Origin of the sequence: Bowmanella yangjiangensis (assembly GCF_017255015.1) — a bacterium.
GTDB classification, from domain to species: domain Bacteria; phylum Pseudomonadota; class Gammaproteobacteria; order Enterobacterales; family Alteromonadaceae; genus Bowmanella; species Bowmanella yangjiangensis.
Genome location: NZ_JAFKCS010000021.1, coordinates 1 through 82,335, shown reverse-complemented (window position 1 = coordinate 82,335; position 82,335 = coordinate 1). Strand labels below are relative to the sequence as shown.

At 49.0% G+C, this 82,335-nt stretch carries 80 protein-coding genes and 1 pseudogene; 51 read left to right on the top strand and 30 right to left on the bottom strand.

What is annotated here, in order from left to right; genetic code table 11:
• A partial coding sequence (locus J0A65_RS17680; RefSeq protein WP_232850029.1) for a UbiD family decarboxylase occupies positions 1–1,083 on the bottom strand: 1,083 nt, incomplete at its 3' end.
• Positions 1,084–1,433: 350 nt separating this feature from the next.
• Between J0A65_RS17680 and J0A65_RS17675 the strand changes: the two genes are divergently transcribed.
• From J0A65_RS17675 to ubiK, 3 genes are all read left to right on the top strand, one after another.
• Positions 1,434–1,682, top strand: a complete 249-nt coding sequence (locus J0A65_RS17675; protein WP_206595669.1) for a TIGR02647 family protein — start codon at positions 1,434–1,436, stop codon at positions 1,680–1,682.
• Positions 1,683–1,685: 3 nt separating this feature from the next.
• Positions 1,686–2,057, top strand: a complete 372-nt coding sequence (locus J0A65_RS17670; protein WP_206595668.1) for a DUF2750 domain-containing protein — start codon at positions 1,686–1,688, stop codon at positions 2,055–2,057.
• A 76-nt stretch (positions 2,058–2,133) separates the two neighbouring features.
• Entirely contained in the window at positions 2,134–2,388 is a 255-nt protein-coding gene (gene ubiK / locus J0A65_RS17665) for a ubiquinone biosynthesis accessory factor UbiK (protein ID WP_206595667.1), read from the top strand.
• A gap of 44 nt (positions 2,389–2,432) precedes the next feature.
• Here the strand turns inward: ubiK and J0A65_RS17660 are convergent, their stop codons facing one another.
• Positions 2,433–3,434, bottom strand: a complete 1,002-nt coding sequence (locus tag J0A65_RS17660) for a GlxA family transcriptional regulator (protein WP_206595666.1) — start codon at positions 3,432–3,434, stop codon at positions 2,433–2,435.
• Between the two features lie 138 nt (positions 3,435–3,572).
• On the opposite strand from J0A65_RS17660, the gene J0A65_RS17655 reads away from it, so the two are divergent.
• The gene (locus J0A65_RS17655) at positions 3,573–3,758 is read left to right on the top strand and encodes a hypothetical protein (protein WP_206595665.1); all 186 of its coding nucleotides are present in this window, start codon (positions 3,573–3,575) and stop codon (positions 3,756–3,758) included.
• A 32-nt stretch (positions 3,759–3,790) separates the two neighbouring features.
• On the opposite strand, the gene ilvA is transcribed toward J0A65_RS17655, so the two are convergent.
• The 4 genes from ilvA to ilvG all read right to left on the bottom strand — a co-directional run bounded on the left by ilvA (position 3,791) and on the right by ilvG (position 9,221).
• Positions 3,791–5,338: a threonine ammonia-lyase, biosynthetic gene (gene ilvA / locus J0A65_RS17650; protein WP_206595664.1), complete on the bottom strand. Its 1,548-nt coding sequence runs from the start codon at positions 5,336–5,338 to the stop codon at positions 3,791–3,793.
• Positions 5,335–7,188, bottom strand: coding sequence for a dihydroxy-acid dehydratase (gene ilvD / locus J0A65_RS17645; RefSeq protein WP_206595663.1), 1,854 nt, complete (start codon positions 7,186–7,188; stop codon positions 5,335–5,337). Before ilvD ends, ilvA begins: the two co-directional genes overlap by 4 nt.
• 126 nt (positions 7,189–7,314) lie before the next feature.
• The gene (ilvM, locus tag J0A65_RS17640) at positions 7,315–7,572 is read right to left on the bottom strand and encodes an acetolactate synthase 2 small subunit (RefSeq protein ID WP_206595662.1); all 258 of its coding nucleotides are present in this window, start codon (positions 7,570–7,572) and stop codon (positions 7,315–7,317) included.
• Positions 7,569–9,221: an acetolactate synthase 2 catalytic subunit gene (ilvG, locus tag J0A65_RS17635; protein WP_206595661.1), complete on the bottom strand. Its 1,653-nt coding sequence runs from the start codon at positions 9,219–9,221 to the stop codon at positions 7,569–7,571. Before ilvG ends, ilvM begins: the two co-directional genes overlap by 4 nt.
• A gap of 356 nt (positions 9,222–9,577) precedes the next feature.
• Between ilvG and J0A65_RS17630 the strand changes: the two genes are divergently transcribed.
• The 3 genes from J0A65_RS17630 to J0A65_RS17620 all read left to right on the top strand — a co-directional run bounded on the left by J0A65_RS17630 (position 9,578) and on the right by J0A65_RS17620 (position 13,859).
• The gene (locus J0A65_RS17630; RefSeq protein WP_206595660.1) at positions 9,578–10,192 is read left to right on the top strand and encodes a trimeric intracellular cation channel family protein; all 615 of its coding nucleotides are present in this window, start codon (positions 9,578–9,580) and stop codon (positions 10,190–10,192) included.
• A gap of 61 nt (positions 10,193–10,253) precedes the next feature.
• Complete coding sequence (locus J0A65_RS17625; protein WP_206595659.1) at positions 10,254–11,768, top strand: YifB family Mg chelatase-like AAA ATPase; 1,515 nt, start codon at positions 10,254–10,256, stop codon at positions 11,766–11,768.
• A gap of 204 nt (positions 11,769–11,972) precedes the next feature.
• Positions 11,973–13,859: an SUMF1/EgtB/PvdO family nonheme iron enzyme gene (locus J0A65_RS17620; RefSeq protein WP_206595658.1), complete on the top strand. Its 1,887-nt coding sequence runs from the start codon at positions 11,973–11,975 to the stop codon at positions 13,857–13,859.
• A 218-nt stretch (positions 13,860–14,077) separates the two neighbouring features.
• Here J0A65_RS17620 and J0A65_RS17615 read toward each other — a convergent pair whose 3' ends face one another.
• Together J0A65_RS17615 and ilvY are read right to left on the bottom strand one after the other, a co-directional pair.
• Positions 14,078–14,917 carry an EamA family transporter gene (locus J0A65_RS17615; protein ID WP_206595676.1) on the bottom strand — a complete coding sequence of 280 codons (840 nt, stop codon included), beginning with the start codon at positions 14,915–14,917 and terminating at the stop codon, positions 14,078–14,080.
• A gap of 94 nt (positions 14,918–15,011) precedes the next feature.
• Complete coding sequence (gene ilvY / locus J0A65_RS17610) at positions 15,012–15,869, bottom strand: HTH-type transcriptional activator IlvY (protein WP_206595657.1); 858 nt, start codon at positions 15,867–15,869, stop codon at positions 15,012–15,014.
• Positions 15,870–16,017: 148 nt separating this feature from the next.
• Here ilvY and ilvC point away from each other — a divergent pair, with 148 nt between their 5' ends.
• Both ilvC and J0A65_RS17600 read left to right on the top strand, forming a co-directional pair.
• On the top strand, positions 16,018–17,502 hold the full coding sequence (gene ilvC, locus J0A65_RS17605) for a ketol-acid reductoisomerase (RefSeq protein WP_206595656.1): 1,485 nt from the start codon (positions 16,018–16,020) through the stop codon (positions 17,500–17,502).
• 135 nt (positions 17,503–17,637) lie between these two features.
• Positions 17,638–17,829, top strand: a complete 192-nt coding sequence (locus J0A65_RS17600) for a hypothetical protein (RefSeq protein ID WP_206595655.1) — start codon at positions 17,638–17,640, stop codon at positions 17,827–17,829.
• Between the two features lie 39 nt (positions 17,830–17,868).
• On the opposite strand, the gene J0A65_RS17595 is transcribed toward J0A65_RS17600, so the two are convergent.
• The 3 genes from J0A65_RS17595 to J0A65_RS17585 are packed head-to-tail and all read right to left on the bottom strand — an operon-like array spanning position 17,869 to position 19,775.
• A complete protein-coding gene (locus tag J0A65_RS17595) occupies positions 17,869–18,699 on the bottom strand; it encodes an MOSC domain-containing protein (protein WP_206595654.1) in 831 nt (276 codons plus the stop codon).
• A 40-nt stretch (positions 18,700–18,739) separates the two neighbouring features.
• Complete coding sequence (locus J0A65_RS17590; protein WP_206595653.1) at positions 18,740–19,315, bottom strand: hypothetical protein; 576 nt, start codon at positions 19,313–19,315, stop codon at positions 18,740–18,742.
• Positions 19,308–19,775 (bottom strand): RNA polymerase sigma factor, encoded by a 468-nt coding sequence (locus J0A65_RS17585; RefSeq protein ID WP_332874358.1) that lies wholly within the window; start codon positions 19,773–19,775, stop codon positions 19,308–19,310. Before J0A65_RS17585 ends, J0A65_RS17590 begins: the two co-directional genes overlap by 8 nt.
• A 165-nt stretch (positions 19,776–19,940) precedes the next feature.
• Here J0A65_RS17585 and J0A65_RS17580 point away from each other — a divergent pair, with 165 nt between their 5' ends.
• Positions 19,941–20,219, top strand: coding sequence for a hypothetical protein (locus J0A65_RS17580; RefSeq protein WP_206595652.1), 279 nt, complete (start codon positions 19,941–19,943; stop codon positions 20,217–20,219).
• Positions 20,220–20,244: 25 nt separating this feature from the next.
• Here J0A65_RS17580 and J0A65_RS17575 read toward each other — a convergent pair whose 3' ends face one another.
• From J0A65_RS17575 to J0A65_RS17565, 3 genes are all read right to left on the bottom strand, one after another.
• On the bottom strand, positions 20,245–21,495 hold the full coding sequence (locus J0A65_RS17575) for a glutamate-5-semialdehyde dehydrogenase (RefSeq protein WP_206595651.1): 1,251 nt from the start codon (positions 21,493–21,495) through the stop codon (positions 20,245–20,247).
• A 66-nt stretch (positions 21,496–21,561) separates the two neighbouring features.
• Positions 21,562–22,659 carry a glutamate 5-kinase gene (gene proB / locus J0A65_RS17570; RefSeq protein WP_206595650.1) on the bottom strand — a complete coding sequence of 366 codons (1,098 nt, stop codon included), beginning with the start codon at positions 22,657–22,659 and terminating at the stop codon, positions 21,562–21,564.
• A gap of 116 nt (positions 22,660–22,775) precedes the next feature.
• Positions 22,776–23,996, bottom strand: coding sequence for a sterol desaturase family protein (locus J0A65_RS17565; protein WP_206595649.1), 1,221 nt, complete (start codon positions 23,994–23,996; stop codon positions 22,776–22,778).
• Positions 23,997–24,304: 308 nt separating this feature from the next.
• On the opposite strand from J0A65_RS17565, the gene J0A65_RS17560 reads away from it, so the two are divergent.
• Together J0A65_RS17560 and J0A65_RS17555 are read left to right on the top strand one after the other, a co-directional pair.
• On the top strand, positions 24,305–25,147 hold the full coding sequence (locus J0A65_RS17560) for a DUF3014 domain-containing protein (RefSeq protein ID WP_206595648.1): 843 nt from the start codon (positions 24,305–24,307) through the stop codon (positions 25,145–25,147).
• A 4-nt stretch (positions 25,148–25,151) separates the two neighbouring features.
• Positions 25,152–25,688, top strand: a complete 537-nt coding sequence (locus tag J0A65_RS17555; protein ID WP_206595647.1) for a DUF1285 domain-containing protein — start codon at positions 25,152–25,154, stop codon at positions 25,686–25,688.
• Between the two features lie 20 nt (positions 25,689–25,708).
• Here the strand turns inward: J0A65_RS17555 and J0A65_RS17550 are convergent, their stop codons facing one another.
• A complete protein-coding gene (locus J0A65_RS17550; RefSeq protein ID WP_206595646.1) occupies positions 25,709–27,256 on the bottom strand; it encodes a methyl-accepting chemotaxis protein in 1,548 nt (515 codons plus the stop codon).
• A 333-nt stretch (positions 27,257–27,589) separates the two neighbouring features.
• On the opposite strand from J0A65_RS17550, the gene J0A65_RS17545 reads away from it, so the two are divergent.
• The 5 genes from J0A65_RS17545 (at position 27,590) to J0A65_RS17525 (ending at position 31,350) form a co-directional block, all read left to right on the top strand.
• Complete coding sequence (locus tag J0A65_RS17545; protein ID WP_206595645.1) at positions 27,590–28,873, top strand: metal-dependent hydrolase family protein; 1,284 nt, start codon at positions 27,590–27,592, stop codon at positions 28,871–28,873.
• Entirely contained in the window at positions 28,866–29,975 is a 1,110-nt protein-coding gene (locus J0A65_RS17540) for a hypothetical protein (RefSeq protein ID WP_206595644.1), read from the top strand. The genes J0A65_RS17545 and J0A65_RS17540 overlap by 8 nt, the downstream gene beginning before the upstream one ends.
• 105 nt (positions 29,976–30,080) lie before the next feature.
• A complete protein-coding gene (locus J0A65_RS17535) occupies positions 30,081–30,548 on the top strand; it encodes a Dps family protein (protein WP_206595643.1) in 468 nt (155 codons plus the stop codon).
• Positions 30,549–30,651: 103 nt separating this feature from the next.
• Positions 30,652–31,116, top strand: a complete 465-nt coding sequence (locus J0A65_RS17530; protein WP_206595642.1) for a hypothetical protein — start codon at positions 30,652–30,654, stop codon at positions 31,114–31,116.
• A 57-nt stretch (positions 31,117–31,173) separates the two neighbouring features.
• A complete protein-coding gene (locus J0A65_RS17525) occupies positions 31,174–31,350 on the top strand; it encodes a hypothetical protein (RefSeq protein WP_206595641.1) in 177 nt (58 codons plus the stop codon).
• Positions 31,351–31,406: 56 nt separating this feature from the next.
• Here J0A65_RS17525 and tusA read toward each other — a convergent pair whose 3' ends face one another.
• Genes tusA through rph form a run of 3 tightly spaced genes read right to left on the bottom strand, consistent with a single transcriptional unit; the run spans position 31,407 to position 33,008 of the window.
• Positions 31,407–31,655, bottom strand: a complete 249-nt coding sequence (gene tusA, locus J0A65_RS17520; RefSeq protein ID WP_206595640.1) for a sulfurtransferase TusA — start codon at positions 31,653–31,655, stop codon at positions 31,407–31,409.
• Complete coding sequence (pyrE, locus tag J0A65_RS17515; RefSeq protein WP_206595639.1) at positions 31,645–32,286, bottom strand: orotate phosphoribosyltransferase; 642 nt, start codon at positions 32,284–32,286, stop codon at positions 31,645–31,647. The genes tusA and pyrE overlap by 11 nt, the downstream gene beginning before the upstream one ends.
• An 8-nt stretch (positions 32,287–32,294) precedes the next feature.
• A complete protein-coding gene (rph, locus tag J0A65_RS17510; protein WP_206595638.1) occupies positions 32,295–33,008 on the bottom strand; it encodes a ribonuclease PH in 714 nt (237 codons plus the stop codon).
• A gap of 198 nt (positions 33,009–33,206) precedes the next feature.
• On the opposite strand from rph, the gene J0A65_RS17505 reads away from it, so the two are divergent.
• The 3 genes from J0A65_RS17505 to J0A65_RS17495 all read left to right on the top strand — a co-directional run bounded on the left by J0A65_RS17505 (position 33,207) and on the right by J0A65_RS17495 (position 35,423).
• Positions 33,207–34,070 carry a YicC/YloC family endoribonuclease gene (locus tag J0A65_RS17505; RefSeq protein ID WP_206595637.1) on the top strand — a complete coding sequence of 288 codons (864 nt, stop codon included), beginning with the start codon at positions 33,207–33,209 and terminating at the stop codon, positions 34,068–34,070.
• A gap of 212 nt (positions 34,071–34,282) precedes the next feature.
• Positions 34,283–34,564: a helix-turn-helix transcriptional regulator gene (locus tag J0A65_RS17500; protein ID WP_206595636.1), complete on the top strand. Its 282-nt coding sequence runs from the start codon at positions 34,283–34,285 to the stop codon at positions 34,562–34,564.
• Between the two features lie 169 nt (positions 34,565–34,733).
• Entirely contained in the window at positions 34,734–35,423 is a 690-nt protein-coding gene (locus tag J0A65_RS17495) for a choice-of-anchor H family protein (RefSeq protein ID WP_206595635.1), read from the top strand.
• A 21-nt stretch (positions 35,424–35,444) separates the two neighbouring features.
• Here the strand turns inward: J0A65_RS17495 and J0A65_RS17490 are convergent, their stop codons facing one another.
• The gene (locus J0A65_RS17490; protein WP_206595634.1) at positions 35,445–35,885 is read right to left on the bottom strand and encodes a nuclear transport factor 2 family protein; all 441 of its coding nucleotides are present in this window, start codon (positions 35,883–35,885) and stop codon (positions 35,445–35,447) included.
• 13 nt (positions 35,886–35,898) lie between these two features.
• Complete coding sequence (locus J0A65_RS17485) at positions 35,899–36,273, bottom strand: MGMT family protein (protein WP_206595633.1); 375 nt, start codon at positions 36,271–36,273, stop codon at positions 35,899–35,901.
• Between the two features lie 228 nt (positions 36,274–36,501).
• On the opposite strand from J0A65_RS17485, the gene tagH reads away from it, so the two are divergent.
• The 6 genes from tagH to tagF all read left to right on the top strand — a co-directional run bounded on the left by tagH (position 36,502) and on the right by tagF (position 45,349).
• Positions 36,502–37,755, top strand: a complete 1,254-nt coding sequence (gene tagH, locus J0A65_RS17480) for a type VI secretion system-associated FHA domain protein TagH (protein ID WP_206595632.1) — start codon at positions 36,502–36,504, stop codon at positions 37,753–37,755.
• Between the two features lie 100 nt (positions 37,756–37,855).
• Positions 37,856–38,359: a type VI secretion system lipoprotein TssJ gene (gene tssJ / locus J0A65_RS17475; RefSeq protein ID WP_206595631.1), complete on the top strand. Its 504-nt coding sequence runs from the start codon at positions 37,856–37,858 to the stop codon at positions 38,357–38,359.
• 28 nt (positions 38,360–38,387) lie between these two features.
• Positions 38,388–39,710, top strand: coding sequence for a type VI secretion system baseplate subunit TssK (gene tssK / locus J0A65_RS17470; protein ID WP_206595630.1), 1,323 nt, complete (start codon positions 38,388–38,390; stop codon positions 39,708–39,710).
• Positions 39,711–39,712: 2 nt separating this feature from the next.
• On the top strand, positions 39,713–41,074 hold the full coding sequence (gene tssL / locus J0A65_RS17465) for a type VI secretion system protein TssL, long form (RefSeq protein ID WP_206595629.1): 1,362 nt from the start codon (positions 39,713–39,715) through the stop codon (positions 41,072–41,074).
• An 18-nt stretch (positions 41,075–41,092) separates the two neighbouring features.
• Positions 41,093–44,662, top strand: coding sequence for a type VI secretion system membrane subunit TssM (tssM, locus tag J0A65_RS17460; RefSeq protein WP_206595628.1), 3,570 nt, complete (start codon positions 41,093–41,095; stop codon positions 44,660–44,662).
• 9 nt (positions 44,663–44,671) lie between these two features.
• Positions 44,672–45,349, top strand: a complete 678-nt coding sequence (gene tagF, locus J0A65_RS17455) for a type VI secretion system-associated protein TagF (protein ID WP_206595627.1) — start codon at positions 44,672–44,674, stop codon at positions 45,347–45,349.
• A 4-nt stretch (positions 45,350–45,353) separates the two neighbouring features.
• On the opposite strand, the gene J0A65_RS17450 is transcribed toward tagF, so the two are convergent.
• Entirely contained in the window at positions 45,354–45,638 is a 285-nt protein-coding gene (locus J0A65_RS17450) for a hypothetical protein (protein ID WP_206595626.1), read from the bottom strand.
• Positions 45,639–45,903: 265 nt separating this feature from the next.
• Between J0A65_RS17450 and J0A65_RS27935 the strand changes: the two genes are divergently transcribed.
• From J0A65_RS27935 to J0A65_RS17345, 21 genes are all read left to right on the top strand, one after another.
• Complete coding sequence (locus J0A65_RS27935) at positions 45,904–45,978, top strand: 4Fe-4S binding protein (protein WP_206595674.1); 75 nt, start codon at positions 45,904–45,906, stop codon at positions 45,976–45,978.
• A 12-nt stretch (positions 45,979–45,990) separates the two neighbouring features.
• Positions 45,991–47,025: a type VI secretion system protein TssA gene (tssA, locus tag J0A65_RS17440; RefSeq protein ID WP_206595625.1), complete on the top strand. Its 1,035-nt coding sequence runs from the start codon at positions 45,991–45,993 to the stop codon at positions 47,023–47,025.
• 35 nt (positions 47,026–47,060) lie between these two features.
• Complete coding sequence (gene tssB / locus J0A65_RS17435; RefSeq protein ID WP_206595624.1) at positions 47,061–47,564, top strand: type VI secretion system contractile sheath small subunit; 504 nt, start codon at positions 47,061–47,063, stop codon at positions 47,562–47,564.
• Positions 47,565–47,596: 32 nt separating this feature from the next.
• Positions 47,597–49,090 (top strand): type VI secretion system contractile sheath large subunit, encoded by a 1,494-nt coding sequence (gene tssC / locus J0A65_RS17430; RefSeq protein ID WP_206595623.1) that lies wholly within the window; start codon positions 47,597–47,599, stop codon positions 49,088–49,090.
• A gap of 73 nt (positions 49,091–49,163) precedes the next feature.
• Complete coding sequence (locus tag J0A65_RS17425) at positions 49,164–49,646, top strand: Hcp family type VI secretion system effector (RefSeq protein ID WP_206595622.1); 483 nt, start codon at positions 49,164–49,166, stop codon at positions 49,644–49,646.
• Positions 49,647–49,716: 70 nt separating this feature from the next.
• Positions 49,717–50,508: a type VI secretion system accessory protein TagJ gene (locus J0A65_RS17420; RefSeq protein ID WP_206595621.1), complete on the top strand. Its 792-nt coding sequence runs from the start codon at positions 49,717–49,719 to the stop codon at positions 50,506–50,508.
• 24 nt (positions 50,509–50,532) lie between these two features.
• Positions 50,533–51,063, top strand: coding sequence for a type VI secretion system baseplate subunit TssE (gene tssE / locus J0A65_RS17415; RefSeq protein WP_206595620.1), 531 nt, complete (start codon positions 50,533–50,535; stop codon positions 51,061–51,063).
• Between the two features lies 1 nt (position 51,064).
• A complete protein-coding gene (tssF, locus tag J0A65_RS17410; protein WP_206595619.1) occupies positions 51,065–52,942 on the top strand; it encodes a type VI secretion system baseplate subunit TssF in 1,878 nt (625 codons plus the stop codon).
• On the top strand, positions 52,906–53,925 hold the full coding sequence (gene tssG / locus J0A65_RS17405) for a type VI secretion system baseplate subunit TssG (protein ID WP_206595618.1): 1,020 nt from the start codon (positions 52,906–52,908) through the stop codon (positions 53,923–53,925). Before tssF ends, tssG begins: the two co-directional genes overlap by 37 nt.
• Positions 53,926–53,946: 21 nt before the next feature.
• Positions 53,947–56,622, top strand: coding sequence for a type VI secretion system ATPase TssH (gene tssH / locus J0A65_RS17400; protein WP_206595617.1), 2,676 nt, complete (start codon positions 53,947–53,949; stop codon positions 56,620–56,622).
• Positions 56,623–56,627: 5 nt separating this feature from the next.
• Complete coding sequence (locus tag J0A65_RS17395; protein ID WP_206595616.1) at positions 56,628–57,155, top strand: DUF6795 domain-containing protein; 528 nt, start codon at positions 56,628–56,630, stop codon at positions 57,153–57,155.
• A gap of 62 nt (positions 57,156–57,217) precedes the next feature.
• The gene (locus J0A65_RS17390) at positions 57,218–57,622 is read left to right on the top strand and encodes a DUF6795 domain-containing protein (protein WP_206595615.1); all 405 of its coding nucleotides are present in this window, start codon (positions 57,218–57,220) and stop codon (positions 57,620–57,622) included.
• Positions 57,623–57,641: 19 nt separating this feature from the next.
• Positions 57,642–59,027 carry a lipase family protein gene (locus J0A65_RS17385; protein WP_206595614.1) on the top strand — a complete coding sequence of 462 codons (1,386 nt, stop codon included), beginning with the start codon at positions 57,642–57,644 and terminating at the stop codon, positions 59,025–59,027.
• Between the two features lie 96 nt (positions 59,028–59,123).
• Entirely contained in the window at positions 59,124–61,268 is a 2,145-nt protein-coding gene (locus J0A65_RS17380; RefSeq protein ID WP_332874357.1) for a type VI secretion system Vgr family protein, read from the top strand.
• Positions 61,269–61,323: 55 nt separating this feature from the next.
• The gene (locus J0A65_RS17375) at positions 61,324–61,785 is read left to right on the top strand and encodes a DUF6484 domain-containing protein (RefSeq protein WP_206595613.1); all 462 of its coding nucleotides are present in this window, start codon (positions 61,324–61,326) and stop codon (positions 61,783–61,785) included.
• 11 nt (positions 61,786–61,796) lie between these two features.
• A complete protein-coding gene (locus tag J0A65_RS17370) occupies positions 61,797–62,897 on the top strand; it encodes a DUF2169 family type VI secretion system accessory protein (protein ID WP_206595612.1) in 1,101 nt (366 codons plus the stop codon).
• Entirely contained in the window at positions 62,890–63,927 is a 1,038-nt protein-coding gene (locus J0A65_RS17365; RefSeq protein WP_206595611.1) for a beta-ketoacyl synthase N-terminal-like domain-containing protein, read from the top strand. The genes J0A65_RS17370 and J0A65_RS17365 overlap by 8 nt, the downstream gene beginning before the upstream one ends.
• Positions 63,924–65,066 carry a PAAR-like domain-containing protein gene (locus J0A65_RS17360; RefSeq protein WP_206595610.1) on the top strand — a complete coding sequence of 381 codons (1,143 nt, stop codon included), beginning with the start codon at positions 63,924–63,926 and terminating at the stop codon, positions 65,064–65,066. The genes J0A65_RS17365 and J0A65_RS17360 overlap by 4 nt, the downstream gene beginning before the upstream one ends.
• A 6-nt stretch (positions 65,067–65,072) precedes the next feature.
• The gene (locus tag J0A65_RS17355) at positions 65,073–65,969 is read left to right on the top strand and encodes a hypothetical protein (RefSeq protein ID WP_206595609.1); all 897 of its coding nucleotides are present in this window, start codon (positions 65,073–65,075) and stop codon (positions 65,967–65,969) included.
• A 56-nt stretch (positions 65,970–66,025) separates the two neighbouring features.
• Entirely contained in the window at positions 66,026–67,261 is a 1,236-nt protein-coding gene (locus J0A65_RS17350) for a TIGR02270 family protein (protein WP_206595608.1), read from the top strand.
• Entirely contained in the window at positions 67,261–67,434 is a 174-nt protein-coding gene (locus tag J0A65_RS17345) for a hypothetical protein (protein ID WP_206595607.1), read from the top strand. Before J0A65_RS17350 ends, J0A65_RS17345 begins: the two co-directional genes overlap by 1 nt.
• Here the strand turns inward: J0A65_RS17345 and J0A65_RS17340 are convergent.
• Positions 67,431–68,231 (bottom strand): PP2C family protein-serine/threonine phosphatase, encoded by an 801-nt coding sequence (locus tag J0A65_RS17340; RefSeq protein ID WP_206595606.1) that lies wholly within the window; start codon positions 68,229–68,231, stop codon positions 67,431–67,433. The genes J0A65_RS17345 and J0A65_RS17340 overlap by 4 nt on opposite strands.
• Before the next feature lie 210 nt (positions 68,232–68,441).
• On the opposite strand from J0A65_RS17340, the gene J0A65_RS17335 reads away from it, so the two are divergent.
• From J0A65_RS17335 to J0A65_RS17325, 3 genes are all read left to right on the top strand, one after another.
• Positions 68,442–70,424, top strand: coding sequence for a protein kinase domain-containing protein (locus J0A65_RS17335; RefSeq protein ID WP_206595605.1), 1,983 nt, complete (start codon positions 68,442–68,444; stop codon positions 70,422–70,424).
• Positions 70,421–71,404: a polysaccharide deacetylase family protein gene (locus tag J0A65_RS17330; RefSeq protein ID WP_206595604.1), complete on the top strand. Its 984-nt coding sequence runs from the start codon at positions 70,421–70,423 to the stop codon at positions 71,402–71,404. The genes J0A65_RS17335 and J0A65_RS17330 overlap by 4 nt, the downstream gene beginning before the upstream one ends.
• Before the next feature lie 93 nt (positions 71,405–71,497).
• Positions 71,498–72,238, top strand: coding sequence for a hypothetical protein (locus tag J0A65_RS17325; protein WP_206595603.1), 741 nt, complete (start codon positions 71,498–71,500; stop codon positions 72,236–72,238).
• Positions 72,239–72,240: 2 nt separating this feature from the next.
• On the opposite strand, the gene J0A65_RS17320 is transcribed toward J0A65_RS17325, so the two are convergent.
• Entirely contained in the window at positions 72,241–73,407 is a 1,167-nt protein-coding gene (locus J0A65_RS17320) for a LysM peptidoglycan-binding domain-containing protein (RefSeq protein WP_232850027.1), read from the bottom strand.
• A 176-nt stretch (positions 73,408–73,583) separates the two neighbouring features.
• On the opposite strand from J0A65_RS17320, the gene J0A65_RS17310 reads away from it, so the two are divergent.
• On the top strand, positions 73,584–74,162 hold the full coding sequence (locus J0A65_RS17310; protein WP_214343440.1) for a tRNA-uridine aminocarboxypropyltransferase: 579 nt from the start codon (positions 73,584–73,586) through the stop codon (positions 74,160–74,162).
• Here J0A65_RS17310 and J0A65_RS17305 read toward each other — a convergent pair.
• The 7 genes and pseudogenes from J0A65_RS17305 to J0A65_RS17275 form a co-directional block, all read right to left on the bottom strand.
• Positions 74,142–75,401 (bottom strand): sensor histidine kinase, encoded by a 1,260-nt coding sequence (locus tag J0A65_RS17305; RefSeq protein ID WP_206595599.1) that lies wholly within the window; start codon positions 75,399–75,401, stop codon positions 74,142–74,144. The genes J0A65_RS17310 and J0A65_RS17305 overlap by 21 nt on opposite strands.
• Entirely contained in the window at positions 75,391–76,755 is a 1,365-nt protein-coding gene (locus J0A65_RS17300; RefSeq protein ID WP_206595598.1) for a sigma-54-dependent transcriptional regulator, read from the bottom strand. The genes J0A65_RS17305 and J0A65_RS17300 overlap by 11 nt, the downstream gene beginning before the upstream one ends.
• Positions 76,756–76,891: 136 nt before the next feature.
• Positions 76,892–79,357 carry an FtsX-like permease family protein gene (locus tag J0A65_RS17295; RefSeq protein ID WP_206595597.1) on the bottom strand — a complete coding sequence of 822 codons (2,466 nt, stop codon included), beginning with the start codon at positions 79,355–79,357 and terminating at the stop codon, positions 76,892–76,894.
• Entirely contained in the window at positions 79,354–80,064 is a 711-nt protein-coding gene (locus J0A65_RS17290; RefSeq protein ID WP_206595596.1) for an ABC transporter ATP-binding protein, read from the bottom strand. Before J0A65_RS17290 ends, J0A65_RS17295 begins: the two co-directional genes overlap by 4 nt.
• A gap of 4 nt (positions 80,065–80,068) precedes the next feature.
• A complete protein-coding gene (locus tag J0A65_RS27840; protein WP_206595595.1) occupies positions 80,069–81,313 on the bottom strand; it encodes an efflux RND transporter periplasmic adaptor subunit in 1,245 nt (414 codons plus the stop codon).
• Positions 81,314–81,676: 363 nt separating this feature from the next.
• Complete coding sequence (locus J0A65_RS17280) at positions 81,677–82,093, bottom strand: F0F1 ATP synthase subunit epsilon (RefSeq protein ID WP_206595594.1); 417 nt, start codon at positions 82,091–82,093, stop codon at positions 81,677–81,679.
• Between the two features lie 53 nt (positions 82,094–82,146).
• A pseudogene (locus tag J0A65_RS17275) lies at positions 82,147–82,335 on the bottom strand (F0F1 ATP synthase subunit beta); the annotation flags it as partial.

Below are 82,335 nucleotides of genomic sequence, written 5' to 3'. Positions count from 1 at the left end.
GCGGTAAGAGCACCCCTCTGGCGGCAAATAGAAATCAACAATCTCTGGAAACTGTTTCTGCAGAATTGGCACAAACACTTCATTCAGCGCCACACCTAGAATGGCCGGTTCATCGGGCGGACGGCCGGTATAGGTGGAATGATAGATAGGGTTCTTACGGTGTGTGATGTGCGTCACGGTAAAGACCGGGAAGTCATCGACTTCATTGTAATATCCCGTATGGTCACCATAGGGTCCCTCAGGGGCCGTTTCGTTGGGCGCAATATAGCCTTCTAATACAATTTCAGCACTGGCAGGCACCTGTAGATCATTACTGATACATTTCACGACTTCGGTTTTGTCGCCACGCAGCAAACCCGCAAAGGCATACTCAGACAAAGTATCAGGTACAGGAGTTACGGCTCCCAGTATGGTTGCAGGATCTGCACCCAAGGCAACGGCAACAGGAAAGTTTTCGCCGGGATGCTCCTGGCACCACTCTCGAAAATCCAAGGCGCCGCCGCGATGCGATAACCAACGCATAATCACTTTATTCGGGCCAAGCAGTTGTTGGCGATAAATGCCCAGATTCTGGCGCTTTTTATGGGGCCCACGGGTTACGGTTAAACCCCAGGTTATCAAGGGTGCCGCATCTTCCGGCCAGCAGGTTTGAATGGGGATTTGGGTTAAATCTACCTGATCGCCAGTTAGTACCACGTCCTGACAGGGCGCTTTGCTCAATTCCTTGGCAGGCATATTCAACACCTGCTTAAACACCGGCAGTTTATCCCAGAGCTCCTTAAAACCTTTTGGTGGATCGGGTTCTTTTAGGTAAGCCAGCAACTTACCCACTTCCCGCAGGCTTTCTACCGAATCCTGCCCCATTCCCATCGCCACGCGCTTGGGCGTACCAAATAAATTAGCCAGCACCGGCATGCTAAAGCCTTTCGGATTCTCAAACAGAATAGCTGGCCCACCGGCACGCAAGGTGCGATCTGCTATCTCGGTCATCTCCAGCACCGGATCTATCTCCATGCTGATACGCTTGAGTTCACCGGCTTTTTCAAGCTGTTCGATAAAATCACGTAAGTCTTTGTATTTCATGTGCTTGAATTAAATTTGAATTGCCCGCCATTATACCTGAGATACGCCAGAGAATCCTGCTATGACCAGTTATCTTTCAAGTAAGTGCAATGCTCATCGTTACCCTCGAGCTTATTACCCCCAATCCACAGGTTCTGGCGATGTAATACGGACAATCCTATCCGGCGGACCAATGAAAAAACGAGATTGATTAAATAAACTGCATAAAGACAAGCCACACAGCTATCGACGTTGAAAAACACTTGCGCCTTGTCGGTCCGACGCCCAATATGAAAGGTAGCGTCAGGCAATAAGATCAGCAAAAGCTGAAGTACGACGCTCACTTTGCACCGGCCATTTGGGAGATTGCCATGCCTTTTACCCACCCTATGCTAGAAGAAATCAACCTGCTTCTGAAATTTCCTCTCGATAGCCTCAGACAAGGTCTGAAGATCCATCACGATGCCGACCCGGCCATTGTGGATGCAGCCAAGCGACTGTTTGAGAAAGGCATTATCGATCAGGTTGACGGCGGTTACCTGACCGATCTTGGCCACGACTTGCACGAACATGCGCAAATCCTGGCATCTGCAATGTCTGCTTCGTCGACTAAGGAGTAAGCCATGTCTGCACAAGCAAATCCCGACAGTAAATATGAAATCTTGGCTCAGACCCCTGAACAACGTCATAAATACCTGCTCACGCGTCTACAGGAAACTCAGGAAATCTGGACGCTAGTTGATAATGATGGCGCGATGATCCTGACCACAGATGAAGAAGATTGTATTCCCATCTGGCCCGACGCTGATTTTGCTAAAGACTGGATTAATGGCGATTGGTCTCACTGCCAGCCACACAAAATCACCTTAAGTGACTGGCAACACAAGTGGCTTCCCGGCCTGGAGGAAGACGAAATTCAGATCGTATCTTTCCCGGTGCCAGGGGAGGACGGGTTGGTGTCCGCGCCCTGGGAAATGGCAGAAGAACTTGCCTAAACTGAGCGTTTAGAAACTTGAACCCGGCAGTCTGCTGGGTTCTAATTCCACTAATCAAAACTGTCAGGACCCGCCCATGTTAGATCCCAAGAAAATCGAAGAGATTGCCAAGCAAATCTCAGATGCCATTCCCCCCGGCGTAAAATCCATGGCCGAAGGTGCCGAAGCAAAGGTCAAGCAGGTACTGCAATCTCAATTAAGCAAACTGGACTTTGTCAGCCGTGAAGAATTTGATGTGCAGACTCAGGTGTTAGTGCGCACCCGCGAAAAACTGACCGCTATGGAAGAGCGCCTGGCAGAACTGGAAAAGCAGCTACGCGGTCAGGCTTAATTCTATGGGGCAGGCTTACCAACCTTTGACCTGCCCCAAGCTGGTTAGGCAATAATAGTCGGCTGGTAGCTGAAGCGTTGTCGATACGCTTTGGGCGTAAGCTGAGTCAGGTTGCTAAATAGCTTACGAAATGATGCCGGATCACCATATCCAACTCTTTCAATGATACGCTCCACCGGTAGGTCAGTGCCTTCCAGCAATTGTTTGGCTTTTTCCACTCTAATCTGCTGCAGATAAGACAGCGGAGTTTCACCGCAGGCCGCCTTGAACCGGCGAATCAGCGTGCGCTTAGTTACGGCAAACTGTGCGCAAATATCATCCAAACCAACAGACTCGGCATAATGCTGTTGCATCCATTGCTGAACCCGTTCAACCAAACTGTCCTTGTGGCCAATGACAAAGTGCGGGTCAATAAAGGTTTGCTGAGATAGACGATGCCGGTCAAGGAGCAAAACCTTAGATAAATTGGTTGCAAACTGATAGCCACAAAGGCGTTCCAGCAACACCAAGCAGACATTAGTGAAAGATGTAGTGGCTCCACCAGTCAGCAAATGCTCATCACTCACCACTAACTCATCCATACGCAACTGCACATCAGGATAACGACCAGAGAAAACCTCCTTCAACCACCAGCAGGTGGTAGCCTGACGTCCATCCAGAATACCGGCCTCCGCCATGGCGAAAGTACCGCTGCAATGGCTGGCTATCAGGCTCCCTTGTGCCGATGCCTGACTTAGTAACTCAAACATCGGCTCGGCTTGCTGCAAATACGCCGTTAAGCCTTGTTTGTCGTAGGTATAAGCCGTTCCGGCAATCACGACATCGGCCTTTTCCAGCTCCTGAATGGGCGTCGCCGGCAGTATAAAACCGTTGGAACATTGAATCTGCCCACCACTGGTCGAGAAAAATTGGGTATCGAATAACAGCGTATTGCCATTGGGGTTGAGGTAGCGCCACAACGTATTGGCATAATCAAAGAAGTCTCTGACGCCCATTAAATGTGAACCCACAGCGTTATTAGTTGCCAGCACGGCTATCTTTTTCATCACCACTCCGAAATGTCACTTTTGGCACCTTTTTTATCATTATTGCCACTAACGACCCCATTGGCAAGCCACTACACTGACAACATCAAATCAATGTCGTCGAGCAACACATTGTCTGTTAAGCGGAGGAAACTAGGGATGATCTGCACTATGAAACACAAGTCCTGGCTGGTATTGCCAACATTACTTTTGGCCTGGGGAGTCATGCTCTGGATTCAATGGAGTAGTGAGTTGCCAATCACCATTAATTTAATTGGCATTCCATTATTGATGCTATTGCTTGGTCTGCTGGCTGGATTAGCGATGGAAGGGGAAGACAACTAAACCGGTCGCTCAAGCCAATGGAAACGGCGTGCTTAGAACACGCCGTTTAAGTCCGATAAGAAGAACCGGTAGGCCGGGTTATCCGTTTGCTCCTGGAAGCTATAGCCCAACTGCGCCACGTGCTGATCAAACTCAGCCCTTGAGCCTTCGGGAATATCAAAACCCACCAGTACCAATCCTTCTGCTGCACCGTGGTTACGGTAGTGGAACAAGGTGATGTTCCAACGCTCGCCCAGGGTATCCAGAAACTTCATCAACGCCCCAGGATGCTCGGGAAACTCAAAGGAGAACACATGCTCATTGAGTAAGCTCGGCGGCCGTCCGCCCACCATATAGCGTACGTGCAACTTGGCCAGTTCATTATCCGACAAATCAAACAACTGGTAGCCTTCTTTGTGCAGCAATGAGCTGATACGCTCAAATTCAGCCCGGCCTTCCCTTAACTTCAGACCAACAAAAATGTGGGCTTCTTTGTCGCTGGCAAAGCGGTAGTTAAATTCAGTGATCGCCCGCCCGCCCAGCAGCCGGCAAAAATGCCTGAAGGCACCGGCCCGCTCAGGGATCTTCACGGCAAAGACCGCTTCTTTCTGTTCACCTAGCTCACAGCGCTCGGAAACATAACGCAAGGTATGAAAGTTAATATTGGCGCCACACAAAATGCCCCCCAACTTCTGCCCTTTCAAACCATGTTGTTGCACATATTTGCGAATACCGGCAACCGATAAAGCACCAGCGGGCTCGGCAATCACTCTGGTGTCATCAAAGATATCTTTAATGGCCGCACAGATTTCATCACTGCTGACGGTAATCACTTCATCGATGTATTTCTGACACAACCTGAAGGTTTCGCTGCCTATCAACTTAACCGCCACCCCATCGGCAAAAATACCAACGCTGGCAAGTTCAGTGGGATGCCCTGCTTCCAATGCAGCTTTGAGGCACGCAGACTCGTCGGATTCCACGGCAATGATTTTCAGCTCGGGTTTGAGCTGTTTGAGATAAACGGCGATGCCGGCCGCCAAACCACCGCCACCTACGGCAATAAACAAGGTATCCAGATGCGGGTTTTGCTCTAACAACTCGCGACCGATAGTGCCTTGCCCGGCAATGACATCGGCATCGTCAAAAGGCGGAATAAAGGTATAACCATGTAACTCTGCCAAGCGACTGGCTTCAGCCTTAGCCGCATCAAAGCTGGTGCCATGCAGCACCACTTCGGCATACTCACCACCAAAAGTGCGTACCGCATCTACTTTAATATCCGGGGTCGTTTCCGGCATCACAATAATGGCGCGAATCTGCTTAATACGCGCCGAATAAGCCACGCCCTGAGCATGATTACCGGCCGATGCTGCAATCACACCGGCCTGTTTCTGCTGCTCTGTCAGCTGACAAATGCGGTTATAAGCGCCGCGCAGCTTAAAAGATTTTACCGGCTGCTGATCTTCGCGTTTCAGCCAAATATCATTGCCCAGGGCCGAGGACAACTTGTCCAGATGCACTAAATCACTTTTTACCGCCACATCATAAACCGGCGAAAGCAGGATCTTCTTTAGATAGTCACCTTCCGAGACTGTCATCCCTTGCCCTCCAAAAGGGCACGGTCACGCACCGCTCCTTTGTCGGCACTGGTGGCCAGCATCGCGTAGGTTTTTAACGCCAAAGACACTTCGCGCTGACGGTCAACGGGCTGCCAGGGTTTATCGGCCTGGTTCATCTTCGCTCTACGTTCGGCCAATTCGGTATCACTTACCTGTAATTGAATACTGCGGTTAGGGATATCAATAGCGATCATATCGCCCGGCTGCACTAAGCCGATAACGCCACCAGCGGCAGCTTCCGGGGAAACGTGGCCAATGGACAACCCGGATGTACCGCCAGAAAAACGCCCATCGGTGATCAATGCGCAGGCTTTACCCAGGCCTTTAGACTTCAGATAAGAGGTGGGATAAAGCATTTCCTGCATGCCCGGGCCGCCTTTTGGCCCTTCATAGCGGATGATTACCACTTCTCCGGCCTTCACTTCATCACTCAAAATGCCGCTGACCGCTGCATCCTGGCTTTCATATATGCGTGCCGGTCCGGTGAAACGCAGATTATCTTCATCCACACCTGCGGTTTTGACGATACATCCATCTTCGGCCAGATTGCCAAACAGCACTGCCAATCCACCTTCCTGACTAAAGGCATGCTGCATATCGCGAATACACCCTTGCTGTCTGTCAGTATCCAGGCTCGGATAACGGCAATCCTGGCTAAACGCTTTGGTGGTACGAATACCAGCAGGACCCGCTTTAAAGAAGGTGTGTGCAGCATCATTATTCGCTTGTGTCACATCCCACTGACCTATCACGTCGCCAATACTGCCACCAAGCACGTGTGGGCTATCAGGGTTCAGTAAGCCACCACGGTTCAGCTCGGCCAAAATGCCCAGCACGCCGCCAGCACGGTGCACGTCTTCCATATGGTATTGCGGAGTGGCCGGCGCCACTTTGCATAAATGCGGAACCTTACGGGATAAACGGTCGATATCCGTCATGGTAAAGTCCAGTTCAGCCTCTTGCGCGGCAGCCAGCAAATGCAAAATAGTGTTGGTAGAGCCGCCCATAGCAATATCCAGTGCCATAGCGTTCTCAAACGCAGCACGACCGGCGATAGCACGAGGCAGTGCGCTGGCATCGTCGTCCTGGTAGTAACGTTTGCACAATTCCACTACCACTTTGCCGGCTTGTTTGAACAAACCTTCACGATCAGCATGGGTCGCCAACAGCGAACCGTTACCCGGCAACGACAATCCCAGAGCCTCGGTTAAACAGTTCATCGAATTGGCGGTAAACATACCTGAGCAGGAACCACAGGTCGGGCAAGCTGAGCGCTCAATGGCTTCGCTGTCAGCATCTGACACGTTGGGATTGGCCGCCGCTACCATGGCATCCACCAGATCCAAGTGGATGATCTTGTCAGATAGCTTAGTCTTACCGGCTTCCATTGGACCGCCTGACACAAATACCACTGGAATATTCAAGCGCAGAGCAGCCATCAACATTCCTGGGGTAATTTTGTCGCAGTTGGAAATACACACCAGCGCATCGGCGCAGTGAGCATTAACCATGTATTCCACCGAGTCAGCAATCAGTTCACGGGAAGGCAAGCTGTACAGCATGCCGCCATGGCCCATGGCAATACCGTCATCCACCGCGATGGTATTAAACTCCTTGGCCACCGCGCCAGCTTCTTCAATGCTGCGGGCAACCAGTTGGCCCATATCTTTCAAATGCACATGGCCTGGCACGAACTGAGTAAAGGAGTTGGCAACGGCAATAATAGGTTTACCAAAATCCGCCTCCGTCATGCCTGTGGCACGCCACAAGGCGCGGGCACCGGCCATATTGCGGCCCTGGGTGGTGGTTGCTGAACGTAATTTTGGCATGGTAAAAAACCCTTATTAACTGAATTGCTGGGCTATGCGCCCCATTCTCTAAATTTCTGTAGTTTGTCTGGCTGATTTTAGCCAGCCCGGTTTCGCTTCTGCGAAAGAAACCGCAACAATTTGATTCTACGCTGATTGCAGCTCGCTGTTGCGCGCCAACTGGGCCTGACATTCAAGTGAAGCCAAATCATACAGCTTATGCAATTGGCTGGTCAGTAGGCTAATGGGCTGTTGGCCGGACACCTGCATCGACACTCGCATCTGCTTCGATGCTGGCTGCATCTGCATACTGTCGACCTTAAAACCGCGGTAACGGGTGGTTTGCAGCACACGTTCCAATACCGCAGGTTGATCTGATAACAACATATCCAGTTGATAGTTCATTTTGGTTGCTCCCACATTTGATGGTTGGCGGTATTGGGTGGCACGATAGGCCATACGTTATCTTTGTGATCTAATTGCACATGCAACAGATAAGGCCCCTGATGGGCCAGCATTCTGGCCAGGGCGTCCGCGACCTGACTGCGGCAATGAATTACATCACTCGCAATATCAAAGGCGGCCGCCAGGCGGCTGAATTCCGGATTATCCGACAGGTCGGTTTCGCTGTAGCGCTCTTCATGAAACAGCTCCTGCCATTGTTTCACCATGCCAAGACGCTGATTATCAAGAATCAGTATTTTGACCGGCATCTGATAACGACGCAGAGTACCCAGCTCTTGCACATTCATCATAAAAGAACCGTCACCACAGACTGCAATAACCTGGGTGCCGGGGTTGGCCACCTGCGCACCTATGGCGGCCGGCAGACCAAAGCCCATAGTTCCCAACCCGCCGCTGCTCAAATGACAGGTTGGCTGAGAAAAACGCATATGCTGAGCCACCCACATCTGGTGCTGGCCTACATCGCAACTCACTATGGCATCATCAGCAGACATATCGCTCAGTTGTCTGAGCAATTGCGGGGCATCAATCTGACCAGGGCTATTATCTTCAGCATAAGGAAACGCCTTACTGGCTTTTAAATCGCTTACCCACTGCTGCCAGGGTTGCTTCACCTGCTCCTTGCCCAACATCGGCAGAATCCTCTTCAGATCGCCAAGCAGGCTGACATCGGCACGACGGCGCTTGTGAATCTCTGCAGGATCGATATCAATATGGATTAACTTTGCATGCGGGGCGAATTCATCCAGCTTGCCGGTGACCCTGTCATCCAGTCTGGCACCAACGGCTATGAGCAGATCACATTGTTGTACACTCAGATTGGCGGCAGCCAACCCGTGCATCCCCAACATGCCGAGGTACAAGGGATGTTCAGACTCTGCACTGCCTAAACCTTTAAGGGTGCAAACCTGTGGCAGGCCGGTGCGCTGAATCAGGTCGCGCAGCTCGGCTACCGCATTTGCCATGCCGACACCGCCGCCTATGTACAATACCGGGCGCTCGCTGCTGGATATCAATTGATTAGCCACCTGCAAATCCTGGTCGGAATGCTCAGGGATACTATAGTCCTTACAAGCTTCCGGGCTGGCGGGAACTAAACCGGTCAGAATATCTTTGGGTATATCCACCAACACCGGGCCAGGTCTTCCTTCACGAGCGATCTGAAAGGCCTTTTGCAGGCAGGGCACCAGATCTTGTGGCTCCAGTACTTGCATACTGTGTTTGCAGATACTGAGCGATAAGCCCAATACATCCACTTCCTGAAACGCATCGGACCCCATGGCCGCGCGCGCCACCTGACCAGTAATCATCACCAGCGGCACTGAGTCCAATTTGGCATCCGCCAGACTGGTCAATAAATTCGTGGCTCCCGGGCCTGATGTTGCGATACACACCCCAACCTGATTAGTCGACCGGGCATAACCGATAGCGGCGAATGCAGCGCCTTGTTCGTGGCGACACAGATAGTGTTGGACAGGCGAATCAAGCAGGGCATCATACAGTGGCATGATAGCACCGCCGGGATAACCAAAAACCTTGTCTACACCTTGCTGTACAAGGAACTCCAGGATGGCTTGTGCGCCTTTCATCTTCGCTCTCACTCTTTTTTAGCGCCCATAAAACAAAAAACCCCCCGGGCTTTCGCGCGGGGGGTTTTCGTGTAACTGGACTTATTTCAGACCAAACGCTTCCCCCGCGGAGATAATAATCACCACGACCACTACGACAGTAAGAAGAAGGTTTGCGAAAAGGTTCATAAAAAGGCTGTTTGCCCAATAAAAATCAAGTTACGTCACTGCTATTAGAAATAACACGGTGCTTAAAGCCAGATCAAGCAATAATTTTTCTCAAAATCCATTTTTGTAAAACAACTCTTTCTCCTTCTTGTCATTTTTGCATTTTGCACATTAGAGTATTGAGCAATTCGAACAGCGGAACATAGGGCATGAGCCATTGGTTACATTGGATTGATTTACTGGGCGTGGCGGTGTTTGCCATATCCGGCACCCTGATGGCCTATCGTAAACATATGGACGGTTTCGGCGTCATCGTTCTGGCTTCGGTTACTGCTATTGGCGGTGGCACACTGCGCGATATGATTTTGGATCTGCCGGTGTTCTGGGTACAGCAGCCAGATTTCCTTTATGCCATCCTGGTTGCCGCTATCATCACAATATTGTGGCTGCGCATCACTCATAAATTTCCCTATCAAACCTTACTGATTGCCGATGCAATTGGCATCGCTTTTTTCAACATCATGGGCCTGCAAAAAGCACTCGACCAAGACACTGGCCCCTTTATCGCCATTGTTATGGGTACTATGACCGGCGTATTCGGCGGGTTAATCAGGGATGTGATATGCCGAGAAATTCCCTTGGTACTAAAAGGCGAACTGTATGCCACCACCTGTATTGTCGGTGGCTTGCTATATGTTTCGGCTATGTCACTGGGTGTGCCTGACTTACCATCGATGGTACTGGGCATGGCAGGCACATTATTACTCAGACTGGGCGCAATTCGCTGGCATTGGCAATTACCGGTTTTTCAAGGCAGTCACTGAACATACTGGCTTTCCCTGGCCACTGGGCTAGGCTTTGACAGGTGAAGCCAGGGAAGATCACATGTCACTAGCCATAGTTCACACGCGTGCCAGCGTCGGCATAGAAGCTCCCCCGATCAGGGTTGAAGTACATCTGGCCAATGGGCTGCCAGCCTTCAATATCGTTGGCTTGCCCGAGGCCTCTGTCAGAGAGTCCCGCGACCGGGTGCGCAGTGCATTAATCAACTCGGGCTTTGAATTCCCAGCCAGACGTATCACCGTTAATCTGGCCCCCGCCGATCTACCTAAAGAGGGAGGGCGTTTTGACCTGCCTATTGCCATTGGCATCATCGCAGCCTGCGGACAGATCCCCCTTCAAGCTCTAGAAAATCATGAGTTGGCTGGGGAGCTGGCGTTATCTGGTGAGCTTGCTCCCATCAGTGGCGCTTTACCTTTCGCCTATGCCAGCCACAAAGCCAGACAAGCATTGATTATTCCTCAGCAAAACGCTGCAGAAGCGAGTTTAATTAATGGCATAACGCTATTTTCTGCACCGGCATTACTGCAGGTTTTCCATCATTTATGCGGCCAACAAAGCTTGCTACCTTATACCGCTGCGGTTCCACAGAAGGGCGACGACACACAGTTAGATATGCAGGATGTGATTGGCCAGACCATGGCCAAGCGAGCACTGGAAATAGCCGCCGCTGGTGCACACAACCTGCTGTTTACCGGCCCACCGGGTACAGGTAAAACAATGTTAGCCAACCGGCTGGTTAACATACTTCCGCCCATGACTGATGACGAGGCTTTGGAGACCGCTACCATTCATTCCATTACTGGGAAGCCGGTAGACCCTGAACATTGGCGTCGGCGACCATTTCGTCATCCTCATCACACGGCATCGGCTATTGCCCTGGCTGGAGGTGGCAGTATTCCCCGTCCAGGGGAAATCTCACTGGCACACAACGGTGTGCTGTTTCTTGACGAGTTGCCGGAATTTGACCGCAAGGTGCTGGATGTATTGAGAGAACCGTTGGAGTCAGGGTATGTGTGTATATCAAGAGCCGCCCAGCAAGCCACCTTTCCAGCTAAATTTCAGTTGGTAGCGGCCATGAATCCAAGTCCAACCGGCAGTATCGAAGATAAACGCAGCACACCGGATCAGATCCTGCGTTACCTTAATCGCCTGTCTGGCCCTTTCTTGGACCGCATCGATTTGCAGGTCGACGTGCCACGTCTCCCCAAAGGTAGCTTGAGCACTCCTCATCAGGAACGAGGAGAAAGCAGTAGGGTAATCCGCCAACGGGTAATCAATGCACGAATCCGACAATTAAACAGACGGGGTAAAACCAACGCCGAGCTGAGCAGTAAGGACATGACCATTGACTGCGCGTTGAATAATGCTGAACAACACTTTCTTGAAAATGCCTGTGAACGCCTGGGCCTGTCAGTACGTAGTTACCACAGACTGTTACGTGTAGCCCGCACTATTGCAGATTTACAGGCCGAACCGCGCATAGAACGACAGCATCTGGCTGAAGCTTTGCAATTTCGTGCCTTTGACCGACTTATGGCACAATTGCTCGCACAATAAGTGTCAGAGCCGACCTTGGTCTGCACTGACAGTGAATTAGCGCGGATGGCACTTGCGCTTTACTTGACAAGTCAATAGCATAGGGCCTTGTTGCGGCATTTTCGCATGTGCAAAAGACAAGCGATTTAGCATTAGCACAACGCCGTTAGATAACCATAAAAACAACAGTAGTTTGCCAGCTGGCGACCCGTTTGGAATGGAATAATGAAGCGAATAGCACACCTTGCTCTAGCGATAGCACTGGTTTATCCAGCCAGCCTGCTCGCAGCGGAAAACGCCTCCGTTGAGGAAATCCAACAGCAAATTCAAGCCAACCAAAGCGAATACGACAGCTACCATCGGACGCTGGAAGGTGAGATTGCCAAAGCCGCGCAGTTTGAGCGCGATCTGGCGTCCATGCGCACCAAAGGCAAAGAATTGGAACATAATCGTCAGGTCAAATTGAATGAAATGAACGTTCAATATGAGCGCACGATTGAAGACCCCAGCATCGATATCAACGAAGCCAGGGAAGCCTATTTGTCGGCGGTACGCGCACATAAAGAGAACAAAGACGCCATTACTGCGCAGTACAAGGACTGGCAAAGTAAATTGTTGGATGTCGAACAGTTGCGCCTGTCCAAACACAGCCTGCTGAACAAGATAGAAAGCCTCAAGGAAAAACTTAACAACGCCCGTGTTGACCGCTTGTTCCGTGAATTCAACCGCCAGGATCAAGTAACAGTTAATCATGAGATTACTTGTGACCGTGATGAGACAATCGGTAAATGTTCAGAGCGCGGCAAGTTTCTGGCTAAGCAAAAAGCCTCTAAGCGATTTCTTGATCAGTTATATGACGGTCTGACCGAGGCTGCTGCAGCAAAACAACATCGCCCTTACTCAGAAGCTTATGTGCTGCTACTGCGTAGTGATGTGACCCAAGACGGCTTCAGTGGCGCAGGTAACTACGCTGTGCAAATGAATGTGGAATTAAAGGGTAACCTAAAGCGCACTGAAGGCTGCCAATTGCTTGGGCTCGACAAGCGCTACTGTGTAGCCGAGCGGACACAACCCGAAGTCGCCAAAGTCGTTACTGTCCCCGCGGTATCTGACGGCAGTGCACCCGTTGATGAATCAGTGATGTATGAACTGACTGTGCGTTCCAACGTCTATGATGATGAAGTCTTTATTGATGGCGTTAGCTACGGTTCTACCCGCTTACAGATTATGCTGCCAGCCGGCCCTCATGATTTGGAAGTGGTCAAACGCGGCTATGAAACATTCCGCCAGAACCTGCAATTGAAAGAAAGCACCACCATCAAAGTGGAAATGAAACGTGCCCAATTTGCCTTCAACAAAGGTGAAAAAGTACAGGACATTCTGAACGGCGATATTCCTGGTCCACAGTTGGTTGTAGTTCCTGCCGGCACCTACCGCATGGGTGATATCAACGGCACAGGTTTAGAAAACGAGCGTCCGGTTGAAACTAAAACCCTCAACAACTCGTTCGGTATTGGTGAATTCGAAGTCACTGTAGCCGATTTCCGCCGCTTTGTGGAAGAAACCAGTTATGTAACCGATGCAGAGAAAGAGCGAGGCTGCGCCTTCTATGAGCAAGGTGCACCGGTTTGGCAGGATCAATTGAACTGGCGCACCCCAGGTTATGCCAATACCGATAACCATCCAGTTGTATGTATCAGCCAACGCGATGCTACCGCCTACGTAAACTGGCTAAGCGAAGCCAGCGGTAACAGATACCGTCTGCCAACCGAAACCGAGTGGGAGTACGCCGCCCGCGGTGGTAAAGAAAATGACTACTGGTGGGGTGATAGTGTCGGCACTGGCAATGCTAACTGCGGTTGGTGTGGCAGCCAGTGGTCAAACATCAGTGCAGCACCTGTGGCCTCCTTTGATCGCAATAGTTATGGCCTGTTTGATACCGTAGGTAACGTATGGGAATGGACAGTATCAAGCACGTCAAACAATGGGGCCGTAGTGCGTGGCGGTGCCTGGAACTTCGCTCCTCGTCTGGCCAGAGTGTCGACCCGTATGGAGCTGGACCCAAGTTTCCGCGCTAACTATATCGGTATGCGAGTAGTCCGAGAGCGCTAAGTATCTATGCATTTAAAAAAACCGGCTTAGCCGGTTTTTTTATGTCCAGGGATGGACGGTATGTCGATGTTGTATGGAACGTTCATCGACGATGTCCAGGGATGGACGGTATGTCGATGTTGTATGGAACATTCATCGACGATGTCCAGGGATGGAGGGGCTGGAAATGAGATGTCACTAGTCTGCGGAGCACCCCAGGTTCTGTTAAGTTGCTTAACTCAGCTCCATACCACGCAAACGGCTGCGACCACAATTAGCAGCAACCCAAGTTTATCGGCGTTTGCGAGCTTCTCACGAAATAGCCAGGCAGAGATCATCAGACTGAACAGAACTTCAACTTGCCCCAGGGTTTTAACCAGGGCAACAGACTCCAAACTCATGGCGGTGAACCAGCCAATTGAGCCAAGGCAGCTGCAAAAACTAATTAGCAGGGTCAATCTGGGCCTATGCCATAAGGCTTTCAAAGTGGCCGCATCTTTAACCAGCAACCAGCCGACCATTAGTACCGATTGCAGCAAGATCACCAGCAGCAGCACCCAGGCGGCACCATGGGGAAAAGGCAGCCCGAGGGCTAAACTGGCCTCTCTAACCCAAAGTGACGTTAACGCAAAAGCCAGGCCACTCCCCAGCCCTAACCCTAAGGTTTGCCAGGACCATCCCTGCGATGCACGCAGACCACTTAGCAGAAACACGGCCAGTGCGCCCAACAGCACGCCCAGCCAACCAAGCCAATCCAGAGACACCGCAAAAAACGCCACACCCAGAGCCGCCGCCAGAATAGCTTCGCTTTTGGCCAGCCCAACGCCGATAGCGTAATTGCGTAACTGGAACAAACGCACCATCAGTGCCGTTGCCAGGATTTGCATCAATGCCGCCCCCAGAATGTACCAGGCAAAAGCAACATTCGGCTCCGGCAGTGCCACCGGTTTCCACCAGTAAAGCCCCAAAAGGTAGAGCGCGGCCAGTGGGCTGGCATACAGAAAGCGCGCTAAGGTTACGCCGCTGGCAGCCACGTCATGACTGAGCTGCTTTTGAAATGCGTTACGCCAGGCCTGCATAAAGGCAGCCAGTAATGTAAAGGGGATCCAAAGCACTGCAATTTACCGCTGACCAAAAAGAGGCCAGATAATAACAGTCAATTCTGGTTGTGCCTTAAATTTGTTCCAGCAATGCCTTAATCAGCGGCTCGCTTGCTCTTTCTTTGAGGCAACACAACCCCAGTTTAAAGGGCTCTATATCACTAAGAGGAATAATGCCAATTTTGTCCGCAAGAATGGACTGCTCAACAACAGGCCGGGGCACTATACCGATACCGCATCCCAGCGCCACCATACTTACTATCGCCTCATGCCCGCCTACGGTGGCATACACATTGGGGCGAATGCCATGTTCTGTAAGCCAATGATGCACAATTCGCTTAGATGGGCCTGAGTCAGGCAGTACCATAGACACGGTGCGCCAGTCGACTTGTTCAACCTGGGTAAGACGCATAGACGCGGGGCAAATCATCACCAAGGGCAGGGTGTCCAGATGATGAAAAGCCAGCTCCGGTGGGAAATCTGGTGCATCGACTGCAATGGCCATATCCGCTTTGTCTGTTAGTACTTTGTCGGTAGAGACGCCAGGGTCACCCGTGGTCAGTTTAATTTCTACCTGAGGGTACAAATGCCTGAATCGCTCCAGCAATGCCGGCAAATGGCTGTAGCTGGCAGTCACCGAGCAAAACAAACTCAGTTCACCCGCAATTTCCTGCCGGTGTTGTTGTATTTCGCTCTTAACTTGCTGCCAAGCGGTCAATGTCTGCTGGCTAAAATCCAGCAGGCGGCTGCCTGCGGCGGTAAGTTTGACCTTACGATTGTCTCGGACAAACAACGGCGCACCACACTCCTCCTCCAAGCGCTGTATGGCGCGGCTTAACGTAGAAGGACTGACATACAAGGCTTCCGCTGTTTTACCAAAATGCAGACTAGTGGCTAAATGTTGGAACTGTTGCAGGCTACGAATATCCATGCTTATTGCAAAATATGAAACACACTCTTGCAAATATATCATTTTATTCAACATTGGCTATGACCTATTCTCTATCCAACACAAGTACGTCACTGTCTTGTAAGAAGAAGTTTATTGGTCACCCGATAGGGAGACCACGGAGAAAGTTATGGCAAATTATTTTAATTCCCTGAATTTAAGACAGCAGTTGGATCAACTGGGTCAATGCCGTTTTATGGATCGCCAGGAATTCGCTAACGGCTGCGATTTCCTGAAAGGTAAAAAGATTGTCATCGTGGGCTGTGGTGCCCAGGGCCTGAACCAAGGCCTGAATATGCGTGACTCCGGTCTGGATGTGGCTTATGCCCTTCGCCAGTCGGCTATTGATGAAAAACGTGATTCTTATCAGCGTGCAACCTCCAATGGTTTTGAGGTAGGCACTTACCAACAGCTGATTCCTGGTGCAGATCTGGTTTACAACCTGACTCCGGATAAGCAGCATGCCAGCGTTATTGAAGCGGTTATGCCGCTGATGAAGCAAGGTGCTGCACTGTCTTACTCGCATGGCTTCAACATTGTTGAAGAAGGTCAGCAGATTCGTAGCGATATCACTGTTGTCATGTGTGCCCCTAAGTGCCCGGGTACTGAAGTACGTGAGGAATACAAGCGTGGTTTCGGTGTACCTACTCTTATCGCCGTGCACCCTGAGAATGACCCGCAAGGTTTGGGCTTAGACATTGCCAAAGCCCTGGCGTCCGCCACAGGCGGTGATCGTGCCGGTGTATTACATTCGTCTTTTGTTGCCGAAGTAAAATCTGACCTGATGGGTGAACAAACCATCCTGTGTGGTATGCAACAAAGTGCTGCTATCCTGGGCTATGAAAAGATGGTTGCCGATGGGGAAGATCCGGCCTATGCCGCTGCACTTATCCAGTTTGGTTTAGAAGCCATCACCGAAGCACTGAAGATTGGCGGTGTGACTAACATGATGGACAGGCTGTCCAACCCTGCGAAGATTGAGGCTTTCGAGTTATCCGAACAACTGAAAGACCTACTGCGTCCGCTGTTTGAAAAGCACCAGGACGACATCCTCAGCGGTGAGTTCTCACGCACTATGATGCAGGATTGGGCCAACGGCGATGCCAACCTGCTGAAATGGCGCGAAGAAACTGGCCGTAGCGGTTTTGAGCAAGCGCCTGTTTATCAAGGCAAGATCGACGAGCAGGAATTCTTCGACAAAGGTATTTTCCTGGTCGCCATGATCAAATCTGGCGTTGAGTTGGCATTTGAGGTGATGGTGGAGTCCGGCATGCTGCCTGAGTCAGCTTACTACGAGTCTCTGCATGAAACGCCGTTGATTGCCAATACCATTGCCCGTAAGCGCTTGTATGAAATGAATGTGGTTATCTCAGATACCGCAGAATACGGTAACTACCTGTTTGCCAACGCCGCCATTCCGTTGCTGGCAGACAAGCTGATGCCCAGCTTAAGCGCTGAATTACTAGGTAAAGGTTTATCCAACCAATCTAACAGTGTGGACAACAAAACACTGGTTGCCGTTAACCAGGCTATCAGAGACCACCATGTTGAATTGGTAGGTGAAGAGCTACGCGGCTACATGACTGATATGAAGGCCATTGTAGCAGCAAACTAAATTCTCCAGTTTCTGTCGTTAGGTGCTAACCAAGCCCTTTGCCCGGTCAATTTGGCCGGGCTTTTTTATTCCAGCCCAATTCTTTATATATAAATTCATTGTAATAATATTTAAGAATCACTTCCTGGGCCGCACGTGGATCCCGACTTGGTCGGTCAGGTGGCTGAAGGTATGCAGGGCAGTGGTTTTATTGATGATATTTCCGGTATCGTCAACCGTGGCTGCCCAGACACCACTTGCCCCATCAGCGGACCGGTGGACGGCCTGGCAGACAGAAAAGACAGCTTCTTTAAAATGCTGCGTGCCATGGGGCTAAATCCTCAATAATTGCCTTTTAAGCATCATCCGGCTTAGGTCGGGTGGTGCTTAAGCACTGACACGTTGTTGATATATTTCAGCCTCTCGGTCAGCTAAAATTTCCACTGGCATTGTTAGGTCTAATCGACCTTCATTCAGTGGAATCAGATTCATACCGAAGTTAATTTTTCCCGACTCATCTTTACGAAAGGTGCCAAGAGTCTTTAACGGTTCCTGGTCGGCCAGAAACTCGCCGGTACGGGGATCTCTGGTGGTGAACACGCAGCGACTGCAAGGTGAGTCGACCTTAAACTCTACCTCGCCAATACGGATTTTTTGCCAGCCGTCTTCAGCAAAAGGCAAGGTATCCTCAACCACCAAATTCGGCCTAAACTGTGCCATCTGATGGACAATAGGCGAGCGACGGTTAAGCTCCTGCAACGATGCCTGCGAGATCAATAACAGCGGAAAACCATCGGCAAAACTCACATCTACACCGGCTTTCTCGCTGAATCTAGGGGTGTGTTCTCCACAGTAGAGTAACTGGCATTCACGCCCCAGCAGGATGCTAAACCAACGATTAGCCGCTTCTGTAGTGGCAAAGCCATCGAACTGGTCTTTCCATACATGCGTGGACACGGGCACCATAGCGCAGTCAGCATAGCGGATATAAAGTGCAGGCATGTCGGGGTGGCAAACCATCAGTCCATCTCGACGCAGCAGAGCAGAAACTTGCACTAACTTTGGCAAGGCACGCCCGGTTAACATGCGTCCCTTACTGTCCGCTAACATAAAGCGACGATCGAAGCTCAGACCAGGCCCTTCAACCCAGGTATGGGAAAGAGCGATACCCTGAGTAGATTTTATCGGGTAGATATAAATGTCGGTTAACCTGGCCATACGTCTGCGACTCCTTTTATTTACGTCCAACAGCCCTAAATCAAAGTGAACTCTGTTCGATACTGTCCAACCACTCAAGCTGTTGCTGCGCTTTCTTTAGTATCCTTATGGTCCACCACCACCCAAGTGCACAAACACCGCCCACCCAAGCAAAAACGCGTAACAAACGCATCTGGAAGGCTTCCCAAGGTGGTTGCTCTTGATACCAGGTTGCCAATAGCAACACTGCGACACTGATCAGCATGATCACCAGCCCCCATTGAGTAAATCTGGCCAACCGAATGTTATTCAGATTCTGTTGCCGCAAAGTTTGCAGGTGTTCATGCAGATTGTCCCGACTTCGAAACAGCGACAAGCGCCTTAACCAGGTATTCCAAGCTGCCGCTGCAAAAGTGAAAACAAAGATGGCAACCATCCAAATCTGCACGAGCTCTTTCTTGGGCAAAAAATACAGAATAACTACTGCCACAAAGACAACCGACAGCCAGTCCAGCAAAACATAAATCCATTGTTTGAATCGCTCTTTTCGCCATTTGGCCTTTAGCTCGGCCAAATCGGGCAAGTCAACCTGCTGACTTTGCCAGTTCTGTAGCAAAGGATCGCGATTATCACTCATGATTCAACTCCTTACTCAGAGTCTGACGGGCTCTATTTAAGATCATTCCCGCGTTCGCGGCGCTAATACCACAGACCTCTGCTATGTCCTGGTAGCTCAAGCCTTCCATAAACAATGTCATCACTTGCCGGCTTTGCAAGGGCAGCTTACGCACAGCAATCAACAAAGCCTGTTGTTGATTCTGACGAACCATTTTGTCCTCTGGGGCAGTTCGCTCATCAGGCAGACTTTGCACACAGATATCTTCCCGGCCTTTATGTCGCATTTGGCTGGCTACATGACTAACACTGCGGTTGTGGGCAATTCTGAGCACATAGGTTTTCTCGCTACTCTGCCCTCGAAAGCCAACCATCGCCTGCCAAACCGCCAGGTAGATCTCTTGCAGCAATTCTTTGCGTAGCTCACTGTTGGCTTCGTAACTAGACGCTACCCGGCTTAACAACGGACCGTAAAGTTGAATGAGTTTTTCGAAGTCCAGAGTCTGTTCCGGTGGCGTAAAAATGGAAGGGCGCCAGTATTACGCAATGAAACAGAATAGAAAAGTGCAGAAATAGTTTGTTATAAAAATCATCAATCAGATGACTAGCAATCAGACGACCTTGGATTCATCAAAAGGAACCTGATCATGACAACAATTCTGTTTATTTTGCTGTTTGTTGGATTACTGGCGGCCAGCCTGCTCTGTTACTGGCTGGATCATCGTAATGGCTGGAACTTAATGGCTTGGCTAAGCGGTGAGGCATCTTCCCCCTTTGCAGCCAAAAGAACAAAACAGCAGTGTTGCGCAGACAATGAAAAAGACGAAAAAATTCAGCAGTTGCAAGAGCGTATTCAAATACTGAAGCGCATTGTCACTGAACCGGCCTATGAGCTGAATCAAGAGCTATATAAGCTCAAAAGATAAACGGGAGGGCTTAGCCCTCCTGCTTTTACTGGCGAATGTGTCCGTCGCCCAATACCACAAATTTTTCGGTGGTCAGTGACTCTACCCCCATCGGGCCATAGGCATGCAGCTTGCTGGTTGAGATACCAATCTCGGCACCCAGTCCCAACTCTCCACCATCGGAAAAACGCGACGAAGCGTTGGCCATCACTACCGCAGAGTTTACATCGCGAATAAATCGCTGTGCAGTGGAGTAATCCTGAGTGGCGATCACTTCGGTATGACCAGAGCTATGCGCTTCCAGATGCTCAATGGCTTGGGCATAGTCTTCCACTACTCGCACTGCGATTTCCAGTGCCAGGTATTCTGTATCCCAGTCATCATCCGTAGCTGGCTCAGCCTCATGGAAATAGCCCATGCTCTTTTCACAGGCATGCACACGTACCTTGCGCTCATTGAACATGGCCGCGGCCATAGGCAGAAAGCTCGGCGCAATATCTTTATGTACCAGCAAAGTTTCCAGCGCATTACACACACCAGTGCGCTGGGTTTTACCATTGGTCAGCAATCCTAAGGCCTTAACTTCGTCGGCATCCTTATCCACATAGAGGTGACAAACCCCTTTAAAATGCTGGATCACAGGTATGCGGCTGTTTTCCGATACAAATCGAATCAGGCCCTCTCCACCACGTGGGATCACAAGGTCAATAAATTGATTCAGTGTCAGCAGCTCATTCATAATGGCCCGATCGGGATCTGGGATCACTACCACGGCATTCGCATTTACACCATGTGTACTCAATGCCTGATGAATACATTCGGCCAACGCTAAATTAGAATGCAGCGCTTCTTTACCACCACGCAGTACCACGGCATTACCAGCTTTAAAACAAAGTGCAGCGGCGTCTATAGTCACATTTGGACGAGACTCGTAGATCATGGCTATCACACCCAGTGGGATACGCATTTTGCCTACATCAATACCACTTGGCATGCGACGGATATCGCGAATGCTACCAATGGGATCATCTTGCGCTGCGATTTTTCGAACGGCCTCAGCAATGTTTGCCAATGACTTTTCATTTAAAGCCAACCTGTCCAACATGGCATCGGTCAGACCAGCCTCTTTACCTGCAGCTAAATCTTGTTGGTTAGCCGTCAATATTTGTTCAGACATACTGACCAGATTATCGGCAATACTATGTAATACGGCATTCTTTTGCTGCGCCGATAACTTGGCCAGCTGACGTGACGCCATTCTGGCTTTCTGCGCCATGTCTCGAATGGAAAAACTCATGATGTCTCCTGTTTAACCAGCCCAGCGGGACAGCCGAGCGGTTCGATTCTATTGCAATTCCGGGATTTAAAGCAGTGCCAAATCGTCGCGGTGTACTACAGCTTCACCTGACGAATAACCGATAACACTCTCAAAATCATCACTATGCATGCCTTTAATCGCGTTTAGGTCTGCAGCGCTGTATAGCGTGACGCCTTTGGCAAAAGGGCGGCCCTGATGACAAATTTCTACCGCCTCACCCGGCATAAAATCACCTTCAACTTTGGCGATACCAACAGGTAGTAAAGATGCCCCGGATTTAATTAGCGCCTCTCTGGCCCCGTGGTCGACATCTATCCGACCGGTCGCAATCAGCGTGTGCTTGAGCCATTGTGCTTTGGCAGAATCTGGCGTTTTGGTTGGCACAAACCTGGTTCCGGGAATACGACCATCCAATAAGGCATCAAACACTTCTCCCTTACCGCCATTAACGATAAGTGTCTGAATTCCACTCTCAGAGCATTTATCAGCCGCCTCAATCTTGGTTCGCATACCCCCTGTACCAACTTTACTTCCTGGACCTCCAGCAAGCCCATAGATAGTGCCATCGATCTGCTCTACGTGGGGAATCAACCGTGCATTAGGATTAAGTCTGGGATCGGCGTCGTAAAGCCCGTCGATATCCGAGCAGATAATCAAGGTATCTGCTTCGGCAACCATGGCGGTGTAGGCAGCCAAATTATCATTGTCGCCAACTTTCAGTACATCCACCGCAACAGTATCGTTTTCATTAACTATGGGTAACACATTGTTGTTCAGCAATTCACGCAAGGTATTTTTGATATTGAGATACCTGGCCCGATCATGAAAGTCATCGTAAGTGAGTAACACTTGGGCACAGGGAAAATCAAAAAAACGTGACCAGTTTGCCATCATTTGCGTTTGCCCAATGGCTGCCATAGCCTGCTTTTCAGCAATGGAAGGGTGGGCATTGTGGGCAATGGCACTGCGTCCTGCAGCCACGCTGCCTGATGAGACAATAACAACTTGTTTGCCCTGCTCGCGGCTTTCGGTAATAAATCTGGCGATGGCCAACAAGTACTTAGCACTGCACTGATGCCCGTCAGGTGATATCAGTGCGCTACCAACTTTGATGACAGCTCGTTGCCAGTTAAATTCAGTCATTTATCCTCCAACATTGAAATCCTTATACTAGGATACTGATGTCATTAGGATAAACAAGTTCGCTTGGTTATAAGCTAAGAGAGAGCGTAAAGCGGCAACTTTACGCCGTGACAAATTCAAACTTTCTCAATAGCGGGCTGAGGCGCCGCCGACTTTACGGCGACCAACATGACAAGACTAATCACAGAGCCCGTAACTAAAGTGATGCTCAACCAGTGAGGTATCAAGAACACAGCGAGAGCGGCTAAAACCGATAGGTTTTTTACCAATTCCAACCAACGCGCGAACCATCTCTGCTCCATCAAGGCACCAACACTGAACGTCGAAAACAACACAAACAGCATGATTCCCCATTGTTGCCACAAAGCAATTTCATTACCGTGCAGCATAAGCATAAGCGCAATAAGAATAGTTAATCCGTGCTGCAGCAGACTATACAGCTTTGTAGCAGTACCAATAGGCGGATCATACTTCTCAAATCGACTTAAATCTGCCTTGGGGATAGGGTACTTAGCCTCAACATCGGCCGGTCGCCAGCCAGTTCGTTTGAACCAGATTTGCACCTTATCCTGCCAGCGTGCAGCATGCCAGCAATCATGCACCAACTGGCTGTATACATGAACATTGGCCCAAAGTGGATTCCAGCTACGCAGCGCTTTACGTATGCCAAATAGCGGAGGGTCATCCTCTAACTCTTCTTGGAATGAACCGAATAAGCGATCCCAAACAATGAAAACGCCACCATAGTTTCGATCAATGTATCGCTGATTCTGCGCGTGATGCACTCTGTGATTTGATGGGGTAACGAATATCCATTCCAGCCAGCCCAATTTGGGCACATGTCTGGTGTGCACCCAAAATTGGTAGATAAGATTCAGGGAGCCAACAGCAATAAACATTTCCGGAGTGATACCCAGTACAGCCATAGGTAAATAGAATACCCAACTGAACAGACTGCTACTGCTCTGACGTAGTGCCGTAGTCAGGTTATATTCCTCACTGGAATGATGTACCACGTGTGCGGCCCACAGCACATTCATTTCATGACCAAGCCGATGATTCCAGTAATAGAAAAAGTCGTAAAGAACAAAGGCTAGCAAACCAACCCCAAGACTATCGGGCAAGGTCAGCCAAGCTATATGCTCAAATACAAGCGCATAAATCGTAAACGGGATCAGCTTGTAAACAACCCCGATCACCCGGCTCAAAACACCGGCACTGAGGCTATTTATGGCATCATTAACGCGATAATAATCTGTCTGGCGTACCCGCTCAGCGACAAGCTCGATGGCAATAAGTAAAAAAAAGAACGGAATAGCCAGCAATACATAACTCATTTAGCGCTCCGCAAACGGCAGTATGTTAAAACTTGGTTAAAAATATCTTGTCAGACCAGTCTATCCCCGCTTGTTTATGCTGTCCAGCAGGCCAAAGCCTCGGACTTTACCGTTTTAAATTCATGCAAACTTTACTCTTCGGGTTCACAATGCTCGATAGCCGTTCAATTAAATGAAACCAATGGGCGTTTGCTCAGTCGATATAAATATGGGGTGAAATCCATATTTCCTGAGGAGTATGTGGATGCAATCCCGCGACCAATTGAGTACCTTATACCTAGTAATGCAGCAAAGAAGGTGGACCTTAGATGGCTGAGACAGAATCAACAGAGAAGAAATCCTTGCTTCCCCATGCCTTGATCGGCGGCGTTTTGTTGATCATTTTGCTGGCGGTGTTCTTCTGGCCATCAGAGGAGCCTGCGCCTGAAACGCAACCTCAACCCTTGCCTGCCCCACTTCAGGTTGAAGAGCCAGAGCCACTATCTGAACCTCAGCCCGAACCGGAAATAGAGGAACCACAAAGCCCCGCCCAATTACCAGAGCAGGAGCCGGCACCTGAACCTTTACCCGCTGAACCCATCGACGTAAGCGATGGTGCAGTGAAAACCGCAATTCTGAACACCGGCAGCTATGAAGCACTGGCAAGATTTATTGTTGATGATGATTTACTGAGACGTTTTGTTGTCTTCAGCACCAATTTATCCAACAGTGAGCTGGCTGCTAGCCACAGAGTTCTGCAACCTCCCCAACAAGAATTTCGTGTCTACCGTCAGGCCGGGAAAGAATGGATAGATACCGCCAGTTATAAGCGTTATACCCCTTATGTCGAAGCGTTGGAAAGCATGGACACCAACCAACTTATTGCGTTGTATGAAGTGTACAAGCCCGCCATCACTGAAATTTTTGCAGAAGTAGGCGACGGAAGCAGTGATTTTGACGACGTGCTGGATGATGCGATAAACCATTTGCTGGATACGCCAGAAGTCCCTATTCCGGTTGAAGTCAGCACCGACAGCGTGATGTATAAGTACACAGACGAGCGTTTGGAGTCGCTTTCTGCACCTCAGAAGCAATTACTGAGAACAGGGCCAGAAAATATGCGTCTGATTAAAGCTAAACTCAGAGAGATTCGCGACGCCTTAGCCCAGTAAGCCAATGAAACTGCAAGACATACAAGCGAGCCTGACAGAACAGGATTCAACACTGCCGCCTGTAGAGGACTGGCACCCCGATTATTGCGGGGAACTTGACCTTGAGATTCATCATGACGGTAGTTGGCACTATCAGGGTTCCCCCATTGGACGGCGATCGCTGGTAACGCTTTTCGCCAGAGTACTTGTGCGCGAAGGTGAAAAGTACTATCTGGTCACGCCAGTTGAGAAGGTGGGTATTCAGGTTGCCGATGCGCCTTTTTTGGTCACCGGCTGGCAGCGGCAGGACGGCCATCTGCTGTTTAGTACCAATGTGGGAGAGCAGTATCTGGTGAGTGATGAACATCCTGTGCAGCTTTTAACTGATAAGGTTAGCGGGGATCTGCTGCCCTACTTGTTAGTGCGCCGAAATCTCTATGCAAGATTGCACCAGAATGTATTTTACCAGTTAGCCGAGCTGGGGATGCCTGGCGAAATCAACAACACCAGACATTTGCTATTAAGTAGCGGGAACTATCAATTCAGTCTTGGGCTGCTGTAGTCAGCAGCCCCCTCTATTAATCAACGATGGCTGAAGGTTCTCACCATGGCAGCTATCCCATCTATATTACTGCGTAAAGTCGATGAGCTCTGTTCCATAGACAATGCTACTTGGGCATTATCATCAGCCACTTCGGTAATTTTTCCTATGTTGCGACTAATCTCTTCACATACTTTACCTTGCTGCTCTGACGCAGTGGCAATCTGAGTAGAATAGTCAGCAATTACGGACATCATCTGATAGATCTCTGCGATGGCTTTAGCAGAATTGCTTGCATCATCGACACACTCCATGGCCTGTTCTCGGCTCTTTTCCATACTAACAACCCACTGCTGCAGTGTATGACGCATGGTTTTCAAACTCGTGTGGATATTCGCTGTAGATGATTGTGTCCTTGTGGACAGAGCCCTAACCTCATCAGCCACCACCGAAAAGCCTCGACCACTCTCGCCAGCGCGGGCCGCCTCAATAGCCGCATTCAAGGCAAGCAGATTAGTTTGATCCGCGATGGCTTCGATCTCGCCCATCACATTGGCAACTTTGTCAGCCTCAACAACCAATTGATTAGCCGATGCCGCGGCCTGTTCCACCACAGAAGCAAGGCCACTCACTTTATCCTTACTTTGCTGAACACTTTCCCGCGCGTCACCACAATGCTGACTAGCCTCGCGAACTTTTTCCGATGTATCCACAGTGTTGCGAGCAATCTCCTGGCTGGTTGCGGCCATTTCGGTAATAGCCGCCGCAATCTGCTGAACTTCAAACTTTTGCTGCTCCAAACCACTGGCTGTGGTATGTGCTGCACTCGCGGTTTCACTTGCAACCCCAGATAACCCTCTGGCTGAATCCTGCATACGCCCAAGCACCGTGCGCAAACGAGCTTGCATTAGTCCCAAATGGAAATCCATGTAACTCTGTGTGCCTTTTCCACTGTAGATAAACCGACAGACACTGTCATACTGTGATTTAAGTTGAATGGCTGTTTTAGGCACACTAATTAGCTCATCGCGATACAGCCAAGCTAGTGCTAGTAACAACCCAATAACCGTCAGACCGGCAACCCAGCCACCACTCCAAAAGCTCAACGCGGTGGCCAAAGTTGTCAGACCAGCGGTCAGCAGATGCTTTTGCGCATTCCCCATCTCCCAGCCGCTAAACTTTCCGGTCCGGATCAAGGCATAAGCTTTCTCGGCCTTAGCCACTAAATTCCGGTCAGGTTTAACTCGTACGGACTGATAACCAACCTTATCGGCGCCCTCAAAAATAGGTGTGACGTACGCATCAACCCAGTAATAGCGCCCATCTTTACAGCGATTCTTTACCATTCCACGCCAGGCTTGCCCCTTTTTCAGGCTGTCCCATAAATCGGCAAAGGCTTCCTTTGGCATATCCGGATGTCTAACTAAATTGTGATTCTTCCCCAGCAGCTCATCCAGCGAGTAGCCAGCAACTCGGCAAAAGGCACTATTGGCGTAAGTGATGACACCTCGTAAGTCGGTCGTCGATACCAACTCTTCATCAGCTTGGTACAAGACCTCTTCATTTATGAGTGTTTGCTCACGACGCATTTAAATATCCTTTTGCCCGACAGAAAGTGAAAGTATGAACAATAACGTTCGAACCGCTCATTATAGCAAAAATAATAGATAAACCAGCTAGTTAGTGTAAAAATGATGAAATAACATACGCTAAATGTCGCTAAGCTGGCATTTTCGATATTTGATCGCATTTCTGTATATATGGATATACTCGCCGTCTATTGCCAAATGGCTGAGCCATTAACACTTTTACTAAGTCAATCACTCAAAACCCTGCCACTTTATAACAATCGCAAACCTTTTGCCGTCCGTTAGAAACTGCTCTAAGGTGTCCCAATAACAAGCGCACGAAAGGGAACAATAATGAAAATCAAATATCTCTGCCTGCTCAGCCTAACCTGCATATCTGGGCAATCCTTAGCAGCCACATTTATACACGCTGGCCAACTGATATCGGCAGCAAACAGTAAGGTCTTGAAGAATATGACAGTTGTGGTCGATGGAAATAAAATCGTCGACGTACAAAGCGGTTACCTGCAGCCGGGTGATGGTGACCAACTTATTGATATGCGCGACGGAACCTTGATGCCAGGCTTGATGGATATGCATACGCATTTAAGCTCGCAGCAAGGCCCGGGGGCATACATGGAACGCTTCACCTTAAATGAGGCGGACTATGCGCTTAAAGGGGTAAGCTTTGCCCAAAAAACCCTGCAGGCTGGTTTCACAACAGTGCGCAACCTAGGTGATGGTTTCAATGAAACCGTTGCGCTACGCAATGCAATCAATAACGGTAGCATTCAGGGCCCGCGCATCTACACTTCTGCAAAATCTATCGCAACCACTGGCGGCCATGCCGACCCAACCAATGGCAGAAGAAAGCAGCTGATGGGTGACCCAGGCCCTCTCGACGGTGTAGTGAATGGTGAAGCAGACGCAAGAAAAGCCGTCCGACAGCGTTACAAAGATGGTGCAGATCTTATCAAAATTACCGCCACAGGCGGTGTTTTGAGTGTGGCCAAGAGTAGCCAGAATCCACAATTTATGCAAGATGAGTTGAATGCCATTGTCGCGACAGCTAAAGACTACGGCATGAAAGTCGCCGTACATGCCCATGGTAAAGAGGGTATGAAGCGAGCCATTCTGGCTGGCGTAGATTCCATCGAGCATGGTACCTACATGGATGCTGAGATCATGAAGCTTATGAAGAAACATGGCACCTATTATGTACCTACTGTGATGGCTGGCGAGTGGGTAGCTGAAAAATCCAAAATTGATGGCTTCTTTCCCGCCCTTGTCAGACCTAAAGCCGCAGCTATAGGACCGCTGATCCAGAACACATTTGCAAAGGCATACAAGGCCGGCGTCAACATTGCATTTGGTACGGATTCAGGAGTATCAGCACATGGGGATAATGGAAGGGAGTTTGCATTGATGGTGGAGGCAGGTATGCCTGCAATCGAAGCCATTCGCTCAGCTACCTTTCATGGTGCAGAGTTACTAGGCATTTCTGACCAGCTGGGTACAGTGGAAAAGGGCAAGTTGGCAGACCTAGTAGCAGTAAAAGGAGATCCCCTGCAAGATATTTCACTGCTCTCCAAAATTAACTTTGTTATGAAGGACGGTGAAATAGTTAAGCATGAATAGCCAGCAAGACAGGGATGTCTTGCCTCCCAGGCAAAATATTCATAGGCAATTGATTGGTCGCCCCGTACAATCTGCTTTGGCTTATTTTAATGGGTTTGTTATGTCTTTGCGTTCAAACATAATAGCGTGGCTATTAGTTTGGCTATGCGGGTGTAGCGTAGCTACTCAAGAACCCATATTGCCCGCCACCACAGAACTAAACCTCCCAGCCGTTGGCATATTTTACCAGCAGTCAGAAAACCAGTTGGCCAACTGGTGCTTGCAGCAAGACAACGATTGCCAGCTGATGGCGGTAGACTTGAATCTTATTGTTCGGCAACTAGAAAACACCGGACTATTCCCCCTAGTCACCCAAAACCCCGGTGCGGACTATGAGTTTCTTCTTGCTGGCGCTCAAGATGACAAGCAAATCATTATTGATGTCTTATTAGCTTGGCAGGGCATACCCCTAACTACATATCAATATCGAGTGCCGAGAGAACGAAAGTCATCTTTCATCGCCGAATTCAGCAAAGACCTGCAGCTTGATGTTCTGCGCGATGACGTTTTTAGTTCGGGCTATCTGGCCAAAACCCTGAAAGCTGATGACTATGTATCTGATTTACAGGTTCCATCCCAAGTGGCAAGTTTCCATCTTAGCCATAGATTGATCTACAACGACCCATTTCAAGGTTCGGTTCTCACCTATCATAACCCAGAATTTAAGGACGATAGAATAGAAGTAAGCATTTACCCCATCCCGTCAAGCAACATCACCGATATGCCAACAGCTATTGCCGAAGAAACAGATAAATTGCGTAGCAACCTGGTTGATTTTGCAAAACAGCACAAATTACCGCCGTTAAGCATGACCGCAGACACCGCGATAAAGTGGACGCAACAAGGGCGGCAGTATCAAGGTTTCTACTTGGATGCCAGCATTTTGAGTGCAGACACCGAGCCATTCTATGCAGCCTACTTTTTTTTCGTTGAACAGGACAAGATAGTACGTTTTACCACTACATTCCCTTCAGAGCTGGCCATAAACTTCGTCAAGGAAACATTACCTCAGATGCAAGTCCCGGCAGAATCCGCTTTTATGGCGAAATTAAGACGCCCCTAGAGTAAACCATGGAAAATCGATTGAATCGATAGAGTTCTTGCACTTGATCTAAAAGCACTTTACCCCAATCCTATATGAGTACTTAAAGTAACTCGGAGAATTAAGATGAGTAATATTGATATAGGGATCGCGACTCAGGACAGGCTGGATATCGCCACTGGACTTAAACGTTTGTTGGCTGACACCTACACTCTCTACCTCCAAACGCATAACTTTCACTGGAACGTCACCGGGCCACAGTTTCGTGAGTTACATTTAATGTTTGAAGAGCATTACACCGAGCTGGCTGTCGCCGTTGATGACATTGCCGAACGTATTCGTACTTTGGGCGTGATTGCGCCAGGTACTTATAAGGCCTTTGCTGCACTCAGCTCTATCAAGGAAGTAGAAGATATTCCCGCTGCTGCAGATATGGTGCAGATACTGAACAAGAGCCATGAGCAGGTGGTGAAAACTTGCCGAGAAGCCCTGAAATTGGCTCAGGAAGCCAATGATGAATCCACCGCAGCGCTAGTTTCGGATCGCATGCGCATTCATGAGAAAACCGCTTGGATGCTTCGCGCCATGCAATAACTACATGGCGGCAGGAAATCCTGCCGCTAAATAAACCAAGTTGATAATAATTCTCATTTGAACTATTTTATGAATGGTCTTCTGATTGATCATGGAATAGCTCATGTCTTCACACTTTCTTTGTAACTACCATCGCGCCTGGCTGACGGCTCACCCTCAGGCTGCCGTAGCACATCTTCAACAATGCATCCACAGCGCATCTGTACTAAGGCAAGCAGGGGCGTGGAGCAGAGCATTACCTCACCTTGGTAGTGCGTTTGAAGCGGCCACACTGCTATTGGACTGCGTTGAAATAGACTTACAACTGGCCGCCACAGAGCTGACCTCGTCAGCCCTTCTGTTAGCCGATAACTACTACAGAATGTCGCACTTCCATCAAGGCCGTGAGGTAGTAAATCAATCCATTACCTTGCTAGTTGCGGTGCAGCAACGTGATGATGTTTTTAGCTCTGTACGCTTATCGGGATGTATCAATTTACTGCACAAGAAGCTAACTGATTTCTTTTCCCTTGAAAGACGGCAACCTGCTGACCAAAGGATGTTTAAATTAAGCCCGGTTGTTCATTGACTATCAATACAACAAAGCCAGACACCCGACATACCTGATTCGTTAAGGAGGCAATCTATGGTGAGTCATCAAGAAGACTTTTTAAGTTTGAAAATTCGTATGGATACACTGGCGAAGCTAATCAGCCACCATCAGCTACATATTGAGGATTTGCGCTGCAGTGATAGTCAGTCTGCAGCATTGCTAAGGCGCCTCATTCTTGAGTGCGCCCTGCACAATGTAAGTAACAACTAACCAATATTTCTAAGGTAAGATGGGTTACGCTCAGTCAGTAGAAAGCATCACAGTTACTACGCTAAACCTTTCCTGATTAAATAGCGGAAAGGGGCCTGTGTAGTATCGGCTTTCAGAAGCTGATGCTCCATAAAACGACAGAAACTCGGTATATCCCGGGTTGTTGCAGGATCATCGGCCGTCACCAGGATAGTTTGACCGTCCTGCATTTTACGGATAGCCAAACGCACCATCATTACCGGTTCTGGGCAACGCAGACCCAATGTATCTAGCTGCTCGTCGGCTTTTTCAAATTCAAATGCCATAAGCCTGACGGTACTTTTGGATCTGCTGCAGGTTCTCAGCCATATCCGGTTTGTCTTCTAAGTAGCTGATAAGATCAGCCAGACTGATAATAGAGATCACTTTAGTCGCGAAGTCTCGCTCAACTTCTTGGATAGCGGATAAATCGCCCTGACCTTTTTCCTGACGATCCAGCGCAATTAACACACCGGCAAGTGTTGCTCCATTGGCCTGAATAATTTGCATTGATTCTCGAATCGCCGTGCCAGCAGTAATAACATCATCGACCAACATGACCTTTCCTTGCAGAGCACTGCCCACAAGGTTTCCACCCTCACCGTGATCTTTAGCTTCCTTACGGTTAAAGCAATAAGGTTTATCTATGTCATATTTATCGGCTAGCGCAACCGCAGTGGTGGTAGCAATAGGAATACCTTTATAAGCGGGACCAAACAGCAGGTCATAGTTAACATTCGAATCTACCAGAGCCGCAGCATAAAACTGGCCTAACTTAGCAAGGTCACGACCGGTATTAAATAATCCAGCGTTAAAGAAATACGGACTGGTACGCCCGGACTTTAACTTGAACTGGCCAAACTTTAGCACTTGCCTGGCCAAGGCAAACTCAATAAAGGCCTTTTGGTACTCTTGCATGCTTAACCTCAGTTCAGTGCTGCGCGCTGAATGTCGAAGATTTCACGTAAACCGTGCTTGGCCAACTCCATCATTTCCTGCATTTCTTCAAAGCTGAACGGCGCTTCTTCTGCGGTACCCTGCACCTCTATCAACTTACCGGTTTCGGTCATAACTACGTTCATATCGGTTTCCGCTGCAGAGTCTTCGATGTACTCCAAATCGGCCACTGGTGTACCTTTAAATACACCAACTGAAACAGCGGCAATCATGTACTTCATTGGATTCGCTTTGATCAATCCTTTAGCACGCATCCAGGTCAGCGCATCAGCAAGCGCCACACAAGCACCAGTAATAGATGCCGTTCGGGTGCCGCCGTCCGCCTGAATAACGTCACAATCTAACAAAATGGTATTTTCACCAAGCAGACTCAAATCAACCGCGGCCCGCAAAGCGCGCGCGATCAATCGCTGAATCTCCAGAGTACGGCCACCTTGTTTTCCCCTTGCTGCTTCACGGTCACTACGGGTATGGGTAGAGCGCGGTAACATGCTGTACTCAGCCGTAATCCACCCCTTGCCCTGACCTTTCATAAAGCGGGGCACACCTTCTTCCACAGACGCGGTACAGATAACCTTGGTATTACCAAATTCAATCAGCACAGAGCCTTCGGCGTGGCAGGTGAACTGTCTGGTGATAGTGACGGGACGGATCTGATTGGCGGTTCTGCCGCTTGGACGCATGTTGATTTCCTCTGACGCGCTGTATTGGGCGGCATTATAGCCCAATGAAAAAACGACATCTGCATAAAATGCACGCCCAAGCTCATCTGTATTTTGCTCAGCACTGATTGGAATATCTTGTGAAGCCCCCACAACACCGGTTCTGCATCAGATCCAGTTGGGTTATACTGGCGCTAACTAAACGTTCAGGACAAACATATGATCTACAGTATGACGGCTTTCGCCCGAATTGAGCATAAAGCCCAATGGGGTAATGCTGTATGGGAAATACGCTCGGTAAACCAACGTTACCTGGAAAGCTATTTTCGTCTGCCTGAACAGTTCCGCAGTTTAGAACCTTTATTAAGAGAACGATTCCGTAAGGCCTTACAACGGGGCAAAGTTGAATGCTCACTGCGTTTTATGGCCAATGATGCCGCGGTTGGAAAAGTCACGCTTAATGAAAGTCTAGCCAGGCAATTAATGGAAGCCGCCGACTGGGTGCAATCTCATGGCCAATCTACGGGGGTCAATCCATTTGATGTACTGCGCTGGCCAGGGGTCATTAGCGCCGAAGAAACAGACATGGATGCCATACAAGGAGAGCTACTCGGCGCCTTTGATAAAAGTCTGGAAGAATTGCTTCGTTCGCGCGCAGCGGAAGGTGACAATTTGCGTGTATTAATTGAGCAGCGCTTGACCGCCATTGAATCTGAAGTAAGCACAATTCGCTCTGCAATGCCCGCCGTACTGGAGTGGCAACGCGAACGTATCAGCAACAAGTTTGAAGAAGCAAAAATAGAGTTGGATTCTGGTCGTCTGGAGCAAGAAATGATTCTGTTAGCTCAGCGTTTAGACGTTGCCGAAGAGCTCGATAGATTAAATTCACACATCAGCGAAACGCGCAAAATATTGCACAAAGGTGGGGCATGCGGAAGACGTCTTGACTTTATGATGCAGGAATTTAACCGTGAATCCAATACCTTAGCATCCAAGTCTATCAATGCTGAAATAACGCAAGCAGCCGTTGAACTTAAAGTGTTGATAGAGCAGATGCGCGAGCAGATCCAAAATATAGAATAATTTTTTGCGCAAATTTATTCTCAACTCACGCATTGGATGATTTCGTTTTTTGTACCTTGCCTTGCCGTTTTTAAGCGAGTTAAGTTGCGAAATCATTCTGCTTGAAATACAAAAAACGAGAATTATTTTGCACATTAATTTTACTGAGCATCTTATGCTACGTATGCAACCTTGACCAAAAAACGACAATCTCAAAGCAATAATCCACGCAAATGAAAGAGAAAATAATTGCACAACCAATTCAGCAAGAGATCATTCTGGAATTACTTGCGGCATACCAGAGACAAGAATTAAGTACAGGACAGATCCTTAAAATTCTGCGAAAAGATATTATGGAAATGAGTCAAACAGAGTATGCCAAGATGATTGGTATCAGCCGCAGAACCTTATCTGATCTTGAACAGGATTTAGGCAGCCCGACCTTCCATATTTTTAATGCCGCATTCAAACCTTTCGGTCTCCAGGCTGGCTTGGTGCCATTATTCAAGAACTAGCATAATAGGCATTAGTCAGATAGGAACACGCGCCATTAGTATCTAGAACAAAAAGTGAGCGATCACTTTTTAAGCAGAGCTGCACTGCTTCAGCTTTCATTAAGGCAAATTCAGTCTCAATTCACTCGAATTCAACCACAGTACGTACACCACTGATGGAGAATTCAAAATGAAAGCCGTCCCTTTTTTAGCCCTATTGTTGTTTAGCCTGCCAGGTCTTGCTGATACTGAATGGAAGGCAACATCCAAAGAATCACAACTGAATGAAGTTCGTTCAAGCAGCCCTAAATCCAGCCTGAAGAGCGACAAAGATGCGCCAGCCAGAATTCTTTCCCTGCGCCCTCAGCATACCGACACTGGTGATTTCTGGATTTATGATGCCTGGATTTCCTTGCTCAGCGACCCTGACGCAGATGGATATTACAGTGAATTCACCCTGTCATTTGATGTAGACAGTCTATATACCCAGGCTCCTGTTTATGCTCGGCTTTATCTGGGTAACGCGGACAAGTTCCGTGAGTACCATACGACCTCGGTGTTCTCAGTACATGGGGAGAGCAGTGATGATTTTCTTGACGTGAGAACCACCTTATTGGAAGGCTTCCGTGCTGATGACTACGAGATACTAATTGAGCTGTACGATGGCGACACCGAGGAGCTAGTGGCTGTCTACGACAGTTATGATGACGAAGATTTACTGTATCTGCCGCTGGAAAGCCGGGAATACGAACAAAATGTTGTGATTGTTGAGGAGGTTCATGGTGGCTCAGCAAGTATGCTTGCGATGCTACTGCTACTAACAGTCGTCATTTGGCGTTCAACAACGCGCCAAAACAACAGCCACCGCCATTGCGCTTAGTCTTCTCGTCCTGGCAGGCCATCACTCTTGCTGCATATGCGTCGCCTGCCAGTTAACTACCCGCCATTCATTGTCATTTTTCACTAGCGTACCGCTATTCAGATAATAATGGCGCTCATTATCCGTCTCACCGACCAACTTGAAAGTAATAACAGCAACATCCTCAAACAGCCTGATATTCAAGTCTTCAGCGCTGTAGGTTGTCTTCTCTTCACTAAGGGTAGGGGCAGACTCAAGCGAGGCCATCAACGCTGCCTTACCAAAGCGTTTACCGCTAGAACTAGTATAAACAAGGTCGTCAGCCCAAAACCTGTCATGCATTTCTATATCATTGACCGCTGCACCTTCCAGAAAACGGTTTAGCAAGGTCTTAATACTATCAGCTTCACTTTCTGTACTGGCACTGGCTGCCATAGCCATCAGCAATAACGCTGCACCAACCAACTTCACTAAACCCTTCATTATTATTTTCTCCTTAAAATGCCAAGCCGAATAAAAGCTCCGCCAGATCTGGTCGCCATTGATACTCCACCAGTCTGACCCGGTTTTTCAATACAACAACCTCTTCTTCTTGCAATCGCCCTTTTTGTTCTTCAGCCGTATCCGAACCTGCAGGAAAAGCAATCTGGCCATTCGAGCGTAACACCCGATGCCAGGGCAGTTGCATCGGTTTGGGAGCAGCCTGCAGGGCTTTACCCACCATGCGTGCCCGGCCGGGCAAACCAGCAAGATCGGCGATTTGCCCATAACTGGCAACTCGCCCGGCAGGGATCAATTTCACCGTATGCCAAATGCGCCGGTAATGCTCATTCACCCCACAGTGCAAGGTGGCTTCACTGTCTGTTGTCATGCTCAATACTTCAACGCTATCTATCTGTTTTTATTTGTTAAAGGTTAATCCTTCACCTATTGTTTATTGGTGAAAAATCAACCTGACGGAAAACAGGTTAATTATCATGCCCGCCGAACGTTGTACTGCCAAGTGTTATTAAAATTCTCCAATAGATGGCAGTAAAACGTATCAACCAAGCATGATGCTTAACAACACACGCATGGAACTAAGTAGTGGAGAATGATCTTGGCGTTAAGACTGGAAATCATCAGTTACCAGAAAGAGAGTGCGGCTCAACCTTCTAGTATCGAGCTGCAGGGCAGTACGCTCAGCATTGGCAGAGATAAAAGTAACCATTGGTGCCTGGCTGATCCAGACCGGATTTTATCTAAATCGCATTGCCGTATTGAATCACAACCGCAAGGCTTCTTACTGCAGGATCTAAGCACCAATGGTGTGTACCTTAATCAGGCTTCTCAGGCCATAGGCAAGGGAAACAGCGTCATTCTGAATGACGGAGACAGATTCCGAATCAGCGATTACGACATAAGGGTCTGTATCGAAGAGAGTCCCTCAGTCAACGCCGGGGCGGAATATCCGGACGAAATACCGCAGTTGGTGCAACCACCAGTGGCGGATGAACAAACAGATTGGCATACCTTACTCAGCCCAGACCCAGTTGCTCCCGTGAAGCCTATCGATGACGGCATTGACGCGCCAGCCATAACCCAAACCCATTACGACGCACCCAGCATTGGTATCAGCATCCCAGAAGATTGGAGCTCACAGCAACAAGCGTCCTCTCAGGCTCAGGCTCAGGCTCAGGCTCAGGCTCAGGCTCAGGCTCCAGAAAGCGTATCCCTGCCACCGGAAATTCAGCAAACAACGCAATCCCAGGTCAGCGGAAACCAAAGTGCTCTGTTTAGTGCGTTTCTTGAGGGCGCAGGTCTCACCGCTGAGCACTCAGCGTCTGTTTCTCCCGAGCAATTAATGCGCGAATTGGGCAGCCTATTCCGTTGCATGACAACAGGAATGATAGGTGTTTTGGCGGCCAGGGGTGATATCAAAGGTGAGTTTAGGTTGGCGCAAACCATGATAAAGCCAACCGACAATAATCCGCTAAAGTTCTCGCTGAATGTAGAAGAGGCTATGCAGTCTTTGCTGTTCAAACGAGGAGGCGGCTATATGAATGCGCAACAAGCTTTTGAGGAAGCTTTCGACGACCTGAAAGCCCACCAGGTAGCTATGCTGGCAGGTATGCAGCAGGCGTTGCAGTCACTGTTGAATACCTTTAACCCAGACAGAATAGAACAGGCTAATCAGACCTCCACAGGCATGTCCAAAATACTGGGGCAGCGAAAATCAGCCTATTGGGATAATTACATCATGCTCTACAAAACGCTGTGTAGGGATGGTGAACAAGATGTGCAAAATCTTTTCGGTCGTGACTTTGCAAAGGCCTATGAACAACAGATCAAAAATCAAAAACAAAGTGGCTGAAAATATCCCCGCACATTCATGGAAATTAAACTATAAGTAAAGGCATTACGTTTAAAAAACAAACAAATAGCGAACTCCAACAACGAACCAGGAGGGAAGGATGTCAGGAGTCGGAAACAAGCGTTCTGCGCTAATTTATCGCTGGATTGTGCCACTTGGATTAACCGTCTCTTTGCTGGGCTGTGGATCAAGCACTATGGTACAGGATGTATTTTCGGTGGTAACCAAAGCCGAACTAACCGTAGTCGCTGCCACCGACGTAAATCCAGATATCAATGGACGCCCTTCACCTATTTTGATCCGGCTCTATGAACTCAAATCCCCCGGCGCCTTTAACAGTGCCGATTTTTTCTCATTGTACGACAAAGCCGCAGGTGAACTCGGCAATGACTATATTCGCCATGACGACCTTGAGTTGAAGCCTGGGCAGGAATACCAGAAAGACATCATATTTGATGAAAATACCCGCTATCTTGGCTTAATTGCAGCCTATAGGGATATTGATAACGCAACCTGGAAGCGTGTGGTGGAATTGCCGTCAGATTCTAATTCCGAAATACGGGTTGTGCTTGGCAGTAACGCGCTGCAGTTAAACATCGAGTAATTGTCGGCTCAGAGGATGTGGTGAAGGAATGACATCAAATAATAGAATTTCCTGGTCTGAGGGCATGTTCTTAAGACCGCAACACTTTCAACAACAGGACAGGTTTTTACTCGAACAGCTGCACAATATCGCCCAGGGAATGCATGCCTATTACTGGGGGTTCACAGCACTGACATTAGACAGAGAGCTTCTGAAGGTAGGAAAGCTGTCTTTCAAAAAATGCCGGGGGGTATTACCGGATGGCCTGTATTTTGACCTCGAAGGCAATATGCCAGTGCTGGATCTGCCCGAGGGTAGTCGCGATCTGACCATATACTTGAGCCTACCTGTTACAACCCAATCGGGTCAGGAATTCAGCAACGAAAACGATGCTGACCATGTTCGTTTTCATTCATATGTGCAGATGATCAGAGATGCCGCGGATGCTTCAGGGCAGGATGCAGAAATAGAAGTGGCGAAACCGCGCTTTAACTTGTCACTCTCCAACCAACAACAGGATGCCTTTCAAACACTGGCGGTAGCAAAAGTCCTGGAGGTAGGCGCAGACAGAAACATTCATCTCGATGAAGATTTTATTCCACCGGCATTGGATGCCAACAATCAAACTAACTTACACGGCTTTATTGTTGAACTTGAATCCATGCTCCACCAGCGAGCGGAAAATCTGGCAACCCGAGTATCAGGCGCAGGCCGCAGCAGCACAGAGATTGCTGACTTTCTGCTCCTGCAGGCCATCAACCGCATTGAGCCTTTAATTCATCATTTATTGCACCAGCCCTGCCTCCACCCTTTGCAGCTTTACCAACAGCTCTTGCAAACAGCCGGAGAACTGGCCACTTTTACCAATAGAAACCGGCGTCCGGAAAACTATCCACCATATCGGCAGGACGCTTTGAAAGACACTTTTCTGCCTATCATGACCAGCTTGCGTCTAGCCATGAGCACTGTGTTGGAAGCGGCCGCTACGCAGATTGAACTGAGTCAGCCGAATCAGTATGGCATTCGCACAGGTGCAATTGGCAATCAGGATATGCTGCGTAAAGCCATGTTTATCTTCGCTATTCAGGCCGATGTACCAGATGACCGACTGCGCCAGGGCTTACCTGGACAAATGAAAGTCGGCTCAGTGGAGAAAATCGCCCAGCTTATCAATAAATCACTGCCGGGGGTCAATATCAGCCCACTGCCAGCAGCGCCCCGGCAGATTCCTTATCAGGCCGGTACCACGTATTTTCAGTTGGACAAAACCAGTAGCGCTTGGCAAGACATTGAATCAACCGGCAATCTAGCCCTGCACGTGGCGGGACAATACCCAGGCCTGGACATCAGTTTCTGGGCAATTAGGCAATAATTATGGTTAATGATGATCTTGACCGCACCCTGATAATGCCGTCGCCAGGCCGACGTCGCACTGTGGCACAGGAACCACCTCAACAACAGCCCGCAGCAGCCTCTGTTCCGCCGATATCGCCACAACCCAGACAAATATCTGATCAGGACTCACCCGATGTCACTATGTTAGGAACATCAGGTAACCATGTATTGCTAAATGCGGCCACCATGATCTTTTCACTGGCCAGGCAGCTCCGCAGTACCTTACAGCATAGCGACACGCTGGGTTTACAGAACCATATCACGGGTCTGATGCGCAGTTATGAACGCACCTGCACAAGCCAAGGTGTAGCCCCAGATACAGCCTTAGAAGCCCGTTACATTCTGTGCGCCTTTATTGATGAAATTGTACTCAATACGCCATGGGGACATGCCAGTCATTGGAGTCAGAATAGCCTGTTGAGCTCTTTACATAACGACACGCGGGGAGGGGAACGATTTTTTCAAATTCTGGCAAACAGATCAGAAAACCCAGGAGCAAACCAAGCCATTCTAGAGCTCATGTATCACTGCCTGAGTCTTGGCTTTCAGGGCAAGTTTGCCGTTCAGCAGAATGGTCAGGCCGCCTTACAGCAAATCCGCACCGGCCTTTATCAGACACTCAGACAGGTCATGCCATTACCCGCACCAGAGCTATCAGAGCAGTGGCAGGGAGTACAGGATGGGCGCCCAGTGATAGCTAAAATGTTTCCTTGGTGGGTGGTGGCGGCAATCTTATCGGGGATCTTGATGCTGACCTATATCGGCTTCTATTTTTCAATCAATGAGGCCTCAGATGAAACCTTCTCCCGAATTAGCCAACTAGGCAGGGAAATTCCGCAACTCGCCCAGGCTGACGATACTGCGCCGGTGCTGGTGGAACCCTTAGATAACGCCCTTGACCCAGACACCTTGTTACGAACTTTACAGTCTAGTCTGGCTGGCGAAATCGCGGCTCGTCAAATCAGCTTATCCAGAGAATCGGGCGGCATAAAGATAACAGTGCACAATAAAGGGCTTTTTGCCTCTGGCAACGCCGACGTATCCTCCACTTACCGGCCCACTTTCAAACAGATAGCCAATGCTTTGAAAGACTTACCCGGCCCAATTTTGGTTTCCGGCCATTCAGATAGCCAGCAAATCCGCACACTTAGGTACCCTTCAAACTGGCATTTGTCTGATGAACGAGCCAGAGCCGTAGTTACCGCTCTGGTCAACAACGGTATGCAAAAAGAGCGTTTGGTCGCGCAAGGTAAAGCAGATACCGAGCCAGTCGCAGACAATGCCACCCCACAAGGACGGGAACAAAACCGTCGTGTGGAAATACTGATACGCACCTATTGAATGACGTAGGGAACGACAATGGGAATGCTGAAAAAACTGTTTTCCTGGTTAACCAATAAATGGGTACTGTCCATTTTGGGTTTACTGATTTTATGTTTACTGATTTGGTACGTCGGGCAGATCCTGGCCTTTGGCAGTTGGATGCCATTGGCGGACGATACCACTCGCACCCTATGTATCCTGTTGGTCGTTGCCATATGGGTGGTTATCCAACTACTCAAGGTTATCCGCCATAAAAAAGCCAATCAGCAAGTCATTCAGGGCTTATCTGCAGGCAGCCAGCAAAATAATCTGAGTAGTAGCGAAGTGACTCTGTTGCAAGAGCGTTTTCAACAAGCGATGCAAACCTTGAAAAAGTCTCGTCTGGGGGGCAGTTCCGGCCACAAATATCTCTATCAGCTTCCTTGGTATGTCATTATTGGTCCGCCTGGTGCAGGTAAAACTACCGCGCTCAAAAACTCCGGCTTGCGGTTTCCATTGCAGGAAGGATTCGGTTCAGATCCTGTTAAAGGCATTGGCGGCACCAGGAATTGCGATTGGTGGTTTACTAATGAGGCGGTTCTGCTCGACACGGCGGGGCGCTACACCACACAAGACAGCGATGAATCGGTTGACAAGACGGCCTGGCAAGGCTTTCTCGGGTTGTTAAAGAAACACCGCCGTCGTCGGCCGCTGGATGGTGTAATAGTCGCTTTCAGTTTGATTGATCTTATCTCACAGACCCCTGACACCCGACGACTACACGCCAGAGCCGTCAGACGCAGGCTTAAGGAGCTAAGCGACAGCCTGAAAGTACAAGTACCTGTATATGTCATCTTTACCAAAACTGATTTACTGGATGGATTCACCGCATATTTTGACGACCTGGGAAAGGTAGAACGAGAGCAGGTATGGGGCATGACCTTTCCCCTGAGTGTTTCAGAGAATCCTGCACAATTTATTCATACTTTTGAACAAGGTTATGACCAGTTGATCGGCAGGTTGGCTGATGGGCTGCTATCCAGACTGGACGCAGAGCACGATGTGCAACGACGCGCTGCATTACACGGTTTTCCCGAGCAAATGGCCTCGCTTAAGCAATCCCTGCGGGATTTTATCGGTGAGATTTTTGCCCCCAATGTTTACGACGACAAACCCATGCTCAGGGGGGTGTATTTTTCCAGCGGTACTCAAGAAGGCAGCCCAATCGACAGATTGATCGGTGCCGTTTCCAGAGCCTTTGGGCTGAGCCGACAGGCAACCCCCGCATACAGTGGACCAGGGCGTAGTTATTTCCTCACCCGGCTGATGAAGGATGTGATCTTCAAAGAAGCAGGTCTGGTAATCAACACCGGATTTTGGGCAAGAAACCGGGGCACAATAGAGCGTATAGGTTATGCCGGTGCCGTTGTCCTAACTTTGCTGATGATGCTCGGCTGGTACTGGAGCTATCAGAACAATCTGGATTACATTCAGCAGGTGGAAGAGCAGGTGAACCAGTATCAGGGTGTGGCCGGTGATCTGGTTGATAGTCGTGGCGACATCAACGCAATCCTGCCTTATCTAAACCTACTTAGAAGTATTCCCGGGGGATATGCAGACAAAGATAGCAGCCCACCTTTATCTATGGGGCTTGGCCTGTATCAGGGGGACAAAGTTGGTCCTATCGCTGTCGATGCTTATCGGCGAGCGCTGAACGCAGTGTTGCTGCCCAGGGTGATGGCTCGTCTGGAACAACAGTTGGAGGAAAACAACCGCATCGAACAAAGCGATTTACTCTATGCAGCCCTGAAAGTGTACCTGATGATGGGCAATCCAGGCCGCTATGACCAGCAAGAGGTTGAATCCTGGGTCACCACAGACTGGGCCAATCAGTTTCCGGGGGTAAACAATAGCGAACCCCGAGATCAGCTCATAGGGCACTTACAGGCATTGGTTGAAGCCGACCTTCCGCAGGTCAGATTACAGGGCTTGCTAGTTGAACAGGTACGTAAAACTCTGACCAGGCAAAGCCTTTCTGAACGAGTATATGGGCAACTAAAACGCAGCGCCCAGGCACGCTCCATTCCCCTTTGGAGAATGGTAGACAATATCGGTGCCGATGCGGCTCACTACTTCCGTTTTCGCAGTGATGCTCCAATGAACAAAGGCTTGCCGGGTTTCTTTACCCTGACTGGCTACAAGGACGTTCTGCTTGAACAAGGGCCTATGTTGACCGCCTTGGCCGCAAAAGAAACCTGGGTGGTCCGAGATGAGCAACGCGAGGATTTATCTGACGAACAAGTGGATGCCTTGTTTCAGGATGTGAGCAAATTGTACTTCTCCGAATATGTCCGCACCTGGAATCTATACCTGCAGGATATTGATATTGCACGTTTCAACTCTTTTGCTGACGGAGCGCAGAAAGTAAAGGATTTATCCGCCGAGATGTCGCCTATTCGGAGCTTGCTGGCGCACGTTGGAAAGCAGACTACACTGGTGTCGTCTTCGGCTGACTTGATTGATGCGGCAGGTAAAACAGATCGACTGAATAGCATTACCAATCGGGTCTCGTCATTACTCTCCAAAGCATCCGAAGCCGAAGCACTCAACGCCAATAAAGACCCGGCCGCCCTGGTGGACCGTCAGTTCGCCCGCCTACACGAAATTTTAAAGGAACGGGACGAGGTACAGGCCCCGATTAAGGCAACGCTATCAAACCTCAATGAACTGTTTATTGCGCTGAGCACAGTTGAGGCAACCATCAACTCTGCCGCTATGGGTATTAGCACCAATGATGCCAGCTCGGCCCTGCAGGGGGTTATACGGCGCATTCAGTTGGAAGCAAGCCGCCAGCCAGAACCACTCAAGCAATGGCTGAATAGTCTGGTCAGAGAAAGTAATATGGTGTTTGTTCGTGATGCCAGACAGCGTTTTAATCAGGTATGGCAGGCCTCAGTAGCAGGATTTTGTCGCCAGGCTATAGACAGTCGCTACCCCATCGCCCCCAACAGCCCCGATGATATCAATGTCAGTGACTTCAGCCGTTATTTTGGCCCTTCAGGACTACTGGAAGAATTCTTTAACCGCTATCTGGCCGGATTCATTGACACCAGCGTGAAACCCTGGGCATTAATAGAGAATGCCGGCGCTAAACTTGAGGTTCCTGACCAAGTGGTGCGTTATTTCGAACGGGCCGCAGATATTCGCCAAACTTTCTTTATGGGGGGAGCTAATCAACCCTATTTCAGTTTTCAGATCACGCCTTTGCAATTGGATGCCTCAGCGAGCCAAAGCCTAATAGAAATGGGCGATCAGCGGCTGGTCTATCAGCATGGTCCAACCCGATTAACCCAAATGGTGTGGCCACCCACGGGGGGGCTGGAACGCTCCAGATTTTCCATCAGAACCCTAAGTGGTAACAGCACCGGTATTGCCACCGATGGACCATGGGCCTGGTTCAAACTTATTGATAAGGGTGAAACCCAGGCAACATCCACCAGAGACAGGTTCAGGGTTAGCTTTCAAAGTGATGGTCTGCAAGCCAGTTATGAAATTAAGGCTGGTAGTGTGATCAACCCATTTAACAAACAGGTGATGCGTAGCCTGGGTTGTCTGGACAGCCTGTAAGGAATCAAGATGCTGATAGAAAGACCGGGCTTTTATGGCAAGCTGCCGGGTAAAGGAGACTTTATCAGGCGTAACCTGCCCAATGACATGGTCACGTCCTGGGATCAATGGTTACAAGCTGCCATTGAGTATAGTCAGGCCGCGCTGGAGGACAGTTGGCTCCGTCATTATCTGGTCAGTCCAATCTGGCGCTTTGCGCTATCTTCCGGCTTACTCAGCACGCACCCAATTACCGGTGTAATGATGCCTAGTGTGGATAGCGTCGGCAGACATTTCCCATTAACCCTCGCCCAGGCCCTAGCCATTGACACAAACATCATCGATTTTGTCAGCCAAGCCGACAATTGGTTTGAGCGCATGGAAGATGCCGCCCTATATGCCTTGTCCAGTGACTTTGACATGCTGGCGTTTGAGCAGCAACTGGAAGCCATTCCGGCGCCGGCGCTTGCCAAGCCAGCTTCTCCAATAGGTAATAGTCTGCAAGGATGGACATTAGACACCCATAGCGGAGCGGAGTTGGTAAGAGGGAGCATAGCCACACAGATGCAATCCGTGTTGGAAAATCAGTACCCGGGTTTCAGTATTTGGTGGAGCCTGGGCTCTGAAGACATCGAGCCCGTGTTTTTGCTTTATCAGGGGCTACCCCCGCCAGAAGCGTTCAGCGCCTTTATTACGGGTCGATGGTGAATAGCTAAGTGGCGGGTACGTATTTAAGTGCAGCCTCATCCTTGTCGGAATACACATAGCATCCAGCCCATTCTCCGGCCATCACAATGGCCACTGGAACAGGTGCACCACGGCTAAATTTAACCTTTCCAAAGGCAATTAATGAGGTTTCACGGATCTGGTTTTCCTCAACATACGCCTTCCATTTGTCCTTATCTGTGCGCTCAATTAGACAGCCCGTATCTGCAGCCTGTTTCAGCTTGCCCACCAACACATGGTAGTCAACCTCAACTATTGAAGGTTGTCCCATATTACCTCCCATCAGCTTGTGTCCTTGGTTAGTTACTCTAACCCATTAGTTGAATTTTTAGAAAGCCTGCATTTTCCCTAGGCTTTCACGCCCGGCTCCCATCAGTGGCAGCGCATTAAGCAAATATAACGTCTCACCTATTCGCCGGGTAAAAACGTTTTTTTAACAAATTTCAGCCAATTTCTTGCTGAAACGCATTTGCTGAACCAATATTTCTTCTGCTGATCAGATTGGATGGAGTCATTTGGTCATTGTTATTTAACAGATTTTATCACTGTTAGATTGTTGGGATTGTGGCCTATGCCTTGAAGTCTGTCCAACAGTTAAGATGGAATTTTAACCAGTAGCTCGTATGACAGACGTAAACATTAGCCAGTTTCTGACCCCTCTTTCAGATGAAACCCCTGCCGGGGACAATTTGGAATATGAGCAACCATTTACCGAGCTGGAACGCTTGGCCAAGGGTAAACCAGAACAGAGTTTTGGTGACGCCAAAGTCGATGCCGAACCTCCGGACTGGCGGAGTGTTAAAAGCAATGCCCTAACTTTACTGGAGAGAAGTCGCGACTTGCGCTTGGCGATATTTCTTTGCCGGGCACTACTCAACTTAGACGGAGTGGGGGGCTTAAGGCAAGGCCTGCAGTTAACCCAAGGCTTACTGTTGGAATTTTGGCCAACCCTACACCCGCAATTAGATCCTGAAGACGATAACGACCCGGCACTGCGCATCAATACCCTGCAAACCCTTTGCGATAGAGAAGCCACCTTGTCCAGCCTGCTGCGCGCCCCTTTGGCCAGTTCAAGAATATTTGGGGCCATAGGATTACGTCAGGTCCAGATCGCCAAAGGCCAGATCAGTGATGACTCAGCAGACGGGCCGGACCTCGCGGCCATTTCGGCCACCTTTATGGATTGCCCAATTGAGGAGCTGCGCCAAACAGCGGATGACCTCAATGGCTGCCAGGAAGCCCTCACAGGCATAGATAACTTTTTGAACGACACTTTGGGTGCTAGCCAGGCTCCCGATCTCTGTGCCTTGAAAACCCCACTGACCGAGGCTCTCGCTGTGGTCAACGAATATTTAGCTCGCCGCGGACAAAACACTGAGCAGAGTACGGAAGAGTCAGCACAAGCTCCCCAGCAACAGGCACCAAGCATGAATGGTGAAATTAACAGCCGGGAAGATGCTACCCGGCAGATGGATCGCATTATTGAGTATTTCCGCAAACACGAGCCATCCAGTCCAGTTCCTTTGTTACTGCAAAGAGCCAAGCGTTTAGCCACCCTCGATTTTCTGGAAATCCTGCGGGATATGGCCCCGGAAGGGTTACAACAAGCCAGGAATGTCGGGGGATTGGACAAATCTGGCCTAGATGAAGATTCCTGACTATGTTTAAACATCAACCGTAAGGAGTACAAAAAATGGCCAAGGCAAGCAGCCAGAAATTTATCGCCAGAAATCGTGCACCCAGAGTGCAAATTGAGTACGACGTAGAGCTGTATGGCGCGGAAAAGAAAATTCAATTGCCCTTTGTAATGGGGGTGATGGCCGACCTGTCCGGAAAACCCAGTGAGGCCTTGCCACCAGTCGCTGATCGTAAGGCATTGGAAATAGATGTTGATAACTTCGACGACCGCCTGAAGGCGATAAAACCACGGGTAGCATTTCAGGTTCCAAATACCCTGACAGGTGAAGGCAATCTCAGTATCGATATCAGTTTCGACAGTATGGATGATTTCTCGCCTGCCGCGGTTGCCCGCAAAGTAGATGGGCTCAAGCAATTACTCGAAGCTCGCACCCAGTTGTCGAACCTCATCACTTATATGGATGGAAAAACGGGAGCCGAAGAGCTTATTGGCAAAATCATGAATGATTCGGCGCTGCTGCAGTCTTTGCTAGCCGAGAAAAAGCCGGCCGGCGAATGAAGTAGCAACGGAAAAATGGAGTACTTGTCATCATGACCGAAGTAAAAACTGAAGCGCAGCAAGAAGTAGCCGAAAAAATTGAAGCCAGTGATTTTCAGTCGTTATTGCAAAAAGAATTCAAACCAAAGTCTGATCGCTCCAAAGAAGCGGTAGAAACGGCTGTTCAGACACTTGCAGAACAACTTCTGAAAGATACCGCCGTCATATCCTCTGACGTCATTGGTACCATTCAGGCATTGATCGCCGAGATAGATCAAAAACTGTCAGATCAGGTCAATCTTATCCTTCATCACGAGGATTTTCAGAAGTTGGAAGGCACCTGGCGGGGTTTGCATTATCTGGTGAACAACACCGAAACCGATGAAATGCTCAAGATTCGGGTAATGAATATTACCAAGAATGAGTTAGGCAAAACCCTGAAAAAATTCAAAGGCACGGCTTGGGACCAAAGCCCTATCTTCAAGAAAGTCTACGAAGAAGAATATGGGCAATTTGGCGGCGAACCATACGGTTGTTTGGTGGGTGATTATTACTTTAGCCACAGTCCACAAGATGTCGAACTACTCGGAGAAATGGCACAGGTGTCAGCGGCGTGCCATGCTCCTTTCATCACTGCAGCTGATCCCTATCTGATGCAAATGGATTCCTGGCAGGAGCTAAGCAACCCAAGGGATTTAACCAAAATTTTTCAAACCCCGGAATATGCTGCCTGGCGTTCACTGCGAGAATCAGAAGACGCGCGGTATTTAGGGCTAACCATGCCACGCTTCCTGGCTCGCCTTCCTTATGGTGCCAAAACCGACCCGGTGGAGGAGTTCGATTTTGAGGAAGATACCGAAGGGGCCGACCACCATAAATACACTTGGGCAAATTCAGCTTATGCGATGGCGGTCAATATCAACCGCTCATTCAAAATGTATGGCTGGTGTTCTCGTATCCGAGGCATTGAGTCAGGTGGCGCAGTTGAAGCGCTTCCCACCCACACCTTCCCAACAGACGATGGTGGCGTGGATATGAAGTGCCCCACCGAAATTGCCATTAGTGACCGGCGCGAAGCGGAACTCGCCAAGAATGGCTTTATGCCGCTGATACACAAGAAAAACTCTGACTTCGCCGCCTTCATCGGCGCGCAATCTCTGCAGAAGCCATTTGAGTATGACGATCCAGACGCAACCGCCAATGCGAACCTCGCTTCGCGATTGCCTTATCTGTTCGCCAGCTGCCGGTTTGCCCATTACCTGAAATGCATCGTCAGGGACAAAATCGGCTCCTTTAAAGAGCGAGAAAGCATGCAGAAATGGCTGCAGAACTGGATCATGAATTATGTGGATGGCGACCCCGCCAACTCCACCGAGGAAACCAAGGCCAGAAAGCCGCTGGCTGCTGCAGAAGTGGTAGTGGAAGAGGTGGAAGGAAACCCTGGCTACTACACTTCTAAATTTTTCTTGAGACCGCACTACCAGTTGGAAGGGTTAACGGTCTCGCTAAGGTTGGTATCACGCCTGCCGTCTGCAAAGAGTGCTTGATATCGGATTATTGTGACGTAAGAAACCAGAGCAATACTGCTCACCATGGAAATGAAACTAGAGGAGAGTCGTCATGGCAGTTGATATGTTCATTAAAATTGAAGGTATCGAAGGAGAATCAAAGGACAAGGCCCATAGTAAGGAAATAGACGTACTTGCCTGGAGTTGGGGAATGTCACAGTCAGGTAGTATGCATATTGGCGGTGGCGGTGGCGCCGGTAAAGTCAGTGTGCAGGACTTGTCATTTACCCATTGGTTTGACAAATCGTCTAACAATCTCATGCTTTACTGTGCCAACGGTAAGCATATTCCCACCGCGACCTTAGTGGTTAGAAAGGCCGGTGAAAATCCCCTTGAGTACATCAAGATCACCATGACGGATGTGCTTGTCACCTCAGTAAGCACAGGTGGAAGTGGTGGTGAAGACAGATTAACTGAAAATGTCAGTCTGAACTTTGCCAAAGTGAAGGTGGAATACAAGGAGCAGTCCAAAGACGGTTCTGGCGTTGCGGGTCCAGAGTTCGGCTGGAACATCGAAGAAAACGTGGCCGCCTGATAAACGAGTTTACCGGGCTTTGCTTGTATCAGCGAGCCCGGTTTACTGCTACTAAAATGGATCCTTCCCCATGTCTAATGCCGAACAATGCCTGAAGCAAGGCCATCTGTCTGCTGCCCTCAGCGAATTGCAGACTGCCATCAAGCAACAACCTGCGAATCCAGAGTTAAGGGTGTTTCTCTTTCAGCTGTTAGCATTGATGGGCGAGTGGAATCGCGCGTTGTCACAACTGGAGGTACTTAAAAACCTGGATGACGCTAATCTGGCCATGTATCACACTTATAAACCCGCATTGTTTGCTGAAGTCATGCGCAATGAAGTCTTTGCCGGGCGACGGTCACCCATGCTGTTCGGCCAACCCGAGGAATGGATGGCGCTTTGCATTCAGGCACTTAACGCTTCCGCACAGCAGCAGTTTGCCCAGGCAGAAGCACTTAGAAGCGAGGCATTCGAGCTAGCTCCGGCATCCTCAGGGCAGGTGGACGGACAGAATTTTGCCTGGATAGCCGATGCTGACAGCCGTATCGGACCTTTTCTAGAAGCCATAGTCAAAGGAACCTACTACTGGATACCCTTCAGCCGAATTCAACGCATTGACCTGCAAGCTCCCGAAGATCTGCGAGACCTGGTCTGGTTGCCGGTTCATCTGACCTGGACTAATGACGGGCAAGATGTGGCACTGCTGCCAAGCCGTTATGCAGGGTCGGAGAAGAGTGAAGATAGCCAAATCCAAATGGCTCGGAAAACCCAGTGGCAAGCCTGTGGTAATGAATATCAGGGTGAAGGGCTACGCCTGCTGGCAACGGATACTGACGAATATCCTCTGTTATCCATTCGCCAGATAATACTCAATAACGCGTAGTGGCGAAAAAGCAGGACAAGGATGATGGCTGAGCTTTTTCAACAACATAAATTACAACCTTCTTTACTGGATAGGCTAACCGATGACGTCTTAATGCAGCAAACGCCCCAAGGGGAGTCACACAAAGCATCCGACAACATCGAGAAGTTCTATATCAGTGCCCGAAAGCTGCGCGAGGTCGTCATTCGTGACTTATCCTGGCTACTTAATACCGTCAATCTTGAGAGCGTAGAAGATTTGTCGGCCTATCCTCTGGTTGCTAAATCTGTGGTGAATTACGGCGTACCAGAATTAACCGGCAGCATTGTCTCGCAATTAGATGCGTCTAACTTACAAAAGCAGTTGCATCGAATCATCTTGTGCTACGAGCCGAGAATTCTGCCATCCACGCTAAATGTTCGAGTAAAAAAGACCGGGCAGATGTCCAGAAATGCACTGCGTTTTGAAATTGAGTGCGATATCTGGGGCCAACCTGTTCCAGAGCATCTCAGCGTCCAATCTGAGCTGGATTTAGACACCGGCGCCATCACGTTACATAAGCAAAAAGCAGGCTGATATGGATCCTCTTTTTCTAAGACATTACGAGCGGGAATTGCAATTCATTCGGGAAATGGGAGCAGAATACGCCGCTGAATTCCCGCGCATTGCCGGGCGCTTAGGAATTGAAGGGGTAGAAACCTCAGACCCCTATGTAGAAAGGTTGTATGAAGGTTTTGCCTTTCTTGCTGCCCGTATACATATGCGTATTGATGCAGAGTATCCCAAATTTACACAAAATTTGATGAATATTCTCTACCCACAGTATCTGGCACCAACCCCGTCCATGGCTGTCGTACAAATTACCCCGGAGCCCCAGGCCAGTCTCGAAAAAGGCTGCAAAATACCCCGAGATACCGCACTCAAGGGTAACCGTAGAGAAGGAGATCAAAGCGCCTGCGAATACCGCAGTTGTCATGATGTAACGTTATGGCCGGTAGCCATTAGTGAGGCCAGTTACTTTACCAATATGGCGCTGATAAAAGACATGCCAACCCCTGGCCACAAGCCCAAGGCCGGACTTAAGTTAACCTTTCAAAGTACAGATGAGCAGCCTTTGCCAGAAGGCTTCCTCAACCACATAAAACTTTATCTGGCAGGCCATTCGCACCTGGCAGCGCGGCTGTATGAACAACTGTTCGCCAATACGTGCACAATTTTGGCGTGCTCACCGTCCCCTGATGAGAACTGGTTGGAGAACTTCACGCCACAGCATTTGCAGCAAGGCAGCGTCGATAATCCGCAGGGTATGTTTCCTGATGATCCTCGTAGCTTTTCCGGCTATCGATTGCTGCGTGAGTATTTTGCCTTCTCCGATCATTTGTTGTTCGCTGATTTCACGGCACTGGGTAAAAAACTAAAAGGGTATCAAAGCACAACCCTACAATTGATTGTGCTGTTTGACCGCGCAGACCCAGAACTAGAACAACGCATTTCGGCGGAGGATTTCGCCTTATTTTGCACCCCTGTCATCAATCTTTTTCCTAAACGTTCTGATCGTATTCACCTGAGCACCAGAGACGAAGAGTATCACTTGGTGGTGGATCGTACCCGCCCCCTGGATTTTGAAGTTTTTCAAATCAACAAGGTCAAAGGCTTTGGCGATCTGGCGGATGACCAAAAGGAATTTCTACCGTTTTATGCCTGCTATGACCTGACCGATTTTCCCGAGCATTCCGCCTTTTATACCTTCCGCCAGGAACGACGACGTTTATCCACGCACCAGCGCAGACAGGGTCCACGCTCAAACTATATAGGTAGCGAAACCTTTGTTGCTTTAGTGGATGGCAGAGAAACCCCGGAACATGGCGGATTTAAACAGTTGGAAGTACACACCTTGTGCACCAACCGAGACCTCCCCATTCATATGCCGGTTGGTAAAGGCAGCACTGACTTCACCCTGGATGTCAGTGCGCCAGTGGCCAGCATTCGCTGCATAAAAGGCCCCACTAAACCTAGACCCTCTTTGGCCCATGAGCAGGGTGAGTCGGCCTGGCGGCTGATAAATCAGCTATCACTCAACTATCTGTCGCTAACCGATCAGGACAACAAGCAAGGCGCTGCGGCACTGCGCAGCATTCTGAAACTCTACGGTGACCAGCAAGATCCGGTAATCAGCAAACAAATTGACGGCTTGCGTTCGATTCAAACCCGGCAGATCACCAGGCGCAAACCGGGCGGCGGACCTATTGCTTTTATCAATGGTCTGGAAATCACCCTGACCTTTGATGAAAGTGCCTTTTCAGGGGCCAGTTGCTTCCTGCTTGGGGCGGTTTTAGAGCGTTTTTTTGCACTTTATGTATCGATTAATTCCTTTACCCAAACCCTGGTCACAACTCAGGAACGTGGAGAAATTGCCAGATGGCCGATAAGAGCGGGACAACGTCAGGTTCTCTGATGCTCTACCGACAGTTACAACAAGAACCCTTTAAATTCGGGTTCTTTTCAGCGCTACGCAGAATTGAACGGTTGGCGGCTGGCGATCTGCATTTAGGTAAAACAGCAAGGCCCAAAGATGATCCTATCCGATTGGGTCAAACGCCCTCTATGGTCTTCGCAGCATCCACCTTGTCAGAATTTATCCGCTCGGATAATCACGCTCCCAGGCTGGATGTGTTGTTCTTTGGCTTGTATGGACCCAATGGGCCACTGCCACTGCATTTGACCGAATACGTGCGAGATCGGATGCGAAATCACGCCGACCACAGCATGAGCCGCTTCTGCGACATATTTCACCATCGGTTCTTGTCGTTTTTCTATCGCAGCTGGGCCGACGCCCAACCCACGGTCAATCTGGACAGACCCCAAACCGACAGATTTGTGATGCGGATAGGAAGCTTAATGGGCATGGGTATTTCTGAGTGCCGTGGCAGAGACAGCTTACCTGACTACGCCAAACTGCATATGGCAGCCCGGTTGGCGCAGCGCAACAAAAACGCAGAAGGCTTGTGTGCCATGGTCAGCCATTATTTCGGCCTTGCAGTAACGCTCGAACCCTTTGTCGGCCAGTGGCTCAGCATTGATCAAAGTGAACAGCTCTGCCTGGGCCAAAATGCCGAGTCTGGCCAATTAGGCATTACCAGTAACCTGGGAGCCAGGGTTTGGCAATGCCAGAATAAATTTCGCTTAACCCTGGGCCCGATGACACTACCTAAGTATCGGACATTTTTACCAGGCGGCCGTAATTTGCGCAGGCTAAAAGACCTGGTGAAACAGTATCTAAACAATGAACTGGACTGGGACATCAGGCTCATTCTGACCCGTCAGGAAGCACAGGGAGTCAGCTTGGGTCAGTCCGGCTCACTGGGCTGGACAACATGGGTTCTTGGCAAGATGCCGGAAGCGGATCTACAAGACCTTATTCTGGCTGGGCAAGCGTAGATAAATAATGGGAGAACAATCATGTCCGAGATAAGCCGCTCCACCCTGTTTGGCAAACTAAACAAGCTTTCCTATAAGGCCATTGAAGGCGCAACCGTATTTTGCAAAATGCGCGGCAATCCCTATGTGGAGCTGGTGCACTGGATTCAACAAATTCTGCAACTACCAGACTCTGATCTGCATCGTATTATTAAGTACTTTGAAATCAATCCAGCCACCCTCGCCCGCGATATCACCGAGGCGCTGGATGCCTTACCCCGCGGCTCCACCTCCATAACCGATTTGTCTGCGCATCTGGAAGAGGCGGTGGAACGAGCTTGGGTTTACGGCAGCCTGATGTTTAACGAGGCCCAAATTCGCACCGGCTACCTGATGGTGGGGGCGGTAAAAACCCGTTCACTGATGAATAACCTAAAAGCCATCAGCGGCGAGTTTGCCAAGATCGATGCAGAAAATCTGACCAACCGTTTCGCCGGTATAGTGCAAGGCTCCCCCGAAACCGGCCAAACCGCTACTGATGGCTTCTCGGCTGCAGCCCCAGGTGAAGCCAGCGGCGCTATGGCACCAGCTCAAATGGGCAAGAATGAGGCCCTGCAACGTTTTACCGTTAATCTAACCGCCCAGGCGGCCAGCGGAGACATGGATCCCATTGTTGGCCGCGATGAAGAGATCCGTCAGATTGTGGATATTCTGATGCGTCGTCGGCAAAACAATCCCATCCTGACCGGCGAAGCCGGAGTAGGTAAAACCGCCGTGGTGGAAGGCTTTGCCCAGCGGATTGCAGCAGGTGATGTACCTCCGCCGCTAAAAGATGTGGAACTCAGAGTACTGGATGTGGGCCTTTTACAGGCAGGTGCCAGTATGAAAGGGGAATTTGAAGAACGCCTGAAGCAAGTTATCGAAGAAGTACAGTCATCGGAAAAGCCGATTATTTTATTTATCGACGAGGCCCACACCTTAGTGGGCGCAGGCGGTGCAGCGGGTACCGGAGATGCTGCCAACCTGCTTAAACCGGCCCTGGCACGCGGCACCTTGCGCACTATTGCAGCCACCACCTGGGCCGAATACAAAAAGCATATTGAAAAAGATCCCGCCTTAACCCGCCGTTTCCAGGTAGTTCAAGTTCCCGAGCCAGACGAAGACAAAGCTATTCTGATGATGCGCGGCGTGGCCAGCAAACTCGAACAACATCACAAAGTACAATTATTGGATGAAGCCATTGAGGCAGCGGTCAAGCTGTCACATCGCTATATTCCGGCCAGGCAACTGCCCGATAAGTCAGTAAGCTTGCTGGATACCGCCTGTGCCAGGGTGGCTATCAGCCAACATGCCGTGCCAGCCCAGGTGGAAGATACCCGTCGTCGCATTGATGCGCTACAGGTGGAACTGGCGATCCTGGAACGCGAGTCAGCCATGGGCAGCGAACATCAGCTTCGCTGCGACAAGCTCAACGACGCGCTACAGAGTGAACAAGGCTTATTAAGTGAACTGGAGCAAAAATGGCAGGACGAAAAGCAACTTGTGGATCAGATCCTGTCGCTCAGAGCCAGGATCCGTGCAGCCCGAGGAGAAGTGGATAGTGAGGCTAACACTCCCGAGCAACAGGAAGACGTCACCAGCCTGCTTACTGAGCTTAAAGCCTTACAGCAGGAACTCTCGCATATGCAGGGCGAATCGCCCTTAATTCTCCCCACCGTCGACGAACAAGCTGTAGCGGCAGTGGTACAGGACTGGACCGGCATTCCGGTCGGTCGGATGGTCAAAGATGAAATCACGACGATTCTGAAGCTCGCCGATACTTTGGAGCAACGCATTATTGGTCAGCGTCATGCACTGGAGATGATCGCCAAACGTATCCAAACCTCTAGAGCCAGACTGGATAACCCGAACAAGCCTATCGGCGTATTTATGCTGGCGGGTACCTCGGGCGTAGGTAAAACCGAAACCGCTTTAGCACTGGCGGAGGCGCTATACGGCGGCGAGCATAATGTTATCACCATCAATATGAGCGAGTACCAGGAAGCCCATACGGTATCCAGCCTCAAAGGCGCCCCTCCGGGTTATGTGGGCTATGGTGAGGGTGGGGTGCTAACCGAAGCTGTCAGACGTAAACCCTACAGCGTGGTATTGCTCGACGAAGTCGAAAAAGCCCATCCCGATGTACATGAGATCTTCTTCCAGGTATTTGATAAAGGCTGGATGGAAGATGGTGAGGGCAGAGTTATCGATTTTAAAAACACCCTGATATTACTTACCACCAATGCCGGTACTGAGCTAATCAGCAGCCTTTGCGCTGACCCGGAACTGATGCCTGAGCCAGATGGCATAGCCAGTGCGCTGCGGGAGCCATTACTTAAAGTGTTTCCCCCGGCCTTACTCGGCAGGCTGGTGGTGATTCCCTATTACCCACTGAACGATGACATGATCGCCGCCATTATCCGTCTACAGCTGGGCCGAATAGAGAAACGTATCCGGCAAAATTACGACATTCCCTTTACCTACGACGATGAGGTCATTGCCTTGATTGGCAAGCGTTGTACCGAGCTCGAAAGCGGCGGCCGTATGGTAGACGCCATACTGACCAACAGCATCCTACCAACTATTTCCGAAGTATTTCTAAATAATATGCTGGCAGGTAAGGCAGCGCAGAAAGTCCATTTGAAAGTGGAAGATGGAGATTTTAAATATGAGATATAAAAGATATGGAAATCATAACCGAAATTAAGATATTTCTGGGCTTTATGCATGATGCATTAGGGCTGGTGCTTGAAACTAGCTTCCCATACTTACTTACCTTCATCGCTTTAGCGTTTATAATAATTGGTTTTGTCTGCCTATGTAGCAAAATTGAAGGAACGGTACTATTTGACAACAAGCCCCTAAAAAATATCACCGTTACCAGAAAAGTTGACTGGAACATATCTAAAAAAACATACATTGATTCGACCAAAACTGATGAAAATGGGAAATTCAAATTTGGAACAATTTATCGTTTTCTTCCAATACCATTAAATGGTCTATTACACCCGTTAATAGGGCAGGAGATTAATATAGGTTTCAACCAGAAAGATTATTGCGTATGGCGCCACACCAAAAGCAACTATTACAAAGGAAGAGAGACTGGGAAAAACCAAATAAAAATGGAAATAGATTTGGGAATAAAAAATAAATATCAAGGTGAAAATAGGTATGGAGAAAGTTACTACGGAATAGGGAAGCTTGTAAAGTGAAAAGAAATACACTTATTCCACTAGTGATCCTATTGTCATTTTTTTCTAAAGGAGTCAACTCCATGGGTTTATTTTCAAAATCAATGTTTACTGAAGTTGAAGGTGTTGTACTACTAAATGGCGAGCCTGTAGAAGGGGCGGAGGTAATAAGTAGTTATGATTGGTCGGCTAAAGATGAGAAGAAAAGTAAAACAGTAACAACAGATAAGAATGGAAGGTTCTTTTTTGAAGAATGGAAAAGCCAGTCAGTTTTATCTTTAGTTTTTCCTATGCAACCAGTAATTTCTCAAAAAATAATAATTCGTTTTAAAGGCGAGGAATATACTGCCTGGAGAAATATAAAGAACACTTATGGGACAGGAGATGAGATAGGAAAGGCTCCTATAAGAATAGAGTGCGACTTAGAATCTGAATTTAAAGAACAGATTGAAGGTGGTTATTATGGAATATGCAAAATAGCTGACTAGTTTACAAATAGGAGGACATATGAAAATCATTACACCTTCTGAAAGCGCAGAACTTGCAGATAGCATTTATAGTTTTTCTAAAGCTCTAAACGAAAATAAAGTTCAGACAGGGAAAGTCAACTTAAAAACAGCTTTAAGTGGTTTAAATAAAGATGAAAGATTATTTATCTTAAATCCGTTGACGAAACGTGGATTTAAACCAATAGAATCTTTCTCTGCAATTACAGGATATGGAAGAGGAACATCCGCCACTTTTGGTTGCATAGCCGAGGGGTTTGATTCCAAAGTAGAAAATTATAAAGGTGAGACATTAATTGCTATTAAAGGGACTGCATCAAGACAAGATGCAGCTACTGACCTAAAAACCCTACCAACAAACTTTAATGGTCATATGACCCATCGCGGCTTTGTGCAGACCTTTCGCTCCTTTGAACATCATATTGACCGCTATCTGGATTGGCATTCACCCAGTAAGATTCATCTGGTTGGTCATAGCCTGGGCGGCGCCTTGGCCACCCTTACCGCTTATCATATTGCCAAGCGGGACAGTGCCAAAACATGCCAGATTAAACTTTATACCTTTGGTGCCCCCAGAGTGGGCTTCACTTCTTTTAACCAGGAAGTGCATAAGCTGATTGGCAAGCAAAATATTTACCGGGTTTATCACGATGCTGATCTGGTCAGTATGGTACCTATGTTTCCCTTTTTACATGTGTACTCATCAGACTTTGCCGATGGTTATCATCTGAATTGGATTACCGGGCGCATATCGGTAATGGCTCATTTTATGAATAACTACATATCCACTGTTAGGGGTATGGAATGGGGAAATTTAAAGGGCAGTATTTCCGATTTAGATACTAAGAAATTTCTTGAGGGAGGAGTAAGTACAGGCGTACTGGCAGGCGCATTAGGAGTAGCTATGTACTCGGCCCCGGTGCTCACCATGATCGCCTTTGCCCTGCAGTATATTTTAAAGCGCACGCATAAACTGGGAATAGGCCAGCAACTGCCTTCCTATGCCACCACACTGGATGCCGTTGCCTGGCTGTTATATCAGGGTGCCATGGCCTTAAAAGAGATCTCTGTTTGGGTACAACGCTTGCTGAATAAAATCCTCTCCGTAGTGGGATGGCAGCCATTCCCGGAGCAAAGCCTTACTGTGGCATTTATTCGCTGGGTGCTGGGTTTGCTCTCGTCTTTTGTATCCAGAATGGCCAGGCAAGCTCTGGAAGCCAGCCAGATGCAAATGCAGATAGCCTTGCCCATGCCCATGCCCAGAACTATGTGGCAGGTGCCTGAAGGTCACCCAACCCCAAATGGGCTAAGGCCAAGGCAAAACGCCTACCGTATTCCAGGCCCCAATACGCGCCTGGGCGGCACAAGAGGGCCGCTGGCATTGTAAACAATACAAACAGGAAAGTTGTTCAGGCCCTAGCTACACTTAGTGAATTTGAGCGGGTTTGACAGGTTCTAGCGAGCCGCGAACAGGAGAAACCTTGTGACAGGGAAAAGACAGGTATCTATAACCACCTCCTTGGGTGATGAACTGTTGCTGGTGTCTATGAGTGGCCATGAAGCCTTGGGTCAACTCTTCAGGTATGAGGTTACCCTCTATGCAAAAAAAGAGGACATTAAAGCCACCGATCTGGTTGGCCAGAAGGCCACCATTCAGTTGGAGTTGGAGAACCAGCAGTACCGCTATTTCAATGGTTTTATTACCCGCTTTTCCCAACAAGGCAGAGCCACCGAAGGCTATGCCCAATACAGTGCCGAAATACACCCCTGGCTATGGTTTTTAAACCGCACCGCCGATTGTCGTATTTTTCAGGAAATGACGGTACCGGATATTCTCAAGCAGGTATTCGCCGACAATGGCTTTACCGACTATGAGCTGAAGCTTTCACGTAGCTATCGGACCTGGGAATACTGCGTACAGTATCGCGAATCGGATATGTTATTCGTGATGCGCCTGATGGAAAACGAAGGCATCTACTTCTACTTCAGCCATGAAAAAGACAAGCATAAGCTGATACTGGCCGATGCCGCCAATTCCCATAATCCTCTCTCTGGTAAGTCGGCTATTGCTTATCATTTAGTTGGACTTTTCCAACGCAAAGAAGACAGCAGCATTGCCAATTGGAGCAGCAGTTGTGAAGTGCAAACCGGTCGCTATGCCAGCACCGATTACGATTTCAAAAAACCCAAAAGTGACCTGTCCACCAGCCGTACCATTCCCCGCTCGCATGCCCTGGCTGATGCTGAGTATTTTGATTACCCCGGAGAATATACCGAATCAGCCGATGGTGACAGTTACACCCTCACCCGCATTGAGGAGCAACAGGTCAAATTTGAACAACATAGTGGCGAGACCGATGCCCGGAATATGACCTGCGGTGGATTATTTACCCTAAGCGAACACCCCAGGGCCGATCGCAACCAGGAGTACCTGGTGCTGAGTTGTGACTATGAACTTAATGCCAATCACTACGGTTCAGGCGGTGGTGGCGAACAGCCTTTTCAGTGCAACTTTGTAGTGATTGACAGCAAGACCCCGTTCCGACCAGCCCGCAACGCACCAAAACCCTCAGTGCAAGGACCGCAAACCGCGGTAGTGGTAGGCCCCCCCGGCGAGGAAATCTACCCGGATAAATATGGTCGCATCAAAGTACAGTTTTTCTGGGACAGATACGGCACATCAAACGAAAACAGCTCCTGCTGGATTCGTGTTGCGCAAACCTGGTCCGGTAAAGCCTGGGGCGCACAAATTATTCCCCGCATCGGCCACGAAGTGATAGTCGATTTTCTGGAAGGTGACCCAGACCGACCTCTGGTGGTGGGTAGCGTATATAACGCCGATAACATGCCGCCTTACAGCCTGCCAGCGAACAAAACCCAATCGGGCATTAAAACCCGCAGTTCGCCTGGCGGCAGTGCTAACAACTTTAACGAAATCCGCATGGAAGATAAAAAGGGCAGCGAAGAGCTTTATATCCAAGCGGAAAAAGACGAAAACATCTTGGTCAAAAACAATAAGACCGAGACGGTGGGCGTAGATGAAACCATTGATATAGGTAACGACCGCAAAGACACCATTGGCAATGATGAGACTATCTCGGTAGGAAATAACCGCACCGAGAGTGTCGGCAACGATGAAACCATCAGTATTGGCAACAACCGTACCGAAACCGTAGCCAGCAATGAAACCATCAGCATTGGCGCCAACCGCAGCCGGGATGTGGCAGCCAACGAATCCGTCAGCATTGGCCAGTCCAGAACCCATACCGTGGCCATTAACGAGGCCATTGCCATAGGTGCTGCGCAGGAAATTGTCATCGGTGGCGCGCAGGCGGTGGAAATTGGCGCGGCGCAAAACCTTGATATAGGACTGAACCAACTGGTGAGTGTCGGCAACAACCGCTCTGTCGATGTGGGTGACAATGACAGCCTCAACGTAGGCAAGAACCTGGTTATCGATGTAGGTGATGCCATCACCATCAAATGTGGTAAGGCCAGTATCTCCATGAAAAAAGACGGCACCATCAGCATTTCCGGCAAAGACATCAGCATAAAAGGCAGCGGAGCCATCGATGTTAAAGCCAGCAAAGACATGGTGCTGAAGGGTAAGAAAATTCTGCAAAACTAAGCGGCCGCAAGCAGTCTCAGGGCCAGGATGAAACAATGAGATGTAGGAGTCGACGATGCTGGAACAGACAAGTGAGGTAAAAAACAAACGGGCTACGGATGTTACCGTGGGCGCACTCGTAGGCTTCAGTGCACAAGGCCATCCGCTGGTAGTATTTGCCGGTAATCCAAGTCAACAAGGCTTGGAGGCCAAAAGTACAGTGCAACTGGAAACGGACGATATCGGCTGCCATCTGGCCCTCTTATTTGAAAACGGTGATGCGAATAAACCGCTGATCATTGGCCGAATCGTCTCCCCACAGCCTACTCGCAAGGAAAAAACAACCAGTCAGACCCTGAATGTAAAAATGGACGGCGATACCCTCTGTCTGCGCGCGGAGCAGCAGATTGAACTGAAATGTGGCAAGGCCAGCATTACCCTGACCAAGGCTGGCAAGGTATTGATCCGAGGGGCTTACATTCTCAGTCGCTCAAGCGGCGCCAACCGGATTAAAGGTGGCGCAATTCAGCTTAACTAAGCAGGGAAATCATGGAACTGATTAACGCAACAGCCATGCAGGCAGCGTACACCCAGGGAATGGATAAATCCGGGCGGGAAAGCTTGGTGGTGGTGGTTAAAGGCACCTTTGGCCTGCCGCTAGATGGTAGCCCACCCGTGCTACAAGAACAGCAGATACCGCTGGTTGAAGCTGATGTTTATTTTGACGAACCAGGCTTTTCGTCCTGCCTGTATGAATCGGACTTCGCTCCTTACAAACCGCGTTGCGATGTGCTGTTAAATGGCTCAGCCTATGCCCCGTACGGACAACCGGTTAAAGAGGTAGACACCCGTATACAAGTGGCAGGTATAGATAAAACCGTACGCGCAGTAGGCAATCGTCTCTGGTATGCAGATGCCGGGAGTATTGGCAAAACCTTTGCCGAGCCCTTTACCGTTATGCCAATTCACTACGGCCGCGCCTTCGGTGGGTTGGATAACTTTACTCAGGATGAAACTAAGCGTGACGCTTATATGGAAAACCCGGTTGGCCGGGGCTTTCATCGATTTATTCAAGACAAACTGATACATCACACGCCACTACCCAATACCGAAGAACCTGGTCACCCAATTAAAAAACCCGATGGGCAATATCGCCCCATGGCCTACGGTGTGGTAGGAAGAGGCTGGCCCCAAAGAGCCAGATTCGCCGGCACCTACGACCAGCAATGGATAGATAAGGTTTTTCCTTTCCTGCCTGACGATTTTGATGAGCAATACTTTCAGGCCGCACCAATAGATCAACAATGCAGTTATCTGCAAGGAGGAGAGTGGGTAGAGCTGCACAACCTCACGCCCACCGGCCTGACACGTTTTCAGCTACCCACTATTGACCTTCCCGTGGTGTTTTTCAAAAAACGGGAGGAGGCTCATCACACTCATGCCGTCATAGATACCCTACTGATTGAACCGGATATGGGTCGTTTTAGCCTGGTATGGCGGGTCAGCGAACCCCTGAAGCGCAATATGTTCGAAATTCCCCAGGTGCTGGTTGGAAAGATGTCTAAGGCATGGTGGCGAGCCAAAACTCTGGGTAAAACTTATTACCCCGGCCTGAATAAAATCCATGGACTGGAGGCTGAATATGATTGATAGACCTCTGGCAATAACCGCCACCGGCATGGTCACAGGGGTTGGCCTGGATACCTACAGCAGTTGTGCTGCCATTAGAGCCGCCATTGATAACTTCCAGGAAACCCGATTTATGGATGAGCAGGGAGAATGGATACAAGGTTGTGCAGTACCTTTGGAAGAACAGCTTCAGGGCGCGAGAAAGTTGGCGATGATGCTATGCAAAGCCCTCGAAGAATGCGCAGCTCAAGCACAAGTGCACTTAGAGGAGATTCCCGTCATTATCTGCCTGTCTGAACCAGAGCGCCCAGGCATTCCGGAAAACCTCGGCAATAAAGTGTTTTTTCTCGTCCAAGAGTTTTTAGGCCTGCCGCTGCATAGGGATTCCGCAGTCATTAAACAGGGGAGAGCCGGAGGCATCTATGCGCTGAAACTTGCCAGAGACATTCTCTATCAGAATAAGTTAAACCATGTCTTGGTCTGCGGCGTTGATAGTCTGCTGAACGCCCATAGCATCCGGTATTTTGAAACCCAGGACAGGCTCCTGACCAGCCACCACTCTGACGGCTTTATTCCTGGCGAGGCTGCAGCGGCCATTTTACTTAGCCCACCCCAATGTTCACAACAAAACCAACTGCTTTGCATGGGATTAGGCTTTGCTGTTGAACAAGCAACCATTAGTGCCGGATTGCCCGTTAGGGCTGATGGCCTGACTCAGGCATTGAACATGGCTTTTGAAGAAGCGGGTAGCTCTATGAACGACATGGATTTTCGTATCGTAGATGTCGCTGGTGAACAATATTGGTTCAAAGAAGCAGCCCTTGCACTTAGCCGTTTGTTACGGGTGCATAAACAAGGTTTCCCCATCTGGCATCCGGCTGACTGTATCGGTGAAGTTGGCGCGGCCATCGTGCCCGTATGCCTTGCGTACCTGAAAGTAGCCTTTGAAAAAGGGTTTGCCGCTGGAAGTAATATTGTTCATCACGCTTCAAACGATGATGGACAACGTTCCGTTGCTATTTTGCGCTTTGGCGCCTGGAGTGAACAATGAGCAACAACGTATTTGCCAATGGCCGGGAAATTGCCTGTAAATCAGGTTCGGGCAAGGTCATTGCAGCGTTCCCAGATGTTTGCTTTACGCCACCGGACAAAGTGCCACCGACACCTCCAGGCGTCCCCATTCCTTACCCCCTATTTAGTAAGGCAGCAGATACAGAAAAAGGCAGCAAAAAGGTCACGATTAGTGGCAAAGAAGTCATGAAGCGCGATTCATCAGATTTCAAAAAATGCATGGGTGACGAAGCTGCCAAAACTGCCAAAAAAGGCATTATAAACAGCAAATTAACTGGAAAAGTATACTTCACAAGTTGGTCAATGGATGTAAAGGTCGAAGGTAAGAATGTGGTCCGGCACTTGGATACCACCACCAGCAATCATTCTTCTCCCAATGCGAATGCGGCAGTGCCTTGCCCTTATTTGGATACAGGGGCGTTTGATAGCGCTAAAGAGTGCAAAGAGGACAAGAAAAAGGAAGAGCAAGCCTGCGAAAAGTACAAGCCCAAAGGGAAAAAGGATGCCTGCAAAGACGCTGGCCTCAATGAGCAAATTCCCAATTCTGATGCCGCCGCTATAGGGATGGGGTATCAGTCAAAAACAGATTTTGGTAATCAAAAAGCCAAGAAAGCGAATGCGAAAAACAAAGCGGCCAAGTGCATTCAGGCCAGACGCTGCAGGCTTGTTCCTTATTCTCCTCGGGCCAATGAATCCAAATGCTGCCCTAGCCAAACCGGTGACCACATTATACCCAAGTCATCGTTTTTCTCCGACAAATATGGTGGCTCTCCCATGCCTGGATGGCAAGACTATAACCAAGGTAGAGCACCGGTGATGTGCCTGGAGGGCGGCGGTACAAGTGGTAGTCACGGAATCCGCCACACTTTTCATAAGTCCATGTCCAGTGTTGAAGCAAACGAGTTGGTAGGCTTTAACAAAGAACTTAAGTTTTGTGCCGAGAGTGCACGTTACGCAGCGCCACACTGTTCTTCAGAGTGTTTGGAAAAACAACTCTCAAATGGACATTCAGGTATGGGCGATAAACGTAAGAAGATTCGCCACAGCCCAACAGGAAGCGAAGCAACTGACTCTCAACTGGACTCAATGGATGTGTTTACTGAATCAACCAGGGATTAATAAATAATGAGTAACAATAACCAAGCCATTAAAACCCGAGTGCTATTGGCCGGTTCAGCAAGATATAGTGACCTGATCGATATACTCAGCAAAGATCGTAATTTGCTGGAACAAGACGTTGCTCACACCGGCATATTAGCGCTTGACCAAGGGCGATGGGCCAGCTCAGCTAACCTTCCTTGGGACGCAACAGCCATTACAGTTGCAGACCGCCCTGATGAGAAAAGAAGGTTAGTGGTGGTTGGCGAAGACGGTCAAACATTTACCTATATGAAGCCAACGCCCCACAACGGCACCATCGCCAAAGAAAAAGTCATGATTCGACGGGCAAATAACATCGACGGCTACGCGTACGCATGCGGTATGCACAGAAAGGTATTCAAACGGATTGACCGTGATAATTGGCTTGCATTGCATGCGCCAACACCGCAAAAGGGTGAAGTGACCGGATTTGAGTGCATTGATGGTTTTAATGAAAACGAAGTGTACTGTGCCGGTTGGAATGGTGAAATTTGGTATTTCAACGGCGTCGATTGGTTAGACAATTCTGGTTTAACCAGCCTGATTCTTACCTCTTGTTGCTGTGCCGAAGACCAAAATGTTTATATTGTCGGTCAGCACGGCACCTTAATTTGCGGCAGAAAAGATCAATGGCAATTGATAGAGCTTGAGGATGACTTTACTGACGATCTGTGGGACGTACATTGGTTTGCTGGGAAACTTTACCTGACGACCATGACAGGCTTGTACACCTTGGATGGCGCTAAACTGGAGGAAGTGATATTTGATGATGTACAAAACGGCACATTCTATCGATTGAGTTCAAAAGAGGGGGTACTGTGGTCTATCGGCAGTGCGAATCTTTTGTCATTTGACGGTAAGACTTGGACCCGGCACTTATAAGCCAATCAGTTAAGGTTTGAATTCGCATCTCGTCAAACAAGCATAAGAGTCTCGTTATGTCCAAAGCTACCACTTCCGTTATACCTCAGATAATTGACAGGCACGCCGAAGATGCCGCATTTCTATGGCTGCAGCGAGACGCAGCGGTAAAGGAGCCGCATTACACACTCACCGATCTGGTGGAGCTGGATGACAGACTGAATAGTCACCTTGATGGATTGTCAGTGGCAGCAGAATTAGCGCGCGCCCCCATTTTAAAAAACCTCGAGTTTGCAGAGCCCGGGGAAGTATTTGTTACAGCCTGGTACATGATGGAGCAAGCCGACGGTGAATTGCTTGATACCTTGCTGTCCCATTGCACTGAAGCCAATGAAAATTACCGAGCACTGCTATCAGGTATAGCTTGGCATCCCGCTAGCATAGATTTCGCTAAGATTTTGCTCAAAGCCAATGCGCAAGCGTACCAGCAGCTTGGCTATCGGCTTCACGCCTTGTTTCGGATTCGACCTACTCTTAATGTGCTGGAACCAGCCTGCATAAGCGTCAACAAACTACGTATGGTCGGTGAGCTCGGTCTACAGGAATTATTAGCGGATTTAGATACTTATATCGACCACACTGATGCTGAGCTGGGCTTTTGGGCAAACTGGTCAGCAGCACTGTTAGGAAATTGGCAATCGGTGGCCAGATTAGTAAGTTATGTACTCCAACAACATTCCCTTTCGCTTAACGCACTTGCCATTTCGGTACGAAAGCTGAGTGTACCCGAACAACGAAATCTACTTGGAACTTTATCTGAAAATCCCGAGACAATGCGGCTGGCCATGCAGGGAATGGGTTACAGCGGCGATCCGTTTTGGCTGCCCATGCTCCTCACCTATATGGACGAACTTGAGCTGGCTAGAACTGCCGGTGAAGCCTTTACGCTGATTACCGGCCTGGATTTGGCTTATCTGGATATGGACAAAGACTGGCCGGATGGGTTTGAAAGCGGCCCAAACGAAGATCCCACAGACGACAATGTGGAACTGGATGCCGATCTCAATTTACCCTGGCCTGATGCAGCAAAGATAAATGGCTGGTGGCAAACCAATGCCGATAAATTTACACCTGGGCAGCGATACCTATGCGGCAAACCTATCAGCAAAGCACAATGCTATGAGGTACTGAGAAATGGCTACCAAAAACAGCGCCACGCTGCGGCCATAGAGTTAGCGCTGATGGGAGAACCGTACTTTAATGTTTGCGCCCCCGGTGCCCAGCAACTCACCAAATTAAAGGCGATAGCCTAATGCTTGCAAGCTACCTACCCTGGTTTTTCATCCTGCTGGCGGTGTTATTACTGTCACTTTCCGCATTGGGGTATCGCACCGCACAACCCCGCATTAAAGCCAAAAACCGCTTTAAGCTGGGCATCGCATTTCTGCTCGCCGCCGCAATGCTATGGCTGATAAAACTGCCTTAACGATGCAAGGGTAAGGTATCATCCAAAGGCAGCGTGTCTTTCAAGCGGCCGGTTTGCTCCAGCTCTGGCATGCCCTCAGTAACGTCCACCATCACCAAAGTAATATTGTCCCTGGCATGTCGTTGCAACGCGGTTTGCATCATGTGATCTGCCAGGCTCGCCAGTTCCCCTTGTCGCATTTGCTCGGCTATTTCAGGGTCTGTCATCACCTTATTTAGTCCATCGGTACAGAGCAAATAGCGATCACCGGGAAAACGTTCAAAGCTCTGCAAATCCAATTCGAGTTCCGGGCTGGCACCGATGGCACGGGTGATAATGTTCGCCGCAGGATGCACTGCGGCTTCTTCGCTGGTCAGCAGCCCTGCCTGCACCATTTCTTCCACCTGACTGTGATCCCGGGTTAATTGGCTGAGCTGACCATTGCGTAATCGATAAATTCTACTGTCTCCTGCCCACAAACAATGCACCAAATTATCAGCAAACAACATCACAGCCACTGTGCTGCCAATGACATTGGATTGAGGCAGGCTTTGCGCCAGGTTTATCAGATTGTGATTAACTAATGTCAGTCTCTCTTCCACTTGCCCTGTGCTGATTGGATACCCCTGCACAGACAAGAGAGATTGCAGGTAATCAATAATCATGGTGCTAGCCGTATCGCCTTTCTGATGACCTCCCATGCCATCAGCCACACACCAGAGGCCAGCCTCAGGGGCATTCAGATAGCTGTCTTCGTTGATTTTTCTTACATTACCAACATGGGTTTTCGCAACAGAAGTCCAGGCATTTCTATTCATTAGATCCAACTTGTCGAAAATCCGCGAAGCCACCTTCCCTGACAACCGGACATGTTTTTATTGGTTTGCATATATTTAAGTACACAAGTCCGCTCTTTGCCTCTGATTTCACCAAGGAAAACACGCAGATAAACCAGATTGAGTTGAATTTACCGGATATCACGACTAAACATTTTAGACTCATGGCAGTAAGCAAAAGGAATGTTGGCGGTGACAGATATCTTAGGTAGAACCATTGATCGTTACCAAATCAAGGAAGCCATTGGTGAAGGGGCCATGGCTATGGTGTACCGTGCTTTCGACCCGGAGATAAACCGCTCAGTGGCATTCAAGGTACTAAAGCAGGATTTCTGTGTTGATAAGGAGTACCTGGCCCGCTTTATGCGCGAGGCAAAAGCCGCAGGGGCGCTCTCTCACCCGAATATCGTTACTGTTTATGATGTTGGCAAGGTTGATGACTCTCCCTACATTATGATGGAGCTGCTAAGCGGTAAGGATCTGGGAGAAGTACTAAAAGAGAAAGGCAAAATGCCGCTGGCAGATACGCTAAAAATAGGTATTCAACTGGCAAACGCCTTGAACTACGCACACCAGATTGGTGTGGTACACAGAGATATCAAACCCGACAACATCGTTGTCATGCCGGACGGCGTATCTATCAAAGTCGCTGATTTTGGCATTGCCAGAATGGGTGAAAATGAAGAAGCCATGAAAACCCAGGTCGGCTCGGTACTTGGCACACCTCGCTATATGTCGCCCGAGCAGGCGTTGGCTCAGGATGTAGATGGCCGCTCCGATCTATTCTCTGTGGGTGTCATTCTGTACGAGATGCTCAGTGGCGTTAAAGCCTTTGATGCATCCAACATCGGTACATTAATGACCCAAATCACCCAGATGCAACCCGCTCCACTAAAAAAACATTGCCCGGACATTCCCGCCGGCGTGCAGCAAATCGTTAATAAGCTGCTGAATAAATCCCCGGCCAAACGCTATCAAAACGGTGCCATGCTGGCAGATGCCCTGAAGAAAGAATTGGCGGCACTGCATGAGCAGGAAAAAGAGCAAAAGAAGCATAAGTATTTACCCCTGAAAGTTCGCTGGGCGCTTTCCATGGGGGCCATAGTCGGCTTGGTATTGCTTATTAGCATCAATATTGTCTTTAACATTCAATCCAAGGCTCTCACCAATCAAGCCATAGATTCCGGTTCGTCTTTTGCGAAATTTATCGCTATCGAAACCGTAGTGCCTTTGCTCAGTGAAGACTGGATCACCCTGGAAACCTTTATCAATGACGCCAGCAACCGGGAAACCTTTACCTACCTGATTGTCATGGACAGGTTCGGTGTGATCAGAGGTGCCAGCGATACCAGCCTGGTGGGGCAGCAATACGTAGACAATGAGCAGGCGGAATTCATCGCTGAGCGAAGTGGTGTTCGCGTTGCCAGTGAAGCTCTGGATAACGGTGAAAACGTCTTTAACATATCAACACCCGTGCTATTTCAGGACACAGAAGTCGGCCAGATTGTACTCGGCTTGTCACAACGCAGCCTGGAAGAAGTAAAGAGCATTACTGGCGGATTAATGTTTGCATTAGCTCTGGTGACCATTTCATCCGTCGTGCTGATGTTATTTATCTTCGGCGCCTTGGTTGCCCGCCCCTTCAGAGTATTGAACGAAGCCTTACAAAGCGTTGGCAAAGGCGACTTTGATCATCGAATTTCACTGACCCGAAACGATGAAATTGGTGAGCTATTTGAGAACTTCAACAAAATGAACGCCTCACTCCAGGCTGCCAGCCTGACGGAGGAGGGTACTTCTGACCCAACCCAGTTACCGCAAGATAAGCCAATAACTGAAGAAGCGGCCACCCCCGTGGAATCGGTGGAATCGGTGGAATCGGTGGAATCGGTGGAATCGGTGGAATCGGTGGAATCGGTGGAATCGGTGGAATCGGTGGAATCGGTGGAATCGGTGGAATCGGTGGAATCGGTGGAATCGGTGGAATCGACAAAAAGTGTTGAAGCATCACAGCCTAAAGCAAGAAAAACCGCCAGAAAGCCTTCGGCACACAAGAAAAACCTAGAGCCAGACAATTTGGATGAAACCCTTGTTGTTTCATCCTCTCAATCTTCTGAACCGGAAACAGAAAGCGATAAAACCGTCATTACAACCCGCATGCTAAAGAACTCATGAAAATAACAACGCTGCTCGGTCTGGTTTTTAGTTTGGCTTTGACTAGCTGTTCCATCAGCAACAGAACGCTGGTGGCACAAAATGCTGACTTCTGGCTGGTGGAAGCAGGTTCAGATGACAACTTTGCCCTGATTGCTCAGGACTATTTAGGTGACCCCGCGCTGGCATCGACCTTGGTCAGATACAATCCGGGTATAAAGGTTAAGCCAGGGGAGGTGATAGCCGTCCCTAAAGGCAATCTGAATCCGGCTGCGGTTTATGCTAACGGCATGCAGGTGATCCCTATTCTTTGCTATCACCAATTCACCAGCAAAAAACGAAGCCTGAACAGCATGATGGTGACACGCAACAACTTTGCGCAGCAAATGGCCTACCTAAAAGATAACGATTACCAGGTAATTCCATTAAGCGACGTAGGGCCTTTCCTGCAAGGTAAGAAGCCGCTCCCAGAAAAGTCGGTGGTCATTACGGTGGATGATGGATACGCAAGCTTTTACCAAGTCGCTTACCCCATTCTCAAGCAATATGGTTACCCGTCCACTTTATTTGTATACACAGACTTTGTCGGTATTGGGCGCGCCCTTAGCTGGCAGCAGATAGAAGAATTGAACAACGATCCTTTGGTGGCCATTCAATCTCATTCAAAAAGCCATGCGAACCTAGCTAGAGCTGCTGATTCAGAAAGTGAGAAGGACTATCTCGACAGGCTCGAGGAAGAAGTCGATAAACCTGCGCAGATATTGCGTAAGAAAACCCAGCACCCCATAGAATATTTCGCCTATCCCTACGGAAACAGCAGCCCCGAATTGATAAAAATACTGGAAGAAAGGGACTACCAAATGGCACTGACGGTTAGAAAGGGCAGTAATCCCAGCTATTCTTCACCCTACCTGCTCAGACGTACAATGATATACGGACAAGACAGTCTGAAAAGTTTCAGTAGTAAGCTCGACGTGTTCCGCCAGATCAACCTGCAGTAACGGCTTATGAAGAAACTTTTGCAGCAATTGTTAGCCTGCGCATTGATGGTATCTCTTTGCAGCTGTGCAACACGACCTGACCGGACCTTTCCGATGGAAAGCCGCAAGCAGCAGGCCATAGAACTAGAGAAAAAGAAGCACCTGGCTGACGCCTTGCTGCAATGGCAAATTGTTAGTGCTGCCAATCCAGAGGATCAAGACGCCCGGCAAGCCATTGTCAGATTGGAGTCTGCCATCAGAGCCAGATTAGATAGCATACGAGAACAGGTTAAGAAACCAAGCCCCCCCGAACAACTGCGGATTTTGCACCTGAGAACTCTGGCTCTGCAGCCCGGTAATCAGGAAGCAATAGCAGCACTAAAGAAGTTGGAATGGACAACGGCTGATCAGGCCGCCAGTGACAAAAGTGCCAGTATGGCTAATTGGCAGCGAAAGCCGGCTATATCAGTTCCTCGGAATACACCGCAAGTTGCGCCTTCACCCAAAGCATCACAAACCTCATCGTCCACAAACTTGGCTCAATTCAATCGACTACTGGATTTAGCCGAACAAAGCTTGCGCGACCAACGCTGGGAACATGCCGGTGAGTTGCTTCTACAAGCATCAGATCTGAGCCAGTCAGATGCATCCGGGCGATTGATCACGATGAAAAAGCAGCTTTCCCAACAGTATTATGCGCTAGGTATGCGAGTATTCACATCTAACCTGGAACAAGCCATAGATGACTTACAAACTAGCCTTTGGTTTGACCCTGACAATATAAAGGCCCGCATACAGTTATCCCGGGCCAGTAAAATGAAGCAGAATTTAGAAGAGATCCGCAATCCTAAGTAGTGCTAATTTTTGATCTTCTCTAACCTTTCTTTTAACTCCAGAGCTTGTGCCAGATAGAGCTTGGCACTGTTGTGGTTTGGATCGACCTCCAATACCTGTTCCCACTTACTGATTGCCTTGTCCAGTTCCTGACGCCGAAACGCTGAGGACGCCTCCCGATGATATTGGTCGGCAATTTCTTTCTGCAAAATCAGCATTTCTTCCATGGCCTGGCTATTTTCCGGGTGCAGCTCAGAAGCTTGTTTAAAATCCCTAAATGCCTGCATCTTATTACCACTTTGCAGATTAAGGCTGGCAGCTTCGGCATAGTTGTTCGACGCCAACAGCTTGTCACTTTTGACCAGCTGTTTTCCATACCCTTCCAATGCAATCAAAGCAATGTCTCTGGCTTCGTCAGTTAAGCTGCCAAGAGACTTGAGTGAATGATACTGCTCAACCGCAGAAGCATAGTCTTGCTGCTGCGTGTAGCTGAGCATAGTCTGCATCAGCGAGGCAGCGCTGGGGGGAGCAACCTGTTCAACATGCTCAGGCCGGGTCTCAGGCATCACAATCGGCTCGTCAACCTTGTCTTCTATGAAGTCTTCTTGCACATCTGGTGTCTTCAGTACAACCTCTGTTTCGGTAGCCAAGATCTCCGGTTTAGGCGCAGTTTTACTGAGTTGGCTACGCGCAAATTTAGCTTCTGGTGTCAGAGGAATTTTTATGGTTTGACCAATATTGACTTTGCTTGGGCTGCTAATCTGGTTGTACTTGGCAAGCGCGTAGAACTTCAATGGCGAATTCAAATATTTACCCGCGAGGGTCGATAAACTCTCACCGGAGGACAAGATAACCTCAAAATATTCAGGTGGAAAATAACGCTGGGCTGGTGAGTCAATCTGCCTGAGTAATTCCTTGGCACTTGCGCTATTTGGAATATTGAGCAAGTAAGCGTCTAGCTCTGCCCGCGCCTGTGCTGACTCCCCTTGTTCGAGATGTTCCAATGCCTTGCTGAAACGCTCTCTTGGTGAAAGACCCGGCTGAGCCTTTACAACTACCTGAGGTTGATTGCTCTGAGGTTGCTCAGACTTATCAGAAAAAAACTTATCCGTGGCCTTGCAGCCCATTAACGTCATAAACAATACAGCGACCAGTAACGGCCTTAAAATCACTTCCCTTACTTTAAGCATGTGCTACACCCGCCTGTAGAAGACTTCTTGTGCAATGCGTTACAGCCTATCTCCGCATACCCTGCTGTGTTCATCGTCCTGAACAAAGAATATAGCATAGTCGGTTTTGTCTAAAAGCCCACTTGTAACGATACATAAGATAAACTATTGATCTAAATGACCGACGCTTTTGATCTATGGCTTCTCGCCCCTATTGCCCAGATTGTTTGTTTCCGCTCTCAGTTTGTCTTTGCAAACACGTGAAGAGGCTGAAAAATCGCACCGAGATCCTGGTTTTGCAGCATCCCTCGGAAGTAAAGGCAGCAAAAGGCACAGTCAGATTACTGGAACTGGTTTTGAGTCATATTCGAGTCTATGTGGGAGAGCAACCGGAGCATTTTTTAGAAGCTCGCACGCGCTGCCAGCAAAAGGATAGGCAAGTCGGTTTGCTATATCCTTCAGCACAAAGCCGGGCTTTGGAACAGCATACGGAATTGACGAATCAACCAATAGACACCTTGGTGGTCATAGATGGTACATGGCGCAAAGCCAGTAAAATATTGCATTGTAATCCCTGGCTTAATCACCTTCCTGCTTGGCATTTTGACTCTGCTCCTAGCAGCAGATACCAGCGCAGCGCCAAGCGCTCAGATAGCCTTTCCACATTAGAAGCGGTGAGTTATGGCTTACAGCTAGTAGAAGAATTTGATCCTACGCCGCTGCTAACATTGTTGGATAATCGCCAGCAAAAGCTTTCAGGGCAAAGGCCAGACTAACTCGACCCGCGCACCACCAGATTCGCTATTGGCTAAACTCAAACGCCCGCCATGTTTGCTGATAATCACATTCACCAGCGCCAATCCAATGCCTGAACCCGCCGCCTTAGTGGTATATAAAGGTGTTAAGGCATTTTCTAAGTTAGCAAAACCCTGGCCATTATCTTCCACCAGCAAGTGTTGCAACTTATTCTGGCTGAACAGCCGAACCGACACGCGTCTATCACCAGTATTTGAAGCTTCCAGTGCATTTTTAACTAAATTGATAAGTACCTGGGCTATCAACTGAGGGTCGCCGTAACAGCGATCATCACCTGAAATTTCGAGCTTATCCCCCTCCTGAAGAAGACTTCGGCACTGCTCTAACACCTCCGCCAACGAGAACCACACTGGGTTGGGCAACGGCATTTGTGAGACTGCGGCAAACCGATGCACAAAATCCAGTAAGGTATCCGCACGTTGTTGAATGCGGCTCAAGACTTTACGTACCTGCTCCTCATGCCAATCCTGACTGCAAAGCAGGGTATCGGCCATGGAAGACATAGGCGTCAGGGAGTTGCGCAGTTCATGACTAAGCACCCTGACCATATTGGTTTGAATAGCCAGTTCTGCCTGCTGGAGTGATTGGCTGATATCAAAAGCAGTAAACAACCAATACTGCTCGCCTAACCACTGGTATCGAATGGACTGCGTTTGCCAGCCTTTATGTAATAACTGGTGTTGCAACCCTCTGGAGGTCATTTCAAATCCCAAGTCCCTATAGTTGCTGCCTACCAAGCGGGCGATTCCAGGCAAACTGTTACTGGCGGGATTTGCGTATAGCAAACATCCCTGGCCACTGAAAACACAAACGGGCTGACTCCAATTACCGAACATCATCTCAATTAACAGTGCCAGACTTTGTTGTTGATGATCTGCTTTCAACGAGTGGGCAGCCAGTTTTTCAACATCTGCCCTTAGCTGGTCAACTAAACCATGGTGTCGATGCTGTTTTGGATTTTCCGCTTCTTCGCCGTTTTGCAGACGTTGTACGTAATTGCTGAGTTGCATCAGCGGCAGGTTAACTTGTTGCCAAAATTTAAAGGTGACCCAAGCCAATGGATAAAGCAGGGCAAATAGCAAAGTGAGTATGGCCAGCATACTCCAGTCCATTTGCCAGGTTAATGTAACCAGCAGTACCAGCACCAAGAACTGCATGGCACAAAATAGCCACATAAGACGGGACTCTCTAGTCTTCATCCGGACCAAAATCCTGTTTGTCTAATGCAAATTTCTCCATACGTCTGTATAAGGCCATACGGGAAATCCCCAATGCCTGGGCGGCTTTGCTGATATGGCCTTTGTAATGGAGCAGGGCGGCTTCCACCAGCTCTGCTTCCACTTCTTCCAGCGGACGCAAGCCAACCTGCTGCTTGGTTGAAGAACCCGCCAGCATAAGCTGCGACGACTGAATAATGCCATCGCGGCAAATCAACACTGAACGCTCAATCACATGACTCAGCTCGCGAATGTTGCCTGGCCAGCTATGTTCCACCAAACGTTGCATAGCGTCATTGGATAGCTGAACCTGGCCTTTGTTATATTTGGCCGAGAAGGCCTGCAAGAAATGTTCTGCCAAGGGCGGGATATCTTCCTGTCTGTCACGCAGTGGCGGCAGTTCTATCACGAAGGTGTTGAGTCTGAACAACAGATCCTGTCGGAACCTGCCCTCTGCAACACTGGTGTTCAAATCAGCGTTAGTGGCACTGATGACTCTGACATTGGTAGAGCGGGTCTGGCTGGTACCAAGAATCTCATATTCTCCTGTCTCTAAAACCCGCAGTAACTTAGGCTGAACATCAAGCGGCAGGGTACCGACCTCGTCCATAAACAGCGTACCACCATTCGCCAGTTCAAAACGCCCGGTACGTGCCTCTCTGGCGTCAGTAAAGGCACCTTTGGCATGACCAAACAACTCACTTTCAAACAGGGTAGCCGGCACAGCCCCCATATTCATGGTGACAAATGGCGCTTCACTTCGATGAGACATTTGGTAGATACGTTTGGCCAGTTGCGATTTACCCGTGCCGTTTTCTCCTAATATCAGGATATTGGCATCGGTTGGTGCTAATTGCTCCAGCATAAACTCCAGTTCCTGCATAGGCGCAGAAACAGCTATCCAACCATTGTTTGTTGTTTTGACAGGTGACGACACCACCGCATCTGCGATGCGTTCCCCCTGTAACTGCTGCTGAATAATCTGCAGCAAACGAGACTTGTCCCAAGGCTTCTCAATAAAATCCACGGCACCGCTTTTCATGCCCCTAACGGCCAGATCAACACTACCCCAGGCGGTCATTAAAATGACTTTCAGCCCTTGTTGAACAAGCGACTGCAGATATTCCAGACCTTCTTCACCACTGGTAGTGTCGCGATGAAAATTCATATCAAGCAACACAATATCCGGTCTGTGCCGGCTAACCTGCACAGCGATTTCTCGCCCATCTGCAGCCTCCGCAACACGGTAACCTTCGCTGCAAAGCAGCAATTCTAGCGCCAGGCGGATATCCTCATCATCATCAGCTACTAAGACAAGGCCTTGGTCCCTACGCATATTGATTGTTCCTGATTATGCTGTTTGCCCGCATTGCAACAAAAGGCAGATAAGTGAATGGGGCATTCTAAAGAATACCCCAGGGAAGGTAAATTCGGGCCCTGGGCTTTTTAGCTAGGCGGCCTCAGTGAGGTGCTTAGAGTTCCCGAAGCACTCGCATAGGATCTGATTGAATAGTGCGCCAACTAGGTACCGCAACCGAGATCAGCATGGCCAGTGCCAATACCAATCCAACCATCATACTCACTGTCCAGGTGAAGTCGGGAAGTTGTTCGACTAAGCTGGCCATGTACTGGTAGCCGAATACCGAAACAACAAAACCAAGTACCAGACCCAGAATTAGCATCAGACCGGCATCTTTTAATAATAGCTTCAACAGGGACAACTGTTTGGCACCGGTGGCCATACGCACTGCCATTTCATAGCGTTTCTGTGCAGCGGTCATCTGGCTAAGTCCGGATACGCCAATTACCGCCAGGATTAAAGTAAGGGCAGCAACCGTCAGCACTACGTACATGTTCAGGCGAGTAGTCTGTGTCATACTCTCCCATCGTTGCTCAATGGAAGTAACACTAACATTACCTAAACGCGCATCTAAGTCGCCAATAACCTCGCTGACTTCCTGCTCAGAGAGGGTTTTCCCATCCGGCATAATCACAACCATTGACAGTCTTGAGCCCGTGCGCTCTCTAAACCGGTAAAGCGTTGGTAAACTCAAATCTATTGGTGCCCCAATGGCCGGTTCGACATTTTCTACCACACCGACCACATTCACGACATTCTCAGCGTCTCTGCCCATTCTTAACGGCTTGCCAACAATGTCCTGCCAATCTTTTGAACCAAGACGTTCTTCGGCAAAACGCCTATCAACAACGACATTATTGGTATCTTTGTCTTCGGGCAGTAAGTCTCTACCGGCCAGCAGTTCAATGCTAAATTCTGGAAAGAACCCTTCAGCCCAGGGGGCCACTATCATAGTGCGGGTTTCTTGTGTATCAGGATCCTCAAAAGCACTGATCTCTACATTAACTCTCAACGGCAAATTCGCCACGTTGATCACCTTCCCACCCAAAGCATCCAAGCGCTCAGCCAGAGATTCCCTTAATAGATAAAGCTCACTACCAACATAGTCTTCGTATGTGTCCAAACTTTGCTGCCACTGCTCATCTTTATAATCCATGGCAATCTCGAAGGCATTGGGCAAATCAAAGCCAAGATCTCTATACACCTTGTCAAAGCTCTGCTTAGCACTGATCAGCGACACGGTTAACAGCAAGCATGCAAGCACTAGCTGGAAGACCATCAGGACTCGCCCCAGGCTTTGTTTCTGCTGTGATGGAGTACCTTTCCCACTGCTATTCAAACTTTCCGTCAGCGCATGCTTATCAACATGCATTAGCGCGATATAGGAGAACAAGGCATTAATGATGACAACGATCAATCCGCCAATAAGGATACTGCTGATGTCGATATTGATGTGCTCAAGTAAAGGCAGATTGTCTCCGGCCAATACAGGTAACAAGCGAATTAACCAGTGCGCCGCCAGCAGCCCAAGCAAGGTAGCAAAAGTAAACATCGGCAAATTTTCGACGAAGATCATTCGTCTTAGTCTCTGTACAGGAGATCCCATACAAAACTGAATGGAGAATTCCTTATTACGCCCCTGGTAATGTGCAATAAACATATTGAACAAATTCAGACAAGCCATGACCAGCAGGCTTATCATTGCAATTAGCAAGGCAATGACCAGCATTCTGCTTTCGCCCATAAATGCATCACGGACTGGTTGTATTTGCGTAGTTAAAGGCTTACCTAACAAAAATGCTTTTGGCCTTTCATCGGTAACAGAGGCTTCAACATAATCTTTGTACCAATCATTCAGGCTTTCCTCAGTGGGCAAAAGCTCTGCCGTCCCTTTCACAAAAGTCAGGCCACGAGAACCTAAACTCAGTGCTTCGGGTTGAGTCAGCGCTTCTAAGGGATCATTAAACAACCAAACCTGATAGTAGCCATCATTGGCATCGTTACCTAAATCCACGCTCTTTAAATCAGCCAGCACGCCAAGCACGGGCCTGGTTTCCCCGGCAAATTCTATGGTGCTGTTCAAAGCATTGTTGCGCTGCCCAAAGGCAACATGCCAAAGGGATTCAGATATCCATACACCATGCTTTGCTTCTTCAGAAGAAGTTGATTGCCCCAGCACTAAGTCAAGCCCGAGCATTTCAGGCGTGCCAGATGCAGACACCAATCTTGTGGCATTGTACTGACGGGTATTGATCTCAACATTGCTGTCGCCAACCTGAATATGCCCCCAGCCCAACTCCTGACTGTAGTATTGTTGCATATGAGCAACGCGATTTAGCTCACTTAAAAATGGTACCCGGATGCCGTCAGAAATGTGTAAGGTCACATCTACACTGTAGATGTTCTTCTCGTCTTTTATATCCGGTAAGGGTTTAAGTAGCAGTGTGTTGGCAATAGCCAAAACGGTAAGTACTGCTGCCAAGGTTAACCCTAAGGTAACAATCAATGGCAAGCTTAACCTGGGCAGCGTGAATAGCCGAATCACACCCTGCTTTGCAGCACTAAGGTAAAGGCTCATGCAACCTCCTTATCCGTCTGGGATTTCACTTGCTGCTCAGCCACCACCTTGCCATCCAGAAGCTGGATTTGACGATGAGCTAAGCCGCTATAGCGACTATCGTGGGTCACCATCACGATAGTCGCCCCTTGTTTGTTCAGCTCGAGTAAAAGCTGCATAACGGCATCACCGTTTTTGGTATCAAGGTTGCCCGTTGGTTCGTCTACCAGAATCAAATCCGGCTTACCCACCAGTGCCCTGGCGATAGCCACCCGCTGCTGTTGACCACCAGATATTTGGTTCGGCTGGTATTGCATTCTGTGGCCCATACCAACCTTCTCAAGCGCCTCAATTACTGCCGCTTTGACAACCTCTTTTCGCTCTCCTCGGTGCTCCAAAGGTAACGCCACATTTTCAAACACAGTCAGGCTGTCAATCAGGTTAAAAGACTGGAAAACATAGCCGATATGTTGGTTGCGCACTGTCGTACGCTGATCGACCTTTAAACCGCGTGTATCAATACCGGCAATCTCGTAACTCCCTTCTGTGGCACTGTCCAGCAAGCCCATAATGGTGAGTAAGGTTGATTTACCGCAGCCCGATGGACCAGTGATAGCGACAAACTCTCCCTGTTTAACTTCCAGACTGATGCCACGCAAAGCGTGCGTTTCAATTTGCTGGCCTAAGTATGATTTATGAATATCACGCATTGAGACGATAGTTTTCATCTGGTTATCCTTTTTGTTCGATTTGGATTTTTTGATGGTTGGTCCATTGTTCTGGCATCTGGGCAATAATTTGTTCATTGGCCTTCAGGCCGGACAGTACTTGCAGGTTTCCTTGGCTTATATCGCCCAGTTCAATAGTGCGCTGTTCAGCCATTCCACCGTCTGTCATAACAAAGCGTTGCATCTGACTTCTAGGTCTAAGTCCTGGTACCTGAGCGACATAAAGTGCCTGATCCAAGGATTGCAGAAAAATCTGGCCGGTTACCGACATGGCAGGGCGGGCATCGGCTGGCAACTCCCCCTCTAGCGCCACCTCTGCCAATACCGTACCGTTGGTAACGATGGACTCAACCCGGTTAACTGAGCCACGAACTTCACCTTTGCGGGTTTGTACCAGCACTTCTGCACCTATCTGAATCTGGTCGGCCTGGTGTTGTGGTACACGCAATCTGGCCAACAACTTGCTGTCACTGCCGACTTTCCCCAAAGACGCACCTTGCGGAACATTCTGCCCTAGCTCTACATCCAGGTTTTGCAGCGTGCCTTCAATACCGGCGGTAATCTGCAAGTCTTGTAATTGACGTTGTAACAGGGCAACACGTTGCTCCTGTTGCTGAACTTCAATTTTTTGCTGCTGTAATTGCAGGGCCTGCATATCCAGAAACTGCGCCAATTTCTGCTTTTCGAAATCCAGGCGACGTCTCTGAAGCTTTACATCTAATTCAGCGCGTTTGATATCCAATCTGGCCGACACACCGCGCTTCTCAAGTTCAACCAGTACAGACAGTTCCAGTTCGGCCTGTTCCAGAGCTGAGGCAATGTCGGCTACCTGGCCTTCAAAATCCAGCCTGGCATTATTTTGTTCCAAGGAGAAAGACGCCAGGACGGCCTGCTGCCTTAATAGTTCTCCCTGCTGGTGGCTGACTTCTTGCTCAAGTTCCGGATTCGCCAATAACAGAATAGGGGTATCGGCTTTTACGCTGGCACCTGGTCTTTGATAAATGGCCGCAACCTTACCCATGGACTGGGCGGTCAGTAATCGTTCTTCCGCAGAGAAGAACTCGCCGAAGGCCTGACTGAAGAGATTCATATGTCCCTGCTGAACGGCTAGCAGTTGGACTTCATTCGCTGCGACACTGGGGATGCTATCGCTATTTACACTGTATATGGCCAAAGAAAGCAAAGCACCCGCGCCTGCTGCCAGGTACCAGTTCCGTTTGGATGACTTTTTTTCCAGATTGATTTGCACAATGACGCTCCGATTCACACTTGTCTGTGAACCTTAATGAAAATCTTATGCCAACTTAAATAATTCTATAAATACAATAAGTTAGATACATTTTAGAGTGTTTGCTTTGAGCAGTTTAGCTCGAAAGCAAACAGGCTTGTTCGAAAACGAACAATGCTGCCTGTACATCAAGTGGGAGGGTGGCAGTAGTCGATATGGTGTTCTGCAAGGTTCCAGCTCGAAAGCAGAACACATAACTTAATCAATGGTGAAAGAAGCAGGGGGACTTTGTGTAGTAGGGCGGAGAAAGTGCTGTGTCAGCCTTTCTTGGAAAATAAAAAACCCGTCATAAGACGGGCTTTTAATCTGCTTCCTGACGGAAACTTATTTGCGCATGTTCTTAATCAAACGCAACTGAGCAATGGCTTCCGCCAGCTCTGCTGCCGCTTCTGCATAATTAAGATCATTGCTTGGATTAGCGATATGCTCTTCAGCCCGACGCTTAGCATCCAAGGCAGCCTGTTCGTCCAGGTCAGCAGCGCGAACAGCTACGTCAGCCAGCACGGTAACATTACCAGGCTGAACTTCTAATACGCCACCGGCGATATAGATCAGCTCTTCATGACCATGTTGCTTAACCAAACGCACCATACCAGGCTTAAGGGTAGTCAGTAGCGGAGCGTGACCGGGATAGATACCCAGCTCACCTTCGCTGCCTGTCACCTGAATGGTTTCAACGCGTCCGGAGAAGATTTTATCTTCGGCGCTCACCACCTCGAGATGTACAGTCATAGCAGCCATTTCACCTCCTTACGGATAACTAATGCACCGCCGACCAAGCCGGCGGTACGCCCTTACATGCCTTTGGCTTTCTCGATGGCTTCCTCAATGGAACCCACCATGTAGAAGGCTTGCTCTGGCAGATGATCATACTCACCTTCCAAAATGCCTTTAAAGCCGCTGATGGTGTCTTTCAGCGCTACATACTTACCAGGAGAACCGGTAAATACTTCAGCAACGAAGAACGGCTGGGACAGGAAGCG

Bases quoted from the DNA above. Each gene is read 5' to 3' on its own strand.
- J0A65_RS17675 (WP_206595669.1), top strand. From the start codon at position 1,434: ATGCCTTTTACCCACCCTATGCTAGAAGAAATCAACCTGCTTCTGAAA.
- J0A65_RS17670 (WP_206595668.1), top strand. From the start codon at position 1,686: ATGTCTGCACAAGCAAATCCCGACAGTAAATATGAAATCTTGGCTCAG.
- ubiK (WP_206595667.1), top strand. From the start codon at position 2,134: ATGTTAGATCCCAAGAAAATCGAAGAGATTGCCAAGCAAATCTCAGAT.
- J0A65_RS17660 (WP_206595666.1), bottom strand. From the start codon at position 3,434: ATGAAAAAGATAGCCGTGCTGGCAACTAATAACGCTGTGGGTTCACAT.
- J0A65_RS17655 (WP_206595665.1), top strand. From the start codon at position 3,573: ATGATCTGCACTATGAAACACAAGTCCTGGCTGGTATTGCCAACATTA.
- ilvA (WP_206595664.1), bottom strand. From the start codon at position 5,338: ATGACAGTCTCGGAAGGTGACTATCTAAAGAAGATCCTGCTTTCGCCG.
- ilvD (WP_206595663.1), bottom strand. From the start codon at position 7,188: ATGCCAAAATTACGTTCAGCAACCACCACCCAGGGCCGCAATATGGCC.
- ilvM (WP_206595662.1), bottom strand. From the start codon at position 7,572: ATGAACTATCAACTGGATATGTTGTTATCAGATCAACCTGCGGTATTG.
- ilvG (WP_206595661.1), bottom strand. From the start codon at position 9,221: ATGAAAGGCGCACAAGCCATCCTGGAGTTCCTTGTACAGCAAGGTGTA.
- J0A65_RS17630 (WP_206595660.1), top strand. From the start codon at position 9,578: ATGAGCCATTGGTTACATTGGATTGATTTACTGGGCGTGGCGGTGTTT.
- J0A65_RS17625 (WP_206595659.1), top strand. From the start codon at position 10,254: ATGTCACTAGCCATAGTTCACACGCGTGCCAGCGTCGGCATAGAAGCT.
- J0A65_RS17620 (WP_206595658.1), top strand. From the start codon at position 11,973: ATGAAGCGAATAGCACACCTTGCTCTAGCGATAGCACTGGTTTATCCA.
- J0A65_RS17615 (WP_206595676.1), bottom strand. From the start codon at position 14,917: ATGCAGGCCTGGCGTAACGCATTTCAAAAGCAGCTCAGTCATGACGTG.
- ilvY (WP_206595657.1), bottom strand. From the start codon at position 15,869: ATGGATATTCGTAGCCTGCAACAGTTCCAACATTTAGCCACTAGTCTG.
- ilvC (WP_206595656.1), top strand. From the start codon at position 16,018: ATGGCAAATTATTTTAATTCCCTGAATTTAAGACAGCAGTTGGATCAA.
- J0A65_RS17595 (WP_206595654.1), bottom strand. From the start codon at position 18,699: ATGGCCAGGTTAACCGACATTTATATCTACCCGATAAAATCTACTCAG.
- J0A65_RS17590 (WP_206595653.1), bottom strand. From the start codon at position 19,315: ATGAGTGATAATCGCGATCCTTTGCTACAGAACTGGCAAAGTCAGCAG.
- J0A65_RS17580 (WP_206595652.1), top strand. From the start codon at position 19,941: ATGACAACAATTCTGTTTATTTTGCTGTTTGTTGGATTACTGGCGGCC.
- J0A65_RS17575 (WP_206595651.1), bottom strand. From the start codon at position 21,495: ATGAGTTTTTCCATTCGAGACATGGCGCAGAAAGCCAGAATGGCGTCA.
- proB (WP_206595650.1), bottom strand. From the start codon at position 22,659: ATGACTGAATTTAACTGGCAACGAGCTGTCATCAAAGTTGGTAGCGCA.
- J0A65_RS17565 (WP_206595649.1), bottom strand. From the start codon at position 23,996: ATGAGTTATGTATTGCTGGCTATTCCGTTCTTTTTTTTACTTATTGCC.
- J0A65_RS17560 (WP_206595648.1), top strand. From the start codon at position 24,305: ATGGCTGAGACAGAATCAACAGAGAAGAAATCCTTGCTTCCCCATGCC.
- J0A65_RS17555 (WP_206595647.1), top strand. From the start codon at position 25,152: ATGAAACTGCAAGACATACAAGCGAGCCTGACAGAACAGGATTCAACA.
- J0A65_RS17550 (WP_206595646.1), bottom strand. From the start codon at position 27,256: ATGCGTCGTGAGCAAACACTCATAAATGAAGAGGTCTTGTACCAAGCT.
- J0A65_RS17545 (WP_206595645.1), top strand. From the start codon at position 27,590: ATGAAAATCAAATATCTCTGCCTGCTCAGCCTAACCTGCATATCTGGG.
- J0A65_RS17540 (WP_206595644.1), top strand. From the start codon at position 28,866: ATGAATAGCCAGCAAGACAGGGATGTCTTGCCTCCCAGGCAAAATATT.
- J0A65_RS17535 (WP_206595643.1), top strand. From the start codon at position 30,081: ATGAGTAATATTGATATAGGGATCGCGACTCAGGACAGGCTGGATATC.
- J0A65_RS17530 (WP_206595642.1), top strand. From the start codon at position 30,652: ATGTCTTCACACTTTCTTTGTAACTACCATCGCGCCTGGCTGACGGCT.
- J0A65_RS17525 (WP_206595641.1), top strand. From the start codon at position 31,174: ATGGTGAGTCATCAAGAAGACTTTTTAAGTTTGAAAATTCGTATGGAT.
- tusA (WP_206595640.1), bottom strand. From the start codon at position 31,655: ATGGCATTTGAATTTGAAAAAGCCGACGAGCAGCTAGATACATTGGGT.
- pyrE (WP_206595639.1), bottom strand. From the start codon at position 32,286: ATGCAAGAGTACCAAAAGGCCTTTATTGAGTTTGCCTTGGCCAGGCAA.
- rph (WP_206595638.1), bottom strand. From the start codon at position 33,008: ATGCGTCCAAGCGGCAGAACCGCCAATCAGATCCGTCCCGTCACTATC.
- J0A65_RS17505 (WP_206595637.1), top strand. From the start codon at position 33,207: ATGATCTACAGTATGACGGCTTTCGCCCGAATTGAGCATAAAGCCCAA.
- J0A65_RS17500 (WP_206595636.1), top strand. From the start codon at position 34,283: ATGAAAGAGAAAATAATTGCACAACCAATTCAGCAAGAGATCATTCTG.
- J0A65_RS17495 (WP_206595635.1), top strand. From the start codon at position 34,734: ATGAAAGCCGTCCCTTTTTTAGCCCTATTGTTGTTTAGCCTGCCAGGT.
- J0A65_RS17490 (WP_206595634.1), bottom strand. From the start codon at position 35,885: ATGAAGGGTTTAGTGAAGTTGGTTGGTGCAGCGTTATTGCTGATGGCT.
- J0A65_RS17485 (WP_206595633.1), bottom strand. From the start codon at position 36,273: ATGACAACAGACAGTGAAGCCACCTTGCACTGTGGGGTGAATGAGCAT.
- tssJ (WP_206595631.1), top strand. From the start codon at position 37,856: ATGTCAGGAGTCGGAAACAAGCGTTCTGCGCTAATTTATCGCTGGATT.
- tssK (WP_206595630.1), top strand. From the start codon at position 38,388: ATGACATCAAATAATAGAATTTCCTGGTCTGAGGGCATGTTCTTAAGA.
- tssL (WP_206595629.1), top strand. From the start codon at position 39,713: ATGGTTAATGATGATCTTGACCGCACCCTGATAATGCCGTCGCCAGGC.
- tssM (WP_206595628.1), top strand. From the start codon at position 41,093: ATGGGAATGCTGAAAAAACTGTTTTCCTGGTTAACCAATAAATGGGTA.
- tagF (WP_206595627.1), top strand. From the start codon at position 44,672: ATGCTGATAGAAAGACCGGGCTTTTATGGCAAGCTGCCGGGTAAAGGA.
- J0A65_RS17450 (WP_206595626.1), bottom strand. From the start codon at position 45,638: ATGGGACAACCTTCAATAGTTGAGGTTGACTACCATGTGTTGGTGGGC.
- tssA (WP_206595625.1), top strand. From the start codon at position 45,991: ATGACAGACGTAAACATTAGCCAGTTTCTGACCCCTCTTTCAGATGAA.
- tssB (WP_206595624.1), top strand. From the start codon at position 47,061: ATGGCCAAGGCAAGCAGCCAGAAATTTATCGCCAGAAATCGTGCACCC.
- tssC (WP_206595623.1), top strand. From the start codon at position 47,597: ATGACCGAAGTAAAAACTGAAGCGCAGCAAGAAGTAGCCGAAAAAATT.
- J0A65_RS17425 (WP_206595622.1), top strand. From the start codon at position 49,164: ATGGCAGTTGATATGTTCATTAAAATTGAAGGTATCGAAGGAGAATCA.
- J0A65_RS17420 (WP_206595621.1), top strand. From the start codon at position 49,717: ATGTCTAATGCCGAACAATGCCTGAAGCAAGGCCATCTGTCTGCTGCC.
- tssE (WP_206595620.1), top strand. From the start codon at position 50,533: ATGGCTGAGCTTTTTCAACAACATAAATTACAACCTTCTTTACTGGAT.
- tssF (WP_206595619.1), top strand. From the start codon at position 51,065: ATGGATCCTCTTTTTCTAAGACATTACGAGCGGGAATTGCAATTCATT.
- tssG (WP_206595618.1), top strand. From the start codon at position 52,906: ATGGCCGATAAGAGCGGGACAACGTCAGGTTCTCTGATGCTCTACCGA.
- tssH (WP_206595617.1), top strand. From the start codon at position 53,947: ATGTCCGAGATAAGCCGCTCCACCCTGTTTGGCAAACTAAACAAGCTT.
- J0A65_RS17395 (WP_206595616.1), top strand. From the start codon at position 56,628: ATGGAAATCATAACCGAAATTAAGATATTTCTGGGCTTTATGCATGAT.
- J0A65_RS17390 (WP_206595615.1), top strand. From the start codon at position 57,218: ATGGGTTTATTTTCAAAATCAATGTTTACTGAAGTTGAAGGTGTTGTA.
- J0A65_RS17385 (WP_206595614.1), top strand. From the start codon at position 57,642: ATGAAAATCATTACACCTTCTGAAAGCGCAGAACTTGCAGATAGCATT.
- J0A65_RS17375 (WP_206595613.1), top strand. From the start codon at position 61,324: ATGCTGGAACAGACAAGTGAGGTAAAAAACAAACGGGCTACGGATGTT.
- J0A65_RS17370 (WP_206595612.1), top strand. From the start codon at position 61,797: ATGGAACTGATTAACGCAACAGCCATGCAGGCAGCGTACACCCAGGGA.
- J0A65_RS17365 (WP_206595611.1), top strand. From the start codon at position 62,890: ATGATTGATAGACCTCTGGCAATAACCGCCACCGGCATGGTCACAGGG.
- J0A65_RS17360 (WP_206595610.1), top strand. From the start codon at position 63,924: ATGAGCAACAACGTATTTGCCAATGGCCGGGAAATTGCCTGTAAATCA.
- J0A65_RS17355 (WP_206595609.1), top strand. From the start codon at position 65,073: ATGAGTAACAATAACCAAGCCATTAAAACCCGAGTGCTATTGGCCGGT.
- J0A65_RS17350 (WP_206595608.1), top strand. From the start codon at position 66,026: ATGTCCAAAGCTACCACTTCCGTTATACCTCAGATAATTGACAGGCAC.
- J0A65_RS17345 (WP_206595607.1), top strand. From the start codon at position 67,261: ATGCTTGCAAGCTACCTACCCTGGTTTTTCATCCTGCTGGCGGTGTTA.
- J0A65_RS17340 (WP_206595606.1), bottom strand. From the start codon at position 68,231: ATGAATAGAAATGCCTGGACTTCTGTTGCGAAAACCCATGTTGGTAAT.
- J0A65_RS17330 (WP_206595604.1), top strand. From the start codon at position 70,421: ATGAAAATAACAACGCTGCTCGGTCTGGTTTTTAGTTTGGCTTTGACT.
- J0A65_RS17325 (WP_206595603.1), top strand. From the start codon at position 71,498: ATGGAAAGCCGCAAGCAGCAGGCCATAGAACTAGAGAAAAAGAAGCAC.
- J0A65_RS17320 (WP_232850027.1), bottom strand. From the start codon at position 73,407: ATGCTTAAAGTAAGGGAAGTGATTTTAAGGCCGTTACTGGTCGCTGTA.
- J0A65_RS17310 (WP_214343440.1), top strand. From the start codon at position 73,584: ATGGCTTCTCGCCCCTATTGCCCAGATTGTTTGTTTCCGCTCTCAGTT.
- J0A65_RS17305 (WP_206595599.1), bottom strand. From the start codon at position 75,401: ATGAAGACTAGAGAGTCCCGTCTTATGTGGCTATTTTGTGCCATGCAG.
- J0A65_RS17300 (WP_206595598.1), bottom strand. From the start codon at position 76,755: ATGCGTAGGGACCAAGGCCTTGTCTTAGTAGCTGATGATGATGAGGAT.
- J0A65_RS17295 (WP_206595597.1), bottom strand. From the start codon at position 79,357: ATGAGCCTTTACCTTAGTGCTGCAAAGCAGGGTGTGATTCGGCTATTC.
- J0A65_RS17290 (WP_206595596.1), bottom strand. From the start codon at position 80,064: ATGAAAACTATCGTCTCAATGCGTGATATTCATAAATCATACTTAGGC.
- J0A65_RS17280 (WP_206595594.1), bottom strand. From the start codon at position 82,093: ATGGCTGCTATGACTGTACATCTCGAGGTGGTGAGCGCCGAAGATAAA.